Below are 82886 nucleotides of genomic sequence, written 5' to 3'. Positions count from 1 at the left end.
CTCTGTTGCAAGGCCCTTACCCCAATATTCCTATGCGAAGTAGTATGTTATAGCTTGTATTTTCTCATTATTATTTTACTTTTTTAACCTTTGGCGAATCATCGGATTTGTAATCAATACATTAGTACCAACCAATGAAACAAACGTATGTTCCTTGCGATTGGGGTCATAACCTACATCGGTCGGAGTCAGTAAGACCGCAGGTCTAGATTTTTCCTCTAGGGGATGATTACTTCCCTCTTCTATTCCTTTAACTTCAGCTTGATTATAAACTCCTTTATTATCAAGATCCAATTGTGTAATCACATAGGTTTGGTTATAGGTCCATACTTCATTTACATCCAAGAAATCATCTTCATTCATACTCTTTTCGGGTACAGCGGTAATGACCCCTCCTAGCAGGAAATCGGTCAACACTAAATTCGTTAACTTAGTTTCTCCTGTATTGGTTAATTTGAAGGTATAGGTAATTGTCTCTCCAACTTGAGGACTTCCATTATTGTTTGCATCTCTAAACACGCCATGCTTGATTAACTTAAGTCCTGCAAGGGTATAAATAACCTCTTGATTTTTTTTGATATTATTACACGGTGTACTTAATCCATTATTTTCACATTCATAATGCGCATCAGTAGGCGGAATCGCTGGATTAGGGTTCGTCGCATCGGGATCATAAATATCATCTGGGCGCAAGATTGTTGCTTCTACTTTAACAGGTCCTACTACTGGGTTGATTGCTTTAAGCTGGATGGTGTAAATTACTTCACAAGCAACAGGTAAATCTAACTGAGAGGTATAAGATTGATTCACTGCATCATACACAATACTCACGCGCTCTGTACCACAAGTATTTCCAAAAAACTGTGCTTGAAGAGGTTCAAATCCCGAGGGAATATCAAACGTAAATTCCGCACCTGCTGCTGCTGCTGGTCCATTATTTTTAACCTTTACGACATAAGTAATAGTGTCATTTTTACGCACAACTGTTTGATCTGAAGTAACAGCAACGATTTCTAAATCAGCCACTTTCATCTCCACCTCTACTGTATCTAAAAAAGTTCCACCTTCAATAAAAGCCCAAGTATCCATGAATTTATTGTAACCAAAAACTGGAGCTCCCATAACATTATTCCCTTCTCCCCATCGATGCCCATTAATTCTACTTGAAGTTCCTGCAGGATTAACAAAATGACTCGCATTGATTGGATGCGATCGACCGATTACATTTGAACCCGTGCTTTGATCAATTAAAGTATCATCCCAATACACTCGGTCTGAACGTACTGTTTGAAAATCTTCAGATAGAAGTTCAATAATCATCCCGTTTTTATTGTAGGTAAAGGGAGGTATCATGAAATGCGTCTCCTGTCGAGGACACTTTAATGTTAGCTGTATGTCTACTTGTTTTGCCGTTACAAAATGCCCAGTTCCATCTTTTCCATCCCAATAAATTTGATTTTCACCTGACGTCGTCGTTCCGCTTAGTATACGCTGGGGAAATGGATGTAATGTTCCCGATTTCGGTTTAATCACAATTTCATAATCGTTTCTTCCATGATTATGAAATTTAACATACCCTCCTTTACTTCCTATTTTATTAGGCGTCCCATCTGCACCAACAACAGTAACTACTGTATTAGGATCTGGTGCCCGCTGTTCTGATTCCTTCAACCAAGTGTCCTGTCCCGTCTGTGCCCATCTAGCTTTAGTAGGCATATTTTTATCGGGTAGATTGTAAAAAATTTTGGCTGTAGAAATAAATTCTGTATCGGGTAAATTCGGATTGTGATGCCTTCTATCAACCTCTGCTGTAGTAGAAAATCTTGGCCAACTTAAATATGAAGGTACATTTGATTGCCCATCTTTACTGATTCCAATATTATTCACCCAAAGCCAAAATCCACTTCCCATCATATCATTGGTTTGTACATTATAGAGATATCCCGCATGCGTTAACATTTTAAACTTGAAATCAATTAAATAAGACAATGTTCCTGAATACTGCCCCCCATCTACAACAAGGTTTAGGGTATTCATATATGTACGCCCATTCACCCAATTCCAACTGGAACCTACCTTTCTAGCAACCGAAACATCCCAGGCAACAACATTCCCTGTTAAATTCGGTTGATTGGCAATAGGCTTTGGAGGCCACTGATTAGCAGGAGTATGCTGATAAACTTGTGGAGGAGTTGCATCAGGATTATAGTATCCATGAAAATCTACCTTATAAATTCCTGCTCCTCCAACAGGAACTGTATAATAAACAGGTAAATATCGATTGTCACCTGCCGCTTGGTCAGGAAGTCTAGGTCCTGCTAATTCAGCGGTTCGATTGGGAATTGTACCACTCTGTCCACTCAAAGGAAGTACAATTTGAACGCCATCCGGTGCGTATAAAAAAATCTTTCTTGTCCCATTCTGTTGTACATCCGAAGCAATCGCAATTTGCTCCCCTTCTTCTGCGTAAACAAAATGCGTTCCGTAATTATAATAAGAATAATTTATTGTACTCAGATGCAACCGTATCCCTTTTGCATTTAGAGGATACAAATCTTTAGACCCTTCAGCCCAGGAATTACTCAAGCCCAACAAGAAATACAACAAAAAGGCCATTAATACCCATCTCTCCTTTCCTATATTATATTTACTATGTAGCATATTTATCACTTATTTAATTACAAATACAATATTCATATAGGAACTCACATCTGCTCCTGCTCGTACCGTATAATTCAACTTTCCATCTGCCGTAATCGATAAATTTTCAAATACATTCTCATCATAGTACGTGATATAGTAGTATAATTCATTCTTTTCAAACACAGTAATATCTGCGGGTGCTCCAGTACTACCAACAAGTCCTCCACTATAGGATATTGGTGTTGTACCAGCTGGTCCATGTGAAATCGGATAAGGTATAGCATTGGCAGAGGTTGCAGAACCTCCTGTAAATTGATTGACATAATCTTGGTACAAATCACGTGTGGAAGTACCTGTAATAGAAGTATCAAAAATAACAGCTGGCATGTAAAAGAAATTAGGTATTACCTTTGCTTGATCTTTCCATATTGGTTTTTTATCTCCTCCAGTTATCAAGATTTGATTGCTTTCTGCATCTGCTAAATCAATCGGTTGGATCGTTCCATCTTTAATATGAGCACTTGTTACTTTATTGTTGTTCAACGATAAGATAAGGGATTTTAATACCGCTTGCTCCGCTTCTACTCCTAAAGTTCCATCTACAGTAACCCCAATTACCCCATCTGTCACTAATGATTTACCACTGTTTTGAATGACCGTTGTTAAGTCAATGAGTCTTTTTTCAATTCCTCGATCAACTTCTTTTAAAACATAAAAATTGTTGTTTTCATAAACTACATTGCCATAAACTTCTTTTAACTCGTTGATGATGTTGGTGATAAACTCCTCCTCACTAGTTAGCTGTGTAATGAACTCTTGGTTTTGAGTCAATGCTGTAACAAACACGTCATTCTTGGCAATATCTTGAATAGCTAAATAGACGCTATGATTTTTAGTATCTGTAATAATTAAAGATTCTTCATCTGCTTTTAATGGATTAGCTCCTATGGTAAATGTATTATTCTTGCGGTCATTTACTACGTCTCCCGTTAACAACCTCACCCAAGCATTTGATTTCCAATAATAAAAACCTGATTCAATTGTATTGTTTCCAATATGGTAAACCAATAAGCTCTCCACTCTTTCCCCAACTATAGGTGAGTAATCTTGTAGTGTTTCGAGCTCCACTCTAGGAAACAATACTCCCTTGTCAGATGAAACCACGTCCAATTGAGCTGAACTCGCTGCCGTTCTCGTTCCTATTCCCGTCTGAGCCATTGCTGAACTACTAACCATCAGTACAACAAGTGGAATTAATCTTCTTATCATATTCTTTTCTTTTTTGTGAAACAATTAATATTACTTTTTACCTATTCATTTTAATTATCAAAATAGAATAAACAAATCTCAATATTTTAAACAAAAAATTAAACAATATAACAATATTTAACCTATATTGATTAAAAAATAAACATAAAATAAAAAAACAAAGGAATTAGAAATAATACAACAATTTGCACAAAATTAGTAGTAGGAAACGAAAAAACGCTCTGTTTAAAGTTTATACTTTGACACTTTTCTCTCACATCACAATAGAAGAATCTCAATTTGTATGGACTAAAAATTTAACAAATATGCGTTTTCAGCTCGCCTAAAGAGATTTTATAACATAAAATGAATTTCATTTTTTAACAAAAGAACAACAAGAACAAAAAAATGTTAATTATGAGCCATTAAAAAATAGAAAACAACCCAATTCTTTCTTAGTAACCCCTTCTTTTGAAAATATACAGCTTCTTTATATGCTTGAATACTTGGAAAATCGATTGCATTGATTGTGCTCATACTTTTTTTGAAAAAGGAAGTAGTTTAAACCGCTAGAGACAATGGATATAACTGAGAAAGGAGTGGGTTTTTCAAAGGATTTTAGCTTACAAACAAAATCATATTTTACAAAAACTCAAAGCATAAACTACCTAAATTGAGTACATTTACAGCTAATTGTAAACCGTAAACCGTAAACCGTAAACTGTAAACTGTAAACCGTAAACTGTAAACCGCTCCCCATGCAATCACTTCTTACCCATCTCTCTGAAAAATATACTATTGATGCAACTGCTTTAACGGTCTTGCTTTCCAAAATGGAGCACATTACATTTGACAACAAGCAAACCATTTTAGACCATACCAACAACAAATCCACCTTTTATATTCTTTCCAAAGGCATTTGGAGAGCCTATAAAGTAGTCGATGGAGATGAAAACACGCTGTGGTTTGAGCGCTATAGCGATGTGATTTACAGTGAAATTGCTCCAAATTACAGTCTTGAATCTGTTGGAGAAAGCGAAGCCTATCGCATGGATAAAAAGGACTTAGATGAACTTTGTTTAACTTCTCATGCCATCTCCAACTTAATTCGCATCTTGATTGAAAAATTCTATTTCGACGTCACACGCATCTCGGTTGATCTATCCCATCAATTGGCAAAAGAACGCTATCTCTCAATTTTAGAAAATGACCCTGAACTTTTTCAACTTGTTCCTCAAAAATACATCGCCTCTTTCTTGGGATTAACTCCCCAATCCTTAAGTCGACTACGCAGAAAAATTTTGGATAAATAACCGAAGTTACCAAATGGTAACGTAGCTCTAGGGATAAACTTTTATTCTTGCAAAAAAAAAGTTTTACCATGACGCAGGTTTATGATGTACAGCATTGGAAACAGAAATTTATTTTAATTTGGACAGGGCAAACCTTTTCCATCTTAACGAGTTCAATTGCCCAATTTGCTCTTGTGCTTTGGATTGGAATGGAAACAGGATCTGCTAAAGTACTAGCTTATGCTACGATTGCAGGATTATTACCCCAAATTCTTTTAGGCCCATTTGCCGGAGTATTTGTAGATCGTTGGAACAAAAAAATAACCATGATTGCTTCAGATAGTTTTGTAGCTATTTGTTCTGCACTAATTGCTTTGCTTTTTTACTTGAATCTACTCGAACTTTGGTCAATATATCTACTCTTGGCACTTCGTTCAATTGGAGGTGCCTTCCATTCTCCAGCGATGAAGTCAACGGTACCTATGCTCGCACCAAAAGACCAATTGGTTCGCGTTGCGGGTGTTAATGAAGTCATACAATCCATTTCGTTCATTAGTGGCCCAGCATTGGGAGCTTTCTTACTTTTACACTACAACATGACCCTCGTCATGCTATTAGACGTGGTAGGTGCTTTTATTGCCTGTATCATGTTGTTATTTGTTTCCTTTCCTAAAACTAAAAAAGGAAAGGAAACTACAGCAACCGTCTATAAAGATATGATAGAAGGCGGTCGCGTTATTCTAAAAAATAAGCCCATGTCTTGGTTGCTATTTTCTGAAATTATTGCGCGATTCTTCATCTTTCCCGTTATAGCTGTTACACCTCTGGTTACCTTAAATTATTATAAAGGAACGCCTTATCAAGTGAGTTTGGTTGAAATATTATTTGGAGTTGGATTGTTATTAGGCGGTGGTTTACTCGCCGTCCTTAATCAGCGTTTTAGAAAAATATCGCTGGCCATCGTGGGGTATATTATTCTTGGACTTGCCCTTTTGGTGTGTGGTTCACTTGCCCCGCATTTGTTTATTGTATATGCCGTACTCACCGTTTTTCAAGGTATTGCAGTTCCACTTTATGAAGGTTCAATTACAGCCTTGATTCAAACGCAATTCGAATCGCAATACTTAGGTAGAATCTTTGGTTTAATTGGTAGTATTTGTCAAATACCTGCTATCATAGGGCTCTTATTTACCGCAGAATTAGCCGATCAATTTGGAGTTCAAAATGTATATGTAGCTGGTGGTATTGCCTTGTGCTTCTGCGCGGTATTAGTGGGGAGTATTAAACGCGTTCGACAACTGGAGGGGAATAGTAAATGATGAGGTGGTGAGGTGGTGAGAGGGTGTGGTGGTGAGATGATGAGGCGGTGAGATTGGTGAGGTGGTGAGAAGGTGTGGTGGTGAGGTGGTGTGGTGGTGTGGTGGTGAGGCGGTGAGGCGATGAGATTGGTGTGGTGGTGAGGTGGTGAGGCGATGAGATTGGTGTGGTGGTGAGGTGGTGTGGTGGTGAGGTGGTGTGGTGGTGAGGCGGTGAGGCGGTGAGACGATGTGAAAGTGAAATAGGCACTATCTCAGCACTATCTCTTAAAGTCTGCAAATTCCTAAAAATAAAATTAGGGTTAGGTTTTAATTTAAAAAACCTAACCCCTTTCTTGTTATAATCTAGAAATTTATAAGATAATGAGACTAAAAAACTATTCCTTCATGTTTTTTTGTAAACCGTGAAGTTGATTTGTGATACATTCTAATTTTTCACTTAGATCAAGATATTCTTCTTCTGTAATTAAATTTAAATCCAAGCATAGTATTAAAAAATTAATTACTTCGATGGCAGAGGAATATGAGATGTTTAATATGCGTTTTTTCTCTTTAGTCGATAATCTAGACATCCCTTCCGCAATATTTGCTGTAACACTTGCCATAGCTCGTCTTAATTGAGAAACTAAACCAAATTTTTCTTCAGAAGGAAATTTCCTTGTAAGTAAATAAATATCTTTCGTTGCATTTCTAGCGTTTTGCCAAACGGTTAATTTTTCAAAGTAATACGTATACATGGAATATATTGAGGTTAAAAGTCTTTGCCCCAATCAAATTATATACCAAGATTTTGTTTTTTATGTCTCACCCTCTCACCCTCTCACCTTCTCACCGTCTCACCAATCTCACCACCACACCTTCTCACCAATCTCACCACCTCACCCTTTCCCTATATACAACAAGGTATCATATCGAAATATTACTTTTCCATCTTCCTGATATTTAGCAAAAAGTTCTGTTATTGCTTCCATGACTTGCTCGTAATTTGCATCTCCTTCTTTCGGTGCATAAGAGGATGACTTCAATCGTCCTTTTAGTTCTTCTAGGTCAAAAACTTGTTGGTTATACAACATCTCTGTTTGCAAAATACGCGGAGCTAAAAAGGAACGAATATTTTCGAGATCAATATTTCGATGGGTGACTTTCTTATACTCTGGAATTAAATCAAGCATTAACTGTTCATAATCTTGTTGCAGTGGATCAAGTTTACTGCGTTCATTCCAAGCAAGTACAACAACTCCTGTGGGTTTCAAGATTCGATTAAATTCTATTTGTGTCTGCTCGAAATCAAACCAATGATACGCTTGTCCACAAAAAATCAAATCAATAGATTGCGTAGCCAAGTTGGTTTGCTCTGCGGTCCCCTCCAGTGCTTTAAAGTTCTTAGCACCTTGGAAGAACACCTGACTGGCTTCTCTCATTTCTTTATTGGGTTCCACCCCATAAACAATAGCATCTGCTTCAATAAAACGCTGAGATGAAAACCCTGTTCCACTGCCAATATCTGCAACAACAAATTGAGAAGTGAAGCCAACCTCCTTTTCCAATTGGTCAATCATCTCTACTGGATAAGTTGGTCTATAACGAACGTAATCGGCTACGCGATCTGAAAATCGCATCGTATTTGATTTTTGGGTATGCATTACAACAAGTATTTAAATGGATATCTTATAAAGATACGACTTCTCTTTTCGCATTCCTCTATTTTCTTCTTTTCTTTTAGTTTATAATCTACTATCAGCTAAAATTATTCCGTTTCTACTGAAAGCAACAATATTCCAAACGAAGCCAACGAAGATATCCCTCATCCTTTTTTTTTTACCAATGCTTTACCACATGAGGTTTCCAATCTGCCGGTAATAGTGACTCCAACGTTACAATGGTATCTTCATTAATCATTACTTGTGTGAGGTTGTTTTCTTGTGTGAGCTGACTCATCAATTCACGACAACGCCCACAAGGGGGTACAATGGTTCCCGAATCTGTTACGGCAATTACTTTTTCAATTTTTACTTCTCGATACTTGAGCATCTCAGCCACAGCCCCATGCTCAGCACAAAATCCCAAAGAGCAAGCGGTATCAATACTAATGCCAACATATACCTTACCTTCTCCTGTTAAGATTGCAGCAGCCACTGAACCACAAGTAACAAAATTATTAATCTCTCTGTGCTTCGCATAAGCTAAAGCCTGTTCTTTTAAAACACTAAATTCCATAGATCTATTTGTTTATGATATTTCTTGATTAATCATGCGCTTTGTCCCCCCTTAAATACTCCTCTTCCAGGACGTAATTCAATTACTCAAATGAATAAGCAACTAATTGTGGATAGTACATCTTCTCATTTTCACCAGCTGCTTCTTGAAGCAAATCTTATACCGAGTTGTAGTACAGCCTGTAGGCCCCAATTCAAGACTAATTCAATTATGTCTATCGATGTAAAAGGTAGAAACAATAGCAGCAAGTGAAAGAGATTCTTTTACTTGCTGCTCCTCAAAAATAACAAAAAAAATTGCGATTAGTTGATGGTGGTTTAGTAAAAATAATCCAAACACAGCTGCATATTAATCGCGGCTCCTGCTTGGGATCCAGTTGCTATAGCAGTCGCTAAGGATCTAAAACTACTCATATCACCACAAGCATAAATACCAGAAACACTTGTTTCTTGATTTGCATTCACTTGAAGTAAACCTTGTGGTGTTAAGGTACATCCTAAATGAATGGGGATTTCACAATGTTGCTTCACATTAGGTCTAGCATAAATCACTTCTGTAGCTACAACTTGACCTGTTTTTAATACAACACGAGTAATCTGTCCTTGATTATGAGTTAACTCCACTATTTCTTCTTCAATTATTCCAATCTTATTCTTGGTCAATGCTTGCAATTGTTTGGGCGTAAAACTAGCTTTCCCTTGGGTTACAATTTGCAAATCTGAAGTGAGATTATGGACTAAAATAGCATAGTGAAAAGCGAAATCTCCATTACCTAAAATCAGCGTTTTTTTGTTCTGGACTTCATAGCCATGACAATATGGACAATGCGCAATAGAAATTCCCCAACAAGCCTCAAAACCCGGAATATCAGGCATAATATCCGTTAATCCTGTTGCAAATAGTACATACTTGGCGCGAAAGGTTTTCCCTTCTTTACTTTGTACGGTGAAACTATCGTCTTCTTTCTTTTTAACGTCCGTTACTTCATCCAAGTCATAATGAACAGTGTCATAACGCACCACATCTTCTTTCGCCTGATGGGCAATCATGACTGGGGACTTACCATCTTGCGCCAATAAATTATGTGCATGCTTCACCATTTTATTGCAGGGGTTCTGTGTATCCAAAATCAATACCTTGCGATTGGAACGTCCCAAGGCCAAAGCTGCTGATAAGCCCGAAAAACTCCCCCCTACAATGACAACATCAAAAAAGGTATCGCGCTGATCGGGGGCTAAGGGAGTAAATGACCACAAAGCATCGGACAATAATAAACCTGAAGTAAACAAGCTACTCTTGAGTAAAAAATCTCGTCTTGAAGTCATATCATCATCTTTACTTTATTGAGCTACTTGTTTTAAAATATCAGGCACAGGCATTACACCTGTATGTTTCCATAAGATTTCTCCTTGTTGGTCGATTAATACCATTGTAGGTACCGCACGAACAAAAAACTCAGCAGCCAATTGAGGGTCGTGATCCACATCAATACGCTGTAATTCAACTTTTTCTGTTACTGCATCCAATGATTCATCAATCATGCGCGATAACATTTTACAGGGTCCACACCACTCAGCAAAAAATTGCAATAAAATTGGTTTGTCTGACTTTCCTAATAGGTCTTCTACTTTCATCTTTACCTTGTTTTTAATTTACCTCAAAAGTAAAAGACTCTATAGCAAAGGCCGTTGCACAAGTTGGAGTAAAAATCGGATAAATCACAGCAAGGGGAGTTGTGAGGTTTGCTCTTTGCTCGTCGTGAGGTTTGTTTTTTGTAGGGCGGTGAGACGATGAGAGGGTGAGTGTTGTGCTTTGTTATTTATGAGGTTTGTTTTTTTGCAACAATCCTCTTTAATCGATAAGACCTGCGATTTCACAAAGCACAAACCTCACAAAAAACAACCCTCACAAAAACCAAAAAAACCATGTAACTTTACATTCCAATACATCCAATAACCGTATGTTTAATCCAGCGCAAATTCAAAATCAAATTCTCGACTTAGCATCCAACGATACCAGAATACGTGCGGTGCTATTAAATGGTTCAAGAGCCAATCCTAACGTAAAACCCGATGTATATCAAGATTTTGATCTTGTATTTGTTGTAGAAGATTTGCCTTCCTTCTTGGATGATCACAGTTGGTTTTTAGCTTTAGGAACACCGATACTGCAACAAAGACCCGATGAGATGGAATTGGGCAGCGATCCCAATAATCCCCCTGTTTCCTTTGGTTTTCTCACCTATTTTGAAGAGGGGTATCGCATTGACTTAACCTTGTTTCCAAAAGAAAAGCTGCATCAAGCCTACCAAGCGGATAGTTTAACTGTAGTTTGGCTAGATAAAGACAAGTTATTCACTGCCATTGCAGTCGCATCAGACCAGGATTACCTTGTTCAACGACCGACACAGCGCCAATTCTCCGAAGTGAGTAATGAATTTTGGTGGTGTATTGTCAATGTAGCCAAAGGATTGACAAGAGGGGAAATCACTTATGCCAAAGACATGATGGAAACAGTAGTTCGTCCTGTTTTTATGGAAATGATAGCATGGAATATTGGTCTGCAAACCAATTTTGAAGTCGCTTTGGGTAAAGCAGGAAAATTTATGAACCGATACCTTACCACTGAAGAATATCATACGCTCTTACAAACTTACAGTGATTCGGATGTTGCGAATAATTGGAAAGCCTTATTTACCATGATGCAGTTCTTTTTAACTCAACAACAAAAACTAGCCGATGGACTTCAGTATGAAATAAACCTAGAAGAAGCTAAACAAGCCAACCAATTGGTTGCAAATTTACACAACGCTCAATAAGAAGAAAGGATGACCTTAGCTTCTTATTGATTCATTCTTTACTCAAAACAAATAAAAACAAACAAATAATAAACCAATGAAGAACGCGATTCTCGAATTTGAACACCTCTTAGAGCAATTTCCAACGGAGGTGTTAGCAATTCCCTTGGAAGATCTCCAATATAAATTATCGGAAGAAAAATGGAGTAAAAAAGAAATTATAGGTCACTTAATAGATAGTGCCACAGTTAATTACCTGCGTTTTATTAAAGCACAATTTCAAGAAAACCCACAGCTTTTTTATGAGCAGGTGGAGTATTGTACAAGTGCGAATTATCAAGAAACGGAACTCAATCAACTGCTATCGCTATGGCAAAGTCTAAACAGACAATTAGTATTTCTATTTCACACCATACACACCCGTAATCTAGGGCATCGATTATGCAATAATCAAACACTCGCCTATTTAATAGAAGATTATGTGCAGCATTTTAAACATCATCGTGCACAAATTCTAGCTTAACAAAAGCAGATAAATTAGGTTGTTATTTTATTCCCATCTCCTCCACTACATGATAAAGCCTACCTGATGATTTTACTATATCTATTATTTTAGGTAAATTTACAAGAAGAAAATCCAAAAGAGCCATGAAGATTTTAGTGATTGAAGATGAAAAAGAACTGCGTTCCATTATAAAAGAATCTTTAGCAAAAGAACACTATGTGGTTGAAGCAGCAGAAAACTATAAAACGGGAATAGAAAAACTTATTGGATACGATTACGATTGTATCCTATTGGATATCATGCTTCCCGATGGCAATGGAATTGATTTACTAAGAGAAATTAAGCGCATGGGGAAGGATGATTCTGTTATTATTATTTCAGCCAAAGACTCCATTGACGACAAAGTATTGGGATTAGAGCTCGGTGCAGATGATTACCTGACGAAGCCTTTTCATTTATCAGAATTACTCGCCCGCATAAAATCTGTTTTACGACGAAAAAATCAGCAAGGCTTTCAGAGCATTAAGTGGAATAACGTAGAGATCTTTGCAGATGAACGCACAGTATTGGTGAATAATACCCCTATAACGTTGAATCATAAAGAGTTTGAATTGTTGTACTATTTTGTGGTGAATGCCAATCGACTAGTGACTAAATCTTCTCTTGTAGAGCAAATATGGGGTGACAATATGGATGAGGCAGACAGCTACGATTTTGTGTATTCTCAAGTTAAGAATCTTCGAAAAAAATTAAAAACACACCACGCAGAGGTGAATATACAATCGGTGTATGGCATGGGGTATAAACTTGTACAAGAATAAGATGAAACTACATCATTATATGTTGGGCTATTTATCGGTGGGAATCATTGTGGTTTTAACCGCTTGGGTTGTTATTTTCTATGCCTTCATGACAGATGAGGTCTATGATAATATAGACGATGGATTGAAAAATAGCAAAACTGAAATCATCAAAAAAGCGTATACCAATCCCCAAGTGGAAAGCTTCTTGCCTTTTGGCACCAATGGTTTTCGCATTACTCCTTTAGCCCCAGGAGAATACTCACGAAAGAATGTATTCACCACAGAGATGATTTACATGGATTCAGATGATAATGATGAACCTGTTCGCATGTTAACCACGACTTTCGTCGATCAAAAAGGGAATCCTTACAAGCTGGAGATTCGCACTTCTACTATTGAGGCAGATGATTTATTGCGCGACTTTGGCTTGGCGGTTTTTATCTTATATCTCGCTTTGTTAGCAAGTATTTACCTTATCAATCACGTCATTTTACGCCGTGCTGTTTGGAGTCCGTTTTATCGCCTACTCAATAACCTCAAAACCTATACCCTAGGGCAGAAAATTATCACCGCAGATACAAAAACCCCTATTAAAGAGTTTACAGATTTACAAAGTGAAATCAACAAGATGATTGGCCGCATTGAAGATATGGTAGAACAACAAAAAACCTTTGTTTCCAATGCCGCTCACGAATCTCAAACTCCTCTAGCTATTATCAATAACAAACTTGAATTATTAGTAGAAGCAGAAGAATTAAACGAAAATCAAATCAATCAAATTCAATCCATCCACCAGAGTTTAACGCGATTAATTAAATTGAATAAATCCCTTTTAATGCTTGCAAAAATTGAGAACAAGCAGTTTGTTCAAGTGCAAGAAGTCCGCTTCAATCAAATCGTCAACGATCTTGTGGAAGACTGGGAGGATATATTTGCTTATAAAGACGTGGAGGTCATCATACATGAAATTGCTCCTTCCAATCCAGTTTCTATGGATAAAGGGCTAGCCATTACTTTGGTGCAAAACCTATTAAAAAATGCCATCGCTCATAATATCCCACAGGGAAAAGTTATCATTGACTTAGCAGCTAATTCCTTTTCAATCAGCAATACAAGTGCATCAAAGGCTCCTTTAGATGAAAAACTGATTTACAATCGCTTTTATAGGAGCACCACCAATGAAGAATCCACGGGGTTGGGATTATCCCTTGTACAGACAATTGTTAGGGTTACAGACGCCTTGTCTATTCGCTACGAATACAACGGTATGCATTGCTTTACAGTGAGTTGGTAGGGAGTTTTGCTCTTTGTGAGGCGGTGAGAGGAAGAGGCGGTAAGGTTTGCTCTTCGTGAGGCTTTTTTGCAAATCCTCTTTAATCGAAAATTTACTTCTCTCCCATTTCCCTTTTCCCTTCTCCAGTTTGTGCTTTGTGAAATCGCAGGTCTTATCGATTAAAGAGGATTGTTGCAAAACAACAAAAAAGCAATACTCTAATCAGTTGCTCCGCTCTGTATGCCACCCTGACGAAGGAAGGGTCGCATCCGTTATTCAACTGTGCTTTGTGAGGTTTGCTCTTTGTACTTGGTGAAATCGCAGGTCTTATCGATTAAAGAGGATTGTTGCAAAACAACAAAAATGCAATACTCTAATCAGTTGCTCCGCTCTGTATGTCACCCTGACGAAGGAAGGGTCGCATCCGTTATTCAACTGTGCTTTGCGAGGTTTGCTCTTTGTACTTTGTGCTTTGTGAGGTTTGTGCTTTGTGAGGCGGTGAGAGGAAGAGGCGGTGAGGTTTGCTCTTCGTGAGGCTTTTTTGCAAATCCTCTTTAATCGAAAATTTACTTCTCTCCCATTTCCCTTTTCCAATTTGTGCTTTGTGAGGTTTGTTTTTTTGTAAGCTGTTAACTGTCAACCGTAAACCATCAACCGTAAACCATCAACCGTAAACCATCAACCGTAAACCATCAACCGTAAACCAAAAAACACACCCCATAAACCTTGTTTTTTGAGGTGTGTTCTACTTAACATTACATAAAATTGAGTACAGCCAGTTACGGCAAACTTGGTTTTTATTTTGCGTACTGTTTTTCGCCTTGGATGTAAAGTACACCTTCTTTAGCGTCAAACTTGTACGTATCATCTGCGTAAATATTTTCTTCTTTTCGATCTAAAATAAAGCTGGTCTTCTCTTCCTCTGGCACAAACAATTCCAATTTAGATTGATCGTCATTATACACAACAAAAGCACTGATAACTGCACTTTGTTCTGTAGATATTGGGTCTAGGCGTACACCAACTTCAAACAAACGCAAGCACGTTTGCTTCAACGTACTCCACGTTTCTCCAGCACCAACAAGACAGCCGTGGTCATCTTTATCCCCTCCTACTTGTTGTACTTCTTTAGATAGCTCTTCCTCGCTATTAGTTGTACTTTTGGGTGTATTGTTACAAGCAACCAACGTAAATAATCCTAAAATTAATCCGATTCCTTTCTTCATCTTTTCTATTTTTGATTTAAAATTTTTATCTGATAAAACTTGTACTCTATTCTATTGATTAAAAAAATTGTCTTCTCAAATTGGCTCTTCCTAATAACTTACAAGGTACAAAAAATAATTAAAGCCGACTAAACCCATACTTCAATCTTAATAAAAAATTAGCATACAAACCTGTATTACAGCAACATAACAAAAAAGACACAACCAACACAATCCTTTTTTAAAAAAACACAAAACAACCTGCTTTCTTTTTGGATTCCCAATTCATTCCAGATTCTCTATGTAAGTTTGTACTATAAATTTAAAAATAGAAACCGTTATGAAAACAGTAAGAACATTATTTTTAGGAATTATCAGTGTATTTGCTTTAGTTATGAGCCAACCTGTACAAGCCAAAGACGTTATTATCACAAAAAATGAACTTCCTAAAAAAGCACTTGCTTTTATGGATACGCATTTCAACGGTAAAACCATACAAACTATAGAGAAAGATGCTGATTTTTTATCTGTATCCTATAAAGTAACCTTTGCCGATCGCATCGAAATAGAATTTGACAAAGGAGGGGAATGGGATGAAGTAGACGGCAACAAAAATCCACTGCCTACTAGTTTCATTTTAGAACCGATTGTAACCTATGTGAAAACCAATTATCCAGATGCTCATATTGTCAAAATAGAAAAAGAAACTAGATTATTTGAGGTAAAACTGGACAATGGACTTGAACTAGAGTTTGCTAAATCAGGAGCATTTAAAAGAATTGACAACTAATTAAGATAAAAAAAATGAACAAGAAAATAATCGCTATCGCTTTATTTGCAGCACTGAATTTGAGTTTCACTGCTTGTAGTAGTGACGATTCCAATGCTGTTGAAGTAGAACAAGTAACATTAGAGCAGTTGCCTGCCAATACCCAACAATTTATAGCAGGTATATTTCCAAATGCTGCGGTATTACAAGCTAATAAGGTAACAAAACCAAATTATTACGGTTCTTATTATAAGTTAAGATTAAACAATAAGATTGAAATAGATTTCGATCAAAATGGAAATTGGACCGAAATTGAAACAGAAGATCGTTCAGCTATTCCTGCTGACTTCCTAGCCCAAGAAGTTCCACTTATCCAAGCGTATGTAGCGGAACATTATAAAAGCAATCACATCATTGAAATTGATCGCGATCGCAAAGGGTATGAAGTGACATTGAATAATGAGTTGGAGTTGATTTTCAACGCGTCACAGGGCTTTATTGGGATAGATACTGATTTAGATGAAGAGGAGCAACTAATTGATTATGCAGCATTACCTGCAACTGTTCAATCCTTGCTAAAAACACATTTTACAGCTTCTGAAGTTGTATTGATTAAACAAGAAACAGAGGCAAAAGAAACAACATATAAAGTGTATACCCAGGATGGATTTAAGATTGAGTTCAACCAACAAGGAGATTGGACCGAAATAGAAAGCAAACAAGGAAAAACAATCCCTTCTGCCCTACTTCCTACTCCACTAATCACTTATATCCAAACGAATTACAGTGATTTCAACTTCACTGGAATCGAGAAAAAAAGAAATGGATTTGAAGTAGAATTGAAAAAAGGGAGACAAGAAATTGAACTTCACTTCGATAGAGAAGGAAATTTCCTTCGATTAGATACTGAATAACCTAAACCACTTTTTAAAATTTGGGGGTTGCCTTAGCTAAGGCAACCCCCTCGTTTTAGGTAGGCGCTGTTGGTTTTATATCCTACAGCAGGATAGTGAAAAAATTATTCGGCTACTTGAATATTTTTTCGTTTTTACTTGCTTGTTTCTTTTGTTTTTTCCCTCTTGATGCACCTGTAAACACACAAAAACAGATACACTCGCTCCGCAATTTTCAAGGCAATACTTAGGCCAAAATTTCGGATGGTGCAAAACCATAAACATCGACGAATGCTCGATAAAAAGACAAACGCGTATTAAAACCACAAAGCAAGCTCAATTCTTCAACTGTATAGCTTTCTTCTCGTTCTCGAATTAGTAAAATCGCATATTCTACCTTCAATCGATTGATGTATTGCTTAAAGGTTAACGCCTGTGATTCCTTGAAAAAACCCGTTAAATCACTTTTGGGCAATTGAAGGATATCAGCCAACTGATCTAATGTGAGTGTTGGGCTTAGAAACAACCGAGTATCAATTAACTGTGTACTTATGATTCCCCGAATATCAACTGTTTTAATTGGTTCGGCGGCTAAAACTTCCTGTACTACGGGAAAATTGGCAACGGCAATCTGATTGAAGGCATGATGATTACCTAAATCAATCTGCTGTGTTTTTAATCCAGATACATCCAAGACAATTTTTTCAAATAGTCGTTGATCCACACTCGGTAATTGCTTTATATCATTTGAATCTCTCCTTTTCTTCTTCGTGTAAAACAACAAGCTTACTTCATAAAAGAAGGCCCCTACAAATAGACAACCACTGAGCAATAGAAATAAAAATCGGATGTATTCAAAAAAAGATTCTTTATAAAAATAAATGATTAAAAATACAATAGCAGTACAATATAACGTCGTAACGTAGAATGCCGTAAACTGTCGTAAAGTTTTATAGAATTTTCCCTTAATTAAACACCAATACCCATAATTAGCATAGCAAAAAGACAGTATTCCAATCAATACTACTCCTTCTCGATTCAGCGTATATAAAGCGACTAACGTCCAATCAAACACCGCAGTCAATAAGTATAAAAGACCAAATAAAACAAAGGGAATTATATGTAAATAACGGTTCCATCGACTAATCTTAAGCAGCTGTACTAAACCAAATCCTTGAAGAAAAAAAAACGCAATACTCAATTGAACACAAGGTCTATCGGGGTAAAAGAGTTCAAATCCATACAAGATAACATTCAACACCAAAATACCACAACACATCCCTAACATTTTTCTTCCCCCCTTATATCTTACATTTGTGTCTAAACACAAACAAAAATAACCTAAAAAAATAATCAAAATCCAAAACATCCTTACCCTCTTTTTCTATCTAAAATAACTCGATACTCTACAGGAGTTAATCCCGTTAAATCCTTGAAATACTTATTAAAAGTATTAATTGATTTAAAACCTACACTTTCCGCTATAGCTAACACGGTCCAATCGCTTCGTTCTGCAAGCAATTTCAACGCATATAAAATTCTATGATATGCTACAAGTTTATAGAACGTAGAATTTAAATGATGATTAATTACGAAGCTAATCACCTGAAGATTGGTATTTGAGATACCCTGTCCTAATAGCTCTAAGGTAAAATCATGCTTCAAATACACATCGCTTGTTTCGAAAAAATCCAGTATCTGTTCCATCACTTCTTGATATTTATAGCTAACCTGATGGGAAACAGTCATCTCTTTTTGAAGAATCAGCTTGTTCTTTTGTTTCTTTCCTACCTTCAGTGTGCGATCAGCAACCCCAAAAAAAGCATGGATCTTTCTCAATCGCAAAATTCTACTATAAAAAAGATAGCTGGTCAAGGAGATAATCAACAAAATAATCTGAAGCCCAACTTGAAGATAACTCAACAATAGCACAACTGGTATTTCGCTTTTATTAAACAACAGCACTTGTAAATTAAGCGTAATGAGATAAATAATATAAAACAGGTGTACCAGACTAACATAGGACCTGATAAACCTATATCTCTGTTTACTTTTCTTGCGATGGAAGTGTAAAAAGATAAAATACACCAATGCAAAAAAGTTATTTACAGTAACGATAATCCACAGAGAAACTGGTAAAAAACTGAGAATCAAAATAAAAATCCCCATACTCATCAACTGTACAATTTGCTTCTTCAATAGGCGATCAGCTACATCTGCCATAATACAAAACAGTTTGATACTAAATATAATCGCAAAAAAATTCACAATGTAAACTGTTTTATGGGCTATCATGGCATAGTAATAATTCACCATGAGTAAAAATGAAAAACAGATAAAAAACATAAAGAAAAAACGCTCCATTTGAACATTTGCATTCCAATCGTACAACTTCATGATCTAATATTATTTAAAAACCAATGTGCTTTTCTAAAGCTTTTATTTCTTCCCTTTGTAAGCGTGCAAGCATCCGAAAAAGTACTTTTCAAGCCATTGATTTGTATTTATGTATCCACTTTATTCTTTCTTTTCGTCACGCTTTGAAGCAACAACTACATTTTGTTAATATTTAATGAATTATCATTTTACTCCTCATTTTATTTCATTTTCTTGCGTAATTCATTTAAACAAATTTAACTTTTGGTATGTTAATTCCTGTATCAAATCCTATTTAACATGGTCAAGGTAATTTATTGAAACACGCTTTAACTACGCATTAACAAAAACAAAAATAAATACTATCATTTAACAAAAAACAGATTTAATTAATTTCTAAAATGTGAAAAATAAAAATATTACACATAATTAAAACAAAAAAAATACGTTTAACTAACAAACAAATAAAGCCCTTATTTTGATTTTTTAGGTAAAACCCTTAGCTATTTTGTACAATACCCTTGAAAAAAACACGAATAAAAGAGGAAAAAGTCGTTTTAAATTAATCGCAATAAAATAACATCTTCTTTAGAAAAAGAGTTCAATACAATTAGATTCACCACTCCCAGAAACCTTTGCCCAATGCTAGGTACCGGTTTGCCGAGCTAAAAAAGACAGGAATAGACAAATCAATTGCCCTTTAGGTCCTTATAAGAAAAAAGAGACGGGGTATGCTTGTGAAAGAAAGGGGATTAAAGTAAAAAGAAGAAACAATTGAAAATTAAATCCAATTTTTTATTTGCTAAACTATTAAAAAGCTTATTTTTGTGCTACAATTAATAATACCCAAAATTTAATACTGTGGAAAACGCAAACGCAATTAAACTAATTAAGTTAATACAATCTGATTTAGTTACTAACGGTCTTGTAGTGGATCAAATAGTTCCAAACCTTAAGAAATTAAGAGAATACGCTTTACTAGAAGAGGTTCCAACTTTAGTAAAAGCGATTAGACTTACGTATGAACACATTGAGAACAACAATGGTTTTTTCATTGCAATTCCAAACGATGAACCAATTGAAGAAGAAGGGGAATCTGTAGCGGAAGTAGTTACTCCTACAGTTAATGACATTGAGAGCTTACAGTATCTATTGTCTCTTTTTAAAGATCCAACAAATAAACACAACATCGTTGATTTGAAAGAATATAATGCTAAGTTCTTAGCATAGTGAAAAGGCCTAGTTTGACTAGGCCTTTTTTTATGATTTATTTAGCATTAATCCGATTCCAAATATTTGAATTATTAATCATTAACCCTATTTTAGCCTCTTTAAATTAAAGACTCAAAAATTATGGTTAATCTATTTAGGATTATAGCTTTTCTAGAAGGAGTTTCTCTCCTTATGTTATTGTTTATTGCAATGCCATTAAAATACATATGGGACAATCCTTATATGGTACAAAAAGTAGGTATGGCACATGGAGTATTATTTATTGCTTATATCGTTATCGCTATTTTGATAAAAAATGAGTTAAAATGGTCGAACAAAACACTATTTTTAGCATGTATAGCCTCAATAATCCCATTTGGTACCTTTGTAGTAGAGAAAAAAATAAAAAACCAAATTAGTTAATAATAGAAAGAAACTTTATATTTTTTTCAACACATCGCTAAAAAAACAACATTTATACAAAATAAAGAGAACCCTCACTGATTTTATATAATTCAGTTATTCTTTAAAAAATTGTATTTTTCTTGTAAAAAATGCATATTTAAAAACTTTATAGTATATTTGCCAAGTAAACGAAACAATAGTAGCTATTACGATAGCACACAAGTGAAAGTAAAAATTAAATTATGAAAAAAATCACATTATCTTTATTAGCACTTACGGTAGGTATCTGTGCTAATGCGCAAGACAAGCCATATAATAAGTGGTCAGTTGATTTAAATGCAGGTTTTGCAAAACCAGCAAGAACATTAAGCTCAGGATATTCTGCTGAGACTTTCAAAAACTTACATTTAGATGGTGGTGTTAGATATAGCATCAACAACAAAATTGGAGTTAAAGCTTCATTTGGTTATGACAAAATTGATAACTGGACAAACAGTAATTTAAAAGCTCAAAGTGATTACTACAGAACAAGTTTAGAAGGAGTAGTAAACTTAGGTAGAGTTTTAAACTTTGAAAACTGGACAAACACTTTAGGATTACAAGTTCACGCGGGTGGAGGTTACTCTTGGTTAAACGGAGACAACTTTACTAGTTCTGACAAAATGGGTCACTTAATGGCTGGTTTAACAGGACAAGTTAAATTACACTCTAGAGTAGCTTTAAATGCTGACTTTACTGTAATTCAAAATACACAACAAGACAGAAACTGGGATGGTGCTTCTGCAACAAACCGTTCTGTATTCCAAGGAACAATGTTTAATGCTTCAATGGGTATCTCTATCTATTTAGGTAAACATGGTCAACATGCTGACTGGTATTCTGAAGAATCTCAAACTAAAAATGAAATCAATTCTTTAACTAACAGATTAGATCAAATCGAATCTATGTTAGTTGATTCAGACAACGACGGAGTAGCTGATTACTTAGACTTAGAGCCTAACACACCAGCTGGAGCTTTAGTTGATTCTAGAGGAAGAAACATTGATAAAAACAACAATGGTATCGCTGATAACATTGAGGCTTATTTCCAAGAAAAATACGGAAATAACGAAACAATGAACGCTGATGACGCTGCTTTGGTTAAAGAATTAATCAACAAAGGTTATGTAGCTGTTAACTTTGATTTCGATAAAGCTGAGCCTACTACATTAGAAGGTATTAACTTCATCGTTTCTTACATGAAAAACAACCCTTCTGCTTCTTTAGAAGTTGGTGGATATGCTGACTCAACAGGAAACAAAGACTATAACCAAAAATTATCACAAAGACGTGCAGACGCTGTGAAAAACCTTTTAGTTAAAGCTGGAGTTCCTGCAGGTAAAATTACTGCTAAAGGTAATGGTATCGATTCAACACAAGCTAAAAACGTTGCTAGAAGAGCAATTTTCAAAGTAAACTAATTAGTACATTAATTATACTAAAAAGCACAAGCGTTATGCTTGTGCTTTTTTTGTTTAAATGCGTACCTTTGCATTTAAATAAGTAGTTATGAAATTTGATTTACAATCTGATTATAGTCCCACCGGTGATCAACCGGAAGCGATTAGCCAATTGACCCAAAGTATTTTGGACAATCAGAAATATCAAACACTTGTGGGGGTTACGGGATCTGGTAAGACATTTAGTGTTGCCAACGTAATTCAAGAAGTACAAAAACCAACCTTAGTTTTAGCACACAATAAGACGTTGGCTGCACAATTGTATTCGGAATTTAAAAGTTTCTTCCCCAACAATGCTGTAGAGTATTTCGTTTCTTATTACGACTACTATCAACCAGAAGCATTCATTCCCGTTACTGGACAATACATCGAGAAAGATCTATCCATCAATGAAGAACTTGAAAAGCTACGTTTAAGCACCACCTCTACCCTATTATCAGGTCGTCGAGATGTTTTAGTTGTTGCTTCTGTTTCTTGTTTATACGGTATTGGAAACCCTATTGAGTTCCAAAAGAACGTTATTTCCATCGAAATAGACCAACAAATTAGCCGCACACAATTGCTACACCGATTGGTGCAAAGTTTATATGCGCGTACAGAGGCAGATTTTACACCTGGTTACTTTAGAATCAAAGGAGATACCATTGAGGTATTCCCTAGTTATGCAGACAATCCTTACCGCATTCACTTCTTTGGAGATGAAATTGAAGCCATTGAAGTATTTGATGTAACAACTGCTCAAGTTATTGAGAAATTTACACGCCTTAATATCTATCCAGCCAATATGTTTGTAACTTCTCCAGATGTATTAAACAATGCCATTTGGGAAATACAACAAGATTTGGAAAAACAAGTTACTTATTTCAAAGAAATCGGCAAGCATCTGGAAGCGAAACGCCTAGAAGAGCGAACAAATTTCGACCTAGAAATGATGAAAGAATTGGGATACTGTTCTGGAATCGAAAACTATTCTCGCTACTTAGATGGTAGAGAACCAGGAACACGTCCTTTCTGTTTATTAGACTATTTCCCAGATGATTACTTGATGGTCGTTGATGAAAGTCACGTGACCATCTCTCAGGTTCACGCCATGTATGGCGGAGACCGTTCAAGAAAAGAAAATTTAGTTGAATACGGCTTTCGATTACCTGCAGCCCTAGATAACCGTCCCTTAAAGTTTGAGGAATTTGAGGCTATGCAGAATCAAGTCATCTACGTCTCTGCAACACCTGCTGATTATGAGCTTCAAAAAAGTGAAGGTGTAATTGTAGAACAATTGATTCGCCCAACCGGTTTACTGGATCCAATTATTGAAATACGACCTACTGAAAATCAGATTGACGACTTAATTGAAGAGATTCAGCAACGCGTAGATAAAGATGAACGAACCCTCGTAACCACTTTAACTAAGCGTATGGCAGAAGAATTAGCCAAATACTTTACTCGCATGGGTGTTCGTTGTCGTTATGTCCATTCTGATGTGGATACCCTAGAGCGCATCGAAATTATGCAAGACTTGAGAAAAGGACTCTTTGATGTACTGATTGGAGTGAATTTACTTCGAGAAGGTTTAGATTTACCAGAAGTATCGCTTGTAGCGATTTTAGACGCTGATAAAGAAGGCTTCTTACGCAGCCATCGCTCCTTGACGCAAACTGTAGGTAGAGCCGCAAGGAACGTCAACGGGAAGGCAATTATGTATGCGGATAAGATTACAGCCAGTATGCAAAAAACGATAGATGAGACCAATTATAGACGCAGTAAACAAATCGCCTATAATACCCAGCATAATATTACACCGAAAGGATTAAATAAAAAGATTAGCAACGACCTCATTAAGCCAACCTATGACGAACTCATGACGGAACAAGTGAAGAAAGTTGCAGAAGAGCAAGTGAAATATCACACCAAAGAGGAAATACAAAAACTGATTAACAGCAAGCGAAAGGAAATGGAAAAAGCAGCCATGGAACTCAATTTTATGCTAGCTGCCCAATTACGAGATGAAATACAAATATTAAAAGATAAATTATAACTATCGCCCATGACTAATAACGATATTTTAAAGAAACTGAGAGTTGCTTTACAACTAAGAGACGAACAAATAGTAGAAATTCTTGAACTAGTTGATTTTAGGATTTCTAAAGGAGAACTAGGTAATTTCTTTCGAAATGTCGACCACCCAAAATACATGGAATGTGGTGATCAAATCTTGAGAAACTTCTTAAATGGATTGGTCATTTATCTTAGAGGGACAAAAGAAGAACCTAAAAACCCAATGGAGGTTTTACAAAAGAACAAGGAAAATATGGTCAAAAAGGTAAAGACCGATCGACCAGCTGAACCAAAAGCTTTTGGCAACAAACCTAAAGCCGCAGGATCCGCAGGTAAAAAACCATTTAGTAAATCAGATAAACCTAAAAACCCACTGGGAAACATTAAGTTTAACAACGGAAAGAAAAAATAGGTAAAAGATGAGAGGGTGAGGTGGTAAGAGGGTTAGATGGTGAGAGGTTGAGAGGGTTAGATGGTGAGACGGTGAGACGGTGAAATCGAAACGTAGTGAAAATCAGAATGCAGTGAAGATTCATCGAACACCAAAACAAATATGAAATAGGTGAGATATATTCATCGAACACCAAAACAAATGTAAACGTAGTGAGATAAAAGGGAGAGAAGTAAATTTTATAAATACTATGAATTTTTCTTTAATCGATAAATCTTACAACTTCACAAAAAGCAAAAAAGGGATGAGTTTCAATACTCATCCCTTTTTATCTTATTTTACATCAAAGTTTTTTTTATTTTCTGATTGATCAAACCTATGGGCAAATTTTCATTTGTCACGATTAAATTTTACATCACTCCTAACCCTTAACCCATAACCCTTAACTCCTAACCCATCACACCCCTTTCCCAATCAAACATTACCTCTAAAATACTCAATCTTACTCAGAAACATCGCTGCCATGCGTTCCGCACGCCATTTGGCCTCATCTGCAATTTTACCTTCAAATAGCTCATCTACTGTACGGTTAAAAATTTCCTTCCAACGCTCAAAATGCTCTTGATGAACGGGTAATTTTGCGTGAGGCGGAAAAGGCCTTCCTGAATACGTATGTTCCTCTAGCAAAACAGTCTGCCAGAACGCGTACATCTTCTCTAAATGATAGTCCCATTTACCTGCTAAACGCTCATTAAATATGGGCCCAATCAAGTCATCTTGTTGCACTCTACCATAAAACGTATTGACCAACAATTGAATATCTTTAAGGTGTTCTATATCTTTACTCATACTATTATTTCTTTTGATTTCCTCCCCGCTTTACCGTTAAAATCAGTATCTTTACCTTATGGTTACAATAACAATTTTAGGTTCGGGAAAAGTTGCACACCACCTGATAGGAAACATCCTAGAAAGTGATCAGTTGACATTACAACAAATATACGCAAGAAATACGAATTCAGTTACTGATTTAGTACCTGAAAACAGGGTGGTCAATGACATAAAAGCGTTAAAACCCGCTGATATTTTTATTATTGCTGTTAGTGATATTTCCATTGAGGAAGTTTCAAGCCAAATTCAAATCCCCAACCAATTTGTTGTCCATACGTCAGGGACTATCCCGATGTCTGCCATACAGCAAGAACGCAAAGGAGTGATGTATCTATTACAATCGTTTTCGAAGGACAAAGAATTGGACTTCTCCTCTATTCCTTTTTGCATTGAAGCGAATCACCAAGAAGATTTTCAACTGCTTGAAAAAATAGCCGTTAGCTTTTCAGAACGCGTTTATAAAATCTCATCCGAACAAAGAAAAGCCATTCACTTGGCTGCAGTATTTGTCAATAACTTCTCTAATCATATGTTTACGATGGGAGAAGACATTTGTAAAGAATACCAAGTTCCTTTTGAGATTCTTAAGCCGTTGATTTTGGAAACCGCCCATAAAATCATGCATCTCTCTCCCTTTGAGGCACAAACTGGGCCTGCATCGAGAGGGGATCAAAACACCATCAATCAACATCTAGAGATGTTGACAGATCCAACTAAAAAAGAAATCTATCAACTTATTACAAAATCAATACAAAATAGATAATGTCTAAACACTTTAAAGAAATCATGAACGATATCACTACATTCATATTTGATGTAGATGGAGTCTTAACAGACGGAAAAGTTCACGTTACAAACAATGGAGATTTATTGAGAATCATGAGCATCAAAGATGGTTATGCTGTCAAAGCTGCTTTAGAGAATGGTTATCGCGTGTGTATCATCTCTGGCGGAAGTAACGAAGGTGTAAAAACAAGATTAAGCAATTTAGGTGTGAAAGACATCTATTTGGGTGTTTCCAACAAAGTGGAAATTTTCAAAAAGTATTGTGCAGACCACAACCTACAGCCGGAAGAAATTTTATATATGGGGGATGATATTCCAGATTATCACGTGATGCAACTCGTAGCCCTTCCTACGGCTCCTCAAGATGCTTCACCTGAAATTAAGCGTATCTCTCGTTATATCTCGCATAAAAATGGCGGTGAAGGTGCTGTACGTGAAGTTATTGAACAAGTGATGAAAACCCAACAAAAATGGTTCCAACACTTTGATGCTAAATACGATTAATCGATCCACTATGCCCTATCAAGTACTAAATGACTATGCCCTTGTACTGGGATCTAACTCTCCCAGACGCAAACAATTTTTGACTGATTTAGGTTTAACTTTTGTGGTTCGAGCATCAGATATAGAAGAAAATTATCCTCCTGAACTACAAGGTGCAGCTATTACGGATTTTATCGCTAAATTAAAAGCAGATGCTATCGCGTTAACGCATGACAAAGAGATTCTAATCACCAGTGATACTACCGTTTGGAGTGAAGGTCAATCACTAGGAAAACCTGAAGATAGACAAGAAGCTATTGCAATGCTTCAGCGCTTATCGGGAAAAATGCATGAAGTCATTACTTCTATATGCCTAAAAACAACGCAAAAAGAGCATGTTTTTCACGTAGTAACAGAAGTACACTTCAAGCCATTAAGCCTTGAGCACATTGAATATTACATTGATCAGTATCAACCCTATGACAAAGCTGGGGCTTATGGTATTCAAGAGTGGATTGGTTTAGTAGGAATCGAACGTATTAACGGATCCTACACCAATATTGTGGGTTTACCAACCACAGAACTTATGGAAGAATTAATACAGTTTATTAAAGCATAAAACATGCCTGAAGGATATTTATTTAAAGCTATAATTACAGCAATTGCCATTGTTATCTTTTTAATATCTAGAAAGATAACAACAAGCATCATTCACTCTTTTTCCAAGAAATCTGAAATGAAAGAAGGCCGGGAAGCTGTCGTTATTCGCTTGTTTAACTTGCTGTTACTTGTCTTATTGTTCGTTATTATCTTTACGATATGGGGCGTTGAAAAAGACAATGTATTATTGACCTTAACCTCTGTATTTACAGTAATTGGCGTAGCTATGTTTGCGCAGTGGTCTTTATTGAGTAACATCACAGCGGGTATCTTGCTTTTCTTCTCTTTTCCTTTCCGCATTGGAGATATTATCCGCATCCAAGATAAAGATTTCCCAACCGAAGGGCGAATTGTAGACATCAAAGCCTTTTATCTGCTGTTAGTAACAAAAGATGGTGAGCAGATTTCCTATCCCAACAACCTTCTTTTACAGAAGGGGATTGTCATCCTGAGTCCGGATCACTTTGAAACACATGAAAAAAATACATTACAAGAATAAAAAAAGATCTTCCTAGGAAGATCTTTTTTTATTCTTGTAAATGGTGATATTATTTTTTCTGCGGTTTGAGTAAGAAAAAGAGTTGAAGTTGCAATTTAATACTACAGTAACTAACTCAAAATCTCAGTTCGCACCATCTCAAACACCCTGCGATGACTCCACAAACAAATCATCCCTTTCCTACCTCTTGTGCAAAAGGCAAGCTCCATTTATAGCGAACAGCAAATAAACGAAGGATTATAATACTTCCTGCTGTTGTAAGGTAAATCACTTCCTTATTGACGTTATAATGGTCCAATAAATAGTACACACACCCTCCAAAGATACAGGCGGTAGCATAAATCTCCTTTTTGAAAATAATAGGGATTTGATTAGCTAAAATATCGCGAATCACCCCTCCAAAACAAGCGGTGATTGTACCTAAAGCAATACAAAATACAGGATGCAAGCCTACGGACATCCCTTTGGCAATTCCAATTAAAGTAAACACAGCGATACCAATGGTATCAAACAAGAACAAGGAATAGCGTAAAATCGTAAAGCGCTTATAAAACACCAACGAAAGAAAAACACCTAAAAAGGTTACATAAAAGTAACTTAAGTCGGTTAACCAAAATACAGGGGTAATTCCAATCATCATATCCCGTATGGTTCCACCACCCACTGCTGTGGCAAATGCCAAGATAACCATACCAAACAAATCTAGCTTACGCTCACGCCCCGCCAATGCTCCGGAAATTGCAAATGCCAATGTTCCAAGCAAATCTAAAATCTCAAAAAAACTAAACATTTAAAAAAAATATATTACTCTTTACCTGTAAAATGACTATAGTCCTTTAAGACTAATTCTACAAATTCTTGGTTATTTAACGCCAATTGCCCTTTGTCTATACTCAATTCAGACTCTAGTTTATTGGCCAATGCCTTGATTAAGGAATAATCTCTGCTTTTGATGAATCTCAAATAAATCTCTTTGACTACGCCAATATCCGCATCAGATAAGCGAATAACTTGAGGAAGTAAAGGACTATACTCCTGCTCTACTTCTTGAAAAATCGTAGTGGATAAACTCATCCTTGTTTTTGTACTAATGACCGTGGTTCCAGCAAAGAAATCGCCTAACCGCTGGCTTTTTGATGTACATAAAATAATGACTACTGCAACAAGTCCATTACCAATAAAAAGATCGATGACTCTAAATATCCACCGCACAAAATAATCAACTATAGAGGCCTGGTATCCGTCAATCTTAATCACTTTGATGCCTAGTATTTTCTTCCCTGGTGTATATCCTTGCATTAAAATCTCAAAAATAACAGTATAAAAAATAGCAGGAATAGATACCAAAATCCAATATCCTTGGATTGACCACATATCATCAGGTACATATTGATAAAGATGAAAGGTTTGGTCTATAAAATAAAATACAATAAAATAGAGAATTTTAAAGATCATATCCAGTATGAATGCTAAAATGCGCTCTCCTATCGAAGCAGCTTTAAAATCAATTTCTATGTTTTGTGTTGTATTTATTGTTAATTTAGCCATAAATATACTTTTAATCAATCACAGCATGAGAGAAGTCGCGTTTATTAAAAAAAATAAAGAACACTGGCTTTCCTATGAAAAGGCCCTCTATTCCTTGCAAACGCAAAAACCAGACTATCTTGCATCCATGTATATGCAGATCATGAACGATTTAGCATATGCCAAAACTTTTTATCCCAATAGTAAAATTACACAATATTTAAACAGTTTGGCGATACAAACTTACCAAAAAATATACAAAACAAAACGAATTGAAGAAAATAGAATTAAACGCTTCTTTTTATACGATGTTCCCTTAGCAGTATATCAACACCGACGCAAATTAAACTTCACCTTAGTTGTCTTTGTACTATTCGTTGCAATTGGCGTTATCTCAACCCATTATGACCCCAGTTTTACACGAAATGTACTCGGCGATTCCTATGTCAACTCCACCATCACCAATATCAAAAACGATGATGCTATGGCGGTTTACCAATCGGGAAGTAATTGGGGGAGTTTTATAGGAATTACAGCCAATAACCTATACGTTGGTTTGCGTTTCTTTCTCTTTGGAATAAGTGCAGGATTGGGCACCCTACTCTTTCTGTTCTACAACGGCATCATGTTGGGAACCTTCCAATACCTGTTCGTACATGAAAATGCATTTATGGAGAGTGTACGCGGTATTTGGTTGCATGGAGCGATAGAAATAACCGCCATGGTAATTGAAGCCTTTGCAGGGTTTGTCTTAGGTGCGAGCTTGCTCTTCCCTAAAACCTTATCTCGTGTCAATTCACTTAAGCTTGGTTTTAAAGATGCATTAACCATTTTTATTGCCACCATTCCCTTTACCATTTTAGCAGGATTCATTGAAGGATATATCACCCGTTATGCGAAAGCAATGCCCGATGTACTTAATTATGCCATCATCTTAAGTACGTTTAGCCTTATCTTTTTCTATTTCTTCCTTTATCCTAAACGATTAGTAAAAAAACTAAACCATATATAAACAATTGCTATGTTTTTATTATTTCAAAAACGCGACTTCAGTGCGCTTGTTAGTGACACCTTCACCTTCTTACGCTTAGAAGGAAAGAACTATTTCAAACACTTTTTAAAACTGTGTGGAATCCCCCTATTTTTAGTCCTTATTTTCGTCTATTTATTGGCTGATATTGGAATTTCTTCTGCAGTAACAGCATCACGTGCATCAGGTTTCAGTGATGAAGATTTTTTTAGAACAGTTTTTGACAACCATTTAGGGGTAAGTATCCTTGCTCTTATTGGTGTATTCGTGGTGGCATTAATCATGGGAATCATCTGTTACACCTATCCCGTATTCTACATGAAAAACTTAGGAGATGCTACAGTAACACAACCAGCAGATCAAAATCAAATTGGCAAACAAATCACAGGAAAATTAGGTGCTATTATCGTCTTCTTTTTGGGGACTACCTTTATCATGATGCCTTTAGCCATCATCTTATTTTACATTTCTGTTCTTTTGGCATTTTTATTAATTGGAATTCCAATTTTAATCTTAATGATTCCTACGTTTTATTCTGTTTTTACCCTTGCTCTTTATGAATACCTGATTAAAAATAAAGGATTCTTTACAGCATATGGCAATGCCTTCAAATACGTACGCTACAACTACTGGACCATTATTGGTAATACCTTTGTATTTTACATCATTACTTCATTGATTACCGTTATTCCATCAATACTCATTCAGGTACTTGCTCTTGGTGGTGGTGCTTTTTTTGACACACAAAACATGGAAGACCAATTTTTTAGTTCAGCCCTTACTTGGGGGATTGTATTACTCTATTTTCTCTATATCTTATTGGCTACTTTAACTCAAAATATCATGTTTATTAACCAAGGAATTATCTACTATAGTGAAAGAGAAAAAGAAGAAAATTTCTTTACCAAAAGTAAAATTGACAGTATTGGTTCAAATAATGAATAAACGTTCGACGATTTCTTTTGTAACGATTTTACTGCTTTTCTGTTGTATTGCCCCTATACAAGCGCAAACGACAGAAGAAGAGGACTGTGAAGACTGTCCAACGGAAGTAGCCCTAATCTTACCTGCCACTATATCTAAAAAGGTAGTGGCAACGGATTCGCTTTATCTTTTACAAGATAAGAGCAGCGAAGTCTACAACAAGAAATTCAGTACGAAATACAAAGATAAATACAAGGGAAAACAAGAATTCACCTATGTAAAAGTAGAGAAAAAAGAAGGCTTATTTCAGCGAATCAAACAAGCCATTCGAGCTTGGTATTACCGCAATTTCGTTCAAAAGGTTGGAACAGAACTCAACAATCACTATTATGTAGTCATTTTACGTGGGCTAGGCTTTCTTATATTTGGACTTGTAGTCTATTACTTGGTGAAAGCGTTTATCCAAAAAGATATCTATTGGATTATCAAAAAGAAAGGAAAAAAAATCAGTGCCTTGGAGCATATAACAACTGAAGACTTCAAAACGACTAATTTTGAGCTTTTGGTTGCGGATGCCTTGGAACAACAACAATACCGTTTGGCTATTCGCTTGTATTACCTTTGGTTATTACAGCGTTTACAAGAACAAGGAAAAATCACCTGGGCCCCTGAAAAGACCAATGCGGATTATAGTTATGAACTAAAGGAAGAAAGGGAGCGAGAAGAATTCACTTACCTCTCCTATCTCTATAACAACATCTGGTACGGAGAATATGAACTAACATCGGAAGATTTCGTCAAAGCGAAAAACTCTTTCGATATCAAACTTAAAACCAAGTAACGATGAGCAGCTCTTTAAAAAAGTTTGGCATTGCCCTATTGGTTTTAGTCACCTTTGTTTTCATTTATGAAAGTGGAAAGCAGAAGCCAGTTAATTGGAATGAATCCTTTAACAATACGGACAAAAACCCCTATGGTTTATACATTCTTGATCAAGAAATTGATGCCTTACTACAAACCGATTTTTTGACGCGTTTTCACTCTTCTATTTACGAGTTTTTAGAATATGAGGACTATGACACGCTTTCACCTAGTACATTAATTGTCATTGGCTCCGAGGGGATTGATTTAGATCAATATACAGCAGATTATCTCAAAGCGTATATAGAAGCAGGAAATACAGCACTTGTTCTCTATACCAACCCTAATATCGCCTTTTTAGAAGCCTTTGGACTTTCTAAAGAAGAAGCAGCATACAATGACATAAATAACACGGAACCGAATACTGTTTTAGAACTTACGAATGAGCACCTAACGAAGCAAAAGTTTCGAATCAAAAATGACTACTATAATGTCAATTTACAAATTCTAGACAGCACAAAGAGCAATGTTGACGTTTTAGGATACAAAACAGTTAATGGAGCAACGAAACAAGTAGATTTAGTACGGGTAAAACAAGGAAAAGGTCAATTAATTTTAGGGACCTCTCCCATTATCTTTACCAATTTCTATTTACTAGAAAGTAATAACCACTTATATGTTGAAAGTGTATTCTCTTATTTACCTGAAAGTCAAAATCATTATCTTTATGTCAAATCCTTAGGCACACCCGAAGAAAGCAGCTCTTTGTTGCGCTTTATCTTTGGCAATGTCGCCTTAAAATGGGCGTGGTATTTCTTCTTGTTGGGGCTACTTGTCTTTACCTTGTTTACAGCCAAGCGAAGACAGCGTATTATCCCTATTATTTCTCCGGTTAAAAACACGACCGTAGAATTTACCAAAACCGTTTCAAACTTGTATATTCAATCCAAAGATTACAATGATTTAATACAGAAAAGCATCATTTACTCCTTAGAGAAAATCAGGCGAATATATTATATTGATACCACGATATTGGATGAAAAATTTGTGCATCATTATCAATTGAAAACCAACAAAAACAGAGCAGATATCCTTGCTTTTGTCAACCTAGTCAATGAATTCAAACAGACTAGCTTTTTGGCAACACAAGAAGATCTAGTTCGATTACATCAAGCAACAAAAAAAATATTAGACTAGCATACTATGGAACATACAACAGAACCTATCACACCACAACCGGACAATTTAGCATTTGAATCGCGTTTAGATTTAGGGCCATTGACGGAAAAAGTCACAGCCATCAAACGCGAAATAAGCAAAGTCATCGTTGGACAACACAAAACGATTGACCGTTTACTTGTAGCGCTACTAGCTAATGGGCACATTCTTTTAGAAGGAGTACCAGGTGTAGCCAAAACATTAACAGCAAAGGTTTTAGCTCAAACCATCGATACGACCTATAGTCGCATTCAATTCACTCCGGATTTGATGCCTTCTGATATTTTGGGAACATCGGTATTCAATATGCAAACCTCTGCCTTTGACTTCAAGAAGGGACCTATATTTGCCAATTTAGTTCTGATTGACGAAATCAATCGCGCACCGGCTAAAACACAAGCGGCTTTATTTGAAGTGATGGAAGAAAGACAAATTACCATTGATAACCTTCAGTTTAAAATGGATCAACCTTTCTTAGTGATTGCAACACAAAATCCAATTGAACAAGAGGGAACCTATCGTTTGCCAGAGGCACAATTGGATCGTTTCTTATTCAAAATTGAAGTAGAATATCCAAATTTGGAGGAAGAAATCAATATTTTAGTTAAAGAACACGCCTTTTTAGGTCATCAAAAAGTAACCCAAATTGAGAAGGTTGTATCACCAGAAGAAATTATCGCTTTTCAACAGCTAGTCAAACAAATTGTTGTAGAGGAAAAAGTAATGGAATACATCGCTAAAATTGTTCACCAAACGCGTACAAATCCGATGTTATACCTAGGTGCTTCTCCACGTGCCTCTATTGCTATTCTAAATGCAGCAAAAGGTTATGCCGCTTTGAACAATCGCGATTTTGTTACACCAGAGGACATTAAAGAAGCAGCCTATCCTGTTTTAACACACCGCGTGATTGTAGCACCAGAACGCGAAATGGAAGGAGTTACAGCCAAAGATATCATTCAACAAATTGTAGAAACCATCGATATTCCAAGATAAAAGAAGCCTATAATGAAACATCTTTTTTTACTTCCACGTGTTTACTACGGATTCGGTATCATCTTTGTCCTGTTTATCCTATCTTTTCTATTCCCTGTTTTATATTTCATAACATGGGGACTTGTAGCCGTGGGGTTTATTCTTCTTTTAACCGATTATATGGTTCTATTTCAAGGAAAAAACAAGGTAATTGCTCAACGTTTTTTACCCGAGAAATTATCCAATGGAGACGAAAATCCCATTGACATCCAAGTATCGAATCACTATTCTTTTACAATTCACTGCGCAATCATTGACGAGATTCCGTTCCAATTTCAAGAACGCGACTTTCTCCTTGAAGAACAATTACAACCTGGGCAAACCAAACGCTTAACCTATAACTTATCACCTAAGTTTAGAGGGGAATATCACTTTGGCAAACTCAACATATACGCGCGTTCTCCCCTACAGTTGGTCTCCAAGCGCTATATTTTTTCAGCAGGTCAAATGCTACCGTGTTATCCCTCTTTTATTCAAATGAGAAAATACGATTTAATTGCTTTTGCCAAGAACAAGTATGCCTTTGGGTTAAAAAAACTACGCAAAATTGGAAACACTACAGAATTTGAGCAAATCAAAGAATATGTTTCAGGGGATGATATTCGAACTATTAACTGGAAAGCAACGGCCAAGAAAAACGATTTAATGGTCAATCAGTTTCTCGATGAAAATACAGAAACGGTCTATGCAATTATTGATAAAGGTCGCTTAATGCAAATGCCTTTTGAAGGAATGAGCTTACTCAACTACGCCATCAATTCTACACTTGCTATTGCGAATGTCGTGTTGAAAAAAAACGATCGCGTTGGGATGCTTTCGTTTTCAAAAAAGGTAGAAAATAGAGTTGCCGCTTCCAACAAGCGAACGCATTTACAACAAATCATCACCAATCTATACAACTTGCAAACTGATTTTAGTGAGAGTGATTTTGGGCACCTATATAGTGCTGTCAAACAATCCATTACGCATCGCAGTTTATTGTTGCTTTATACTAATTTTGAATCACTTTCTAGCTTACATCGACAATTGCCTTATTTGCGTGCCTTAGCTAAAAGCCATTTGGTAGTCGTAATCTTTTTCGAGAATACAGAGCTTAAAGCCCTCACAGAAAAGAACGCTAAAAATACAGATGAAATAATAGACAAAATTATTGCAGAAAAATTTAACTTTGAAAAGCGTTTAATCGCCAATGAATTGACGAAATACGGAATACAAAGTATTCTGACAACTCCTCAAAATCTATCTATTGAAACGATTAATATGTACCTCAAAATCAAGGCAAAAGGTTTCTAAACTATGATTACAAAAAAAATAGAAAGTACACAAAATCCCTTAATAAAGACGATTCTTCAACTACAAGATAAAGCAAGAGCACGCAAAAAAGAAGGTTTATTTATCATTGAAGGCCTACGCGAGCTCGAGCTTGCACAAGCAGGTTCCTATCAATTGAACACCTTGTTATTTTGCCCTGATATCTTGCCTTTTGAACAAGTGCAACCTTTTATTGGAGCACAGACAACGTGTATTGAAATTTCCAAAGACGTCTATCAAAAATTAGCGTATCGCGATTCTACAGAAGGCGTATTGGCGTTAGCACAGCCAAAAACACATGCTTTAGATCAATTGCAATTACCTGAAAACCCACTTATTCTCGTTGCGGAAGCGACAGAAAAACCAGGAAATATTGGCGCGATGCTGCGTACTGCCGATGCCGCTAATATCGATGCTGTGATTATTGCTAACCCACGAACAGATTTATACAACCCCAATATTATTCGCTCGAGTGTTGGTTGTTTATTTACCAATCAAATTGCCGTGGCGACCACAGAAGAAGCTATTGCCTTTCTAAAAGCTCGTGGCATTCACACCTATGCAGCTACCTTACAAAACTCTTGCAGCTACCACACCCAAGACTATACCACACCTACTGCTTTTGTGGTTGGAACGGAAGCAACTGGATTAACAGAACCATGGCGAGCAAGCAGTACACAGAATATCATCATTCCCATGAGTGGTACCATTGATTCCATGAATGTCTCTGTTGCAGCCTCTATCTTGTTATTTGAAGCCAAAAGACAACGCGATTTTAAATAACAGGAATAAATCCACCTAAGTCTAATGATTTCAACCCTAATAAAATAGGAAAAAAATCACAATATATTCAACAATAATACGCGCTGACTGACGTTTGATTAGAATAATTAAAATGTTAATCTCGCGTTACAGCTTGCATATTTTATTTATATTTGATTTTTATTAATTTTTCCTTAACAAAAAACTTAAACAGACAAAGCGCTATGAAAAGAAGCAACAGATTCTTTAATTTATTCACCCTTACTATACTTCTTTCTTTTACCACTGCAGCAATGGCTCAATTTAAGCCTAAATACAACTACGAAGAACGCTTGCACTATAATTATCCGTGGAAAGTAAATCTTCAAATGAGTATGCTGAACAATAATTTTGATTGGGATGATCCCACAAATTTTGACGAATTAAAGGCAGCTTCTTTACCGAAATTATCCGTAGAATATTACGCAGGTAAAAATGTTAGCTTTAAACTAGGTGTATTATCGAGTGAAGTCAAAGCGGAAGATTTAGTGAACGGTAGAGTGGCGCATGATAAATTTAACGTTTTTGCAGTAGACGCGACCATGATTTATAGCTTGGGAGGTTTATTCAATATTCCAATTGTTGATCCTTATATTGAAACAGGATTAGGCTATACCAAATTCAACAAAGATGACAAAGCGATGTTTAACTTCGGTGGAGGTGTGAATATCTGGTTATCAGATACTGGATTATTTAGCGTTGGACAATACAACCGTGATTTATTCATCAATCGCTTTGGGTTAAACTTAGAAGTTCTAGGTAAAAAGAACTTGAGTGGAGGACCTGGAAGTAACGTTCAAATCAACGGCGGGGTATTCTTTGTATTCTAAAGTAAAAAAGATAAATTGGCAATTTTAGTAGCCACAGAAAAAAAACAACAGTAGGGGTGTATTGCGATACACCCCTACTTGCATATACAGGCTTTTTTTCTTACATTTAGTATATCTTTATCGATCAATAGTAGTATGACAGAAGCAGAAATTGAATTAGAAAATAAGGCAATAGCAAAAGAATATAAAGAGTTACTGAAAATCAGTTACCAAACTTTATCTGATGCAGATAAAAAATTAATTAGAAAGGCGTTTGACGTTGCCGTTGATGCCCATAAAGATCAACGCAGAAAATCGGGAGAAGCTTATATTTTTCACCCCATTGCCGTTGCAAAAATTGTCGCTTCTGAAATTGGATTAGGTGCAACCTCCATTGCGGCAGCTTTAATGCACGACGTAGTTGAGGATACGGATATCACCGTAAAGCAAATTGAAGAGTGGTTCAATCCCAAAATAGCGCAGATTGTTGAAGGATTAACGAAGATGGCCCTATTAGAGCCCGATTCTCACATTTCGATGCAAGCGGAGAACTACCGCAAAATGTTACTTACGCTAAATGATGACGTTCGCGTAATTCTGATTAAAATTGCCGACCGTTTGCACAACATGCAAACCATGGAAAGCATGGTGGATTACAAGCAAGCTAAAATAGCTTCAGAAACCTTGTATATCTATGCTCCACTTGCCCATCGTTTAGGTTTGTTCAACATCAAAACCAAACTAGAGGACCTCGGTCTGAAATACACGGAACCAGAAGTGTATAAAGACATTGTCCTCAAAATGAAAGAAACGAAAGAAGAGCAAGAAGCTTATATCAAATCCGTTTCAGACATTTTGAAACAATCCCTAGATGAAGAGCATATCCAATATTCAATGAAGGGTCGTCCAAAATCGATTTATTCGATTCGACGCAAAATGAAGGCACAGAATGTAACCTTTGATGAAGTATACGACAAATTTGCCTTGCGCATTATTTATAAGTCTACCCCACACGAAGAGAAGTTCATCGCTTGGAAGATTTATTCGATTGTAACGGACCACTTCCGCCCTAGCCCGAGTCGATTAAGAGATTGGATTTCCTCTCCTAAATCTACGGGATATGAAGCCTTACACATCACCGTAATGGGACCTAAAGGACGCTGGGTTGAAATACAAATCCGAAGCGAACGCATGGATGAAATTGCTGAGCAAGGGTATGCTGCGCATTACAAATACAAACAAGGCGTTACAGAAGAAAATAGCTTAGACCTTTGGTTGAATCAATTGAAGGAAGCACTTGAAAATGCAGAAACAAATGCCGTTGATTTCGTAGAAGACTTCAAGCTAAGTCTTTATGCAAAAGAAATTTACGTCTTTACACCTAAAGGAGAGATTAAATCCCTTCCCAAAGGAGCTACTGCCCTCGACTTTGCCTTTGCTATTCACTCGGAGATTGGTTTAAAAACAAGAGGAACTCGTGTAAACGGACGATTGGTACCCTTAAATCACATCTTGTCTAGTGGAGATCAAGTAGAAATTATCACATCCGAAAATAAAAAACCGAATGTCAACTGGTTAGACTATGTTACAACCAGTAGAGCTCGAAATAAAATCAAGAGTTCATTAAACGAGAATACGAAGAAGATTGCCGATGAAGGAAAAGAGCAATTGCAACGTAAACTGAAACATTTAAAAATCAATCTAGACGAAACAACAGTCAATGAAATGGTCAACCATTTCAAACTCAAAACCAGTCAAGATTTGTTTTATCGCGTTGGTGCTGGTTTAATTGATAATGCTCAATTGAAAGAATACGCATCGAAACGCAACAATACGTTGTTCAACTTTTTCAAGAAAAGCATCAAGCGAACTCCTTCTACTCCAGTAATTCAGGAATCAGAAGATAAAAAAGCATTAGATTTACTCGTTTTCGGAAAAGACAAAGAAAAGTTAGATTACAAATTAGCCACTTGTTGTAATCCGATACCTGGAGATGATGTTTTTGGATTTGTAACAATTAACGAAGGAATAAAAGTACACAAGACTGACTGTCCTAATGCACTGAGTATGCGTTCAAACTACGCGTACCGCATCATGCAGGCGCATTGGGTTGCTTCTTCTACTTCGTTGAACTTTGAGGCAACGATTAATATTACAGGACTAGACTCTGCCGGTTTAACCACGGAAATCACCAAGATTATTATGGAGAGTAAAGCCGTAAATATTAGAAGTATTGCCTTGAGTGAAAATGCAGGGTTATTTAAAGGATCCATCACCGTCATCGTTCCAAACAATGATATTTTGAAGAAAATGATCGCCAATATTAAGAAAATCGAGGGCGTGGATAAAGTAACTCGAGTGAACACCAATTAAGCACAGCCATTACGCCTGTCTTTAATTTAAAAAAAGATAATCAATCAATTAATTTTCTCACAAGAGAAAATACAACTATATTTGCATTTTAGTATTTAGTTATGGGAAGCGAGAATAATCAAGAAATAGTAAAAAACGTTTTTACGAAATTTTTAGAAGAAAGAGGTCATCGAAAAACGCCTGAACGATACGCTATTTTACAAGAAATTTACGATAGTGAAGAGCATTTTGATATCGAGTCTTTGTACATCAAAATGAAGAATAAAAACTATCGAGTAAGTAGAGCTACGCTGTACAATACTATTGAAATTTTATTAGAGTGTGGTTTAGTTCGAAGACATCAATTTGGACAAAATCAGGCACATTACGAGAAGTCATATTTTGACAAACAGCACGATCACATCATTTTAACTGATACAGGAGAAGTGATTGAATTTTGCGATCCTCGTATTCAAACCATTAAAAAAACAATAGAAGATATTTTTAATATTGAGATTCACAATCACTCGTTGTATTTCTATGGCAATAGAAAAACGAATGAAGAAGAGTCTGAATCCTAACACAACTAATTTAAAACTTTAACAACACAAAAGAATGGCAGTAGATTTACTACTTGGCTTGCAGTGGGGTGATGAAGGTAAGGGGAAAATTGTGGATGTCCTTACTTCAAAATACGACATTATTGCACGCTTTCAAGGTGGACCAAACGCAGGACACACCTTAGAATTTGACGGAATTAAACACGTTCTTCGTACAATTCCTTCTGGTATTTTTCATAAAGATTCAATCAACATCATCGGAAACGGTGTAGTAATTGACCCTGTTGTTTTCATGAAAGAAATTGAAGGTTTAGAGCAATTCAAAATTGACTTTGTTAATCGTTTATTGATCTCTAGAAAAGCGCACTTAATTCTTCCTACGCACCGTTTACTTGATGCTGCTTCTGAAGCTGCAAAAGGAAAAGCAAAAATCGGTTCTACATTAAAAGGAATCGGTCCTACTTATATGGATAAAACGGGTAGAAACGGTCTTCGTGTTGGTGATATTGAATTAGAGGATTTCGAACAAAGATATCGCACATTAGCAGACAAACATGAATCTATGATTCAATTCCACGATGTGGATATGCAATATAATTTACCTGAATTAGAAGAAGAATTCTTCCAAGCAGTTAAAGAATTACAAAAGTTAACTTTCATTGATAGCGAGGAGTATTTAAACCGCGCATTGAAAGAAGGAAAAACAATCTTAGCAGAAGGAGCTCAAGGGTCATTATTAGATATTGACTTTGGAACCTATCCTTTTGTAACTTCTTCAAATACTACAGCAGCTGGTGCTTGTACAGGTTTAGGAATTGCGCCAAACCGCGTACAAGAAGTATTTGGTATTTTTAAAGCGTATACTACACGTGTTGGAAGTGGACCATTCCCTACAGAACTTCATGACGAAGTTGGAGCTACAATGGCTTCAGTTGGTAGAGAATTTGGATCGGTTACAGGTCGTGCAAGAAGATGTGGATGGTTGGATTTAGTTGCATTAAAATATGCAGTTGAAGTGAACGGTGTTACTGAACTTTACATGATGAAAGCAGACGTTTTATCTGGATTCGAAACATTGAAAGTTTGTACCAAGTACACGTACAAAGGAGAGACAATCAACTATCTTCCATACAATATCGAACCTGAAAACGTAGAGCCAATCTACGAAGAAATCAAAGGTTGGAATGCAGATTTAACAGGAATGACATCCTATGATCAACTTCCTACTGAATTAAAAGCGTATATTCAATTCATTGAAAATTACCTTGATGTTCCAGTAAAAGTTGTTTCTGTTGGTCCGGATAGAAAACAAACCATTGTAAAATAATAAAAGTCCCACTTCTTGAGAAGTGGGACTTTTTTCTTATATGACAATAGAAAAAGAACACCTTCGCCATTGGTTCGATGATACCTTACCTTCCTCTCGATTTCCTATCCATAAATCACTTTGCGATGCCATTCTTTGTTATTCGGTGCATTGATATCCCATGGTGCTAAACTAAAAGATTGATAGACCATCCCCTCATTAAGTTGTTCTAAATCCGCTGAAGAACAAGCCGTTCTTATTGTGTCAATTTCCTGAAATAAGAGCGCTGGACTAAATGTATTCACCTCTTGATTAAACTGTACGTCTATCTGGTTGAGAACTCCATAATTAGAAGAAATATGGGTAAATGCAGCATAATTTGCATAGGCAAAACAAGCCCCTTTTAGTGGAACATTCGTCTGTAAGTAAGTATATAAACTATCTTTCAATACTTGCAAATCCGCAATTGTAACAGTAGAAGTAACCTCAAAAGCATCCTGCTGTAAGGAGAAGTTAGAATAAGCAGTCATGACTTCAAAATACACCACAGGTAGATCTACTTTCACGTTGTTTCGTTTTGATTCCAAATTATATCCACCAGAAACGGGTTCCAATACGACAGATTCATTTAAAAGATTACTCCAAATCGCTTGTGAAGAAGAACAACTAAAAAAATCCACTACTGTACTTCTAATTATCGTTAGCTCATCTCCTAGGGTATCAGAGGAAGCTGCTCCCTTGCGCAAGAGCACATTTTCTGCTCCTTCTGCATATCCTCCACCTACATCTGCATGAGCCCCAGGCACAAAAACCTCTTTTACTTTGGGTGTGTAATAGTTTTCAATCGCAAGTAATCCTTGTGCTCCATTCCGTTGTTGAATACTGGTTAGAGGAAAATAATTTCGCGCTTCATTAATGGCAGTTAAATGCAAAATCTGATCAATTCTTTCCATATCCTGATTGGTAAAGTGAATCTCAGGAGTTGTTAATCGCAAGAGCGAAACTACGGTATCATAAATACCTAAGAATTGAATCCTAACATTTGAATAAGCTAAGGCTCTTTTGGCGAAATCCCGAGCTAAGGCCGCTCCTCTACTAAAGCCATATACAAGGAGATGAACCTCTTCATTGGGTACGGTTTGTCGAAAGGTTGCTAAAAAGTTGAGTCCCTTGCTCAATTTATCATCATACCCATACCCCGAATAACCAATAGGATTGTTTCCCGTTGCTTTCGCCCATTGAGAATCATCCTCATTATCCAATGTGCCAACACCTTCCACATATAGTTTATCTGAGACTACACAGGCCTCAAATAAACGAGTAATGTTCGTTATTACACCAAATTTATCTGGGTCTCTTCGGGCATTTACTTTATTGTTTCCCGTACCATCAAAAAATACGGCTGCCCTATATGCCTGTCTTTCTTCGTTTTTCATCATAATTAATAATTTACAGTTAGTCAATACACAAGATCTCCCCATCACCGGCAACTACTCCATGATGTACTTTTACCACGATTCAACGGAATAAAAAATAAGTATACACATCAACTTCCTTCCTAGTATAGAAGTTGATTTAGGTGTACAGTCGCTTTCTTTATGGGCATTAACCAAAGGCAACAATAGCGCATACAAAAAACGAAGCGGAAGCCTGCAGTCTTTCTCTTCTCTTATTCTTTGTTCGATTTTTTCTCTTGTACTTGCCTCCTTAAACCCTTATTGACAGCCCCATAAATGAGGGGGATTCTTTGCGTTTAAAATATAAACGGTTTATCTTTTGATAGCGCTGTTAAGAAATAGCCTATCACTTTTTTGGAGTAACCCATGCATAGGATGCTATTGTGAGTACGTACAAATTCTATACCAAAAAAAGGTGAGGCGAAGAGGTGGTGAGAGGGTGAGATGGGTGAGGTGGTGAGATGGTAAGAGCTGTGCTTTGTGAGGTTTGCTCTTTGTGAAATCGTGGGTTTTATTGACTAAAGAAAGAACTCTGTTTTAATCGAACATTTACTTTGCTCATCGCCTCGCCCCCTCACCGCCTCTTCAATTGATTGGTGAGATTGGTGAGGTGGTGAGGTGGTGAGATGGTGAGATGGTGAGATGGTGAGAGCTGTGCTTTGTGAGGTTTGCTCTTTGTGAAATCGTGGATTTTATCAACTAAAAAAAAGAACTCTGTTTTAATCGAACATTTACTTTGCTCATCGCCTCACCCCTCAACGCCTCTTCAATTGATTGGTGAGGTGGTGAGATTGGTGAGATTCGTGCTTTGTGAAATCGTGGGTTTTATCAACTAAAGAAAGAACTCTGTTTTAATCGAACATTTACTTTGCTCACCCCCTCACCTTCTCACCGCCTCACCTTTGCTCACCCCCTCACCACCTCCCCCTGTCGCCCCCTCTCCCATTGATATTCCTATAATTTATTCTTAAGTCAAATTGAACTTCGCATATTTTGTTTAAATTTGAAAAAAATATAGACTTGAGAACATTATACTTCTTTATCCTATTCACGTTAATTAGCATTCCTAGTTTTAGCCAAGATAAAAACAAGATTATCATTCACCATGCGGATTTATCAGATCGAAATCAAGCGGAATTGCCTGATGCGACCTTACTCAGGGGAAATATCACGGCAGAACACAACGGAATTATACTCAATTGCAACAAAGCCTATTACTTTGAGAAAGAGAATTACATCAAACTTTTGGGTGATGTAAGAATGAATCAAGGAGATACCTTATTTCTGGATAGTAAATATGCAGAATACAATGCGATTAATGGATTTGCTTATGCAGAAGGAAATGTAATTGTACGTTCTCCCGATTCAACATTAGAAACAGATACGTTGCGCTTCAACCGCAATGAGAACTTGATTTACTATAATACGCCAGGAACGATTGTAAACAAAGGCAACATCTTAAAAAGTAAATCAGGAAAATACTTGATGTCCGAAAAGAAATTCCAATTCTTTACGGCAGTTACGATTACAACCACACAAGGAACAATTGTCAAATCCAATCACTTGGACTTCTATGAAGTTCCAGAGCATGCGTATGTATTTGGTCCATCGACCATTACAAATAAAGATGACTACATCTATACAGAAAATGGCTATTACGACGTCAAACACGACTTAGGAAAAATGGTCAAAAACTCGCATATCTGGTATAATCAACGGAAAATAGAAGGCGATTCTATCTACTATAACAAGCTCAATGAATTTGCTTCTGCGACTAATCATGTTCGCATTACTGATACCATCAATAAATCAAGAATAACCGGGCATTATGCGGAGCTTTACAAGTTAAAAGACTCCATGTTTGTCACGCAAAAAGCGTTGGTTAGTATGCTGACAGAAGAAGGAGATTCGGTTTGGTTTCACGCCAAGCGTATTGTATTGACAGGACCAGAGAAAGATCGAATTATCCGCGGGTATCACGATGCTCGAATCTTTCGAGATAGCATGAGTGGAAAAGCCGATTCAATTCATTCAAGTGAGCGATTGGGGTTAACCCAGCTAATTGGACGTCCTGTTTTGTGGAATGGCGATAGCCAAGTTACAGGTGAAGTCATGCATTTAATCAACAATTTACAGACGAACCAAATGGATTCCATTAAAGTACTCAACAATGCGTTTATCATTGAAAAGGACACCATTGGTACGGGATATAATCAAGTCAAGGGAGTCAATCTCTACGGTAAATTTAGAGATAATAAGCTTAGTGAATTAGACTTGGTTAAAAATGCGGAGATGATTTACTATGCGTACAATGAGAAAAATGAATTTATCGGTATAGATAAAGGGATTTGTAGCCACATCAACGTAGGCTTCAGTGAAAATGAAATTAGTACGGTCACCCTATTTGTTTCACCTGAAAGTGAGCTCTATCCCGATGAGATGTTACCCCAAAATGCAAGGTTTCTAAAAGATTTCCTCTGGCGGGGGGATGAAAAAATCAATTCCTTAGCGGAGATTTTCAGCGACGAAGAAATTCAAGAAGAAGCCGATAAGAAAGAAGAACGAGAACAAAAACAAAAAGAGGCAGAAGAACCGATAGAGATTCAAAAGGAAACTTTAAATCCAGAGGCGGAGCCTCAACAGACAAAAGAGAAAAAAACCTCTAAATAAAATGAAAGAAGATTTTTTTAAATACCAAGCACAGACTTCACCCAATCCTTTAGCAATGGAGATTTCCCACGCAAAAGGCTCTTATATATACGACAAAAACGGAAAAGCATATTTAGACTTCGTAGCGGGAGTTTCTGCTTGTACCCTAGGGCATCAACACCCGAAGGTAAACAACGCGATTAAAGATCAGCTAGACAAGTATTCACACGTGATGGTATATGGAGAGTATATCCAAGACCCTGCAGTGGAATTCTGTAAGATTTTAGCCGAAAATATCCCTGCTCCATTAAATAAGACCTATTTAGTCAATTCAGGGACTGAAGCAACAGAAGGAGCTTTAAAATTAGCTAAACGCGTTACAGGAAGAAGTCAGTTGATTTCTTGCTTCAATGCTTATCATGGAAATACGATGGGTTCCATGAGTGTTATGGGATTTGAAGACCGCAAGCGCGCGTTCCGTCCCCTACTTCCAGATGTAGATTTTATCCACTTTAACAGTGTAGAAGATTTAGAAAAAATCACAACACGTACGGCGGGGATTATCTTAGAAACCATTCAAGGAGGAGCGGGATTTGTAGAGCCTTTTGATGGCTTTTTAACCAAAGTAAGAAAACGCTGTGACGAGGTGGGTGCATTGATGATTGTCGATGAGATTCAACCGGGATTTGGGCGTACAGGAACCCTATTTGGCTTCCAAAACTACGACGTTGTTCCAGATGTTATCGTAATGGGAAAAGGAATGGCAGGTGGAATGCCTTGTGGTGCGTTCACCGCTAGTGATGCTCACATGGATTTGTTATATGATAATCCTAAATTTGGGCATATTACGACCTTTGGAGGACATCCCGTTATTGCTGCTGCAAGTTTAGCTACGCTCAAAGAGCTGGTAGAAACAGATCTCATGCAACAAGCCTTAGAAAAAGAAAAACTATTCAGACAATTACTTGTCCACCCTTTGATTACAGAGATCAGAGGAAGAGGATTAATGATTGCTCCTATGACGCTTAGTAGTGATATTACTAACCGCGTTATCTTAAAATGTCAAGAAAAAGGTTTAATTTTGTTTTGGCTTCTATTCGAAGGAAAAGCAATTCGCATCACCCCTCCACTAACAGTTAGTGAAGAGGAAATTGCAGCGGGTTGTGCAATGATTATAGAGGCTTTAAATGAAGTTCAAGAAGAGTTAGGCTTATAACCTTTTTCACTAACGCACTAATAAAAAGCAATGGATTTCAATAAAAACGAAGAAGAAGAAAACAACTTATCACTTGCTCGTTTTGAGTCAATGCTCAAAACGAATAAGATTTTGTTTTTTGATTCTGAAGAATTTGAGAATATCATACTTCATTACCTGGATTCAGGTAAAATCAACTTGGCCAAGAAAGCATTAAAATTAGCTTTGGACCAACACCCTACTTCTATCGGTTTAAAACTCGTTGAAGTAGAAATATTAATTTTTCAAAATAAATTAGAAGCAGCAGATCGCCTGCTAGATGAAATAGAACAAGTAGAGCCACAAAACGACGAGGTTTACATCCATAGAGCGAGTATTTACTCTAAAAAAGGAAACCACCTCGAAGCGATTAAAGCCCTAGAGAAAGCCTTAACCATTACGGAAGACTTAGCAGATATCTATTCCCTTTTGGGTATGGAATACTTGTTTATTGACGAAATTGAAAAGGCCAAACAAAGTTTTATCCTTTGTTTAGAAAATGACGATGAGGATCAATCAACGTTGTATAACATCATCTACTGTTTTGATTTCTTAAATGAAAACGAAGCAGCAATCACTTATTTGAATTCTTTTATTGATAAGAATCCCTATAGTGAGATTGCATGGCATCAACTTGGAAGACAATACTATGCACAAAAGAATTACGACAAAGCCGTTTGGGCGTTCAGCTATGCAACACTGATTGACGAACAATTCTTAGGTGCTTACTTAGAAAAGGGAAAATCACTTGAAAAGCTACAGCAATACCAAGAGGCTATTGATAACTACATGATTACGCTAGAGCTAGATGCTCCTTCGTCTTATGTATTATTGCGTATTGGAATCTGTTATGAAGCCTTAAACAACTTCCCTTTAGCGATTCAATATTACAAGAAAACCGTGCATGAAGATCCAATGTTAGACAAAGGATGGATTGCTTTAACGGATATTTATATCAAAGAGAATCAATTTGACAAAGCATTAGTAACCTTGCAAAAGGCTATTAATATTGATGAGTTAAACGAGCGCTATTGGATTCGATATGCGGTATTGAATCGCAATTTACTGCAATTCAAAGAAGCAGAAGTTGGGTACCGCAAGGCTACTGAACTTGGAGAATACATCCTCGATTACTGGATGGATTGGGCAGATATCCTCTATCTTTTAGAAGAGTATGAAAGCGCCATTGATAAACTGCTGCAAATTGAAGAAACTCATCCGCATGCTGTGGAAATTTACTATCGCCTAGCAGTCTATTATTTCGCCACGCACCAAAATGAGGAAGCACTAACCTGGTTAGAAAAAGGGTTTGCTGCGGATTTTGACAAAGTATCGATCATTGAAACTTTATTCCCTGCACAATGGGAGAATCCCCTCTTACAACAAGCCATTAAAGATTACACCCCATAAGAAAATAGCTATTCATTTGCGTGAATAGCTGTTTCATTTTAATACCTTATGCTATGATTAAGAAACAATACGGTTTAATTGGGAAAGACATCGCTTACTCCTTTTCTCAAGAATATTTTACCGAGAAATTCAAACAACTTCAACTCACAGATAGTCAGTACAGCAACTTTGATCTTGCTAAAATCAGCGAATTTAGCGACATTTTAGAGCGTTTTGACAACCTGAAGGGACTCAATGTCACCATCCCTTATAAACAGGCTATTATCCCCTATTTAGATAGCTTATCTAAAAAAGCGGCAGCTATTGGTGCGGTGAACACAATTCGCATTACCAGAAAAAACAAGCTCAAGGGATATAATACAGATTGGTATGGCTTTTACCATTCATTAAAACCCTTATTAAAAAAACAACATACCCATGCCTTAATTCTAGGAACTGGTGGTGCTAGTAAGGCTATTGAATACGCCTTAGCTAAATTGGGAATTGCGTATAAGTTTGTCAGCCGTACCAAACAAGATACGGAATTGACCTATGAAGAATTGACCCAAGCAATCATGACACAATACACGGTTATAATTAATACAACTCCACTGGGGACTTTCCCTGATGTAAAGGCAAAACCCAATATCCCATACCAATACTTGACCAATCAGCATCTGGTTTATGACCTGATTTACAATCCGGCGCAAACCACTTTCTTGCGTTTGGCGGCAGAACAGCAAGCAACCACTAAAAATGGGCATGAAATGTTAGTTCTACAGGCAGAAAAAGCGTATAAAATATGGTCTAAGCGATTTGAACAAGATTAAATTCGCCAAAACAAGATTATTTATTGCGTATTAATCGTAATAATTCCGCTTACATTAGATATTTTTTATTAAATTTGAGAATATTAGAAATATCCTAAACGAGGATTATTGTTGTTAATTATAAGATTTTTATACCTATGTTAGAACAAAAGAATGAAAACCTGCACGAGCTAGCAGATGGACAAAATCCGGAATCAAATACGCCAAATTCTGCACATCTTGCTGAAAGAGAGAAAGCTCTAGATTCCATTACTGCATCAAATGCCGAAGAAGGCGAAGACAATGATGTACATGAGAAAAATGACATCACCGTCCTTGACTACGAAAAGCTTGATATGGAACAACTCACCGCTGAGTTACAAAAGCTTACTCAAGGCTATAAAATCACAACCATTAAAGATCTTGTAGAAGACATTAAGAAAGAATTCTACAGACAATACAGTGATTTAATAGAAGAGAAAAAAGAAGCTTTCTTAGAGGAAAATCCCGATGCAAATGCAAGTGATTTTGAATACAACCTCCCTTTAAAAGCTACTTTTGATGCGTTTTACAATGACTTTAAAGCGAAGAAAAATGCGTATTATAAGGAATTGCAAAACAACTTAACGACAAATTTAAACAAGCGTCTCAACATTATTGATCGCATTAAAGATCTTGTTGATACGAGTGAAAATAAAACAGATGCTCTTAAATTATTAGGTGATTTAAGAGATGAGTGGAAAAATGCAGGAGCTATTCCAAAAGATAAATACAATCACGTTTGGAATAACTATCATTTCCACATTGAGCGTTTCTACGATCAATTACACCTAGATAGAGAATCAAGAGATTTAGATTTTAAATACAATTTAGATCAAAAACAAAAGATCATCACACGTGCTGAAGAATTACTTCAGGAAGATGATGTAATCAAAGCCTTTAGAGAACTTCAAACCCTACACCGTATTTGGAGAGAAGAAATTGGGCCTGTTGATCGTGAAATCAGAGAAGAGATCTGGGAGAAATTCAGTGACTTAACGAAGCAGTTACACGATAAACGCGAACTATTATTCGAAAACTTACGCGAAGGGGAGAAAGAAAACTTGGGATTAAAAGTTCATGTTATTAGTCAAATTGACTTTTTATCAAGACAGGAAATCACTTCACACAGCCAATGGCAGAAAGAGATTAAAAAAGTAGAAGAACTTCGCAATCACTTCTTCTCTATTGGTAAGGTGCCTCAAGAGAATAATGAGGAAGTATGGAACTTATTCAAATTGGCAACGAGAAATTTCAATGCAAACAAGAATAAATTCTACAAAGACTTAAAGAAAGTTCAACAGAAAAATTACAACGAAAAGCTTGCTCTAATTGAAAAAGCTTTAAAATACAAGGATAGTGAGGAATACGATAAGGTTACTCCTATCATGAAGCAAATACAAGAAGATTGGAAGAAAATCGGTCATGTACCAAGAAAATACTCGGATCAATTGTGGAAAGACTTCAAAGATGCTTGTAATTATTACTTTGATCGTTTGCATACCGTTAGAAATAACGAAAACCAGGAAGGAAATGAAAACTACAACAAGAAAAAAGAATTCTTAGAAGAGTTGAAATCTTTTACGTTAGTTGGTGAACACAAAGCAGATTTAGAAGCGATTAAAGAAAAGATTAATACGTGGAAAAGCCTTGGAAATGTACCACATAACAAGCGCTTTATCGAAGGGAAATTCAACAAAATCCTGGATGTATTATTCGATAAGTTAAGTTTGAGTAAAAGAGAAGCTGAAGCGATGAAATTCTCTAATAAATTAGATGATTTATTAGAATCAAATGACAAGCGCAAATTACAACAAGAGGCTATCTTTATTCAGCGTAAAATTGAAGAAATTACAAGTGGAATCTTACAATTAGAAAATAACTTAGCATACGTTTCTAATGCAACGAAAGACAATCCATTGGTAAAAGAAGTAAATAAAAATATTGAGAAATACAGAGATGAGTTGAAAATCTGGCAAGATAAATTACAACAAATTAGAAATCTCGATGCATAATAAAAAGGAGCTGGTTTTATACCAGCTTTTTTTATGCCTTACGGTTGACGGTTGGCAGTTTATGGTTGGTCTTTACCATGAACTAAAAAACAAACCACGCTAACGGGTAAGAAAATAGAAAACCCAAATAACAGTATAAAACTGGTTTCTGCGTCTAGCCAAGTAACTCGAAAAAACTGCTGTGCTCCTTGTATAGCCAGTATCCCTTCCGTGCTACTAAAGCCTAAAAGCAAACAGCAGATTCCTACTTTTGTCCAAATTGTAAGAGCTAGTTTTCTCTTTTGAATCAGCAATAGCAAACCAAGAGCAGTAAAAAGGCCAAGCATATTGAGGTGAATAAAGCTAACAATCCAGCTGCGTATTCCTTTTAATTCCTCAGCAAAGGCCGCATTTAAAACGGCAAATTGCGTAATCAGACGAAGTAGTAGACATATTCCTGCAAAAACAGCTAAAGCTAGGTTGTAATTTGCTTGATGGTCTTTGACTTGATTTCTTTTTTCTTGTTTTAATTGCTGATATAGTGGTTTTATCCCATATCCGAAAGCTAGCGTTTGCAAGAGTACCGCTACTCCATTGATATAATATAAACTAGGTGCTGCTATATACCAACTGGCAGGTAAGGCATAAGTCAGTACAACAGAAGTAATCCACAGCGTGTAAAAACGCTGAAACGGTTTCTTTTCCATTCCTTTCGGAAAGAATTGGGGAAGTAATAACGCAATAAAAGCAGTAAAGAACCAGCCATCAAACTGAAAATGTAGAAAAAACTGAATGCACAATTGAAAAAAGGCGCTTGCCTTTCCCATCATGCCAATCGCAGGTCCTAAAAACCAGACTCCAAGTGTTGAAAACACCATAAAGAAGAGGGCCGTTTTGACCCAAAGGGCTTGTTGCTTATTTGTTATGCGATGATACCTCCATAAGCGATAGACAAAACAATAAGAACAAATAATATGCAAGGTTGAAAAGAAGATGGATGGTGCAGCATAGCCTTGAAAAGGAAAAGTGACTGCCATCCCCAACACAGCAACCTGTGTTACCCAAAACAAACGGCGATAAAAGCGTTCTTCTCGAGGATTTTGCAGGGCAAATTGATCAACCAATAGCAAGTAAACCAAGAGATACAACCAACCCAATAAAGCAACGTGCGAATGCCCATGTAAGACGTATAAAAAGGTCATTCCTTCGATTGGAAAAACAAAAGCGCCCCTCAACAGTAGCCCCAATAAAGCGGCTATTAAAAAATTGACGAACAGAACACGATACTGGATGGGTTTCATCGATAAGGTATAAAAAGTAACCTCTACTAAGGTAAGGTTCTTCTGTTGGAACTAAAAGTTTTTGGGTTATTTTCTCTGCCTTTTTACCTATATCTTTTAGCTAAAATAGCGCTCTATAGAGCCAGTCATAGAAATAAAAGCAGTGCCTAAAAAGAAAAAATAACAACCTGTACAGTAATAAAAGGATTAATAAAAATCTGTACAGTATTAAGTAGGATTATTAACTATAGCTGTACAATTATAGTAGGACGAGACATGGTATGTCCATAGTGACTCCATAGTGCGTCCATAGTATGTCCATTAAAAAAAGGTTTTTTATAGACACACGATGAATGCACTAGGGGCAATATTATATTGCCATACCAAAGGAAACGATTGAAAAAAGTTGATTTCCCTTCGTGGTGGATGGTGGTAGGACCTAAAAAAAGTGGGTGACCCAAAAGATCACCCACTTTACAATTTAAAATCTAACGTTTCAACTTACAATTGGATTTTACTCACAATATCTCCATTCGTATCCACTTGAGGCTCTTTTCCTTCCTCTTTAGGCATACGCTTTGTTTTATTCGTTACATAAGCCGTTCCTGTTTTCACATTAACTGCCACTGTATTTGGATGGGATCCTGTTTCTAATTCTGTTACAACCTCGTATGATTTACCATCGACAATCGCTGTTTTACCACTTTCTCTATTCGCTAGAACAATTTTATTTGCTGTTGGTGCATATTTTACACCTAAAGACCCCCCTTTAAATTTTACTACTTTTAAAAGCTCACCTGAATCAGCATGTAAAATGGTAAGTCCTGTAGAGGAATTCGTTACAAACAATCTTCGGCCTACCTCATCGATAGCCACATTGATTGGGCTCTCTCCACCAGAAGCAAATTTCTTCACTACTTTCTTCGTTTTTGGGTCGATAATCGCAACTTCATTTGTTCCCATATTGGTAACGTATAGCTTATTTGTTTGACGGTCAAAAGCCAAACCAGCAGTGAAAATTCCCGTATTTTCAATATATCCTTCTAAGGTATCTTTGTTCCCGTTAATCACCCATATTTTCCCTTCTTCTTGTGTATCAGAAGCATAAATGGTATTGGTACTTTCGTCAATCGCAATTTCTCTATTGTGTCCTTTTTCATGTGTACCAGGAATGACCTTTACCTCTCCTGTTTTCAGATTGACCACAGTAATTGCATTGGTAATAGTATTGGTTCCGTATAATTTTTGTGTTTTCTCATTCACAGCAATACCAAACACTGGATTTCCTTGTACATTAATTTCTTTTTCTACGGCTAATGTATTGCCATTCAACTTGTAAATGATTCCTTCTTTATTTTTGAAATCAACAACTGACGCTACATAAACCCCGTTATCTCCGCTGTTATACGTCAATTCATACAATCCTTTTCCAACCGCTTGACTCTTATCTATAGTTTGTGCAAATGCCGTTGTTGATAGCGCCAATAAACAGGCACCTGCCAAAGTAATTTGTTTTGTGTATTTCATAATTATTTGATATTTAATTGATTATTTAATTCTATCATCCACGAGAAAGCTTGTTGCCAATACCAAGCACCATGTTTTCCCATAGGATCTATTTTAACTTCTTTACGCAGCTGAAAACGCACTTCTACTTGTTGAACAAAAGCTTGAACATCTTCATCCATGTGAACCACTTCGCCTTGTCCTATTTTTCGATTTTCTCTTCCACCAGCATAAAAGAAATAGTATTGTTCTTGCAACTGCTGAATATGTTCTGCAGTAAACCCATCCATATACGCTTGTAATTGCTGTTGATCTTGCCAAAGGGATGGTGAAAAAACGCCAACTTTACCAAATACAGTTGGATAGGTCAATCCGCCATAAAGGGAAATTAACCCACCTAGAGAACCTCCAGCAATACCGGTATGTTCTTTGTCTTTTAAGGTGCGATAATTCGCATCGATATAAGGTTTTAAGGTCTGAACAATAAAAGCCAAATACTGTTTTCCTTCTGCAATTGGTGTTTGAATTGTAGGAAAAAAAGCATATTCTTTTTCTCTTCTATTTTTCTCATATTCATGGTCAATACCCACAATAATATACTGATCACCTAAGCGTTCCACCGTTTCATCTATTCCCCATTCTACCGGTCCTAATCGCCCTTCTGAACTAGCTTCATCAAATAAATCTTGGCCGTCATGCATATACCAAACGGGATAAGCTTGTTGCGTAGTTTTATAATTTTTCGGCAGATAAATGCGAATCGCACGTGTTCGATGTAGCTCTGGCATAATAAAATTTTCCAACACAATAAGGTGTTCTGGTGCTGTGGAGGCAGGATATTGATCTCGCCAAGCCACTATTGTTTCTTGAATCGTTTGATCGTGTTCAATCACATAATCGTGTAAATTAATCAACCGACCTTGAGGCGAACATTCCAACGTATGCCAAGAACCGCGGGTAAATTTATATTCCAATACTCCTGCCGGGATATCCTGTAAGGTTATACTATACTTCCCTGTTCCCTCTTGTTGGGGTTGTAGCTTATAGCGTTCTTCTTTGGGGTTCCATCGATTGAAATTTCCCGTAATATAAATTGCATCCTGGGTAAGGGCCTTTCCATCAACCTGAAGGTCAATTTGTATGGTATATCCCTTTTGAGCCTGTACATTCATGGTTATCATTCCTATAAGTATTAGTACTAATACCTTTATCTTCATTCTTTTACTTTCTATTCACTTTAAATAATCCTTGAGGTTTGCCTCCTTTTCCAATGGCAATTGCTGGTTTTGCAGTCAAGAAATCACTAGACAGCTCATAAAATCCCAATTTGGATTCGCTAACCACACGGATAAAGCGCTTTGCATCAATTTTCGAAACCCCCAATGCCGCAGCTGGTGTTTCTACTAAGGTTACTCCTTCAATGGAGATAGGTGTAACTGCTTTCGTTTGAATATCAATCACTACGTATTTCCAGATGGGTGTTAAGTTGATAGACTGAGGATCAGCCAAGGTTACCTCATTTACTAGCGTAATGATTTTTCCCTTTTCAACAAAAATCGTAGAGAATTTCCCAGTAGCCACTTGGTCAAACATCGTATTAAAGTCTAATTCCCACGAGGTATCTACTTGATTAGATCCATTTTTAATTCGCGCTATTTTAGATTGATCGCCTAAACCACCTGATTTAATACCCTGTGTAATCAAGTATAGATCCCTATTCTCATCAAAATAGTAGAGGGGATTTTCATCTACAAAAGCAATATTACCCGTATTCTTCACCGCGGTATGCGAAATCCAATTTCCTGATTTTAAATCAATCACTGCGAGGTGTACGTCTGGAGCAACTCCATCAAACATTCCTCCCTGAGCGCCTTGATTTTTACCAAACGTGATATCTGCATATAATTTATCGCCATTTACAGCTAAGAAATGTTGTCCAATGGCACGGAAATTCACTCCTGTTAATTGTAAATCGGTTTCTAACTGCTGAATTTGCGTGCTATAATCGCCCAATTGTCCTTTTTTAGTCATCGTAATTGGATCAAAAAGCTGAATTGCAGTAGGACTAGCCCCTTCAAAATAATAACCCGTTTGATTGTCATTCGTTAAAGTGAAATTACCCGAACCTGCAATTTTAGGTTCTACAGCAATCGATTTTGTAGTATAAAACCCTTGATCATCAAAAATAAATTGCCCTAAATTTCTGGCATTGTTATCATCAAACATGCGATAAACACGCTCACCATACTGACGATATCCTCCCATTCCACCAGCTGCCGTGGTATTTCCTGTTGCATTGTCGATACTTCCTGTTGGAAGGTCTTGATAGCTTTTAAGAAAACCATTTTTAATGGGTCCTTTCCCTTCCGTCAAAGTCATGACAAAATAGTGTGCCTCGTTTCCTGTTGGTGGTTCAGGATTATTGGGTGTAGTATCATCTGATGAACATCCCGTCAAAACTAAAGGCAAGATAAAAGCCAAGGATACTATTCGTTTCATTGTTTGCATAGATTAATTGAGTTTATAATTGATTTTCAGGTAGAAGCTTCTCCCTGCTTTTTGGATTTTGTAATAATCATACAGCGCTTGGTTCAACAGATTTCGTCCTTCTACTCCCAATGACCAACCATGCGCAGGCCATTCATACACCAAACCAGCCGTTAAAGAAGTTTGATCGGGAACCACATTTTTCACGTCGCCTTTACTTTTTCCAAAAAGCCCTAAAAAGCCACTGGGTTCCATCGACTTATCAATGGGTTGAATATAAAATTCACGCACAAAATTGACGTGTGCGTACAGTAGTAAAGCATCTTGCTTGGTAAACAATTGCTTGAACTTATGTTCGCCGCCAAGGTTGGCAAAGAAATAGGGAATATTGGGTACGCGATTGCCTTTGAGCCATTGATCTGCTAGGTTGTCAAAACGACCATAGCGAATACTCTGCCAAGTAAAATTGCTGTAGAGTTTTGTAGTGGGTGTTAATGCAAAGGTGAAATCTCCTTCAAATCCATGACCTTCTGCGCGTTCTTTATTCACGAAAAGAGATAAAGGCGGACTGCCCGCAGTAAGTACGATGATATCTTTGGTTTGGCGATAAAAAGCATGTACACTAGCTTCCAAACGTCCAAATTGTTGCTCTATACCTAGATTAAAGTTTAAACTCTGTTCTGGTTTTAAGTCAAAATTTGAAGCAATAAAGAGATTATCACCAAAAAGTTCACTGTACCCTGGTAATCGACGCGCCTGTTCAATAGAAAATCGGACGTTCATCTTGTCATTTGCTTGATATTTTGCCGCTAGGGCCCATCCCCAAGCTGTATTACTTGTGGCATGTATATCTTTTGTACGCCAATCTACTTGATACGCTGTATTGAGTCCTTCACTTGTATAGTTGTAATTTTTCAACAAAACCGTCGTTTCCAAATGCTGAGTAAACCACTGACTCGTTAATCCTAAAGCCCAAACATTCTTCTTGTAATAGGAAGGAACTTCGATGATGGGTTGTTGTGTATCTTCAATTTTCTTTCCGTATTCATCTGTACCTACTCTTTTTGTATAGGTATAGGTATTATTAAACCACAACTGTTGGGTTTTACTCCACTGAAATCCAATCAACGTTCGACTAGTAAAGAAGGTCATATCAATCTTGGCTTGCGTTGGATGATCGCCTTCTCCTCGAAATCCTCTAGGAGAAAATTCTCCTAACCAAGAATAACGACCTTGAAGTGTATCATTCACCCTACTTTTCACCACATTATAGGCTAAAAACTGATCGACAGAGAGCTTTTCTTGTGCGAATTTCTTCTTGTAACGCAACGTAGGCACCCAACTGTGTTGACGATCCTCAATCCCTCCAAAAGGCGTAAGCATAGTTGTAGGACTGTGTTGAATCTGTTTATCCAACGTGTAATAACTCAAATCAAACTGCAAAAGATCTGCCACCTTTAAATGCTTCGCACCAAGGTATACATTGGAATAATATTGTCTGTATCGATTGTGAAATAAGCGAACCTTCGCCACTTCTTTGGCAAGTTCAGGATCTGGGGTATCGATTTTATAATTATTATCGGAATAATTGGAGAAGAACTCCCCTCCCACATAGAAGTAATCATTGAGGTTGTAATGACCACGTACTGCCGTTCGCATGGTATTGAAAGATCCATATTCGGCAGAAGCTCTTAAGGTATTGGCTTGATTGCTATTGGAAACTAAATTAATTGCGCCTCCTAATGCATCACTTGCTAGATAAACGGGAATTACCCCTTTATACACTTCTATCTTCTGTAGTAAATCAAGCGGTATCGTAGAAAGTGCATAAGCATTTCCAAGGTAATTTAAAGGAATCCCATCTTTAAAATAGCGAATCGCTTGTCCTTGAAAACCATTTAAATTTACACTCGCTTCACCTCCTAAACCTCCACTTTCTCTGACGCGTACTCCTGTTGTTCGATTCATCAACTCACTTAAAGAAGCTGAACGCAACACTTGACTTTTAGTATCTACTACTACGGCACGCATAATGTCGCGATTTACTTCTTCCTGTTCGGCTGCTTTTGCAATTTGAATATCCTCTAGTAACGTTATTTCCTTGGTTAATCGCAAGGTATACGAATTTCCATTAACCAAGTCTAAGGTTTGTTGCATTGGCTCATATCCTTCTACATACACCACTACATTGCTTTTTTTCTCTTCTTTAACTTCAAGATTAATATGCCCCCATACATCCGCAGGATAAGCCACTTGATTGAGGTATAATACAGCACCCGGCAAGGGTTGATGCTCTTGATCTTCAATTGTCAAAGACACCTTATGCTGTGCAAATAAAGCACTACTAGACACGAATAAACTGTATAGAAAAAGTTTGCGTAACACTCTTATTATTTATATTTAGTTTAAATAAAAACAAAAGTATGCTAAAAAAGTTTATTAACAAGAATAATTCTAAATAATAATTTGAAGGGAGGGGATAGATGGTGAGGTGGTGAGATTGGTGAGGCGATGAGTAAACCTCACAAAGTACACCCCTTTCTTTTTTAAAGGGTAAAAAAGAAACAAAAACCCCTTCAACTAACCCAAATAAAGGTCAAATTAGTTTTTAAGTCTGAAAATAAAAGAACTCGCTACGCTCAAACACCTTTTATTTTTACAGCCTTTTCAAACATTTGACGCTCTTTATTTGACTTGCGTTGGGGTTAAATTGTCTTTTGTAAAGATGTTTTTTGCTTTTAAGTAAATTGGTTTTCTATTATAACTTATATGATATGTAGGTTGCTTTTTTTTGTAAAGTTGGAGGTTTATCGATTAAAGAGGATTTGCAAAAAAGCCTCACAAACACCCCGCCTCACCATCTCACCATCTCACCGCCTCTTCCTCTCACCGCCTCACAAACACCCCGCCTCACCATCTCATCAACACACCCCCTCACCGCCTCACCCTCAAAAAAAACCTAAGCTACCAACTTTGTTCTTCTAAAAAAGACAAAGAGCAAAACAAAGAAAATAAGATAAGCGATATTAAATCCAGCGGCGCTAATCCACGATTTTACTAATGAATCAGGCAACATCATTTTAATTGGTTGTTGGTATAGCGTAATAAATACAGGAGAGATAAACCCAACCCATTTAGGTAGTACTGTTTTTCCTGCAAATACTAAAATTGAAAACAACAGCCATCCCAAAAGCAACACAGCAATAGCCGTTCCCCAAGCAATGTATAGCACTGTAGTAAAACTAGATGCCATTTCAATAAGGTATGGATGTGCAACAGCATCGGTGTGATAAATAGCTTTGAACAGTTCCCCACTATAGAAAAAATCTGCATGTCCCAAAGGCATTAAAACCACGCTAATCACTAAGATAAAATGCGTAATCCAAGCGTGGGGTTTCGATTTATCTTTAAAAAATTGGTACGCCAACCAAACAGCAGGGAGGAATAAAAAAGCAGACATGGAAGCAATTAACGCTCCCCACATGAGACGTTGCGTAGACCCCTCTATCATCAAGAGCGCTAATGTGGTGTCTAGCTCATTCGCATACGTAGTTGTAAATAAAGGGTATTTTTCCGGATCGACATAAAACCCTACGATGAGAATATCTCCAATAACCCAAAGCAATGAGGCAATAAGAGCTGAAACAAAAGACCACTTAATTTTCGTTGAATAATTCATGTTTATTTATATTATATAATTTGTTATACTTCTATGCGAGATTCTCTTACTAAGAAGAGGTATTTTTCATTTTTAATTTCGTTGTACTTTTAGCTACTGCATAAAGAATAAGGGCAAAAATGATCCAATCAATGGCCGCACTAGCCCAATAAATGCTACTGATTCCCATTTTTCCAGGCACAATTAACATGATGGGGATGTAAAACACCACTTGACGAAGCAAGCTAATAATCGTTGCGGGTTTCGCATCTTCAATTGCTGGAAACCAGACCATGGCCATGAATACAAAGGGCAAAACGAGTAATACGCTCATATAAATTCGAAAATCGAAAAGCTGATGAGCGAAGAATTCAGTATGTGGAATCATCACGGCCAACACACCCGAAGGATAGGCCATAACAAACAACCAAAACGGCAAAAGGATTGCTAATCCGACGAGAGAAAACAAGCGATAAGCTTGAATACTTCGCGTATATTGTTGAGCGCCATAGTTCATCCCTGTAACGGGTTGTAAGGCACGCATCAATCCCCATAAAGGAGTATTCAAAAGAATATAGAATCGATTTACAGCTGTAAAAAAAGTAATATCGGCCTCATTGCCATATTTTGCTAGAGCATTAAAGACAACAATATTTTGAATGACAATCATCACCATCATAATAAAACCTGGCATCCCTAGAGCGAGTGTTTCTTTTATGATGGATGCCTTGCGCTGTAAGGACCAGAATTTGGTTCGAAAAGAAGCCTTTCCACTTGCATAATACCATACCCCAAGCAGCGTATAGATCATCATGGAAATATTGGTTGCCCAAGCAGCACCTGCTACCCCACAACCTAGTGTATCAATAAAAACAGGCTTAAGTGCTAGATCAACAAGGAGTCCAATCGCAATCATCCAAGCGGCCGTTTTCATTCTTCCCTCTGCTCGTATGATCATATTCAAAGCCAAGCCGTGAATCCAGAAAAAACTCCCCAAAATTGTGACACGAAAATATTCCACTCCTAAGGTCAAGATTTCCCCTCTGCCCCCCATCATGTATACCAATTCTTCAGCAAAGACATAACAAGGTAAGGTCAAAACAATAGAAAACAACAAGGTAAGGTAATTTACAGTTCCCATGGATTGCTCCAATTTGGCTGTATCCTTTCTTCCAATCCAAATACTAATAGCAGAACCAATTCCCGTACCAATCAACGTACCAAAACCTTGAGCAAATTGCGCTAAAGGATAAGCAACTCCTACAGCAGCTAATGCGGTATTACTAATCAGATGGCCGACAAAGAGCCCATCTAAAAAATTGTTCAATCCATATAAAACCATGGCAACCACAGCGGGCCAAGCCAGATGCCACATTACGTTGGGCAATTTCCCTTCTAAAATAAGTTCCTTTTGTTTCTCCATCTTTTTAATCTAAAGTGATATGTCCTTTCTTTGTCTAGCTTCAGCGCTCTAACGCATCCGTTTCTTCCTTTTTAGAAAAAAAACCCTCCTTATTAAGATTCATTCTAAACAATTGATATATTTGCAAAGATAACGGGCACAACATTGCCTCATGTCTCAAATACGGATAAAAAAGTCCGTCAAAAAAACAAGGAGATTTAGCTTATGACTTTACGACTATATGATATTAAACACAAGCATACGATAGTAGAAAAAGAGTATCCAACCTCCTTTTTTGAACTAGAAGGAGGTACTGTACAAGAAAGCGTTACGTATTTAGATTCTTTTATGGGACGGGGCTACTACAAAGAGTTATACTTTGATGGAGTTCATATTGGGATTGGAAATGTTAAGCTAACCCAGAAAGTGCTATTGGGGTTTGAGAGTGATTTTGAGACCATTGAGATGCATTTCACCATGAAAGGTAAAAGCACCGCGCGTACTTCTCAATTTGACCAACCTGTTTGTTTTGAAGCACATTCACATAATATTCTATACACCAATGGATTGGGAGGGCACATGCAATGGGAAAGTGAAGATTTCCACCTCTGTGAAATCAATTTAAGACCCGAATTCTTCAAGCGTTTCCTTCCGCATGACCATCACTTATTTGATCGTTTTCGCAATGCAGTTGAACAGGGTAAATCAAGCTTGTTACATCCTGAACACTATCCCATTAATCATCAGATGTATGAAATTTTACATCAAATTATCTATTGTGATAAGCAGGGTATTTTTAAACGGTTGTTTTTAGAAGCCAAAGTTATTGAGCTTTTACTCCTACAATTGGAACAGTTTTACGGTGAATCCCCCTATCAAGGATCACTGAAGAAACAAGAAATTGACAAGATTTATGCCGTACGCGATTTCATGCTCCAGAATCTAGATAGTACCTATTCTTTGGTGGATTTAGCTCACCGCGTAGGGACCAATGAATTTATATTGAAGAAAGGATTTAAAGAACTTTTTGGAACGACAGTCATCTCCTTTTGGACGCATGAAAAAATGGAACATGCAAAAACATTACTCGCCGATCAAACACTTAATATCAGTGAAATTTCTGATCGAATTGGGTACAAGAATCAGCGCCATTTCTCGACTGCTTTCAAAAAAAAATACGGCGTATCACCTAGTGCACTCTATAAGTAAAACGTATATTTTGATCATAAAAAAAACCTCTTACGAGGCTTCTTACTTCTTCTTTTTTTATATTCTTCCCTAAAATTCAACTAAGTTTTTGACACTTGGTAAAAAGACACCTCGAATACTAAATACAGTTCGAATATCTTCAATGCTCAAGGTCATACTTTCAAAAACGGGATTATCACTTACAAACAAGTATTCACCATTTTCCATCTTTCGCTTGAAACGATAGCATAAAATACCTCGGCTCTCCACAACTAAAACATAAATATGCCAAGGTTTCATCTCTTTTATTTCAATAGGCATTGACAACAAATAAGAACTCACTTTTAAAGTAGGATACATATTCTCAACTCCGAGTTGAAATCCAATCGTAACTTCTTCTTCCGTTGGAAAAACACAAGTAGGTGACGTCGCTAAACACTTCTCTGGATTGAGAAAATACTCAATATGATGATCCACTGAAATCATTTTTACTACACGATCCTCTAAATCACCTTTATAAACAGTATTGGGATGAATCAAAAATAGCTCATTCAAGTCAATTTTATGTTGCTTGCATACCTCAATAATTTTATCATAACGCAACGTCTCCCGTATCTTCCAAGAAGATAAGGTATTGGGTTTAATCTCCAATAAATTAGCTAGTTCTAAATCCGTTTTGAATCCTAGCAATTGTTTTAATCTTCTGATAACATCATTTGCGTTTAACATCGTTTGATCTGTTTAAAAATTAAAATTGTAAATGACTCTTCAGCCATTCGCTGTTACAACCATCATCCATACATTGTTCAAAACCTCACTCAATCCCTATTAAATAAAGAAAAGCACATAAATAAGTACGTTATTTCCTCCTAATAGATAAAAAATTTTTAAATATTTACACTTACCTTAATAAATTAACAATTTATTTCCTTTCATAAAAGTACAAATTATTCGCAAATAATAATACATAACAAGTTAAAAAATCACATTATGTGAATTTAAATAATTCTATTTTAGTTAGAGTGGACTTATTCCTATACCCTTTCAAGAAAATAAAGGCTTAAAAAAGGGGTTGTACTGTCGATAGCATATCAAAAAAGTCCCCGATTTGGGGACTTCTCAACGTTAACAAAGTATTCCTCATACTAACAAATCAGTTCTACTTTTCCGCTTACGACATCATAATATCCTCCTACGACACCGATTTGACCTTCTTCAATTAATTGGGTTAAAGAAGGACTTACTCGTTGAAGTTGTTCTACGATGGAACGAACATTTTCCATCGTTACTAACTCTACTAATTCTGTTTGACTTAATTCTTTTCCTTGATTTTTCTCGCGTACTTTTTCTACAATTGGATGAATACGCGCTAAAATAGTATCTAGTTTACCTAAACTAGTGTGGTTACAAGCCCCTGTCACCGCTCCACATCGACTATGCCCCAAAACGAGAATCAATTTACTTCCAACCACTTGGCAAGCGTATTCCATGCTTCCAATTACCTCATCCGTCAATACATTCCCTGCAATTCTCAAGCTAAAGATATCTCCAATTCCTTGGTCTAATACGTGTTCTAATGGCGCACGACTATCCATACAGCTCAAAATCACCGCATGTGGATGTTGACCGTCTTTTGTTTCTTGAAGCTGATGTAAAAAATTTCTATTGAATTTTAAATTATTGACAAAGCGATTATTTCCTTCTAATAATAAGTTTAAACTTTGCTCTGGTGTTGTATTTGCTAATATTTCTTTTGTAAATGAGTTCATAGTTATATCGTTTTACGATGTGATAAAATAAGATTTGATTGCCCTTGGCTAATTTGAATGGATTTATGAAAACCCGTTGTGGTAATTGCTATGTTCTTTTCTCTGGCTTTTTCGTTAATAAACGATTGAATCATTTCGAGAACATCCATGTGGATATACCCCATTTGTTTGGCTTGAATCGCCAAATGGCAGTTATCAGGCAGTTGATGCAATTTGTTTTTAATGGCTGTTTTATTAAAGAATGAGACTTCTTGTGCTAACGTAAGCGTATACACAAGTTGCTCATCTTTCACAGTATGCTGCATCGAAAATGCTTTGCGTACGTTGCCCAGCAATAGAAAGGCAATACTTACAACCATCCCAGCTAATACACCCATCAATAAATCTGTAGCAACAACCATAACGAGTGTCACAATAAATGGCGCAAATTGCGTATAGCCTTTATGCCAGAAATGAAGTAATACGGCAGGTTTGGCTAAGTTATATCCCACTAAGATTAATACAGCCGCTAAAGAAGCTAACGGAATCATATTTAATACAAAAGGAAGTGCCACTACAGCAAGTAATAAAAACACTCCATGTATAATTGCTGAGGCTTTGTACAATCCACCAGCGTTAACATTGGCAGATGAACGCACAACTACAGAAGTCATCGGTAAACCTCCAATCAAGGAGCTGATAATATTACCTATTCCTTGTGCTTTCAGCTCACGGTTCGTATCTGTATGTCGTTTTAATGGATCTAAGCGATCTGTTGCCTCAATACACAATAGCGTTTCGATTGAAGCAACAATAGCAATAGTACCTGCTACAACCCACACAGTAGGATTCGTCAATCCGGTCCAATCGGGAAAAACCAATAAAGAGCCGATAGATGATAGTCCATCTACTACTGGAATCGCTACGACTTGTGAAGCATCAATTGCCCATGAACTACCCGTATACAACCACAATTGATTCAATACAATCCCAACCACTACAACCACTAAAGCCGCAGGTAAAAAGGCAATTTTCTTCAATCTTTTACTCTTGCTCCACGCAATTAAAATAGCAAGAGAAAGCACTGTCATTAATAGCGTTCCTTTGTGAATTGCTGCAAAATTCTGTACGTCACTTAATGCACTTACCCCAAAAGCTAAGGGCAATTGCTTGATAACAATAACCACTCCAATTCCTGCAAGCATCCCTTCAATCACACTAGAAGGGAAAAAATTGGCAATAGCACCTGCCCGCAAAAATCCCAATACTAATTGGATAATACCCGCAAGAATTCCCGCTGTAAGCAAGAGTTGAAAGGATCCTAACTCACTGATAGCAGCTAAAATAATGGCAGCTAATCCCGCAGCGGGACCGCTCACACTAACGTTGGAATTACTCATAAATCCAACAATAACTCCCCCTACTACTCCAGCGATAATTCCCGCTATTGGAGGTGCACCTGAAGCTAGCGCAATTCCCAAACAAAGCGGAAGTGCGACTAAAAAGACCACAAGGCCTGGAGCAACACTTTTTTTCCATGTTGCTACTTGTATATGATATTTCATTTTTGTTTACTTAAAATTAAAACAGTCTACTGTTGATGTGAGGCTGTAAAGTGGTGTAGTTGCAAAATCGTGAAGTCGTGAAATTGTCAATGCTCGATGAAAAAAACAATATCATCTAGAACATTTATTCTTCACTTATCTTCATTAAAAAAAGTCAATAGTCAACCTGCACACCTAACACAGCATGCATCACTACTTTGCCTAACGCATTACGCATTACACATCAGTCTAACTAAGCAACAAAAACTTCGGGAGGGGGGGATAAAACGTCGAATTCTAATGATTCGTACACTAATTTTAATTGTGCATAATGAAGTTCTGATTCATCTCTATCTTGCAATAGAAAATCCTCTTGAAAAGGATGTAACCCATGAAAGTGACCTTTTTCTTCTTCCTCTGCATTTGTAATGGGTTTTTTATTTTCTTCTGAAATCGTCAGCATAGGGATATCCAATTCAATACCCGCTAACACCGCGATAGTGGGTGTAGCGATAAAATTGACAAAGAAAAATAAAACGACTATTGCTGCGTATTTCATGCAACAAAAATATTTTTTTTTCAAAAAACACAAGCATTTATGGTGTTAATTTTATTGTAAATCGTTAGAGGGGGGTGTGATGAGAGGGTGTGGTGGTGAGAGGGTGTGGCGGTGTGGCGTTGAGTAACGGATGCGATGCTTCCTGCGTCAGCAGGACATACTAACTGGATATACAGAGTGGAGAATTGTTTTTGCAAAAAGGCTTTTTTGCAAATCTTCTTTAATCGATAAAACCTACAACTTCACAAAAAACAAAAAAGCGACCTACGACTTCACAAAGCACACCTCACCTTCTCATCGCCTCACCCTCTCATCGTCTCACCTTCTCAACCCCACATAATACAGGAATAACAAGCGTTGAGTAACGGATGCGATGCTTCCTGCGTCAGCAGGACATACTAGTTGTGCAAAGAACACCTCACCCTCTCATCGCCTCACCTTCTCCCCCCGCAAAAAACTCAAAAACCTTCAACACCCCTGGAACGGGAATTTGATTGCGGATGTATTCTTCTTTTGTAAAATACTGTATTCCACCGATTTCATTAGCAACCGTAATAGTATCTTCTTCTAATTCATAATAATAGCAATCTTGCTGCATGAGGATATTCTTTTTTTCTCCGTAGGCAGGGGCTACAATATGTGTCAAATAGGACAGTCGCTCGGGTTGAAGAACCAAAGACAGCTCCTCTTCAATCTCGCGTCTAAGTGCCTGTTGACTATCCTCTCCTGCATCAATTTTTCCACCTGGTAGATACCACGCTTGTTTATTCTTACTAAAAGCCAATAAAAGTTGCTTGTCTTTCACACAGACTAACCCTGCAGTAGGAAGATCAACCCACGGTTGTTCTATCACAGTAAGGTAATACTCCACCGCATCTGCTGCATTTTCCAATACGCTGGACGGTTTAGCTCCTTGTTTTTCAAACCATACTTGCCTGGCAGGTGCAGCGATAACGGTTAAATAATTAAAGGATAATACCTGTGCTTGTTTTTTGACTGCTTCTAACAGCCTGTTCCATTTCAGTTGTGCCCTCTCTTGGTCTCCTTCATTTTCATCCGGCAAACAATAAAAATACACCAACGCTGCTGCGTAACCTTGAGCATTAAATGCAAAGCATCCACAAAGTATTTCTTCTTCATACACCAAATACATCTCTTTTTGGTGAATTAATTCTGCTATATTTTTATTCTTTTTTGTATTTTCGTGTGATGATGTATAGCTAAGCTGCGTTGCGTGGTGAATCAAATCTTGAATTTGAGGTACATGTTGAGGCGTTGCTTGTACAATATGCAATTGAGTTTGTGGAGACATGGCTTTTTAACTTTACTTTCGTAGACAATGAAGATTCGAAATTAAAAAGAAAAAGCAGGACAATAAAACATCCTGCTTTTTCTTTTTCATAAATTTTTCTTGTGTACTAAAAACAGGTTGTTTTTACTACGTGTTTTTAATTTGAAAGTATAAGGTACTATTTCGAAACAACAAACAATTAAACAGAATTCCTATTCACCCTTTTCAAATTAAAAACTTGAAACGCATTACTCGTAAACCACGATTTCCTATTTTCTGCCTTACTAAAAAAGAGGAGTGATCGACTTAGAAATGAATTTCTACTCATTTATTTAATTCCCTAACAAAGGAAATAACATTCTACGTAATAAGCAAGAAAAAAATACAAGGTTATGCTTTTTTAATTTTAATTTAATACAATAAAAAAAACAGATGAAATAAATTCTCATCTGTTCTTATAATTTTAAACATAAATCACTAAAAACCAAAAAAAGATGTTCTTTTGATAACTTTTTTTGACTCAAATTCCTACTAAAAAGGACTTTTCTTTATATTTTTCGTGTATTCTTCTTCTTTTTATAAGCAAATAGTAGTAAAACTACTATAATTTTATAGCCTTTTACCTTTTTCTGTACCATTACTTATTGAGTTACCTTTTTTAAGGTTGTTGATCATGCAATAAAATTTCTCCCCACGCATTGAGTTGTTTTAAAACTTCTATTAGTTGTAATCCTAAAGGTGTCAACGTATATTCTACCCTTGGTGGAACTTCATCAAAACGCTGTTTACTCAAGATTCCGACATCCTCTAATTCTTTTAATTGTTGATTGAGTACCCTGCGATCCACGGTAGCAATTCCCCTTAAAAATTCGCTAGGTCTCTTCTCCCCTTCATTAATTCGCCAAATAATAGGAATCTTCCATTTGCCACTAATTGCTTTTACCGCAAATTCTAAGGCACATACTTTGTCTGTAATTACTTGTTTCTGCATACTGTTATCACTCTTATGTACAAAGATGTCATTAAAAATTTAAAAATCTAGTATTCTTTTCTCTTTCCTTCTCCCCTAATGTGGTTAAAAAAGGCCTATTCAGCTCCTAAAAACAGCAATAATCGCATCTATTTTTCTCTTTTTAGAGACTTAAATTCACTATATTCTTTTATAAAAAGCACATAAATCACATTATTTCATTCTTTTCATTTATTTTTTGAGAAATTATGCAAATCAGACTTGTTTTGGTTTTTATTTAAAATTATATTTAATACTTTTAGCTTGAATTTAACCTTATAAATACATAATATATATGAAGAAAATTACTATGAGCCTATTGGCTATTTTCGCTTTCAGCGGAGCTGCATTAGCACAAACTCCAGATATTAAAATTGGAGCAAAAGCAGGTTTGAACATTTCTAATCTTTCTGGTGCAGATGATACAAAGAGCAAAACAGGATTCCATGTGGGAGCGTTAGCAGAGATCTTCTTGAATGAGAAATTTGCTATTCAACCTGAGATTTTATACTCTTCACAAGGAGCAAAAGGTAAAGGAAGTGACAGCTCAAAAATTAATTTAGATTACATTAATGTGCCTATTATGGCTAAATACTATGTAATGGATGGATTAAGTGTACAAGCAGGTCCACAAATAGGATTTGTTGTGAAAGCAGAACAAGGAAGTGTGGATGTAAAAGACAATGTAAACACAGTAGATTTTGGTTTAAACTTTGGTGCAGGTTATGAATTACCTCTTGGATTATTCTTTGATGCTCGTTATGATTTAGGCCTAACCAAAATAAATAAAGAAGGTAAATCAGTCAAGAATGGTGTATTCCAACTTTCAGTAGGATACAAATTCTAAAAAAAATGAAAAGAGGGTAATTTACTTTATCCTCTTTTATATAACATCCAGCATTTATTCTCTTTGAGCAGAACAAAATGCTAGCTATAAATTACACCTATACAAATGAAAAAAATAACAACTAGCCTATTGGCTATTTTCGCATTTAGTGCAATTTCTTATGCACAAACACCTGAAAAATCGGACAAACAAGACGTTCGATTTAGAGTGAAATCAGGTTTAAACATTTCAAATGTCAGCGACGACTCAGATAGTAAAAGTAAAGCAGGTTTCCATATTGGAGGGGCTGTTGAGATCTTTGTAACTGATAAGTTTTCTATCCAACCTGAACTTCAATATTCAATGCAAGGAACTCAGAGTAAAAACGATCTTATTATAGATGGTATGATTGCCTCTAATATTAAGGTTAACACGAATTATCTTAACATCCCGGTTATGGCAAAATACTATGTTGCGGAAGGCTTTAGTATTCAAGCAGGTCCACAACTAGGATTCTTAGTAAAATCAGAGTTAAAAACAGATCTTAGTAATGGATATGAAAAGATATCCGTAACAAGCAACATTAAATCCAATACAAATAAAGTTGACTTTGGTTTAAACTTTGGTGTAGCGTATGATCTTTCTTTTGGATTATTCTTTGATGCTCGATATAACCTTGGTTTAACCGACATTTTGAAAAACGCTGATGGGCAACACAGAGTATTCCAATTAGGTGTTGGGTATAAGTTTTAATGTATTGCAAATAAAGCATTAAATTTTACATAGAAAAAACGCTTGGGTTTACTACTCAAGCGTTTTTTATGATGTTACACTAAAAGTGAAATGAACTTCTCTGAACAAGATGGACTTTTTTTAAGCCTTATCTTCATTAGTCTCACTTTCAAAAAACACCTTTTTTAGTATTGCATGATGCAGTAGATTCGTTTTTTAAATTGTGTTACTCCTCTGAAATCCTTGACTTCCACTTAGCACCAATGGTTTGATTGCCTTCTTGAAGCACAACATCGGAATGTAAGAACGCTGCAGCTGCGGCTGATCCTTTTACTTTTGCTCTACTTCTATCACTTACTTCTGCTTCGTATTCGCTTAAGATTGCTTGGCGTAAATCTACGGTTTTCCAATCTGAAACAGCCTGACAAGCGGCTGTCAATTTATGCACTAAACTCAAAGCATCTAACAACGCTTGGTTTGCCCCTTGCCCTTTAAATGGACTCATAGGGTGCACAGCATCACCCAACAAACTTACTGGCCCCGCTTGATGCAATAGCCTTGGATCAAATAAACTTCTGTCGTATACGGGATAACCCGATATGGTTGCTTCCTGTGTGGCCTCTAGTATTTCGGGAATGGGATTATGCCATTGAATGCGTCTACAGGCTTCTTCTTTTAGCGCTTTTGGTCCAGCGAGACTCAAGGCTTTCGCTTCTTCTTCGCCCATCGGAAAACTCAATTGCCACATGATGCTATCTTTGGTATACGGCATCATATAGATACGCTCAGTACCATTCGCGGTTTGAAATACGGTTTCGCCATCCAATAAGGACGACTGTACGTTTTTTACATTGGTTAAGGGGCAAATTCCCAATACAACCATACATCCTAAATAATGCAATGGAGTTTGATCTTCGCCAATTAGCTTACGACGCACCGTACTTCTAATTCCGTCTGCTCCTATCACAAGGTCGGCAGTAAAACTACGAAGCTGATCGTCAACCTGAAATGTCAATTTGACTTGAGAAGAGTCGTATTGCAAGTCGATGAATTGATGTCCCCATTGAATCCACTGCTCTCCCCCCAATTGTTTGACTAAGGCTTGTCGCAAGGCTTGTCGGGGAATATGGATATTATTTCGCTTTGCGGTGCTCTCATCTTCAGTTCCCAGCCATTTGCGCTTTCCCCACTCACCTAGTACTTTTCCATCTGCTGCATGTACTACATGTTTGGTAGAAACGACGCCATCTTCTAATGTTGTGATTCCAAATGCACGCAATGCTTTGCTGGCTTGTTGTAGTGTAAGTCCATACCCTTGTGCTCGTTCATCAAAAGCATGATCTCTTTCAAATAGGGTAAATGGAATACCGCGATGTAAACACGCTACTCCCAATGCGATACCGCCAATTCCACCTCCAATAATAGCAATATGTGGATATTTAGACGGATTACTAACCGGTGCTGTATTGCTGCGAACGAGTCCTGTCCCCAAACAATTCTTGCATGGTTTCTGTACCTTTTGAGGAGTCTTTAGAGCTTTGTTTTGCTCATGTAAAGCAGGTGCTGTTGTTCCGTGTTTCCGCTGTTGTTTGCTTATACCTTTGCTCTTTTTTCCCACCCCCAAACAAACTTCACAACCTACCCAATTTTCACTTTTTTCTCCAATTTGGTTCTCTTTCTCGTACTCCATCTAAAAATATCGTATTACTCCACTAGGTTTCAAAAATATCCCCCAAAGATACAATTTGTCTTTGGGGTATAATTCGCGTATTCATACAATATTTTACTTGTATTTCATATTGAGTAAAGTCAACTCTATTTAGAGGTACTCGCTCATTTTTCTTCCACAAACGGTTAACTAAAACAAATCCCTCTAATTCGTTTTGGAAGGTTGGGATTGAGTACATAATCTAACTGTAGCAATTTATTTTACTCCATAACCACTACCTCTTTTTTTATTTCCTCAAATATTCTATCTAAATGAACTGAATCACGCTTTCCATGCTTATTATAATAGGTATACATAATTTCATCTTCAATTAATACTAAAAAAAGATACTTCCCTTTTTCTTTAAATCTAATATTTCCTAATGTAAACAACTTATTAGGGATATAAACAGAGTCTTTTAGAACAATATCCTCTTTTAGAATCTCAGTTTTTATTTTTATAGGTTCATAATAAGACAATTTTATTGTTCTAAATTTAATACTATCTGACACCATTGGAGCTACAATTGTATCAAAGGGGCTATCAAATTTAAAAATAGCTTGATAAGCTTGATTAACTTTTAAGGTATCGGGAAATTCCAAGGTATAACTAATATTACCTCCTAAAGATTTAGAAAACGATTCTGTTAATTGAATTCCTTTATACTCTTCAAATTCCTCCTTTTTTCCTTGTTTTCCTTCACAAGAAGACAATAATATTATTACAAAAATTAAACTTACTATTCTCATTCTAAATTATATCTATTATTCCACGTTTTTGCTCTTCCTGTTTCTATCAAAGAATCATTTCTTTTATGTCTACCCCAATATGCAACCTATCTCACCTATTTTATATTGGCTTTGGTGTTCGATGAATCTTCACTACGTTTCGATTTTCACTACGTTTCGATTTCATCAAACGATAAGTACTCAAGGTTTGGTATCCTGTGAGCGCGAGATGCGACCTCTCCTACGTCGAGGTGACATACAGGCTGGGTACTAGAGACAGCATATGAAACAGAACTACAACGACTGTTTAACTATACAGAAACTCACACACGCACATGCCGAACAGTATGTCATGCTGACGAAGTAAGCATCGCATCGGTCACTCCATGTAGTTCTATTTTTGTGTTTTTGTTGGTTGCTTTTTTGTGACAACTACAACCCTTCATCCACTCCGATTGATTACTATACATGGTAAAAACAGCTTAGATTCTCTTTGTATTGAATAATACCTCCATGAACCGTAAACGGTTTACTAAAAAGGGAAATCTTCTTTCAATTTCACACTACTTTCCTTATGCTTTTCAATGTAATCTAATAGCAATTGAAAATTACTGAGTTTACCAATAAACTTATTGTTGACTGAATAATTACCAAAGTAATCGATACAAATAATCTTATCTTCAAATTCAATTCGATACCTTATATCTAAATCATCATTCGATTTCACAATATCATCTGTTTGCCAATCCGTTAACAACAAATCTATAAACTCTTTATCATCTATTTTAAAATAGGAAATCGCAAAATCTAAACTACTTAAATAATTATTGCAACTAACAGAAAGATCTGTATTTACCATTCCTCTAACAAAATATATAGTTCCATACACTTTCTGCTCTGCTAACTCTTTATCGATTGTATTTATTTTCTTACACCCTAACATACAGCTGAATATAAGAGTAAATAAAATGATTTTTTTAATTTCTTTCATAATTATATAATCCTTTTGAAATTTGATTACTACTACCGCTACTTCGGTTCTTTGTATTTCTTACCTTATTTGAAGTTGGTGATTCCAGCTATGATACCACCAAACAGGACCGTGTTGTTCCAATGGATTAGCTTCAATTGGTCGACTTTCCTGACGATCATCCTGCCATTCTTCTTCTTAGCCTTCGCCTATCTCTTCCGCTGGGAACTCAGGTTCGGGTTCGGGTTGCGGATCGGGATCTTGTGGAAGTGGTGATATTTATCCTCACTGTCGTAGCATTCGACTCACTTCGCTACTCTTTGCTACTCCACTGACGATAAAATAGTTTACAGTGGACGGTTTACAGCAAACAGTTTTAATTCTCTTCTATAATAAATCGTTGTCCAAAAACCAACTACTTTTTAGTTGACGGTGGACGGTTTACTGCTTACAGTTTCACTTCTCTTTATATCGAATAATCTTCCGTAAACCGTTAACAGTAAACTGTCAACTAATTTCACTGTTGCTTTTTTGTAGTCTTCGGCTGTACTTTACCTTTTGAAACACTTCTACCATTGTCGTTGAATATGTCAGGGCCGAGCGTTAAGAAAATGTCTGGTAGACATTTTTAGCGATGGAGCCAGGTGGCGTGGTGGCCAAATAGTGTAGCGGTGGTAGGGTGTTTCTTTTTTCCACTAAAACAATCCCCCCTAGATAACACCACCCCTTTGATCCGTTTGGAAAGGTTGGGGTGGTGTTTTATTCTTTGTCAATTACAACTACTTTTTTGTTAACTCTAAATTCATGAACTATATGTCTAAAGAGAGAGTCGTTAGGTACATTTTTTTTATCCTTCGATATATCATAAATAGCTTCATCTACAATAATTCCATCAATATACTGTACTCCTTTTGTAGAAAAACTAATATTATAAATAGCTATTTCTCTATAATTATCTGCTCCAATAGTATCAAGTTCTTTTCTTTTTAATTCTTCAAAACTATAATTTATATTATCTGTTTTTCGCATGCATAAAAACACATATCTATGGTATTCATCATCAAAACTTGTTGTAAGTGTATCTAATGTACTTTGATATAATATTCTTCCATTATATTTTTTGTCAACAATAATTGTATCAGGAAATTCAATACTATAATCCAAAGTATCTTTATTTACTTTTAAGTCATTTTTACAGGATATAAAAAGAGCTATAATTATTATTAAACTATACTTTTTCATTTTTTATTTATTTTCTAATACGTCTGTTAATACTATCCGCTTCATATTGTTTTTGACTCCTAATTCTTTCTTGTCTACTTAAGACAGGTGAACTACTACTTTTTTCTACCATTGTATCTTTTATATGCCTACTTTGTACTGTAGCTCCAGCAGCACTTCCTCCAGGTCCAAGAGGTTGAGCAACTGTATAATCATAATCATATAACGATATTATTTCCATTTCAGGCTTAGGAGTTATTGGTAAAGTAGATTCTTTGGGTGTATTTGATTTAATTACTTCATCTTTAAAATAACTCAATACTTTATTCATCAAAGCATAAAAAGCATTTACATCACTATCTCCAACTTCAATAGATCCTTGCCCTCTATCTCTTCCTATAGCACTATCCATAGGATCTGCTCCCATTCCCCAAACCATAACACCATCCTGCTGAATACTTCCCTTCTTACTAAAATCAGCAATCACATTTCCATTTACTGTAATTTGTCGAGTTGAGCCATCCATTACCAAATGATCTGTTCTATTCTCTCCATAACTTTGATTGCTACTACTATATCCTAAATTAGTATATCCTTTAATATTTTTACTCCCATCAATCCATGTAACCTTTTTGGTTTCATTATTCATATACCAATCATCTTTACCTGTTGAATCCTCAGCACTCATCCCTGTCGGATCAATCAAATTAATCGGATTATTGTGTACATAATGGTATGGTGTCCATGCAGCGAATTTCTCCGCCAACGAGTCCACACTCAAAAATATACTTGCTCCCGGATCATAATACCTCGCTCCATAATAGTAATAACCTGTTTACCTCCTTGTTTATATATTTTTTTAAGGTCTCGGTGAATATATCTCACCGAGTTGCTATTTTGTTTGGGTGTTCGATGAATCTCAGCTTCGCTTCGATTTCCACTGTGTTTTGATTTGAGTATATAATTCTACACTACGTGCCTTCATTCAACTAAAGCTACTCGCTTTAGTCTCCGAAATCATTAAACTTATACACATTCTCTAAAATGTTGTTGGTGCTTTGTTCCACCATAACCTCTCCAAACGGTAAGTACTCAATGTATTGTACAGGTTTTCCAAAGACGTCTGTAATATACGACGTACTTCCTTCACGAAGTGCATCGAATACTAAAACAAATATAAGCGTTAATGAGATACATGGTCGCTATGATACCACCAAACAGGACCGTGTTGTTCCAATGGATTGGCTTCAATTGGTCTACTTTCCTGACGATCATCCTGCCATTCTTCTTCTTCGCCTTCTCCTATCTCTTCCGCTGGAAACTCGGGTTCGGGTTACGGATCGGGATCTCGTGGAAGTGGCGATATTTATCCTCAATGTCGTAGCATTTGACTCTCTGCGCTCCTCTTTGCTACTCCACTGACGATAAATATAGTTTACGGTGGACGGTTTACAGCAAACAGTTTTAATTCTCTTCTATAATAAATAGTTGTCCAAAAACCAACTACTTTTTAGTTGACGGTTTACTGCTTACAGTTTCACTTCTCTTTATATCGAATAATCTTCCGTTAACTGTTAACGCTAAACTGTTAACTAATTTCACTGTTGCTTTTTTGTAGTCTTCGGCTGTATTTTATCTTTTGAAACACTCTTACCATTGTCGTTGGTTAAAGTCGAAACCTTTTTTAATAGTGTAACGGTGGTGGGGTGTTTTATTTGGTTTACGGTGGACGGTTTACAGCTTACGGTTTTAATTTTCTATGTATTGAATATTCTTCCGTCAACCGTTAACAGTAAACTGTTAACTAAAAAACCCCAACGATCCGTTTTGGAAGGTTGGGGTGGTTAACTAATTATTCCTTCAAAAAGACAGTAGTCTCTCTTATCATCACTCCTTCATTATCAAAAATTTTTATATCTAAAGAATCTCCTATTTTAATGTAGTAGCCATTATAATCATTAAATAATGGTCTTTCACTCTTTCCATTATAGGAAACATTATAATTAAATAATTCATCATAACCTACATTATTCCGCAATTCAATCTTTATCCAAAATTGATCATTAGGACAGTTCTTATGCTTTAATAACTGTAGAAATCCATAACTTTTATAAAAACAAAAATCACTCTGAAATATTACCCATTGTTTACCATCAATTATCAAAGAATCTAATTCTTTTACAAAGATATTATTTTCTTTGGCCGTAGTTAAATTAGTATTTTTAATATAGAAATAATTCTCAAATCTTTGATTTTTACTTATAACTAGTGATAATGAAACATACAGTAGAACTAATACAACTATGCAAATTCCAACTTTAGTTACTAATTTCATCATTATTGTTGTTTTGGGTTATTTATTTTCAATTGACTATCAACTCTTTTACCTTTATTATTTTCCTCAATATTTCTAAAATTTGTTGATGGCCAAAACGCATCTCCTGATTTCTGATCTCCTGATTTCAATGTTTCATTTACATTATTTGTACACCTATTATTAAATAAATCATAATCTTTTTCCGTTACTTCTGTCGCTGTTTTAAACATTTTTGTATCCTGTTCTTCAGTCGTTGTAATCTGAAAAGCCTTCTCATATCTCTGTATTAAATTTCCATTAGAATCTCTCTCCGAATTTCTAAATCCTTTTCCATCATCATAATCTTCTTTAAAAGTATTAAATTCTGATTGAGCAAAATCTTTTAAGGTTTTATATTCACCTCCTTTCGAAATAGTATACCCATCATTAATTTGTCCATCACCATATTCATACGGTCCATCGCCATCCAAAGAAAAATAAGTCCAACCTTTTTTGTCACTTCCTACTAAAATTGCATTATGTCCATATTTATGTCCTCTTCTTTGAGCTCCATAGGACAACACAACAATATCTCTTCCATCGGGATCTATTGCATTAATCGGATTATTTGCAACATATACATAAGGGTTAATATTGGGATACTTTTCAGCATGTGGGTCGGGGGATAAAAATATACTCGCTCCCGGATCATAATAACGCGCTCCATAGTAATAATACCCAGTTTGTGCATCCAACTCCTTCGCATTAAACTTATACACATTCTCCAATATGTTGTTGGTGCTCTGTTCCACCATTATTTCCCCAAAAGGTAAATACTCGATGTATTGTACCGGTGTTCCGAAGATATCCGTAATATACGATGTACTTCCTAAATGGTCGCTATGGTACCACCAAACAGGACCGTGTTGTTCCAATGGATTGGCTTCAATTGGTCGACTTTCCTGACGATCATCCTGCCATTCTTCTTCTTCGCCTTCTCCTATCTCTTCCGCTGGGAACTCGGGTTCGGGTTCGGGTTGCGGATCGGGATCTCGTGGAAGTGGCGGAACAACTAATGTACAAAAATTAATTATATAAGTCACACCATCTTCATGCAAAGTCACACCTGGTAAATAAGCACAGTCTTCGCATTTAGTACAACGCAAACACATGTAATACCTAAGAAGCTCATAATAGCTTTGTGGTTTATCATCTATTTCTTCGTAATAATGGATATAATCCAACAAGAGATTGTAACACTCCAATTGCAATCGTCGACGTCTTGCTTCTTCTTCGTCTTTAACTAGTCCTAAATCAATTGGTTTCTTGGTAATTGGATCATACGGAATTCCTGTCAGCGGATCGTAAATATACCCCGTTTCTGGATCGATAATCAACCCATCATCCGTATATTTCACACAGCCGGTAGCATTGATTTTTTCTAATGCCAAACAGTAATCCACACCAACAGCTACACGTTCATAACGCAAACAAGGTTGATTCGGGTTGGATGAAGGCTCTACACAACGCGTTTCATAGCGTGTAAATTCTTCTATAATAGCTAATAATTGTCTTCTACAATACTCCTTCTCAGGTGTATTATATAGGCTATTTAATAAGAAGTCAATCTGATTTCTACAGATAGTCTCTGACATTTGACTACCATTGCCATTAACATCTCTCAATCCATTTGTTCTCGATGAGCCACTTGTTGGGCCACTTACACTGCGAATGCTGGTACTTTTTCCTCGATTTGTTGACGATAACGATAAATCAGGACGATTCGGACCGGTCGTTGAAAACTCCTCCTGGTTGAAATTCTCTTGTTCAAAATTGAAAACAGGAGTGGAATCTTCAATACGAGAGGCTATGCGTTTGGCATTGGCATAATAATGTTTGGTATACATTCTGTCGGTATATACCAAATTACCACTTGGATACAAGACCTCATCTGTGCCATACATCCCATCTTGCATGTGTTCTCCATTGATGTTCAGATTATTTCCTCCACTCAAACGCTTAATCACGCGTTCTCCTTTTCCATCATACAAATACGTACTGGTTATTCCGGTATTGTCTTTAATTTTTATGATGTTATTATTACCATCCCAATCTATCATACGTTGTTGATATTCTAGTGCATGAGGAATATTTCCAGAAGATTCAATCTCATTGATATTCCCATTCGCCATGTACTTAAATTTTTGATAAAACCCAATCCCATCCGCATGATTTCCTTCAATAGCCGTTAATTGAGGTACATCAGCATCACCATATTGATAATTTCTAGTTAAAGCATTTTCTGTATTTCTCGTTTGTTGACTATTTCGATCATACACGCGATGGCTTTGCTTTTTCACAGCAATAGAATGATCCTTGTTATACTTCATCTCTAAATTATAACTATGCACTTCAAACTTTCCATCCCATTGTCCATAAGCATCAGCCAAACGATTGAAGGCATCATATTTATAGTTCTTCTTATACCTTCCGCCTATATTGAGTCGTTCCTCTTGACTATATTCATTATACGCATCTGAAATATTGTTATTCCTATCATATCGATATACATTTCTAGAAAATATACCCAAGTAATTATTTCCTTGCCTTGTTCCAAATTGTGCTGCACGCAAGCGTTCCAAGCTATCAAATTCTTGAACCATTTCTACCTTATTTCCATACTGAATAAAATAGGGCTGATCAAAGTAGGTATACTTCACGTTGGTTAAATACTCAAAATTATTTTGATTCACCATAGATGTCAATTGTCCTACGCTGTTGTACCTGTAAAACACTTTTTCTCTATCTGGATAAATGATTTGCAGGATTCTACCCCATGAATCGTACTTGTATTTGGTTTTAAAATAATGCATCGTTCCATTTTTATCTCGAATCATCTTCAGATCCTCGACGACTTCTCCTAGCTTACCATATTTAAATGCATGTGTTCCTGTAGCATCATCCATTAAGGCTAAGCGTCCTCCTTGTTCATACCTAAATTTAGTACTAATTTCTGGTCCATCTACCTTTACTAAGCGATTGAAATCATATTCATAACTCATTGTGGAATTGTTTGCATCTACTTGAACCGTTATTTGTCCCAATGCATCATATCCATACGATGTTCTTCCAGCAGCTGAGGTCTCCTTTTGCTTCACTCTACCCAACAAGTCGTAATCATATTTAGTGAAATGATTGGCTGCATTGGTCACTTGTTTCACTTGTCCCAAATTGTCGTACACAAAATTTGTACTCAATGTTTGCCCATTACCCAATTGGTTTTGCTTTACCGTTTGTCCAAATTTGTCAAAATAACTAACCGTTGTATTCCCTTCTGGCAATACCACTTTTTGCGTCATCAATGTCCCTTCAAATCCATACGTATTTTCCGTCTGGGCATTCGAGCTGTAAACCAACTGTTTCAATACACGGTCTTGGTCATCATAGGTTGTTGTAATTTTGCGTCTATCTTCATCTGTTGTTGGATAGTACGTCGTCAAGATTGTTTCAAAAACCTCTTGTGGACTCAGGTTATTGAATCCCATAGCATCCAAATCCAAGGGACTACAATACAGCTCTTCTTCTGAGAGATAATTCGTTACCACACGCCCAAATTCATCGTATACATTTTTACCTGACACTGCGAATCGCAAGGCTGCATTACCACCATCACAACCTTCATACTCTCTATCATTTTCCAATTGCTTTTTCACCTGAATTACACGCCCTAATCCATCCGTAAACATACTGGTATGCAAAATGAATCCATCGCCAAGGTTGTGTTGAGTCATGGACTTTCTATTGCTTAAATATTTATTTCGAATGGTCCAATCTTGTTCGTAAGGCCCTTTCACTTCTAATAAACGATTGAATGCATCGTATTTATAGCGAATTTGTTCTCCATATGTATCAACAGCTATTACAGGTGCTCCAAAAGCATTCGGATAAATTCGCGTTATATCACCAAACGGATCTACTATTCTCGTAGGTACGAGATTAAAGTAATCACCTGTATATTCCAAACGATTAATTCTTATATGATCATCGTATTTATAATAATATTCAAATGCATGCCCCCCTGGCAAGATTTTCTTCACTATATTTCCAACCGCATTGTATTCAAATTTAACCGTTACTGCATCCGTGTTAGATAAGTGCTTACTCACACTTGCATATTTAGTTCCATTTGGCACTAAAGTAGCTTTGGTCAAACGCAACTGTTGGTTGGTTGTAGTCAAGCTTACCTTATGACTCGTCGGCATCGTTTTAAGCCCCAGGTTATAGGTAATATCTACCGTTAATCCACGATCTACATCCTGATATTTCTTGACATTCCCCATCTTATCATACAACAGAAATTTTTGTTGCATTTGATTTACTAGTGCATTCGTTCCTGTTTCCTCTTGATAGATCCATTGCTTGGTTTGCATATTGGTCACCAAAGGCCATACGGATAATTTTTCCGTAAATACATTTACTTCTGCACTAGAAGTTGTTGTGGTCGTAATATCTCCTGTTATACGGCGACTATCATAGTATTTATAATCATACGTTGTTTCAGTTAAGAGTCTTCTTCTCTTATCTAAGGTATAGGTCTTTTTCGGTAATCCTTTTTTATAGAGATACTGCTTGAGATCCGAACTTGTTCCTGGCATATACAATTCAGTATCGCGCATACCATCCAGTACATATTCCGTTACATCCGTACGGAAAGGAACTCCATTAGCATGTAACAAATGGGCTTTTGTTTTTCCGAAACCTAAGAAATTACGTTCCTTGCGGTCTTTGTATCCATTGTAATACTCATACGCATACTGTGTCGTATTCTTTCCATCTCCTTCAAAACCATCATAAACGGATACTTTAGTCAACGCCCATTTCTTATATGGCATTTTATAGGTTGTTCCGATTGTTGAGCCGTCAATTGGATTTTTTACGTCATAATCCAAACTAATCGTAGCTCCTGTCGCTTGGGTGACTTTCTTCAATAAATTCGTACGCTTAATACGCGATTTATATACGGTTACACTTTCATTTCTAGATGAAGTAACAAAATCCATAAATCCATCCCCGTCAAAATCCATATAACGTCCTTGTTCACTTGATACATTTCGTCCCGCAGCAGCTCCAAAAGAAAAACAGAATTTGGGTCCCGTAAAAATAATAGGAATTGGAAAATAGATACAAACGGTTATATTTCCATTCAATCC

General features: G+C 36.6%; 69 protein-coding genes and 1 pseudogene (1 of these 70 running past the window's edge). 36 read left to right on the top strand and 34 right to left on the bottom strand.

Annotated features, from left to right (window positions below):
* Positions 1-75: 75 nt before the first annotated feature.
* Together AWV75_RS06850 and AWV75_RS06845 are read right to left on the bottom strand one after the other, a co-directional pair.
* Positions 76-2661, bottom strand: coding sequence for a DUF7507 domain-containing protein (locus AWV75_RS06850; RefSeq protein WP_082711047.1), 2586 nt, complete (start codon positions 2659-2661; stop codon positions 76-78).
* 9 nt (positions 2662-2670) lie between these two features.
* Entirely contained in the window at positions 2671-3912 is a 1242-nt protein-coding gene (locus AWV75_RS06845) for a hypothetical protein (protein WP_060873682.1), read from the bottom strand.
* Between the two features lie 737 nt (positions 3913-4649).
* Here AWV75_RS06845 and AWV75_RS06840 point away from each other — a divergent pair.
* Together AWV75_RS06840 and AWV75_RS06835 are read left to right on the top strand one after the other, a co-directional pair.
* Positions 4650-5204 carry a Crp/Fnr family transcriptional regulator gene (locus AWV75_RS06840; RefSeq protein WP_060873670.1) on the top strand — a complete coding sequence of 185 codons (555 nt, stop codon included), beginning with the start codon at positions 4650-4652 and terminating at the stop codon, positions 5202-5204.
* Between the two features lie 68 nt (positions 5205-5272).
* Positions 5273-6502 carry an MFS transporter gene (locus AWV75_RS06835; RefSeq protein WP_060873669.1) on the top strand — a complete coding sequence of 410 codons (1230 nt, stop codon included), beginning with the start codon at positions 5273-5275 and terminating at the stop codon, positions 6500-6502.
* A 374-nt stretch (positions 6503-6876) separates the two neighbouring features.
* Here the strand turns inward: AWV75_RS06835 and AWV75_RS06830 are convergent, their stop codons facing one another.
* The 5 genes from AWV75_RS06830 to AWV75_RS06810 all read right to left on the bottom strand — a co-directional run bounded on the left by AWV75_RS06830 (position 6877) and on the right by AWV75_RS06810 (position 10350).
* Positions 6877-7236, bottom strand: a complete 360-nt coding sequence (locus AWV75_RS06830; RefSeq protein ID WP_060873668.1) for a four helix bundle protein — start codon at positions 7234-7236, stop codon at positions 6877-6879.
* 141 nt (positions 7237-7377) lie between these two features.
* Positions 7378-8142, bottom strand: a complete 765-nt coding sequence (locus AWV75_RS06825) for a class I SAM-dependent methyltransferase (protein ID WP_060873667.1) — start codon at positions 8140-8142, stop codon at positions 7378-7380.
* A gap of 175 nt (positions 8143-8317) precedes the next feature.
* Positions 8318-8716, bottom strand: coding sequence for a cytidine deaminase family protein (locus AWV75_RS06820; protein ID WP_060873666.1), 399 nt, complete (start codon positions 8714-8716; stop codon positions 8318-8320).
* A gap of 317 nt (positions 8717-9033) precedes the next feature.
* Complete coding sequence (locus AWV75_RS06815) at positions 9034-10041, bottom strand: NAD(P)/FAD-dependent oxidoreductase (protein ID WP_060873665.1); 1008 nt, start codon at positions 10039-10041, stop codon at positions 9034-9036.
* Positions 10042-10056: 15 nt separating this feature from the next.
* On the bottom strand, positions 10057-10350 hold the full coding sequence (locus tag AWV75_RS06810; RefSeq protein WP_060873664.1) for a thioredoxin family protein: 294 nt from the start codon (positions 10348-10350) through the stop codon (positions 10057-10059).
* A 326-nt stretch (positions 10351-10676) separates the two neighbouring features.
* Between AWV75_RS06810 and AWV75_RS06805 the strand changes: the two genes are divergently transcribed.
* The 4 genes from AWV75_RS06805 (at position 10677) to AWV75_RS06790 (ending at position 14115) form a co-directional block, all read left to right on the top strand.
* Complete coding sequence (locus tag AWV75_RS06805) at positions 10677-11534, top strand: aminoglycoside 6-adenylyltransferase (RefSeq protein WP_060873663.1); 858 nt, start codon at positions 10677-10679, stop codon at positions 11532-11534.
* Positions 11535-11610: 76 nt separating this feature from the next.
* The gene (locus AWV75_RS06800; RefSeq protein ID WP_231738036.1) at positions 11611-12036 is read left to right on the top strand and encodes a DinB family protein; all 426 of its coding nucleotides are present in this window, start codon (positions 11611-11613) and stop codon (positions 12034-12036) included.
* Positions 12037-12161: 125 nt separating this feature from the next.
* Entirely contained in the window at positions 12162-12839 is a 678-nt protein-coding gene (locus tag AWV75_RS06795) for a response regulator transcription factor (RefSeq protein WP_060873662.1), read from the top strand.
* The gene (locus AWV75_RS06790) at positions 12808-14115 is read left to right on the top strand and encodes a sensor histidine kinase (protein ID WP_231738034.1); all 1308 of its coding nucleotides are present in this window, start codon (positions 12808-12810) and stop codon (positions 14113-14115) included. Before AWV75_RS06795 ends, AWV75_RS06790 begins: the two co-directional genes overlap by 32 nt.
* 776 nt (positions 14116-14891) lie before the next feature.
* On the opposite strand, the gene AWV75_RS06780 is transcribed toward AWV75_RS06790, so the two are convergent.
* A complete protein-coding gene (locus AWV75_RS06780; protein WP_060873659.1) occupies positions 14892-15320 on the bottom strand; it encodes a hypothetical protein in 429 nt (142 codons plus the stop codon).
* A gap of 319 nt (positions 15321-15639) precedes the next feature.
* On the opposite strand from AWV75_RS06780, the gene AWV75_RS06775 reads away from it, so the two are divergent.
* Together AWV75_RS06775 and AWV75_RS06770 are read left to right on the top strand one after the other, a co-directional pair.
* Complete coding sequence (locus tag AWV75_RS06775) at positions 15640-16089, top strand: PepSY-like domain-containing protein (RefSeq protein ID WP_060873658.1); 450 nt, start codon at positions 15640-15642, stop codon at positions 16087-16089.
* A gap of 14 nt (positions 16090-16103) precedes the next feature.
* Positions 16104-16982, top strand: coding sequence for a PepSY-like domain-containing protein (locus AWV75_RS06770; RefSeq protein WP_060873657.1), 879 nt, complete (start codon positions 16104-16106; stop codon positions 16980-16982).
* A 226-nt stretch (positions 16983-17208) separates the two neighbouring features.
* Here the strand turns inward: AWV75_RS06770 and AWV75_RS06765 are convergent, their stop codons facing one another.
* Both AWV75_RS06765 and AWV75_RS06760 read right to left on the bottom strand, forming a co-directional pair.
* Positions 17209-18240 (bottom strand): helix-turn-helix transcriptional regulator, encoded by a 1032-nt coding sequence (locus tag AWV75_RS06765; protein WP_231738032.1) that lies wholly within the window; start codon positions 18238-18240, stop codon positions 17209-17211.
* Between the two features lie 92 nt (positions 18241-18332).
* Positions 18333-19358 carry an AraC family transcriptional regulator gene (locus AWV75_RS06760; protein ID WP_060873655.1) on the bottom strand — a complete coding sequence of 342 codons (1026 nt, stop codon included), beginning with the start codon at positions 19356-19358 and terminating at the stop codon, positions 18333-18335.
* A gap of 840 nt (positions 19359-20198) precedes the next feature.
* Between AWV75_RS06760 and AWV75_RS06755 the strand changes: the two genes are divergently transcribed.
* The 5 genes from AWV75_RS06755 to AWV75_RS06735 all read left to right on the top strand — a co-directional run bounded on the left by AWV75_RS06755 (position 20199) and on the right by AWV75_RS06735 (position 24920).
* A complete protein-coding gene (locus AWV75_RS06755) occupies positions 20199-20567 on the top strand; it encodes a hypothetical protein (protein WP_060873654.1) in 369 nt (122 codons plus the stop codon).
* A 123-nt stretch (positions 20568-20690) separates the two neighbouring features.
* On the top strand, positions 20691-20972 hold the full coding sequence (locus AWV75_RS06750) for a DUF3817 domain-containing protein (RefSeq protein ID WP_060873653.1): 282 nt from the start codon (positions 20691-20693) through the stop codon (positions 20970-20972).
* 224 nt (positions 20973-21196) lie between these two features.
* Positions 21197-22414, top strand: coding sequence for an OmpA family protein (locus AWV75_RS06745; RefSeq protein ID WP_060873652.1), 1218 nt, complete (start codon positions 21197-21199; stop codon positions 22412-22414).
* 88 nt (positions 22415-22502) lie between these two features.
* Positions 22503-24488 (top strand): excinuclease ABC subunit UvrB, encoded by a 1986-nt coding sequence (gene uvrB, locus AWV75_RS06740; protein WP_060873651.1) that lies wholly within the window; start codon positions 22503-22505, stop codon positions 24486-24488.
* Between the two features lie 9 nt (positions 24489-24497).
* Complete coding sequence (locus AWV75_RS06735) at positions 24498-24920, top strand: DUF1456 family protein (protein WP_060873650.1); 423 nt, start codon at positions 24498-24500, stop codon at positions 24918-24920.
* 453 nt (positions 24921-25373) lie between these two features.
* On the opposite strand, the gene AWV75_RS06730 is transcribed toward AWV75_RS06735, so the two are convergent.
* Entirely contained in the window at positions 25374-25748 is a 375-nt protein-coding gene (locus AWV75_RS06730; RefSeq protein WP_060873649.1) for a group III truncated hemoglobin, read from the bottom strand.
* Between the two features lie 58 nt (positions 25749-25806).
* Between AWV75_RS06730 and AWV75_RS06725 the strand changes: the two genes are divergently transcribed.
* Genes AWV75_RS06725 through AWV75_RS06710 form a run of 4 tightly spaced genes read left to right on the top strand, consistent with a single transcriptional unit; the run spans position 25807 to position 28218 of the window.
* Complete coding sequence (locus tag AWV75_RS06725) at positions 25807-26553, top strand: Rossmann-like and DUF2520 domain-containing protein (protein ID WP_060873648.1); 747 nt, start codon at positions 25807-25809, stop codon at positions 26551-26553.
* On the top strand, positions 26553-27080 hold the full coding sequence (locus AWV75_RS06720) for a KdsC family phosphatase (RefSeq protein WP_060873647.1): 528 nt from the start codon (positions 26553-26555) through the stop codon (positions 27078-27080). The genes AWV75_RS06725 and AWV75_RS06720 overlap by 1 nt, the downstream gene beginning before the upstream one ends.
* Before the next feature lie 10 nt (positions 27081-27090).
* Positions 27091-27678: a Maf family nucleotide pyrophosphatase gene (locus AWV75_RS06715; RefSeq protein ID WP_060873646.1), complete on the top strand. Its 588-nt coding sequence runs from the start codon at positions 27091-27093 to the stop codon at positions 27676-27678.
* A gap of 3 nt (positions 27679-27681) precedes the next feature.
* Positions 27682-28218 carry a mechanosensitive ion channel domain-containing protein gene (locus tag AWV75_RS06710; RefSeq protein WP_060873645.1) on the top strand — a complete coding sequence of 179 codons (537 nt, stop codon included), beginning with the start codon at positions 27682-27684 and terminating at the stop codon, positions 28216-28218.
* A gap of 169 nt (positions 28219-28387) precedes the next feature.
* Here AWV75_RS06710 and AWV75_RS06705 read toward each other — a convergent pair whose 3' ends face one another.
* The gene (locus AWV75_RS06705) at positions 28388-29008 is read right to left on the bottom strand and encodes a trimeric intracellular cation channel family protein (protein ID WP_060873644.1); all 621 of its coding nucleotides are present in this window, start codon (positions 29006-29008) and stop codon (positions 28388-28390) included.
* Positions 29009-29022: 14 nt separating this feature from the next.
* On the bottom strand, positions 29023-29766 hold the full coding sequence (locus tag AWV75_RS06700) for an RDD family protein (protein ID WP_060873643.1): 744 nt from the start codon (positions 29764-29766) through the stop codon (positions 29023-29025).
* A 25-nt stretch (positions 29767-29791) separates the two neighbouring features.
* On the opposite strand from AWV75_RS06700, the gene AWV75_RS06695 reads away from it, so the two are divergent.
* The 11 genes from AWV75_RS06695 (at position 29792) to AWV75_RS06645 (ending at position 41973) form a co-directional block, all read left to right on the top strand.
* Complete coding sequence (locus AWV75_RS06695; protein WP_060873681.1) at positions 29792-30757, top strand: stage II sporulation protein M; 966 nt, start codon at positions 29792-29794, stop codon at positions 30755-30757.
* Positions 30758-30766: 9 nt separating this feature from the next.
* Entirely contained in the window at positions 30767-31720 is a 954-nt protein-coding gene (locus AWV75_RS06690; RefSeq protein ID WP_060873642.1) for a hypothetical protein, read from the top strand.
* Positions 31713-32540 (top strand): DUF4129 domain-containing protein, encoded by an 828-nt coding sequence (locus AWV75_RS06685; protein WP_231738030.1) that lies wholly within the window; start codon positions 31713-31715, stop codon positions 32538-32540. The genes AWV75_RS06690 and AWV75_RS06685 overlap by 8 nt, the downstream gene beginning before the upstream one ends.
* Positions 32541-32542: 2 nt before the next feature.
* A complete protein-coding gene (locus AWV75_RS06680) occupies positions 32543-33757 on the top strand; it encodes a DUF4350 domain-containing protein (protein ID WP_060873641.1) in 1215 nt (404 codons plus the stop codon).
* A gap of 6 nt (positions 33758-33763) precedes the next feature.
* A complete protein-coding gene (locus AWV75_RS06675; RefSeq protein WP_060873640.1) occupies positions 33764-34774 on the top strand; it encodes an AAA family ATPase in 1011 nt (336 codons plus the stop codon).
* Between the two features lie 12 nt (positions 34775-34786).
* A complete protein-coding gene (locus tag AWV75_RS06670) occupies positions 34787-36106 on the top strand; it encodes a DUF58 domain-containing protein (RefSeq protein WP_060873639.1) in 1320 nt (439 codons plus the stop codon).
* Between the two features lie 3 nt (positions 36107-36109).
* Complete coding sequence (locus tag AWV75_RS06665) at positions 36110-36907, top strand: TrmH family RNA methyltransferase (protein ID WP_060873638.1); 798 nt, start codon at positions 36110-36112, stop codon at positions 36905-36907.
* Between the two features lie 203 nt (positions 36908-37110).
* Positions 37111-37755 (top strand): hypothetical protein, encoded by a 645-nt coding sequence (locus AWV75_RS06660; RefSeq protein ID WP_060873637.1) that lies wholly within the window; start codon positions 37111-37113, stop codon positions 37753-37755.
* A gap of 135 nt (positions 37756-37890) precedes the next feature.
* Entirely contained in the window at positions 37891-40107 is a 2217-nt protein-coding gene (locus AWV75_RS06655) for a RelA/SpoT family protein (RefSeq protein WP_060873636.1), read from the top strand.
* A 101-nt stretch (positions 40108-40208) separates the two neighbouring features.
* Entirely contained in the window at positions 40209-40667 is a 459-nt protein-coding gene (locus AWV75_RS06650; protein ID WP_002991826.1) for a Fur family transcriptional regulator, read from the top strand.
* A gap of 34 nt (positions 40668-40701) precedes the next feature.
* Positions 40702-41973 carry an adenylosuccinate synthase gene (locus tag AWV75_RS06645; protein WP_060873635.1) on the top strand — a complete coding sequence of 424 codons (1272 nt, stop codon included), beginning with the start codon at positions 40702-40704 and terminating at the stop codon, positions 41971-41973.
* Between the two features lie 104 nt (positions 41974-42077).
* Here AWV75_RS06645 and AWV75_RS06640 read toward each other — a convergent pair whose 3' ends face one another.
* Positions 42078-43391 (bottom strand): T6SS phospholipase effector Tle1-like catalytic domain-containing protein, encoded by a 1314-nt coding sequence (locus tag AWV75_RS06640; protein WP_060873634.1) that lies wholly within the window; start codon positions 43389-43391, stop codon positions 42078-42080.
* A gap of 1038 nt (positions 43392-44429) precedes the next feature.
* On the opposite strand from AWV75_RS06640, the gene AWV75_RS06635 reads away from it, so the two are divergent.
* The 5 genes from AWV75_RS06635 to AWV75_RS06615 all read left to right on the top strand — a co-directional run bounded on the left by AWV75_RS06635 (position 44430) and on the right by AWV75_RS06615 (position 51544).
* The gene (locus AWV75_RS06635) at positions 44430-46079 is read left to right on the top strand and encodes an OstA-like protein (RefSeq protein ID WP_060873679.1); all 1650 of its coding nucleotides are present in this window, start codon (positions 44430-44432) and stop codon (positions 46077-46079) included.
* 1 nt (position 46080) lies between these two features.
* Complete coding sequence (locus tag AWV75_RS06630) at positions 46081-47274, top strand: aspartate aminotransferase family protein (RefSeq protein WP_060873633.1); 1194 nt, start codon at positions 46081-46083, stop codon at positions 47272-47274.
* Between the two features lie 30 nt (positions 47275-47304).
* Complete coding sequence (locus AWV75_RS06625) at positions 47305-48702, top strand: tetratricopeptide repeat protein (protein WP_060873632.1); 1398 nt, start codon at positions 47305-47307, stop codon at positions 48700-48702.
* Between the two features lie 53 nt (positions 48703-48755).
* A complete protein-coding gene (locus AWV75_RS06620; RefSeq protein ID WP_060873631.1) occupies positions 48756-49511 on the top strand; it encodes a shikimate dehydrogenase family protein in 756 nt (251 codons plus the stop codon).
* 137 nt (positions 49512-49648) lie between these two features.
* Entirely contained in the window at positions 49649-51544 is a 1896-nt protein-coding gene (locus AWV75_RS06615; RefSeq protein ID WP_060873630.1) for a DUF349 domain-containing protein, read from the top strand.
* Positions 51545-51603: 59 nt separating this feature from the next.
* On the opposite strand, the gene AWV75_RS06610 is transcribed toward AWV75_RS06615, so the two are convergent.
* The 7 genes from AWV75_RS06610 to AWV75_RS06580 form a co-directional block, all read right to left on the bottom strand.
* Positions 51604-52824, bottom strand: a complete 1221-nt coding sequence (locus tag AWV75_RS06610; RefSeq protein WP_060873629.1) for a hypothetical protein — start codon at positions 52822-52824, stop codon at positions 51604-51606.
* Between the two features lie 480 nt (positions 52825-53304).
* A complete protein-coding gene (locus AWV75_RS06605) occupies positions 53305-54330 on the bottom strand; it encodes a YncE family protein (RefSeq protein WP_060873628.1) in 1026 nt (341 codons plus the stop codon).
* Positions 54331-54332: 2 nt separating this feature from the next.
* Positions 54333-55526, bottom strand: coding sequence for an alpha/beta hydrolase (locus tag AWV75_RS06600; protein ID WP_231738028.1), 1194 nt, complete (start codon positions 55524-55526; stop codon positions 54333-54335).
* A gap of 4 nt (positions 55527-55530) precedes the next feature.
* Complete coding sequence (locus AWV75_RS06595) at positions 55531-56808, bottom strand: hypothetical protein (protein WP_231738027.1); 1278 nt, start codon at positions 56806-56808, stop codon at positions 55531-55533.
* Positions 56809-56820: 12 nt separating this feature from the next.
* Positions 56821-59181: a TonB-dependent receptor plug domain-containing protein gene (locus tag AWV75_RS06590; RefSeq protein WP_060873625.1), complete on the bottom strand. Its 2361-nt coding sequence runs from the start codon at positions 59179-59181 to the stop codon at positions 56821-56823.
* A gap of 574 nt (positions 59182-59755) precedes the next feature.
* The gene (locus AWV75_RS06585; RefSeq protein WP_060873624.1) at positions 59756-60475 is read right to left on the bottom strand and encodes a DUF6796 family protein; all 720 of its coding nucleotides are present in this window, start codon (positions 60473-60475) and stop codon (positions 59756-59758) included.
* A 49-nt stretch (positions 60476-60524) separates the two neighbouring features.
* Positions 60525-61877, bottom strand: a complete 1353-nt coding sequence (locus AWV75_RS06580; RefSeq protein WP_060873623.1) for an MATE family efflux transporter — start codon at positions 61875-61877, stop codon at positions 60525-60527.
* A gap of 204 nt (positions 61878-62081) precedes the next feature.
* Here AWV75_RS06580 and AWV75_RS06575 point away from each other — a divergent pair, with 204 nt between their 5' ends.
* Complete coding sequence (locus AWV75_RS06575) at positions 62082-63065, top strand: helix-turn-helix transcriptional regulator (protein ID WP_060873622.1); 984 nt, start codon at positions 62082-62084, stop codon at positions 63063-63065.
* Between the two features lie 69 nt (positions 63066-63134).
* On the opposite strand, the gene AWV75_RS06570 is transcribed toward AWV75_RS06575, so the two are convergent.
* From AWV75_RS06570 to AWV75_RS06545, 6 genes are all read right to left on the bottom strand, one after another.
* A complete protein-coding gene (locus tag AWV75_RS06570; RefSeq protein ID WP_060873621.1) occupies positions 63135-63773 on the bottom strand; it encodes a helix-turn-helix domain-containing protein in 639 nt (212 codons plus the stop codon).
* A 416-nt stretch (positions 63774-64189) separates the two neighbouring features.
* A complete protein-coding gene (locus tag AWV75_RS06565; protein ID WP_060873620.1) occupies positions 64190-64813 on the bottom strand; it encodes a carbonic anhydrase in 624 nt (207 codons plus the stop codon).
* A gap of 2 nt (positions 64814-64815) precedes the next feature.
* On the bottom strand, positions 64816-66357 hold the full coding sequence (locus AWV75_RS06560; protein ID WP_060873619.1) for a SulP family inorganic anion transporter: 1542 nt from the start codon (positions 66355-66357) through the stop codon (positions 64816-64818).
* Positions 66358-66589: 232 nt separating this feature from the next.
* Positions 66590-66895 carry a hypothetical protein gene (locus AWV75_RS06555; protein WP_060873618.1) on the bottom strand — a complete coding sequence of 102 codons (306 nt, stop codon included), beginning with the start codon at positions 66893-66895 and terminating at the stop codon, positions 66590-66592.
* Between the two features lie 418 nt (positions 66896-67313).
* Positions 67314-68207: an NUDIX hydrolase gene (locus AWV75_RS06550; RefSeq protein ID WP_060873617.1), complete on the bottom strand. Its 894-nt coding sequence runs from the start codon at positions 68205-68207 to the stop codon at positions 67314-67316.
* Positions 68208-68844: 637 nt separating this feature from the next.
* On the bottom strand, positions 68845-69177 hold the full coding sequence (locus AWV75_RS06545) for a winged helix-turn-helix transcriptional regulator (RefSeq protein ID WP_060873616.1): 333 nt from the start codon (positions 69175-69177) through the stop codon (positions 68845-68847).
* Between the two features lie 313 nt (positions 69178-69490).
* Here AWV75_RS06545 and AWV75_RS06540 point away from each other — a divergent pair, with 313 nt between their 5' ends.
* Positions 69491-70042, top strand: a complete 552-nt coding sequence (locus AWV75_RS06540) for a porin family protein (protein WP_060873615.1) — start codon at positions 69491-69493, stop codon at positions 70040-70042.
* A gap of 105 nt (positions 70043-70147) precedes the next feature.
* A complete protein-coding gene (locus AWV75_RS06535; RefSeq protein WP_060873614.1) occupies positions 70148-70774 on the top strand; it encodes a porin family protein in 627 nt (208 codons plus the stop codon).
* A 205-nt stretch (positions 70775-70979) separates the two neighbouring features.
* Here AWV75_RS06535 and AWV75_RS06530 read toward each other — a convergent pair whose 3' ends face one another.
* The 7 genes and pseudogenes from AWV75_RS06530 to AWV75_RS06490 all read right to left on the bottom strand — a co-directional run.
* Positions 70980-72443 carry an FAD-dependent oxidoreductase gene (locus tag AWV75_RS06530; RefSeq protein ID WP_060873613.1) on the bottom strand — a complete coding sequence of 488 codons (1464 nt, stop codon included), beginning with the start codon at positions 72441-72443 and terminating at the stop codon, positions 70980-70982.
* Positions 72444-72682: 239 nt separating this feature from the next.
* The gene (locus tag AWV75_RS06520; protein WP_156424178.1) at positions 72683-73210 is read right to left on the bottom strand and encodes a hypothetical protein; all 528 of its coding nucleotides are present in this window, start codon (positions 73208-73210) and stop codon (positions 72683-72685) included.
* A 511-nt stretch (positions 73211-73721) separates the two neighbouring features.
* Positions 73722-74180: a hypothetical protein gene (locus tag AWV75_RS06515; RefSeq protein WP_231738025.1), complete on the bottom strand. Its 459-nt coding sequence runs from the start codon at positions 74178-74180 to the stop codon at positions 73722-73724.
* A 738-nt stretch (positions 74181-74918) separates the two neighbouring features.
* Positions 74919-75401 carry a hypothetical protein gene (locus tag AWV75_RS06510; RefSeq protein ID WP_231738023.1) on the bottom strand — a complete coding sequence of 161 codons (483 nt, stop codon included), beginning with the start codon at positions 75399-75401 and terminating at the stop codon, positions 74919-74921.
* Positions 75402-76050: 649 nt separating this feature from the next.
* Positions 76051-76167: pseudogene (locus AWV75_RS19295) on the bottom strand (type IV secretion protein Rhs); the annotation flags it as partial.
* A 1065-nt stretch (positions 76168-77232) separates the two neighbouring features.
* Positions 77233-77718: a hypothetical protein gene (locus AWV75_RS06495; protein ID WP_060873608.1), complete on the bottom strand. Its 486-nt coding sequence runs from the start codon at positions 77716-77718 to the stop codon at positions 77233-77235.
* Positions 77718-82886 carry the 3' end of an RHS repeat-associated core domain-containing protein gene (locus tag AWV75_RS06490; protein WP_060873607.1) on the bottom strand. The gene runs 5550 nt beyond the window's last position, so only the last 5169 of its 10719 coding nucleotides appear in the window; its start codon lies off the right edge, out of view; its stop codon occupies positions 77718-77720. Before AWV75_RS06490 ends, AWV75_RS06495 begins: the two co-directional genes overlap by 1 nt.

Origin of the sequence: Myroides odoratus, from assembly GCF_001549985.1 — a bacterium.
GTDB lineage: Bacteria > Bacteroidota > Bacteroidia > Flavobacteriales > Flavobacteriaceae > Flavobacterium > Flavobacterium odoratum_A.
Note: the sequence above shows the minus strand (reverse complement) of the source record. Positions and strands in the feature narration are given on the sequence as shown.

What these genes read in the sequence shown, in the direction of transcription:
- AWV75_RS06850 (WP_082711047.1), bottom strand. Translation starts at nt 2,661, where the DNA reads ATGCTACATAGTAAATATAATATAGGAAAGGAGAGATGGGTATTAATG.
- AWV75_RS06845 (WP_060873682.1), bottom strand. Translation starts at nt 3,912, where the DNA reads ATGATAAGAAGATTAATTCCACTTGTTGTACTGATGGTTAGTAGTTCA.
- AWV75_RS06840 (WP_060873670.1), top strand. Translation starts at nt 4,650, where the DNA reads ATGCAATCACTTCTTACCCATCTCTCTGAAAAATATACTATTGATGCA.
- AWV75_RS06835 (WP_060873669.1), top strand. Translation starts at nt 5,273, where the DNA reads ATGACGCAGGTTTATGATGTACAGCATTGGAAACAGAAATTTATTTTA.
- AWV75_RS06830 (WP_060873668.1), bottom strand. Translation starts at nt 7,236, where the DNA reads ATGTATACGTATTACTTTGAAAAATTAACCGTTTGGCAAAACGCTAGA.
- AWV75_RS06825 (WP_060873667.1), bottom strand. Translation starts at nt 8,142, where the DNA reads ATGCATACCCAAAAATCAAATACGATGCGATTTTCAGATCGCGTAGCC.
- AWV75_RS06820 (WP_060873666.1), bottom strand. Translation starts at nt 8,716, where the DNA reads ATGGAATTTAGTGTTTTAAAAGAACAGGCTTTAGCTTATGCGAAGCAC.
- AWV75_RS06815 (WP_060873665.1), bottom strand. Translation starts at nt 10,041, where the DNA reads ATGACTTCAAGACGAGATTTTTTACTCAAGAGTAGCTTGTTTACTTCA.
- AWV75_RS06810 (WP_060873664.1), bottom strand. Translation starts at nt 10,350, where the DNA reads ATGAAAGTAGAAGACCTATTAGGAAAGTCAGACAAACCAATTTTATTG.
- AWV75_RS06805 (WP_060873663.1), top strand. Translation starts at nt 10,677, where the DNA reads ATGTTTAATCCAGCGCAAATTCAAAATCAAATTCTCGACTTAGCATCC.
- AWV75_RS06800 (WP_231738036.1), top strand. Translation starts at nt 11,611, where the DNA reads ATGAAGAACGCGATTCTCGAATTTGAACACCTCTTAGAGCAATTTCCA.
- AWV75_RS06795 (WP_060873662.1), top strand. Translation starts at nt 12,162, where the DNA reads ATGAAGATTTTAGTGATTGAAGATGAAAAAGAACTGCGTTCCATTATA.
- AWV75_RS06790 (WP_231738034.1), top strand. Translation starts at nt 12,808, where the DNA reads ATGGCATGGGGTATAAACTTGTACAAGAATAAGATGAAACTACATCAT.
- AWV75_RS06780 (WP_060873659.1), bottom strand. Translation starts at nt 15,320, where the DNA reads ATGAAGAAAGGAATCGGATTAATTTTAGGATTATTTACGTTGGTTGCT.
- AWV75_RS06775 (WP_060873658.1), top strand. Translation starts at nt 15,640, where the DNA reads ATGAAAACAGTAAGAACATTATTTTTAGGAATTATCAGTGTATTTGCT.
- AWV75_RS06770 (WP_060873657.1), top strand. Translation starts at nt 16,104, where the DNA reads ATGAACAAGAAAATAATCGCTATCGCTTTATTTGCAGCACTGAATTTG.
- AWV75_RS06765 (WP_231738032.1), bottom strand. Translation starts at nt 18,240, where the DNA reads ATGTGTTGTGGTATTTTGGTGTTGAATGTTATCTTGTATGGATTTGAA.
- AWV75_RS06760 (WP_060873655.1), bottom strand. Translation starts at nt 19,358, where the DNA reads ATGAAGTTGTACGATTGGAATGCAAATGTTCAAATGGAGCGTTTTTTC.
- AWV75_RS06750 (WP_060873653.1), top strand. Translation starts at nt 20,691, where the DNA reads ATGGTTAATCTATTTAGGATTATAGCTTTTCTAGAAGGAGTTTCTCTC.
- AWV75_RS06745 (WP_060873652.1), top strand. Translation starts at nt 21,197, where the DNA reads ATGAAAAAAATCACATTATCTTTATTAGCACTTACGGTAGGTATCTGT.
- uvrB (WP_060873651.1), top strand. Translation starts at nt 22,503, where the DNA reads ATGAAATTTGATTTACAATCTGATTATAGTCCCACCGGTGATCAACCG.
- AWV75_RS06735 (WP_060873650.1), top strand. Translation starts at nt 24,498, where the DNA reads ATGACTAATAACGATATTTTAAAGAAACTGAGAGTTGCTTTACAACTA.
- AWV75_RS06730 (WP_060873649.1), bottom strand. Translation starts at nt 25,748, where the DNA reads ATGAGTAAAGATATAGAACACCTTAAAGATATTCAATTGTTGGTCAAT.
- AWV75_RS06725 (WP_060873648.1), top strand. Translation starts at nt 25,807, where the DNA reads ATGGTTACAATAACAATTTTAGGTTCGGGAAAAGTTGCACACCACCTG.
- AWV75_RS06720 (WP_060873647.1), top strand. Translation starts at nt 26,553, where the DNA reads ATGTCTAAACACTTTAAAGAAATCATGAACGATATCACTACATTCATA.
- AWV75_RS06715 (WP_060873646.1), top strand. Translation starts at nt 27,091, where the DNA reads ATGCCCTATCAAGTACTAAATGACTATGCCCTTGTACTGGGATCTAAC.
- AWV75_RS06710 (WP_060873645.1), top strand. Translation starts at nt 27,682, where the DNA reads ATGCCTGAAGGATATTTATTTAAAGCTATAATTACAGCAATTGCCATT.
- AWV75_RS06705 (WP_060873644.1), bottom strand. Translation starts at nt 29,008, where the DNA reads ATGTTTAGTTTTTTTGAGATTTTAGATTTGCTTGGAACATTGGCATTT.
- AWV75_RS06700 (WP_060873643.1), bottom strand. Translation starts at nt 29,766, where the DNA reads ATGGCTAAATTAACAATAAATACAACACAAAACATAGAAATTGATTTT.
- AWV75_RS06695 (WP_060873681.1), top strand. Translation starts at nt 29,792, where the DNA reads ATGAGAGAAGTCGCGTTTATTAAAAAAAATAAAGAACACTGGCTTTCC.
- AWV75_RS06690 (WP_060873642.1), top strand. Translation starts at nt 30,767, where the DNA reads ATGTTTTTATTATTTCAAAAACGCGACTTCAGTGCGCTTGTTAGTGAC.
- AWV75_RS06685 (WP_231738030.1), top strand. Translation starts at nt 31,713, where the DNA reads ATGAATAAACGTTCGACGATTTCTTTTGTAACGATTTTACTGCTTTTC.
- AWV75_RS06680 (WP_060873641.1), top strand. Translation starts at nt 32,543, where the DNA reads ATGAGCAGCTCTTTAAAAAAGTTTGGCATTGCCCTATTGGTTTTAGTC.
- AWV75_RS06675 (WP_060873640.1), top strand. Translation starts at nt 33,764, where the DNA reads ATGGAACATACAACAGAACCTATCACACCACAACCGGACAATTTAGCA.
- AWV75_RS06670 (WP_060873639.1), top strand. Translation starts at nt 34,787, where the DNA reads ATGAAACATCTTTTTTTACTTCCACGTGTTTACTACGGATTCGGTATC.
- AWV75_RS06665 (WP_060873638.1), top strand. Translation starts at nt 36,110, where the DNA reads ATGATTACAAAAAAAATAGAAAGTACACAAAATCCCTTAATAAAGACG.
- AWV75_RS06660 (WP_060873637.1), top strand. Translation starts at nt 37,111, where the DNA reads ATGAAAAGAAGCAACAGATTCTTTAATTTATTCACCCTTACTATACTT.
- AWV75_RS06655 (WP_060873636.1), top strand. Translation starts at nt 37,891, where the DNA reads ATGACAGAAGCAGAAATTGAATTAGAAAATAAGGCAATAGCAAAAGAA.
- AWV75_RS06650 (WP_002991826.1), top strand. Translation starts at nt 40,209, where the DNA reads ATGGGAAGCGAGAATAATCAAGAAATAGTAAAAAACGTTTTTACGAAA.
- AWV75_RS06645 (WP_060873635.1), top strand. Translation starts at nt 40,702, where the DNA reads ATGGCAGTAGATTTACTACTTGGCTTGCAGTGGGGTGATGAAGGTAAG.
- AWV75_RS06640 (WP_060873634.1), bottom strand. Translation starts at nt 43,391, where the DNA reads ATGATGAAAAACGAAGAAAGACAGGCATATAGGGCAGCCGTATTTTTT.
- AWV75_RS06630 (WP_060873633.1), top strand. Translation starts at nt 46,081, where the DNA reads ATGAAAGAAGATTTTTTTAAATACCAAGCACAGACTTCACCCAATCCT.
- AWV75_RS06625 (WP_060873632.1), top strand. Translation starts at nt 47,305, where the DNA reads ATGGATTTCAATAAAAACGAAGAAGAAGAAAACAACTTATCACTTGCT.
- AWV75_RS06620 (WP_060873631.1), top strand. Translation starts at nt 48,756, where the DNA reads ATGATTAAGAAACAATACGGTTTAATTGGGAAAGACATCGCTTACTCC.
- AWV75_RS06615 (WP_060873630.1), top strand. Translation starts at nt 49,649, where the DNA reads ATGTTAGAACAAAAGAATGAAAACCTGCACGAGCTAGCAGATGGACAA.
- AWV75_RS06610 (WP_060873629.1), bottom strand. Translation starts at nt 52,824, where the DNA reads ATGAAACCCATCCAGTATCGTGTTCTGTTCGTCAATTTTTTAATAGCC.
- AWV75_RS06605 (WP_060873628.1), bottom strand. Translation starts at nt 54,330, where the DNA reads ATGAAATACACAAAACAAATTACTTTGGCAGGTGCCTGTTTATTGGCG.
- AWV75_RS06600 (WP_231738028.1), bottom strand. Translation starts at nt 55,526, where the DNA reads ATGAAGATAAAGGTATTAGTACTAATACTTATAGGAATGATAACCATG.
- AWV75_RS06595 (WP_231738027.1), bottom strand. Translation starts at nt 56,808, where the DNA reads ATGAAACGAATAGTATCCTTGGCTTTTATCTTGCCTTTAGTTTTGACG.
- AWV75_RS06585 (WP_060873624.1), bottom strand. Translation starts at nt 60,475, where the DNA reads ATGAATTATTCAACGAAAATTAAGTGGTCTTTTGTTTCAGCTCTTATT.
- AWV75_RS06580 (WP_060873623.1), bottom strand. Translation starts at nt 61,877, where the DNA reads ATGGAGAAACAAAAGGAACTTATTTTAGAAGGGAAATTGCCCAACGTA.
- AWV75_RS06575 (WP_060873622.1), top strand. Translation starts at nt 62,082, where the DNA reads ATGACTTTACGACTATATGATATTAAACACAAGCATACGATAGTAGAA.
- AWV75_RS06570 (WP_060873621.1), bottom strand. Translation starts at nt 63,773, where the DNA reads ATGTTAAACGCAAATGATGTTATCAGAAGATTAAAACAATTGCTAGGA.
- AWV75_RS06565 (WP_060873620.1), bottom strand. Translation starts at nt 64,813, where the DNA reads ATGAACTCATTTACAAAAGAAATATTAGCAAATACAACACCAGAGCAA.
- AWV75_RS06560 (WP_060873619.1), bottom strand. Translation starts at nt 66,357, where the DNA reads ATGAAATATCATATACAAGTAGCAACATGGAAAAAAAGTGTTGCTCCA.
- AWV75_RS06555 (WP_060873618.1), bottom strand. Translation starts at nt 66,895, where the DNA reads ATGAAATACGCAGCAATAGTCGTTTTATTTTTCTTTGTCAATTTTATC.
- AWV75_RS06550 (WP_060873617.1), bottom strand. Translation starts at nt 68,207, where the DNA reads ATGTCTCCACAAACTCAATTGCATATTGTACAAGCAACGCCTCAACAT.
- AWV75_RS06545 (WP_060873616.1), bottom strand. Translation starts at nt 69,177, where the DNA reads ATGCAGAAACAAGTAATTACAGACAAAGTATGTGCCTTAGAATTTGCG.
- AWV75_RS06540 (WP_060873615.1), top strand. Translation starts at nt 69,491, where the DNA reads ATGAAGAAAATTACTATGAGCCTATTGGCTATTTTCGCTTTCAGCGGA.
- AWV75_RS06535 (WP_060873614.1), top strand. Translation starts at nt 70,148, where the DNA reads ATGAAAAAAATAACAACTAGCCTATTGGCTATTTTCGCATTTAGTGCA.
- AWV75_RS06530 (WP_060873613.1), bottom strand. Translation starts at nt 72,443, where the DNA reads ATGGAGTACGAGAAAGAGAACCAAATTGGAGAAAAAAGTGAAAATTGG.
- AWV75_RS06520 (WP_156424178.1), bottom strand. Translation starts at nt 73,210, where the DNA reads ATGAGAATAGTAAGTTTAATTTTTGTAATAATATTATTGTCTTCTTGT.
- AWV75_RS06515 (WP_231738025.1), bottom strand. Translation starts at nt 74,180, where the DNA reads ATGAAAGAAATTAAAAAAATCATTTTATTTACTCTTATATTCAGCTGT.
- AWV75_RS06510 (WP_231738023.1), bottom strand. Translation starts at nt 75,401, where the DNA reads ATGAAAAAGTATAGTTTAATAATAATTATAGCTCTTTTTATATCCTGT.
- AWV75_RS06495 (WP_060873608.1), bottom strand. Translation starts at nt 77,718, where the DNA reads ATGATGAAATTAGTAACTAAAGTTGGAATTTGCATAGTTGTATTAGTT.